This window comes from Pseudomonas sp. MYb118 (assembly GCF_040947875.1).
In the GTDB taxonomy this organism is placed as follows: Bacteria; Pseudomonadota; Gammaproteobacteria; order Pseudomonadales; family Pseudomonadaceae; genus Aquipseudomonas.
This window is the reverse complement of sequence record NZ_JBFRXN010000002.1, coordinates 2505756-2621098: the sequence shown is the minus strand read 5'-3', so window position 1 is coordinate 2621098 and position 115343 is coordinate 2505756. Positions and strand designations below refer to the sequence as shown.

Sequence of the window (115343 nt, the reverse complement as noted above, 5' to 3'; positions counted from 1 at the left end):
GACCTCATCCTGCAACTGCTGCAACGCTCGTTGACTCCAAAAGGACTCTTGAAATGATCGAACTTCAAAACCTCAGCAAGACCTTCCAAAGCAACGGCAAAGACGTAAAAGCCGTGGACTCCGTCAGCCTCACCGTCAACGAAGGCGAGATCTGCGTGTTCCTCGGCCCGTCGGGTTGCGGCAAGAGCACCACGCTGAAGATGATCAACCGCCTGATCAAGCCGACCTCCGGCAAGATCCTGATCAACGGCGAAGACACCACCGACCTCGACGAAGTGACCCTGCGCCGCAACATCGGCTACGTGATCCAGCAGATCGGCCTGTTCCCCAACATGACCATCGAGGAAAACATCGTGGTCGTACCCAAGCTGCTCGGCTGGGACAAGCAGAAATGCCACGACCGCGCCCGCGAGTTGATGAGCATGATCAAACTGGAACCCAAGCAGTACCTGCACCGTTACCCGCGCGAGCTGTCCGGTGGCCAGCAGCAACGGATCGGCGTGATTCGCGCACTGGCGGCCGAGGCGCCGCTGTTGCTGATGGACGAACCGTTCGGTGCGGTCGACCCGATCAACCGCGAGATGATCCAGAACGAGTTCTTCGAGATGCAGCGGGCGCTGAACAAGACGGTGATCATGGTCAGCCATGACATCGACGAGGCAATCAAGCTCGGCGACAAGATCGCCATCTTCCGTGCCGGCAAGCTGTTGCAGATCGACCACCCGGACACCCTGCTGGCGCATCCGGCGGACGAGTTCGTCAGCAACTTCGTCGGCCAGGACAGCACCCTCAAGCGCCTGTTGCTGGTGAAAGCCGAAGACGCGGCAGACAACGCCCCGTCGGTCAGCCCGGAAACGCCGGTGGCCGAAGCGCTGGAATTGATGGACGAGCATGACCGTCGTTACGTCGTCGTCACCGACGCCGAGAACAAGGCGCTGGGTTACGTACGCCGCCGCGACCTGCACCGCCAGACCGGCACCTGCGGCCAGTACCTGCGCGAGTTCAACGCCACGGCGGCCTACGACGAACACCTGCGCATCCTGCTGTCGCGCATGTACGAGTTCAACCGCGCATGGCTGCCGGTAATGGATGCCGAGCGGGTGTTCCTCGGCGAAGTCACCCAGGAGTCGATTGCCGAGTACTTGAGCTCGGGTAAATCCCGTGGCGGCAAGACCAGTATCGTGTCGCCGGCCGAGGTGGCAGCGGTCTGACGGTGTAACTCTGTGGGAGCGAGCCTGCTCGCGAGCTTTTCCATACTCAACAACTCGGTTGATCATGAAATGGCTATCGCGAGCAGGCTCGCTCCCACAATGTTTTGTGCAAAATTTTGAGACCTCACACACCGGAAAGAAATATCAACACCAGCAATCCTGAACACTCCCTCGAATCACTTCCCCAACACCCCAAATCCCCTCCGAAAGAACCCTCTCGCCGCCAACGTCGCCGAAGTTGACGCCAACGCACTTACCTACGATCAAGCGCACAAAAGCTGCGAACGTGCAGGTATTTTTAACACTTCAAAAATCGCGGGGAACATCTGCCCGTCATCTCTGTCCGCTACAAAGAGTGATGTCGGTCACGCACGTCAGAAGAGTGCAAAAACGCGACATTTTTTGTTGATCTCAGGCCCCTCACGCCCTAAAGTTCGCGCCGAACGTCCATGCTGGAAACGATCCATCCGGCTCAAGTACTGACGACGAGACAGCAAGGCCAAGGGATAGCAACACGTCCCATGGCCTTTTTGCTTTCGGCGACATGCCTTGGGAAGTAGGCGAACCAAAGTGGGGATACGGAGGGCGTTCATGCACCCATTGATTTCACGAGTTTGCCCATAGGAGCTCACCAGCATGTCGATCCAGGTCGAAGACTATTTCGCGCGCGAAACCTTTCAGAAAATGAAGGCGTTCGCCGACAAGCAAGAAACCCCTTTCGTATTGATCGACACCGCGATGATCAGCCAGGCCTATGACGACCTGCGCGCCGGTTTCGAATTCGCCAAGGTCTATTACGCGGTCAAGGCCAACCCTGCCGTGGAAATCATCGACCTGCTCAAGGAAAAAGGTTCGAGCTTCGACATCGCCTCGATCTACGAGCTGGACAAGGTGCTGAGCCGTGGCGTCGGTCCTGACCGCATCAGCTACGGCAACACCATCAAGAAGTCCAAGGACATCCGCTACTTCTACGACAAGGGCGTGCGCCTGTACGCCACCGACTCCGAAGCCGACCTGCGCAACATCGCCAAGGCAGCCCCGGGTTCGAAAGTCTACGTGCGCATCCTCACCGAAGGCTCGACCACTGCTGACTGGCCACTGTCGCGCAAATTCGGCTGCCAGACCGACATGGCCATGGACCTGCTGATCCTCGCCCGCGACCTGGGCCTGGTGCCTTACGGCATCTCGTTCCACGTGGGTTCGCAACAGCGCGACATCAGCGTCTGGGATGCGGCCATCGCCAAGGTCAAAGTGATCTTCGAGCGCCTGAAAGAAGAAGACGGCATCCACCTCAAGCTGATCAACATGGGTGGCGGCTTCCCGGCCAACTACATCACCCGTACCAACAGCCTGGAAACCTATGCCGAGGAAATCATCCGCTTCCTCAAGGAAGACTTCGGTGACGACCTGCCGGAAATCATCCTGGAACCTGGCCGTTCGCTGATCGCCAACGCCGGCATCCTGGTCAGCGAAGTGGTGCTGGTTGCCCGTAAATCGCGCACCGCCGTCGAGCGCTGGGTGTACACCGACGTGGGCAAGTTCTCCGGCCTGATCGAAACCATGGACGAAGCCATCAAGTTCCCGATCTGGACCGAGAAGAAAGGCGAAGTGGAAGAAGTGGTGATCGCCGGCCCAACCTGCGACAGCGCCGACATCATGTACGAGAACTACAAGTACGGCCTGCCGCTGAACCTGGCCATCGGCGACCGCCTGTACTGGCTGTCGACCGGTGCCTACACCACCAGCTACAGCGCTGTTGAATTCAACGGCTTCCCGCCGCTGAAATCGTTCTACGTATAACACCGTACTTCTTACCTGTAGGAGCGAGCTTGCTCGCGATGGTAGTTCAGCCACCGCGGACATTCAGACTGCCCGCGATGGCCAAGCCATCATCGCGAGCAAGCTCGCTCCTACAGGGTTTGAAGTTCGAGTTCGGCTCGGCGGCGGGCGTAGTCGTCGGCCATCGAGCGAATGCGTGAATCCGTTGCACTGGCCAGCGCCGGTGCCGCGACACGCAGGAAATTCAGGTTGCCACCGGCCAATGCCTGACGCAGCCAGTCCACGGCGCCGTCGATGTCGCCTTCATCGGCCAGCAACGCGGCAAAACTGAACTGCCCACGAAAGTCCCCGCCTTGCGCCGCGCGCCGATACCAGTCACGGGCCGCCGGCAGATCCCTGGGGCAAAACCGCCCTTCTTCCAGATAGCGCCCCAGCAGATTCATCGACTTCGCATGGCCCAGCTCGGCCGCCTGCCGATAGAACCGCAAGGCCTGCGCCTGATCCTCGAGCACACCGCGCCCGGTCGCCAGCAGATTGGCGTAGTTGTACATCGCCCAATCCAGCCCTGCGTCTGCCGCCAGCCGGTAATGCCCGGCCGCGATCGCTGCATTCGCCGTGCAACCCCAGCCATGTTCATGACAACGACCGAGCATGTTGCGCGCCATCAGGTGCCCCTGGCGGGCCGCGATGTCGAACCAGCGCAGCGCCAGTGGCTGATCCTGAGCGATGCCGTTGCCATCCAGCAGAATCTGCGCGAGCAGCGCCTGGGCTTCGAGCACGCCTTCGCGGGCGGCCATCAGAATCGCCTGGGCGGCACGGGCCGGGCTTTCGTCGAGCATCGCCCTGAGGCGTTCACCGTCGAGCACTTCTTCGCGGCGCAGTTGAAAACTCATACCTCGACCCAGCGGCGCAGCAGGTTGTGATAAGTGCCGGTCAGGCGAATCAGCGAAGGATGGTCGGGCATGTCCTGGGTCAGTTGCTGGATCGCCCCATCCATCTCGAACAGCAAGGCGCGCTGGCTGTCTTCCCGGACGAGGCTTTGCGTCCAGAAGAACGAGGCAAAGCGGGCGCCACGGGTGACGGCATTGACCTTGTGCAGGCTGGTGCCGGGGTACAAGACCATGTCGCCCGCTGGCAGCTTCACCCGCTGCACGCCATAGGTGTCCTGGATTTCCAGCTCACCACCGTCGTAGTCCTCGGGCTCGCTGAAGAACAGCGTGGACGACAGGTCGGTACGCACGCGCTCGACGCTGCCCTTGGGCTGGCGCACGGCGTTGTCGATGTGGAAGTCGAAACTGCCGCCCGCCGTGTAACAGTTCACTAACGGAGGGAAGACCTTGTGCGGTAACGCCGCCGACATGAACTGCGGATTTTTCCACAGGCGGTCGATCATCGCCGCGCCGATTTCCTTGGCCAGCGGATGGCCTTCGGGCAGTTGCAGATTGTGCTTGGCCTTGGCCGACTGATAGCCGGCGGTGATTTTGCCGTCGGCCCAATCGGCCTGTTCCAGAGCCTCGCGAATGCGCTGCACCTCGTCTTTGGTGAACAAACCCTTGATGTGCAGCAGCATGGAAATGGTCCTGGAGGCAAAAGGATGGCGATGGTATTGATTCTTATTGCCAGTGTAAAACCTGCCAGACGAATGAATCACCAAAAACCGTAAGGGCAAATTGTAAAGAATGTAAATTCAGTGCGAATAGTAACGTTTCGCAATTGATACAAAGACGCGTCTACCCTATATTCCGCGGCCTCAAATCCTTGGGGAAGGGAAATTCAGATGTCGCGCCAACAAGCACAATTACCTGTCAGTTCACCGCGTTTGCTCGCCTCTGCAATCGGCGTGGCACTCACTGCCGGCTCCGCAGGCCAGATGGTTTTCGCCGCCGAGAAGACTGACACCAAAGCATCGAACGGCGCGATTGCCCTGGATGCCACCTCCATCACCGGTGAAGCCCAGGATGCAACCAGCTACAACGTCGAGAAAGCCTCTTCGCCCAAGTACACCGCGCCGCTGGTCGACACGCCGCGCTCGGTGACGGTCATCCCGCAACAAGTGCTCAAGGACACCGGCGCGCTGAACATGCAGGACGCGCTGCGCACCGTTCCCGGCATCACCTTTGGTGCCGGCGAAGGCGGCAACCCGCAGGGCGACCGTCCGTTCATCCGTGGTTTTGACGCCCAGGGCGACACCTACCTGGACGGCGTGCGCGACACCGGTTCGCAGAGCCGCGAGATCTTCGCCGTCGAATCCATCGAAGTCAGCAAAGGCCCGAACTCTGCCATCGGCGGCCGTGGCGCGGCTGGCGGCACGATCAACCTGGTGAGCAAAAAGGCCCACCTGGGCAACTCCCTGGATGGCGGCTTCACCTGGGGCTCCGACCAGACCCAGCGCTACACCTTCGATGGCAACTACCAGTTCACCGACAGCGCCGCTGGCCGTCTGAACCTGATGAGCCACGAGAGCAACGTCGCCGGTCGTGACAAGGTCGATTATGACCGTTGGGGCGTCGCCCCTTCCCTGGTGTTCGGCCTGGGCACTGACACCCGCGTCAACCTCGATTACTACCACCTGGAAAGCAACGACACGCCGGATTCGGGTATCCCGTACTCCTTCTCGTCGCCGCGCACCAAAGCCAACCCGGACAAACCGGAAGACGGCGGCGACAGCAGCAACTTTTATGGTCTGGATCGCGACTTCCGCAAGGGCCGCACCGACACCGCAACCTTCGCCATCGAGCACGACCTGACCGACGCGCTGACGATCAAGAACACCCTGCGCCACGGCACCAGCATGCAGGATTACATCCTGACCCAGCCGGACGACAGCAAGGGCAACGTCAACTTCGACAGCGTCTGGCGCCGCGCCAACACCCGCGTGAGCAACACCGAGACCACCACCAACCAGACCGATCTGTTTGGTGACGTGTACATCGCCGGGTTCAAGAACAGCTTCTCTACCGGTATCGAGTTCAGCCGTGAGGAAAGCCAGAAGTCCTCGTACGACGTGAACACCGACACCACGCCGCTGACCACCAACGTACCGTCGAGCAGCAACTGCCGTCCGCCGATGATCGGCGCGCCGAGTGGCTACAACTGTACGTCGCTGTCCAACCCGAACCCGAACGACCCGTGGAACGGCACGATCTCGCGCAACTACGCCGGTACCGACACCAAGGCCAACACTTACGCGCTGTACGTGTTCGACACCCTGGAGCTGACCGAGCAATGGCTGGTCAACATGGGCCTGCGTTACGACCACTTCGACACCGAGTACAAGAGCTACAACGGTGCCGGCACAACCACCTACAAGGGTGACGACGTCAGCGAGTTCGTCACCGGTCAATTCGGCGTGGTTTACAAACCGGCACCGAACGGCAGCATCTATGCCTCCTACGCCACCTCGGCCACGCCACCGGGCGCGACCCTGGGCGAAGGCCAGGACGGCAACCCGTTGGGTGGCACGCCGGATCGCAGCGGCAACCTGCTCAAGAGCGACATGGAACCGGAAACCACCAAGAACTACGAGATCGGTACCAAGTGGGACTTCCTCGACGATCGCCTGTCGCTGACCGCCGACGTGTTCCGCACCGAGAAGGAAAACGCTCGCGTACAGGTCAATACCACGACCTATGAAAACGCCGGCAAGACCCGCGTACAGGGCTTCGAACTGTCGGCCAGCGGCAAGCTCACCGACAAATGGCAAGTGTTCGCCGGTTACGCGTTCATGGACAGCGAGCAAGTCGACGGCGGTGATGTCGCGGCCAACAAGGCCAACAACGGCAATGAACTGCCGAACACGCCGAAGAACAGCGCCAGCCTGTGGACGACTTACCAGGTCACGCCGAAGCTGACCATCGGTGGCGGTGCGTTCTACGTTGACGACGTGTATGGCAACACCGCCAACACCACCATGGTCGACTCCTACGTTCGCTACGACGCGATGGCTGCCTACAAGCTGAGCAAGAACGTCGACCTGCAACTGAACGTGCAGAACCTGACTGACGAAACCTACTACGACAAAGCCTTCTCGACCCACTTCGCCAACCAGGCGGCCGGTCGTACGGCGCTGCTGAGTACTAATTTCCACTTCTAAACCAAACCCTCCCACTGTTCCTGTAGGAGCGAGCTTGCTCGCGATTGGACTTGAATACGCCGCTGGGTGTCAGGCACCCAGCGTCATCGTTGACGACCATCGCGAGCAAGCTCGCTCCTACAGGGGACACGGGAAAAGCAGACAGCCCTGTTCATCCAGATGAACAGGGCTTTTGTGTGTAAAAAAGAATGTTTCTCGACAACCCACGGCTTCATAATGCGCGCCGTGATGACCACTTTCGAACGAACAAGGCGAGCGACGTGTTGAAGAAAACCCTGTTCCAGTTGCACTGGTTTTTTGGCATCAGTGCCGGGCTGGTCCTGGCCCTGATGGGCATTACCGGGGCACTGGTGTCGTTTCAGGACGAAATCCTTTACGCGGTGAACCCTTCTGTCCTGCAAGTGCAGAAGCAGGCCGCCGGTGTGCTGCCGCCCGCCGAACTGGTGCAGAAAGTCGAAGCGGCCACCGGCCTGAAAGTCTCGATGCTGTCGGTGGATATCGACAGCGACATCGCCGCCCGTGCCTTCTTTACCGCGCCGCCGGGGGAACGTCGCGGCCCCATGCGGTTCTTCGACCCCTACACCGGCGAACTGCTGGGCGAGGCCAGTGGTCAGCAGTTTTTTGGCCTGATGCTGCAACTGCACCGTTTCCTCGCCATGGGTGACAGCGGCCGACAAATTACCGGTGCCTGCACGCTGATCCTGGTGTTCTTCTGCCTGTCGGGCCTGTACCTGCGCTGGCCGCGGCTGTGGAAAAGCTGGCGTGCCTGGCTGACCCTGGACTGGAAGAAAAAAGGTCGCAGCTTCAACTGGGACCTGCACTCCGTCGCGGGCACTTGGTGCCTGGTGTTTTACCTGTTCTCGGCGCTGACCGGGTTGTTCTGGTCCTACGAGTGGTACAGCAAGGGCCTGACACAATTGCTCTCCGATTCGCCGCAGAACGAACGCGTACGCAACCGTGGCCCGGCGCCAAGCGGTCCGGCGCCGGTCGCCGACTACTCGGCCATGTGGAGCAGCATCTATAGCGCCGCCGGCCCTGGCTTGAGCTTCTACAACACACGCATGCCACCAGTGGCCGGGCAACCGGCAACCGTGTTTTACCTGTTGAAGGATTCGCCCCACGATCGCGCCCTGAACCAGATCACCCTGGACCCGGCCACCGGCGACATCAAACGCCATGACCGCTACAGCGACAAAAGTTTCGGGGCGCAGTTGCTGACCAGCATCTACGCGCTGCACACCGGCAGCTACTTCGGCATCGGCGGGCGCATCATCCTCACGCTCACCGCCCTGACCATGCCGCTGTTCTTCGTCACTGGCTGGTTGCTGTACCTGGACCGTCGCCGCAAGAAACGCCAGATCAAGGACGCACGCAAAGGCCTGGTGCAACCGGCCGGCAACGCCCCGGCCTGGCTGATCGGTTTTGCCAGCCAGAGCGGGTTCGCCGAACAACTGGCGTGGCAGACCGCCGGCCAATTGCAGGCCGCCGGGTTGCCGGTGAAGGTGCAGCCGTTGGCAAGCGTCAGCGAACAGGACCTGCAAGCGTCGGACAACGCGCTGTTTGTGGTCAGCACCTTCGGCGAGGGCGATGCGCCCGACAGCGCCCGTGGTTTCGAACGCAAAGTGCTGGGCCAGTCGCCGAGCCTGGAACGCTTGAATTACGCGGTGCTGGGCCTTGGCGATCGCCAGTACCAGCACTTCTGCGGTTTCGCCCGACGCCTGCACAGCTGGCTCGGTGAGCACGGCGGCAAGAGCCTGTTCACCCCGGTCGAGGTCGACAGCGGTGACCCGTACGCCCTGCGCCACTGGCAGCAGCAACTCGGCCAGCTGACCGGCCAGGCGCCCGTGGACACCTGGCAGGCGCCGAGCTACGACAACTGGACGCTGGCGCGCCGCGAACTGATGAACCCGGAGAGCAGCGGCGCGCCGGTGTACATGCTCGGCCTGACTGCGCCGAGCACCAGCAGCTGGCTGGCCGGTGACCTGGTGGAAGTGCTGCCGCGCAACTGCCCGTGGGCCATCGAACATTTCCTCGATGGCCTGGGGATTGATGGCCGCGCCACGGTGCATCTCGATGACCTGTCGCAACCGCTGGAGCAGGCACTCGCCAGCCGCCAACTGCCGGAGAACCGTGCCCATCTGGTCGGCCTGCATGCCCAGGCGCTGGTCGATGCACTCGTACCCTTGGCCATGCGTGAATACTCCATCGCCTCGATAGCCGCCGACGGCGTGCTGGAACTGATCGTGCGCCAGCAACTGCACGCGGACGGCAGCCTCGGCATCGGTTCCGGCTGGTTGACCGAACACGCACCGGTGGGCAGCAGCATCAGCCTGCGCGTGCGGCGCAACAGCGGCTTCCACCTGCCGGCCGAGCCCGTGCCGATGATCCTGCTGGGCAACGGCACCGGCCTGGCCGGCCTGCGCAGCCTGCTCAAGGCGCGCATCGCCGACGGGCAGCAGCGGCACTGGCTGCTGTTCGGCGAACGCAACCGCGAACACGACTTCCTCTGCCGCAACGAGCTGCAGGAATGGCTGACCTCAGGCGACCTCGAACGCCTGGACCTGGCGTTCTCGCGGGATCAGGCCGAGAAAGTCTACGTGCAGGACGTTTTGCGCCAGCGTGCCGAAGAACTGAAAAAATGGCTAGCCGACGGCGCGTCGATCTACATCTGCGGCAGCCTGGAAGGCATGGCCAGCGGGGTCGACCAAGTGCTCAACGAGGTGCTCGGCGCTGCCGAGGTCGAGCGGTTGATCGAGCAGGGGCGCTACCGCCGGGACGTCTACTGACCGCGCCCCTCCCCCTGTAGGGCACCAGACACCCTGCGTCATCGTTAACGACCATCGCGGGCAAGCCCGCTCCTACAGAGTTCATGGGTGTTCACAAAAATGTGTTCACCCCGCATACCCACTGTAGGAGCGAGCTTGCTCGCGATGAGGCCATCAAACCCAACATCTCCAGCGCCTGACACACCGCCATCGCGAGCAGGCTCGCTCCCACAGGATTGAGCATGGAACACAAACTTTGTGCTCAACCCCGCTTACTGTGGGAGCGGGCTTGCCCGCGAAGAGGCCAGCAGCCTCTACAAAAAACCTGACAGAAAAATCACATCCCCCGGTCAGGTCCCAAGCAACACGCCGAATTGACCACCGCTCGACACACAACTTTTCAAGACCTTTCCTACGACGTATCTTGTTGCCGCGTTTCGGTATCGGCTCCATAGTTTGGACTCGCGGAAAAACACCGCGAACGACCTTGGCCGGTCGATGCAGGAACGCTACAGCGCGCCAATGGCGGCTGTGCGTGGGACACCTTCGGGTGTGCCGGTTCCTGTATCCGGTCGGCCAACCCGCGTGCAGCTGCCACCTATATCGTTTGGCCGCGAGGGGTGGCAGCTCCAAATACAGGAGCTACACAATGTTCGAAGCCATGCCGCGTTACCTGCCAATCGACACCCACGACGCCGACTCCCCGGTGCTCTTCGTCAACACCCACAAAGAACTCAGCCAACTCACCGCCTGCGCCGCACACCGCTTCAGCGTGGTGCGCGACCTGATGGATACCCTCTCCAGCCTGAACCTGAAAAACACCGATGACTGCGATCTGGTGCGCGTCATCCGGGCGGTTCATTTGCTCACTCGCGAAGGATGTGCAGTGCTGGATGTGGTGCAGGCGCGGGCTTTGCAGCGCGAGCATGAGTACAAAACCACGGTTTAGCGGTGGTGCTAACGATGCCATCGCGAGCAGGCTCGCTCCCACAGGTTTTATGGGTGTTCACACAAATGTGTTTACCCTGCTAATCCACTGTAGGAGCGAGCTTGCTCGCGATGGCGCCATCAAAATCAAACATCATCGGCGCCTGACACGCCGCCTTCGCGGGCAAGCCCGCTCCCACAGGATCGGCGGCGTTCACATGAATTGTGTTCGACGCATAATCATTGTGGAGGTGACAGCCATGAGCCCTTAACTCAGGCGCTCACCGGCTCCACCGCCAACTCCACCACTTCCGGGCGCTTGAGCAGGGCGTAGGCCACCGCCGTCAGCAGGCTTCCCGCGACAATCGCCAGCAGGTACAGCAGCGCATGGTTGATCGCATTGGGGATGGCCAGCACGAACAGGCCACCGTGCGGCGCCATCAGTTTGCAGCCGAAGTACATCGACAGCGCCCCGGTCAGTGCCCCGCCGGCGATGCTGGCGGGGATCACGCGCAGCGGGTCCTTGGCGGCGAAGGGGATGGCGCCTTCGGAGATGAAGCACAGCCCCAGCACCAGCGCCGCCTTGCCGGCCTCGCGTTCGGTCTGGGCGAACTTGCGGCGGGCGAGGAAGGTGGCGATGCCCAGGCCAATCGGCGGCACCATGCCAGCGGCCATGGTCGCGGCCATCGGGGCGTAGCTCTGCGAAGCCAGCAAGCCCACCGAGAAGGCGTATGCCGCTTTGTTGATCGGCCCACCCAGGTCGACGCACATCATGCCGCCCAGCACCACGCCCAGCAGGATCGCGTTGGTGGTGCCCATGCTGTCGAGGAAATGCGTCAGCCACGCGAGCATCTCAGCCACGGGTTTGCCGACCACGTAAATCATCACCAGGCCGGTGTACAAGCTCGCCAGCAACGGGATGATCAGGATCGGTTTCAACGCTTCGAGGCTTTGCGGCAGACGCACATAGCGATTGATCACGCGCACGGTGTAACCGGCGATGAAACCGGCAATGATCCCGCCGATAAAACCGGCGCCCAGGGTGCTGGCCAGCAGGCCGCCGATCATCCCCGGCGCGAGGCCCGGACGGTCGGCGATCGAGTAGGCGATGTAGCCCGCCAGCAGCGGCACCATCAGCTTGAACGCGGTCTCGCCGCCGATCTGCATCAGCGCGGCGGCGAGGGTGCCCTCCTCCTTGAACGCGGTGATGCCGAACACGAACGACAGGGCGATCATCAGGCCGCCCGCCACCACCATCGGCAGCATGAACGACACCCCGGTCAGCAGGTGTTTATAGACCCCGGTCTTCTCCTTGGCCGGTGCCTTGGCGCCACTCGCCGCGCTTTCCTGCTTGCCTTCGGCCAGCGCCTTGTTCAGGATCGACTCAGCGTGCTTGAGCGCAACGCCCGTGCCGCAGCGGTAGATTTTCTTGCCGGCAAAGCGCTCGGTGGCCACTTCGATGTCACAGGCCAACAGCACCACATCGGCCTGGGCAATCGCCTCGGCACTGAGGGGGTTGCGCGCACCGACCGAGCCCTGGGTCTCGACCTGCAGGTCGTAACCCAGACGTTTCGCCGCCGCCTGCAAAGCCTCAGCGGCCATGAAAGTGTGGGCGACACCAGTCGGGCAGGCGGTGATCGCCACCAGCCGCGGCACATGGCTTGTCGCGGGTGCCGGTTCGACTCCGGCTTCGGGAACCTTACAAACCTGCGCCTCCTGCGCCCCCCGTCGCAACACCGCCTCGACATCCTGCAACGCCTGCGCCGGCGTGCTCTGGAACACGCGCTTGCCGACGAACCGCGACAGGTCCACCGGCGCGCTGGTCACCAGCAACACCCACTCCGCCGCCTCGATGGTCGCGGCCGACAACTGCCGCTCGGGGTGCGCGGCGTCCGTCACCTCGACGCTGGTGCTCCAGCCCTGGCGCTGTGCTGCGGCATCGAGCAGGCGGGCGCACAGCACACTGGTGACCATGCCGTTCGGGCAGGCCGTAACAATGGCTAACTTCATGACAAACCCTCTTATTGTTCTGTCAGGGGACGCACGCGTACACCCTGTTCGAGCTGCGCCAATTGCGTCGCATCGCCTATGCCGTAACCGATCTGGGTCACCGCCATCGCGGCAATCGCCGTGGCGGTGCGCAGGGTCTGCTCCGGCGTGTCGGCACTGAGCAGGCCATGGAGCATGCCGGCCAACAGCGAGTCCCCGGCGCCCACCGTGCTGGCCACGCTGACCTTGGGCGGCGTGGCGTGCAGCGCCGCCCCCACACTGAACCAGTTGACGCCGTCGGCGCCGTGGGAAATCACCACGTGCTCAATGCCCTGACTGTGCAACCGCGCTGCGGCATCGGCCTGAGCGGCGACCGAAATCACCTCGCAGTCGAGCACTTGCGCCAACTCTTCGGTATTGGGCTTGATCAACCAAGGCCCGGCCTTGAGCGCCGCTCGCAATGCGTCGCCACTGGTATCGAGCGCAACCTTCAGGCCGAGTGTTTTCAATCCCAGAACCACGCCCTGAAACCACTCGAGGCTGATGCCCTGAGGCAGGCTGCCGGCCACCACCACCGCGTCATGCCCGAGGGCAATCTGCTCCAGCCGATCGAGCAACGCCTGTTGCGCCGCTTCGCTGACCTTCGGCCCCGGACCGTTGATGTCGGTGATTCGCCCGTCGCGCTCGGCGATCTTGATGTTGCTGCGGGTTTCACCGGGCACGCGGATGAACGCGTCGACGAATCCCCGTTTGGCGAACAGGCCTTCGAATGCTTGCAGATTATCCTCACCGAGGAATCCGCTCACCGTCACCTGATGCCCAAGGTCCGCCAGTACCTGCGCCACGTTCACGCCCTTGCCGGCGGCGTGGGTGTGCATGTCATCGCTGCGATTGACCTGACCGGGCTCCAGCCGCGGCAACTGCACCGTCAGGTCCAGCGCCGGGTTGAGGGTCAGGGTAAGAATCCGGGCCATTACAGCGCCTCCACCAATTCACGTACTTCATTTGCGCTGCCCACGGCCAGGGCCTGGCGGGCAATGTGTTGGGCCTGGGTCAGGCTGAGCTCGCGAATGCGTGCCTTGACCTCGGCAATGCTGCGCCCGGAGACGCTCAGTTCATCCACACCCAGGCCGACCAGCACCGGCACCGCCAGCGGGTCCGCCGCCAGCTCGCCGCACACGCCGACCCATTTGCCATGGGCATGGGCGGCGCGCACGGTGATGTCGATCAGTTGCAGCACTGCCGGGTGCAGGCCGTCCGCCTGGGCCGACAGGGTCGGGTGGCCGCGGTCGATGGCCAGTGTGTACTGGGTCAGGTCGTTGGTGCCGACGCTGAAGAAATCCACTTCCCTGGCCAGCACCGGGGCGAGCAACGCCGCCGACGGCACTTCGATCATGATCCCCAGTTGCAGGTCCGCCACCGGGATCTCCAGCCGCAGCCGTTCGGTCATGTCCCGCGCCTGGCGCCATTCATCGACGCTGCCGACCATCGGGAACATGATGCGCAGCGGCCGGTTGTCCGCCGCACGCAACAACGCGCGCAGTTGCGCTTCCATGATCTGCGGGCGCTGCAAGGTCAGGCGCACGCCGCGCACACCGAGGAACGGGTTTTCTTCCTTGGCGATCGGCCAATAGGGCAACGGCTTGTCGCCGCCGACATCGAGGGTGCGTACCACCAGCGGACGACCGGTCAGGCCATCGAGGACACGGCGGTATTCGGCCTCCTGGGTAGCCTCGTCCGGCGCCTGGGGGTGGGCCATGAAAATCAGTTCGGTGCGCAACAGGCCAATGCCTTCGGCGCCCTGCTCCACCGCGCTGCTGACACCGGCGCTTTCGCCGATGTTGGCGAACACTTCCACCGCGTGACCATCGCTGGTCAACGCCGGTTGGTGACGTTGTTCGGCGGCGGCCTTCAAGCGTTGTTCGCGGGTGTCGCGCTCCAGTGTGGCGCGCTGCAAGGTCGCCGCGTCGGCCTCCACGTGCAAGCGGCCGCGCTGACCATCGAGCAGTAACGGCGTGCCGGGCGCCAGCAGCAACACCGCCGCGCCCGCACCGACCAACGCCGGAATGCCGAGGGCGCGGGCGACGATGGCGCTGTGCGCGGTGGCACCGCCCCGGGCGGTGAGAATACCGGCGACCCGGACGGGGTCCAGGCGTGCCACGTCGGAGGGGCCGACTTCGTCCATCACCAGGATGTACGGCTGTTCGGGTTCGCTGGGGGTTTCGATGCCACACAGTTGCGCCAGTACCCGCCGGCCGATGTCGCGCAAGTCCGCCGCCCGCTCGGCGAGCAAGGCGTCCTGCAAGGCTTCCTGCTGTTGCGCCGCGCCTTCAATCACGGTCATCCACGCCGCTTCCGCGCTCTCACCCTGCTTGAGACGGGCCTCGACTTCGTCGGTCAGTTCCGGGTCGTCGAGCATTTCCTGATGGGTAACGAAGATGCCGCGAATCGCCTTGGACTGGCTGCGCTCGATCAATCCGGCGATGTCGCCACGCACCTGGGCCAGTGCCTGTTGCAGACGCTGGCGCTCAACGGCGGCCGACTCGCCGCGCAGCGGATAGTCGATGGCTTGCAGCACCTGGATGTGCGCCGGGCCAATGGCAATGCCCGGTGCGGCCGGGATGGCCTGGACCACGCTGCCGGCCACTGGCGCAAGCAGTACTTCGGCGACCTCGGCGATGACTTCGCGCGCCTGGCTCACGGGCGGCAGCGGTTCGACCTCTTCACCCAGGCCTTCTTCGATGGCCGCCAGCAACGCCGGCAACGCATCGGCTGCGATACCTGGTTCGGCGATCAGCTCCAGCACCTGACCACGACGGGCGCCGAGGCTGAGCAGTTTGCTCAAACTCTTGGCCGACACGGCGCTGTCGTGCCCGTCGGCCAGGCGCAGGCGAATTTCGCCGTCAAAACTTTTCGCCAGTTGCGCGAGGATCTGCGCCGGGCGGGCATGCAAGCCATGGGCGTTGGCCAGGGCGATACGCGCGCTTGGCCAGTCCTCTGGCAGCTCGCCGCCGAGCACTTCAAGGACCTTGCGCCGGCTGGTGGCGCGACCCAGTTCATGGCCACGACCTTCGATCAGCAGCGCGCACAGGCGCTCGAGCAGGGCCTGGTGTGCTTCGCCGAGGCTGGCCAGGCAGAACAGGCCAGTGAGGGGCTGCCCCAAATAACGCAGTGGTTTGTCCGGCGTGACGAACGCCAGGCCCGGACGCTTGACCGTCTGCTCGCTGTGCAGCCACCACAGGCCATCGCCCAGGGGCAGCGCCTCGACCTGCTGCAACACCGCGGAGAAACCACCGCTGACGCAGTCGGCCTGGCGCAGCAAACGAGCACCGCGCCACACCAGTTCCTCGAAGTCCTCGGCGGCGACGCCCAGGCCGATCATCTGCGCATCCAGCGCCAGCTCCTGCGGCGCGCCTTGCAGCAGTTTCAGCAGGGCCTCGGCGGAACTGGCACGACGCAGGGCCTGGCCGAGATCGGTCTCGCCCAGCGCACGGGTCAGCAATTGCAGCAGGCGCAGGTGTTCGTCGGATTTGGCAGCGATGCCGATGGCCAGGTACACCATCTGCCCGTCGCCCCAGTCCACGCCCTCGGGGAATTGCATCAGGCGCACGCCGGTGGAATGCACCTGGTCGCGGGTTTGCGGGGTACCGTGGGGAATGGCGATGCCCTGGCCAAGAAAGGTCGAGCCCTGGGCTTCACGCGCTTGCAGACCTTCGAGGTAGCCGTCGGCCACCAGGCCATCGTTGACCAGATGCTGCGCCAGCTGCGCAAGCGCTGCGGACTTGTCCACAGCCGTCTGGCCCATGGAAATCTGCTCTATCGTAAGCTCGAGCATGGGTTCTCCTATTTGGCACGTCAGGGCGCCAGGTATTGTTTTGAATGAGTCAGCTTAGGCGCTCGGTCGCAGCTTTTGGCGGTTTCGCGGCAGAACCGGCCAAATGCACCTAATGCGCAGAAAATACGCTTGCTGAAACGTTTAATCTAGTATGTTTGGCACGTTACTCGATAATGCTGCCCGGTTGAAGCACAACCTGTCGGATACGTTGCGACAATAGGCGTATCCCGGAATCGGGTAGGATTGGCGACAATGTCGGGGCACGCTCGGTAATAAAAAGGAAATCCCGGTTTGAAACTCAGTGATATCGCACAGTTGGCCGGTGTGTCCGTGACCACCGCCAGTTATGTCATCAATGGCAAGGCTGAGCAGCAACGCATCAGCAGCGCCACCGTCGAACGCGTCCGCGCGGTCGTCGAACTCCATGGCTTCACCCCCAATCCTCAGGCCGCCGGGCTGCGCAGCCGGCACACGCGTACCCTGGGTTTCATCCTGCCTGATCTGGAAAACCCCAGCTATGCGCGCATTGCCAAGCTGCTCGAACAAGGCGCACGGGCCCGCGGTTATCAACTGCTGATCGCCAGTTCCGACGACGCCCCGGACAGCGAGCGGCAACTGCTGCAACTGTTCCGCGCCCGGCGTTGCGATGCGCTGATCGTCGCCAGTTGCCTGCCCGCCGATGACGACAGCTACCGGCAGTTGCAGGCCAAGGGCATGCCGATCATCGCCATCGACCGGGTCATGGCGCCCGGAGAGTTCTGCTCGGTGATCAGCGACGACCGCGAGGCCAGCCTGCACTTGACCCGCAGCCTGCTCGACCCGTTGCCCAAACAGATCGCCCTGATCGGTGCGCGCCCGGAACTGAGCATCAGCCAGGACCGGGCCGCCGGGTTCAAGGAAGCCTTGACCGGGTTCGAAGGCGAGATCCTGATCGAGCACGCAGAATCGTTCAGCCGCGAATGCGGCAAGCAATTGATGGAAGAGCTGCTGCAACGCCTGGGGCATTTGCCGGAAGCGCTGGTCACCACCTCCTACGTGCTGCTGCAAGGCGTATTCGATGCCTTGCACGACTTCCCGCTGAAAACCCGGCCATTGCGCCTCGGCACTTTTGGCGACACGCAGTTGCTGGACTTCCTGCCATTGCCGGTCAACGCCATGGCCCAGCAGCATCAGCTGATCGCCGACAAGGCGCTGCAACTGGCCCTCGCCGCCATCGAGCAGGCCGATTACCAGCCCGGCGTGCACGCCATCGGCCGTACGTTCAAACAGCGTATTCACCAGGACTGAGCCGTGGAACTGATCGACACCCACACCCACCTGGACTTTCCGGACTTCGACGCCGACCGCTCGGCGTTGATGGCCGAAAGTCGCGCCCTGGGCGTACGCCAGATGGTGGTGCTGGGGGTTTATCAGGGCAACTGGCAGCGGGTCTGGGAACTGGTGCAAGCCGACCCGGACCTGCATGCCGCGTTCGGCCTGCACCCGGTGTATCTGGAGCAACACCGCCCCGATGATCTGCGCGAACTGGGCCATTGGCTGAGTCGCCTCGCCGGTCATCGCCAGCTCTGCGCCGTTGGCGAAATCGGCCTGGATTACTTTATCGAAACCCTGGACCGCGAGCGCCAGCAGGCGCTGTTCGATGCCCAGTTGCAACTGGCGGTCGACTTCAACCTGCCGGCGCTGATCCACGTGCGACGCAGCCATGCGGCGGTGATTGCCACACTCAAGCGCTTCAAACTCAAGCGTGCCGGCATCATCCACGCCTTCGCCGGCAGCCGCGAGGAAGCCCGGGAATACATCAAGCTGGGGTTCAAATTGGGTTTGGGCGGCGCAGCCACCTGGCCACAGGCACTGCGCATGCACCGCGTGCTGGCCGACTTGCCGCTGGACGCGGTGGTGCTGGAAACCGACTCACCGGACATGGCGCCGGCCATGTTCCCCGGCCAGCGCAACAGCCCGGCGCACCTGCCGGCGATCTGCGCGGCGCTGGCTGAAATCATGGCGATCAGCGCCGAGCAACTGGCGGCCGCAAGCACGGCCAATGCCCGTGAGTTGTTCGACTGGTAGTCAGTCAGTGTGGGCTTTGGCGGCTTCCAGGATCAGGGTGATGTGCTGTTTGTGCCTGGCGTATTGCACAACGATGAAGTAAACCAGAATCGCCAGCAGCGAGTAGTTCACCTGCTCAATCACACTGAGCAACCCCACCCACTCCATCACCAGCGCCACCAGCACGGCGGTGCACACCATCACCAGGGTACTGGCGCGCAACACGGCCAGGGAATCGAGGCCCTTGATCTGCTTGATCTGTTTCGGATCGCTCAGTTGCAGCGACTTGTGGCATTGCGAACAGGGAAATGCCTCATGAATGGCAATCGCATTGAGTTGCCAGGGTTCGAGCTGATGGGTGCATCCACAATGGGCGCAGTGCCCTTGTATTCCAGTTGCGACGGCCGACATAACCGAGCCTCCTCAAGGTAGGTCAGGGTTGTGGATCATCCTTTATTGAAGACCAAAAACCAGAGCCTGGAGCGAAACCGGATAGTACCTACTTGGTTGGGTAATAAAGATGACAGATCGTGTCTCTTATATTGATCGTTCCCACGCTCCGCGTGGGAATGCAGCCCGGGACGCTCTGCGGCCCGAAGCCGAACGCGGAGCGTCCGTGGAGGCGTTCCCACGCAGAGCGTGGGAACGATCAAGCAGGGGTCAAACCCTGAACGCACTGATCAGTTGCTTGAGTTCCATGACCTGCGCCGACAATGCCCGGCTCGCATCCTCGGTCTGGTGGGCGCCCTCGGCGGTGCGCTCGCCGGCGCGGTTGATCTCGACGATGTTCTGGTCGATGTCGTGGGCCACGGCGGTCTGTTGCTCCACGGCAGCGGCGATCTGCTGGTTCTGATCGACGATCATCCCCACGGCACCCAGGATGTTTTCCAGCGCCTGCTGGACCTTTTCCGACTGCCCAACGGTGCCGTTGGCCATTTGATGGCTGGTGCCCATGGCTTTCACCGCAGCGCCAACACCGCTGTGCAGCCTGGCGATCATCTGTTCGATTTCTTCGGTCGATTGCTGGGTGCGCTTGGCCAGGGTTCGCACCTCGTCCGCCACCACCGCGAAACCACGCCCCTGTTCCCCCGCCCTCGCCGCCTCGATGGCCGCGTTGAGCGCCAGCAGGTTGGTCTGCTCGGCGATGCTCTTGATCACCTCCAGCACGCTGCTGATGGACTGGCTGTCGCTGGCCAACTGGTTGATCACCAGCACCGATTGATCAATTTCGCTGGCCAGGGCGGCGATGCTGCCCTGCTGCGACTCCACCAGGCCGCGACCGTTGATGGTTTCGTCGTTGACGCTATGGGCGCTGCTGACCGCTGCGGCCGCGCTGCGCGCCACCTCCTGGGAGGTGGCCGACATCTGGTTCATGGCCGTCGCCACCTGTTCGATCTGCGTACGCTGCCCCGCCACGGCCTGATTGCTCTGGGCCGAAACATTCTCGACCTGCCCGGCCTGGCGCTCGACCTCGGCGACGGTCTGGCCGACCCGCTCGATCAGGTCATGGATCTTCTTCACGGTACCGTTGAACACCTCACCCAGCTCACCCAGTTCATCACGGCTGTTGGCGTTGAAGGTGATGGTCATATCGCCGGCCGCCACCTTGTCCATCATCGCGCCAAGACGCTTGAGGGTGGTGCGGGTCGAGGCGTAGAAACCGCCGTAGAGGTAGAAAATCAGCACAAACACCACAGACAGGGCGATGGCCTGCAACAGCATGTGGGTACGGTTCTGGCTCAGGCGCTGCTGCAATTGGGTATCGAGGAACTTCAGGGTCGCTTCGTTGAGCTGGTAGGTCTGGTCCATCAGGCCGGTGACCTGATCGTAAAAGGCCTGCCACGGCGCATCGAGGGTGTCGGCCATCACCACCTGTTCTTCGAACAATTCGCTGGCCTTTTTCAGCGTCGCCTTGCTGGCCTCGGCCCGGCTCGCCAGGGCTTCACGCGCCGCCTTGCTCGAACCCAGTGCGTCCTGCAGTTTCAGGCCGTATTCGCCTTGCAGCTTTTCGATCTGCGCCAGCAACTCATCAAAGCGAGTGCTCGACGACGAGTTGAGGAAACCTTGCCCAAGGGAGAAAGAACCCATGGCGCGACCGTCACCGAGCATCTGGGTGACCGGCGGTGTGATGTTGGTAATCAGCTCCGTGAGCTGGCGCATGTCGCTCTGGCTGTCACGGCTCAGGCCCGCCTGGCTGGCGACGATCTGGCTGAAGATCTGCGCATTGCCCAGCAACTTGCCGATCAGCGCGCTTTTGCTCTGTAACGAGTTTTCCGTCTGCTGGGCCTTGAACGCGCTGATCATTTCATCGCGCTTGCCATCGAACACGGCGACTTGCTCCGGATCGGTGGTCATTGCGGTCAGCCCTTGCAAGCGGGCGAGCACACTTTGTTCGAGTGCGGTGATTGTTGCTTCGACGTTACCGGCCTTGCCGGCCTGGCCGAGGACGACGTTGATCTGTACCAGGTTATTGAGGGTTTCCAGGTCGCGGCGCAGGTTCAAGCTGCTGCCCAGCAAATCGAGGCTTTGCAGCTCCACTTGCGTGCCCTGGAACTCACGATAGGAATCGCGCACCAGATAAAAGTTGGTCACCAGCATCGGCACCAGGAACAGGATGCTGATCAGGCTGAACTTCATGCCGAAGCTCAGGCGATTCATTAGCGCGACAGCGGGATTGAGCAAGCTCTTCACTGGAAGTCCCCCGTTGATTTTTTATTGTTATTGGCTGGCGCACGTCGACAGCAGATAGCCACCATTGAGCGCTATCGTTGTATAACTCAAATCGTCAGGGGGTTTTGTAACTTAAAGTTAACAGCCGCAGGGGATGCCCGCGGCTACGTCAATCGACTCAGGGAAGCACGGTCCACAAGGCGAAGCCGGCGTACCAGAGCACCGCTGCCCGCAGCAGCAACTCCCAGAGCCGGTCGAGGCTGTTGATGCCATCCGGCCCGGCCACCGGCGCGGGGATTTCACCCGCCACCAGGCCGATTTTTTCGATCAGTTGCGCAGCGCTGATGTTCCAGTTCAACAGCTCATGCAGCATCACTCGGCTCACGGCGACAAAATTACCGACCAAGGCGAAACTGGCCGCCAGCAAGCGCACCGGCACCCAATCGAACGCATGGCGCAGCTGAGTCGCGCACTCGACGACGGCGGGGTTTTGCCCGTGCTCTTCGGCCAGGGCGAGCAGTCGATAACTCAACGCCGCCACCGGCCCCAACAGGAAATACCAGAAAATCACCGCGAAAAAGCTCTGGTAGGCCTGCCACAGCAAATGGCCTTCGACCCGCTCCAGCAACTGTTCGCCGCTGTCGGCACAAATATCGAGGTCGCGCTTGGCCACATGGGCGGCGGCTTGCAGGTCTTCGCGGCGCCAGGCATCGCGAAACGGCCCAAGGCCACCCAGCAGATCACCCCGGCCCAGGCTGTAAATCACCACCAGCAAATGCACCGGCAGCGCCAGCAATCCATAGGCGACCGGATCGAGCACCACCAACAGCAACGCCAGCAGCGCCACCGGCAGCAACACCAGAATAATCAGAACCCACCAGGGGTGATTGGCCAGGCGCGGGCTGGCCTCAAGCTTGTGCAGTTCGCGCACCCACCCACCGTCACGCTGAACCTGATGGCGAAGGGCCGAGAATTTCTCGATCCACACCGCCAGCAGCAACACCAGAAAACTCATTGTTGTTCCTCTTTTGCCAGGGCGGCACGATAACGCGTCCAGTCGAACGCCGGTCCCGGATCGGTCTTGCGCCCGGGCGCGATATCGCTGTGCCCGCAGATGCGCTGCGTAGTAATGGCCGTGAACGTCCCCTGCAACTGCAGCGTCAACGCGGTCAGCACGGTGTATTGAGCGTCCGTGAATGGCAGATCATCGGTGCCTTCCAGCTCGATGCCCACGGAAAAATCGTTACAGGTTTCCCGCCCCTCGAAACACGACACGCCCGCATGCCAGGCGCGCTCCAGGCAGGAGACAAACTGCGTGACAGTGCCGTCGCGTTCGATCAGAAAATGCGCAGACACCCGCAGGTCGGCGATCCCCTCAAAGTAGGGATGCTCTGTGACATCCAGTTGATTCTGGAAAAATTCCTGCACCTTGCCGGTGGCGAACTGAGCCGGCGGCAGACTGATGTTGTGGATCACCAGCAGGGAAATCTCGCCCGTGGGGCGCGCATTGAAGTTGGGTGAGGGGCAGATGTTCACGCCCTGGCACCAACCGCTCGCGGGGTCCAACTGCATACCGGTTCCTTCAACGTCGACTGTGTGAGTGCCCAGTATGCCGCGATAGTCCCCCGGCGCGCGATCACTTGCCGCGATTGAGGCGTTGCAAGTTGTCGATCACCGACTCCAGGGCGCGGTCGAAGAGCAAGGTGTCGTCGAGCATGCGCACCGTGCCCCGACGAACATCCAGCGCCAGGCTGGTGCGGCTGCGCTCACGCACCTTCATGCCGGTGCGGTCGACAAAAATGTATTTGCCCGTGGCGTCGATGATCGCCGCCAGTTTGCAGCGCAGGGTGGTTTCCTCGTCTTCCTGAAACTCGACCCAGGCGCCGACCTGCAACCGGTCGATCTGCAACAGGCTCTCATCGTCCACTGCCGAAGGCCGGTCGACCGGCCCTTCGTCGGCGGTGTGCAAAAGGATTTCCTCGTGCACTTGCACCATCACCGGCGTGTCGATATCGCTGACCGTTTGCTCGAACAGTTGCAGGTGCAGGCTTTCCAGCTCACTGAAAAACTCGGCGGTGGCAAATGGATCGAACGCCGACCGACTCAACCCCTCGCGCAATGCCTTGAGCAACCCCGGTACCACCGCGAACAGGCGCTGTTGCGCGTCCGCTTCGTCATGGCGCTGGACGCTCCAGACCAGTTGATCCAGGGTCTGCACGTCGGCCTGCCATTCATCGGACTGCTCGCCATGCTTGAGGCACGTCAGCAGCAATACCTGGCTCCAGGCATCCTGGACAAACGCCAGCACCCGTTGCGGCAGCACTTTGCCCAGCACCACGCTGTTCAATGCCTGCTCGACCTGCTGCCTGGCCAGTTCGGTTTTGGCCCGCCCCTCTTCGGCATCGCGGGTGCGTTGCTCCAGCAACTCACTGCGGCGGCGTTCGTCGCTGGTGAACGCGAGAAACTCGGCAAGCAAATCGGAAAAAATCGCCGGGTCGTCGACAAAGTCGTTCAACAGGCGTTGCACCACCTGTTCGATGCGCAGGTACAGGCTGTCGCGTTGATGATCGTCGCAATCCCCCCAGCCCATGGCCGCGGCGGCAATTTCGTTGAGCAGGCGGCGAGCCGGGTGACAGCCACGACTGAAGAAGCTCTTGTCCAGCACCGCCACCTTGAGCATCGGAATCTGCAGGCGGCCAATCAGCGCCTTGAGCGAATCCGGCAGGTTGCGGTCGTCGAGGATGACCTCGAACAGCATGGCGATCAGGTTGATCACGTCTTCGTCGGCAACGCCGACCACCCGCGACTTGCCGCTTTTGACGCTGATGCGGGTCAACAGCTGTTCGAGTTGGTTGCGCAGATCGAAGTCATCCTGCGCCGCCGGGGTCGGCACGTATTGCTGCAAATGCGAGAGCATCCGAAGCAGGTCACGGGTGGAAATCGGTTGTGCCGGCGCGCTGACTTCCAGGGTCGGCGCCACGCTGCCGCGCACGTGAAACAGCAACTCTTGCAGGGCGGCGAACACTTCCTGGACGCCTTCGTCGAGCGGCGCATGGGCTTCGGCCGCTTCGGCCTGGACGCTCGCTTCGGCACGATCGAGGGCGCGGCGTGCCGGGGCAGACTTGAGGTCGGGCAAAATACCGGTGGCGATCAGCAGTTGATTGGCGTCGGTGTAGAGCTGGTCGGCCTCGCTGAGCACATAACGCTCGAACAGCTTGAGGATAATCAGCTTGACCTTGATCTCCACCCCGAGATTACGCGCCGCCTGCATGAAAAACTCACAGAGCATCTCCGGGCCCAGCGGATTGTTGGGCGTCGTCAGTTTCTTGCCAATCAGGGTGCTGAGCCGGGCCGTCAGTTGATCGAGCGCGAAACCATCGCGATTCAAGGCTTTGTTGACCATCGCCTCCACTGCCAGGCTGCGCTCCAGCTCATCGCCCGACAGCTGCGTCACCGTCTCGATAGCCACGGCCGGTGGCGCTGCCATCGGTGCCGTGCTGTAGCGGGTCAGCTCGACGAAAGCCTCGAAAACCTGTTCGAGAAACACCCGCTCGATACTTTTGCGCTTGAGGCGCAAATCGCGCATGGCCTGGAAAAAGATGTTCTGGTCGACGTCATTGCGCGCTCGGTCGGCCATTTCAAACAGCATATCGTCGGCGTTATCGAACAGCTCCTGCAAACCATGCCTGAGCTCGAGCACGGCCTTGTCACGGACCTGAAGCAGAATCACGGGCACGCGGGCGAGCGGCGACAGGGTCGCCGGATCAATAGCCGCCTTGTGCAAAGGCACTACATTGCCATCGTTGTGCATCGTGCCTCCGTATCCGTCAAAGCCATGACGTCAATTGCAAGGCGCATTATCTTGCAAAAGATGTCCCTTGTGCCAGCAGACTTCGCTGCACACAGGCAACAGACGCGTGAAATTGCCCGCCGTTCAACGCAAATTGCTCGAAGAATCGACCAAATGCCGCTTCGACAGCCATCTGAGCGCTTCTCGCGCCTTGGGTTGCCTCGCACCATGGCCCTATAATCGGGCCACTTTGTTTGTGGAGTCCGTTATGCCGAATCTACGTCTCGCCAATCTGACCGCCGAAATCGAAGCCAATGTGCGCCGCGCGTTGCTCGAAGATGTCGGCAGCGGCGACATCACCGCGCAACTGATCCCGGCCGAGCGCCTGGCCAAAGCCACCATCATTACCCGCGACGCCGCTGTCATCGCAGGTACCGCCTGGGTGGACGCGGTGTTCCGGCAGCTGGACCCTCGGGTAGCCGTGCACTGGCAGGTGCGTGACGGCGAACGGGTAAAACCCGATCAAGCCCTGTTCCACCTCGAAGGCCCCGCCCGCTCGCTGTTGACCGGCGAACGCAGCGCGCTGAACTTCCTGCAATTGCTGTCTGGCGTGGCCACGCGCGCGCAGTACCTGGCAGACTTCGTTGCGCAAACCCAGGTGAAGTTGCTCGATACCCGCAAAACCCTGCCAGGGCTGCGCCTGGCGCAGAAGTACGCCGTGACCTGCGGTGGCTGCCACAATCACCGCATCGGCCTGTACGATGCCTTCCTGATCAAGGAAAACCACATCGCGGCGTGCGGTGGCATCGCGCAAGCGATCAACGCCGCGCACAAGATCGCCCCGGGCAAACCGGTGGAAATCGAAGTGGAAAGCCTGGAGGAACTCAAGGAAGCACTGGAGGCCGGCGCCGACATCATCATGCTCGACGAGTTGAGCCTGGATGACATGCGTGAAGCCGTACGCCTGAATCGCGGCCGGGCAAAACTGGAAGCCAGTGGCGGCATCAATGAATCGACGCTGCTGCCAATTGCCCAGACCGGGGTCGACTATATCTCGATCGGGGCGATGACCAAGGACGTGAAGGCGGTGGACCTGTCGATGCGCCTGAGCATCTGACGTTTGTCGCCGCAATGAAAAACGCCAGCCTCATCGAGGCTGGCGTTTTTGTCAGACCACCAGATTGTTCATCTCGCAGTACTCTTCCCACTCGACGCCCAACACCTCGGCGGCTTCCTTGTGCAGCGCCAGGCGCGTCGCCTCGAATTCTTCAGGGCTGGAGGTGTACTTGAGCGTCAGCTCCCACGGCTGCAAGCCCTGGGCTTCGGCCTCGTCCTCGAAGGCCCACTGGATCTGGTCCTTCTGATCGTCGGCAGACAGATCCTTGATCTCGTCGGCCAACTGCGGGGACTCAAGCAGGTATTTTTTCAGCGCTTCTTCGTGCCGGGCTTCCTGGCTCAATACTGTTTCGGTCATGTCGTTCTCGCTGATCGAGGGAATGGAAGATGGATCTGGATCATCTAGGATCTCTCTGACGCAAATAACCGCAAACACTGCGGTTTACCTGGCCTTCAGAACCATTCGGGGATCATCTGAAAACGCCTGGGTGAAACCCGGGCAAGCTCCGAATATAGGATGTTTGTCGGTCGAATGACACGGGTCTTTACATCAATCGCACAAAAACCTTGCGATCAGGAACATAAGTCAAAAAGCCGAGTCATAGCGATGTGCCACCTCGGCACCTCATAGGGAAATTTGACGATGTCTGCTGACCGCAAGCGTTCCGCTGCCCTGTCCACCGCTGCATTCGCAACCGTGTTGAGCATTCTGGCATTACCCATTACGGCACAGGCCGCCGACATTGAGCCGCGCGGGAACATTTCACAATGGGCGAAAATAGCGAGCGTGCAAAACGAGGCCGGCCATATAACGCTGACCCCCACCGATTTCGAGCCCAGCGACATCAAGAAAATGCAGGACGCCCTCAGCGACCAGGCGCGCCAGATCGAAGAGCTGAAACGCAGCAATGGCACAAGCTCAAGCTCCAGCAGCAAGGAAATCGACGAGCTCAAGCGCACCGTCAAGGAACAGGAGCGCGACCTGGATAATCAGCGCAAGCAGATCGAAGAGCTCAAGCGCAGCAGCGGTTCCAGTTCGAGTTCCAGCAACAGCGAGATATCCAACCTCAAGCGCGATATCAGCGAACAGGATCGCACCATCGACCAGCTCAAGCGAACCGTCGAGGAGTTGAGCAGGAAGGTGAAGTAAGAAGAGGGATGGTGCCCGAAACAGGAATCGAACCTGCGACCTTCGCGTTACGAGTGCGCTGCTCTACCGACTGAGCTACACGGGCAGTGGGCTAAACCTAGCACTGACTTTCAGGCCAGGCAACTTCGTGAGTGGTTTGGGTTTCATACAGGCGAAAAAAAGCCCCGCAGCGTTCACTGCGGGGCTTTTTTCATGACGCTGAAGCCGTCAGGCGATTAAACGCCCGAAGCCTTGGCTGCTGCCACGTCTTTGATGGACAGCTTGATACGGCCGCGGTTGTCCACGTCCAGTACCAATACTTCCACTTCCTGGCCTTCTTTCAGGATGTCGGTCACTTTCTCTACGCGAGCGTCGCTCAGCATGGAGATGTGCACCAGGCCGTCCTTGCCAGGCAGGATGTTGACGAATGCGCCGAAGTCGACGATGCGCTCAACCTTGCCGACGTAGATCTTGCCGATTTCAGCTTCTGCAGTGATGCCCAGAACGCGCTGACGAGCCGCTTCTGCCGCTTCCTTGGTTTCGCCGAAGATCTTGATCGAACCGTCGTCTTCGATGTCGATCGAAGCCTTGGTTTCTTCGCAGATCGCACGAATGGTCGCGCCGCCTTTACCGATGACATCACGGATTTTGTCGGTGTCGATTTTCATCGCGATCATGGTCGGAGCGTTGGCCGACAGTTCGGTACGCGACTGGCCGATGATCTGGTTCATCTGACCGAGGATGTTCAGGCGCGCTTCCAGGGCTTGGCCCAGGGCGATTTCCATGATCTCTTCGGTGATGCCCTTGATCTTGATGTCCATCTGCAGCGCGGTGACGCCTTTGGCGGTACCGGCTACCTTGAAGTCCATGTCGCCCAGGTGGTCTTCGTCACCCAGGATGTCGGTCAGGACGGCGAATTTCTCGCCTTCTTTAACCAGACCCATGGCGATACCGGCCACCGGTGCCTTCATTGGAACGCCAGCGTCCATCAGGGCCAGGGAAGCGCCGCAGACCGAAGCCATCGAGCTCGAACCGTTGGATTCGGTGATTTCCGATACCACGCGGATGGTGTACGGGAACACGTCGGCAGCAGGCAGCATGGCCTGAACCGAACGACGAGCCAGACGGCCGTGACCGATTTCACGACGACCAGCGCCACCCATGCGACCACACTCGCCCACCGAGAACGGAGGGAAGTTGTAGTGCAGCATGAACGGGTCTTTTTTCTCGCCTTCCAGGGTGTCCAGCAGTTGCGCGTCACGGGCGGTGCCCAGGGTTGCAACGACCAGCGCCTGGGTTTCACCACGGGTGAACAGCGCCGAACCGTGAGTCTTCGGCAGCACGCCGACTTCGATGTTCAGCGGACGTACGGTGCGAGTGTCGCGACCGTCGATACGTGGCTTGCCGTTGACGATGTTTTCGCGAACGGTGCGGTATTCGATTTCACCGAAAGCGGCTTTGACTTCGCTGGACGAAGGCTGGCCTTCTTCACCGGACAGCTTGGCCACGACCTGGTCTTTCAGCTCGCCCAGGCGAGCGTAGCGGTCGGCCTTGACGGTGATGGTGTAGGCCTGGGAGATCGCTTCGCCGAACTCGGCACGGATAGCGCCCAGCAGTTCGGTGGCTTCGGCTTGTGGAGCCCAGGTCCAGGTTGGCTTGGCGGCTTCGGCAGCCAGCTCTTTGACAGCCTTGATGACCGACTGGAACTCGTCGTGGGCGAACAGCACGGCGCCCAGCATCTGGTCTTCGGTCAGCTCTTTGGCTTCCGATTCAACCATCAGTACGGCTTCTTCGGTACCGGCAACGACCATGTCCAGGCTGGAAGCAGCCAGTTGCTCGTAGGTCGGGTTCAGCAGGTAGCCGGTGCTTTCGTGGAACGCAACGCGGGCAGCGCCGATCGGACCGTCGAAAGGAATGCCGGAGATGGCCAGCGCAGCCGAGGTACCGATCATCGCAGCGATGTCCGGATCGGTTTTCTTGCTGGTGGAAACGACGGTGCAGACAACCTGCACTTCGTTCATGAAGCCTTCAGGGAACAGCGGACGGATCGGACGGTCGATCAGTCGGGAAGTCAGGGTTTCTTTTTCCGAAGGACGGCCTTCGCGCTTGAAGAAACCGCCAGGGATCTTACCGGCAGCGTAAGTCTTTTCCTGGTAGTGAACGGACAGAGGGAAGAAGCCCTTGCCTGGATCGGCTTGTTTTGCACCGACTACGGTCACCAATACGCTGACGTCGTCGTCAACGGTGACCAACACTGCGCCGGAGGCCTGACGGGCGATACGGCCAGTCTCGAGGGTAACGGTCGACTGACCGAACTGGAATTTCTTGATTACCGGGTTCACGGTGTCCTACCTTCTTTTGTGGCTCTTGGGGGAACTTGTCTTCTTGCGAAATTCTTGGGCAATGTCGGGAATCGGCCCAACGCCTGTCCAGGGTAAAACGTCCATCCAGATAAAACTTGAGGCTGGGAGCCTGCCATACGCCAGCGGGAAACCCACTGACGTACGACAGACAACCAACCTCTAGCGCAATCGCTGATTAGCGACGCAGACCCAGGCGAGCGATCAGAGCGCTGTAACGGCTCAGGTCCTTGCCTTTCAGGTAGTCCAGCAGCTTGCGACGCTGGTTAACCATGCGGATCAGACCACGACGGGAGTGGTGATCTTTACCGTTGGCCTTGAAGTGACCTTGCAGTTTGTTGATGTTGTGGGTCAGCAGTGCAACTTGCACTTCTGGCGAACCAGTGTCACCAACAGATTGCTGGTAGTCAGCAACGATTTGAGCTTTTTCTTGAACGTCGAGAGCCATGAGGCAATCCTTTTTATCAGGAAACTGTTTCAGGAAAACAGTTTCAACAGGCCAGGGACAAATCCCTGTATCAATAAAAGAGCAGTGACCGTGCCTGTTGACAGCCACCCTCGCCAGCCTGCTGTTACACAGACCGGTTTTCGGTCATTCCGACCGAATCAGTCGACGCGGCGCGATGCGCCCGTCTTCGCTCACTTCACCGATCCCGATGAAGCGACCGTTGTGATCCTGTACCCGCACCATGCCGAACTTCGGAGCATCCGGGGCACGTACCGGCTGGCCGTTGAGCCAGTAGAACGCGCTCGCTTCGGAGAACTGCAGCAGCGGCCAATCCTGCAGGCCGCTGTCCGATGGCATCAGGAAGCGGTCGACCGCTTCGTTGCCGCCTTCGGCATGTACCGCTTCCAGCTCTTCGAGCGTGACGGTCTGCGCCAGCGTGAAAGGCCCGGCCTGGGTCCGTCGCAGTTCTGCAACGTAAGCGCCACAACCGAGTTGCTCACCGATATCCTCCACCAGGGTACGGATATAGGTGCCTTTGCTGCAATCCACGGCAAGCCGCGCAGTATCGCCTTCGAAGGCCAGCAATTCCAAGCGCGCAATAGTAACAGAACGCGGTTCGCGCTCCACTACTTCCCCTGCACGGGCGAGCTTGTACAGCGGCTGGCCATCACGCTTGAGCGCCGAGTACATCGGCGGTATCTGACTGATTTGCCCGCGAAATTTCGGTAGAACCGCTTCGATATCGGATCGACCAACGGTCACCGGGCGCTCCTGCAAAATTTCACCCTCGGCATCGGCCGTGCTGGTGGTCTTGCCCAATTGCGCCAGGGTTTCATAGCCCTTGTCGGAATCGAGCAGGTATTGCGAGAACTTGGTGGCTTCGCCAAAGCACAACGGCAATACGCCGGTGGCCAGCGGATCGAGGCTGCCGGTGTGCCCGGCCTTCTCGGCATTGAGCAGCCAGCGGACCTTCTGCAACGCCGCGTTCGACGTGAAGCCCAGGGGCTTGTCGAGCAGGATGATGCCGCTGACGTTACGACGGATACGTTTGACCTGAGCCACCGGTTACTCCTTGGTGTCTTCAGCTTCTGCCGCAACCGAGTGCTGGCTGTCTTCAGCGACAGCACGCTCGATCAGGGCCGACAGGTGCGCACCACGCACGACGCTTTCGTCGTAGTGGAAGTGCAGCTGCGGAACGCTGCGCAACTTCATCTCGCGGGCCAGCTGCATACGCAGGAAACCGGCGGCGGAGTTGAGCACCTTGATGCTTTGCGCGATGTCTTCGGCGTTGTCCTGGCCCATCACGGTGATGAAGATCTTGGCGTGACCGACGTCACGGCTGACTTCAACGGCGGTGATGGTCACCAGGCCCACGCGTGGGTCCTTGACTTCACGACGGATCAGTTGTGCCAGCTCACGCTGCATCTGATCGCCGATACGTTGGGTACGGCTGTATTCTTTTGCCATGTCTTGTTACCTGTTACTGCCCCACGGTGAAACCCGCAGGGTCTGAAAGCGGCAAACGCCCGGCCTGACAAAAGCCAGACCGGGCGTTGCGTTTAGAGTCCCGACACCAGGCCGCGCATCTGCATGCGGCGGCCTGACGTGGCTCCTGAAGTGCGCGAGTTAGAGGCTGCGAGCAACCTGAATCTTCTCGAAGACTTCGATCTTGTCACCGACTTTGACGTCGTTGTAGCTCTTCACGCCGATACCGCATTCCATGCCGGCACGTACTTCGGAAGCGTCATCCTTGAAGCGGCGCAGGGATTCCAGCTCGCCTTCGAAGATAACGATGTCTTCACGCAGTACACGGATCGGACGGTTACGGTGAACGGTCCCTTCGATCACCATGCAACCGGCGATCGCGCCAAACTTCGGCGAACGGAACACGTCACGCACTTCGGCCACGCCCAGGATGTTCTCGCGAACGTCGCTGCCGAGCATACCGGTCAGGGCTTTCTTGACGTCTTCGATGATGTCGTAGATCACGTTGTAGTAACGCATATCCAGACCTTCCTGCTCGACGATCTTGCGCGCGCCGGCATCGGCACGCACGTTGAAGCCGAACAGTACAGCGTTGGAGGCCAGTGCCAGGTTGGCGTCGGACTCGGTGATACCACCGACACCGCCACCGACTACGCGCACTTGCACTTCGTCGTTGCCCAGGCCGTTCAGAGCGCCTTGCAGAGCTTCCAACGAACCACGGACGTCGGATTTGAGGACGATGTTGAGCGTCTTCTTCTCTTCCTGGCCCATGCTTTCGAAGATGTTTTCCAGCTTGCCGGCGTGAGCGCGAGCCAGTTTGACTTCGCGGAACTTGCCTTGACGGAACAGAGCCACTTCACGGGCTTTCTTCTCGTCGGCCACCACGCTCATCTCGTCGCCGGCGTCCGGCGTACCGTCCAGGCCGAGGATCTCGACAGGGATGGCTGGACCGGCTTCCTTGATTGGCTTGCCGTTCTCGTCGAGCATGGCACGCACGCGGCCATAGTTCGAACCGACCAGGACCATGTCGCCCTGACGCAGGGTACCGTCCTGAACCAGAACGGTCGCCACCGGGCCACGGCCCTTGTCCAGGCGCGATTCAACCACGACACCACGACCAGGGGCCGATGGGGTTGCGGTCAGTTCGAGAACTTCGGCCTGCAGCAATACGGCTTCGAGCAGTTCGTCGACACCGGTACCCATTTTCGCGGAAACCGGTACGAAAGGCGTGTCACCACCCCAGTCTTCCGACGTCACGCCGTGTACCGACAGTTCGCTGCGGATGCGATCGAGATCAGCACCCGGCTTGTCGATCTTGTTCACCGCCACGACCAGCGGAACACCGGCGGCCTGGGCGTGTTGAACGGCTTCAACGGTCTGTGGCATCACGCCGTCGTCCGCTGCAACCACCAGGATCACGATGTCGGTGGCCTTGGCACCACGGGCACGCATGGCGGTAAACGCGGCGTGACCAGGGGTGTCGAGGAACGTCACCATGCCACGGTCGGTTTCAACGTGGTAAGCACCGATGTGCTGGGTGATACCACCGGCTTCGCCAGCAGCTACCTTGGCACGACGGATGTAGTCGAGCAGGGATGTCTTACCGTGGTCAACGTGGCCCATTACGGTCACGACCGGCGCACGGGCAACCGCCTCGCCTTCGAACTTCAGGGACTCGGCCAGGGAATCTTCCAGGGCGGTGTCGCTGATCAGGGTCACTTTGTGGCCCAGTTCTTCGGCAACCAGCTGGGCAGTTTCCTGGTCCAGTACCTGGTTGATGGTCGCTGGAGTACCCAGCTTGAACATGAACTTGATGATTTCAGCAGCCTTGACCGACATCTGCTGGGCCAGATCGCCCACAGTGATGGTCTCGCCGATCTTCACTTCGCGCACGACAGGGCCGGTCGGGCTCTGGAAACCGTGGGCGTTGCGCTTCTTCAGCTTGGCCTTGCCGCGACCACCACGACGGAAGCCATCGCTTTCTTCGTCGGTAGTACGTGGGGCAGAACGTGGAGCAGGCGCTTTTTCCTTGACCGAAGCACGATGCGGAGCGTTTTTGCGCTCGCCATCGCCACCACCGCCGCGACGATTGTTATCGTCGGCACGTGGTTTGTCCGGACGACGCTGTTCGTCACGCTTGCGCGCATCGGCCGCAGGTGCCGGCGCCGCCGCTGCAACCGGCGCGCTTTCACGCACAGGCTCGACGACCGGGGCAGGTGCTGCCACAGGCTCAGGCGCAGCAACAGGTGCTTCAACCGGAGCAGGCTGGCGACGCGCTTCTTCTTCGGCGCGGCGCTTGGCTTCTTCTTCAGCCTTCTGACGGGCAGCATTTTCTACTGCACGGCGCTCGTCCAGCTCACGCTTGCGCTCGGCTTCGATTTCTTCCGGGCTGCGCTGTACGAATACTTTCTTCTTGCGAACTTCGACACTGATGCTTTTGCTGCCAGCAACACGCAGGGTGCTGGTGGTTTTACGCTGCAGTGTGATCTTGCGTGGTTCTTCCACTTTCGCCTTGTGGCTGCTTTTCAAGTGAGTCAGCAGGGACTGCTTCTCACTGTCAGTCACATGTTCTTCGGCGGCGGTGTGCGGCAGACCTGCCTCACGCATCTGCTGCAACAGGCGCTCTACCGGTGTTTTGACCTCATCGGCCAGTTGTTTCACCGTGACTTGCGTCATGCACTTCTCTCCTCAGGCCGCGCCTAATTACTCGAACCAGTGGGCTCGGGCGGCCATGATCAACTTGCCGGCACGATCATCGTCGATGCCGTCGATGTCGAGCAGGTCGTCAATAGACTGCTCGGCCAGGTCTTCGCGGGTAATGACGCCGCGCACCGCCAGTTCCATCGCCAAATCCTTGTCCATACCCTCAAGCGAGAGCAGGTCTTCGGCCGGATGGGCGTCTGCCAGCTTTTCCTCAGTAGCGATGGCTTTGGTCAACAAACGATCCTTGGCACGAGCGCGAAGCTCGTTGACGATCTCTTCGTCAAAGCCGTCGATGTTGAGCATTTCTTCCAACGGTACGTAGGCAATTTCTTCCAGGCTGGTGAAGCCTTCGTCTACCAGCACCTGTGCCAGCTCTTCGTCGACTTCCAGCTCGTCGATGAAGTTGCGCAGGATGTCGCCGGTTTCCGCTTGTTGCTTGGCCTGGATGTCCGATTCGGTCATCACGTTCAGGGTCCAGCCAGTCAACTGGCTCGCCAGACGCACGTTCTGACCGCCACGACCGATGGCCTGAGCCAGGTTGTCGGCGCCAACGGCGATGTCCATGGCGTGGGCATCTTCGTCAACGATGATTGCCGCGACCTCAGCCGGGGACATGGCGTTGATCACGAACTGAGCCGGGTTATCGTCCCACAGGACGATGTCCACACGCTCACCGCCCAACTCACCCGATACCGCCTGGACGCGCGAACCGCGCATACCGATGCAGGCACCTTGTGGGTCGATGCGCTTGTCCTTGGAGCGAACGGCGATCTTGGCGCGCGAACCCGGATCACGGGACGCAGCCATCACTTCGATCAGCCCTTCAGCGATTTCCGGCACTTCGATACGGAACAGCTCGATCAGCATTTCCGGTGCGGTACGCGACAGGATCAGCTGCGGGCCGCGGTTCTCGGTACGGATTTCCTTGAGCAGTGCACGCAAACGCACGCCAACCCGGAAGGTTTCGCGAGAGATGATGTCTTCACGGGCCAGCAACGCTTCAGCGTTGTTGCCCAGGTCGACGATCACGTTGTCGCGGGTCACTTTCTTCACGGTGCCGGAGATGATTTCCCCCAGGCGCTCGCGATAGGCATCAACGACTTGAGCACGCTCGGCTTCGCGAACCTTCTGCACGATGACCTGCTTGGCGGTCTGTGCGGCGATGCGGCCGAACTCGATGGATTCGATCTTTTCTTCGACGACATCACCGACCTTGGCACCCGGATGCGTTTGCGCAACCTTGCTTGGCCAGGTTTCGATCGCCGGATCGTCCAGATCGTCTTCCTCGACGACTGTCCAGCGACGGAATGTCTCGTAAGCACCGGTGTGGCGATTGATTTCCACACGCAGATCAACTTCGTCTTCGAAACGCTTTTTGGTAGCGGTGGCCAAAGCCAGCTCCAGCGCTTCAAAAATCACATTTGGCGGTACGCCTTTTTCATTGGATACCGACTCAACAACCAGCAGTACTTCTTTGCTCATCGTACGCCTCGCCTTTCGCAAGCCATTGGATCCGCGGGATCCGCGTCTCAGTCAAAACTGGGAATAATGTTGGCCTTGTCGATCATATCGATCGGCAACAGGAACTCGTGGTCTTCTACCTGCACCACTACGTCCTGCTCTTCTACACCGCGCAGAAGGCCCTGAAAGTTGCGTCGACCTTCGAAAGGCGAGCGCAGCTTGATCTTCACTTGTTCACCGGCATGCGAGGCAAACTGTTCCAAGGTGAACAGCGGGCGATCCATGCCAGGCGAGGACACCTCAAGGGTGTATTCAGAACTGATCGGGTCTTCGACATCGAGTACCGCACTGGCCTGGTGACTGACTGCGGTGCAGTCGTCAATCAGGATGCCGCCCTCTTTGTCGATATAGATTCGCAGGACCGAATGTTTGCCTTGAGAGATGAATTCGATCCCCCAGCATTGATAGCCAAGAGCCTCGACTACCGGGGCCAACAAGGCCTGCAGCTGTTCTAGCTTGCTCGACACCTGAACCCCCTCGTGCATGCTTTGGAAATAAAAAATGGGCAAAAAGCCCACATGAGATCGCCATTGAACATCGGCGTCATAAAGTATTCAGCTAACAAAAAGCCCCTGAATAGGGGCTCCTGAAACTGGTTGCGGGGGCCGGATTTGAACCGACGACCTTCGGGTTATGAGCCCGACGAGCTACCAGACTGCTCCACCCCGCGACAAAGCTGGGGCGGAAGTATACGACCGATCCCCTACAGGGTCAATGTAACCTTCCACCTGCAAGAAAGCCCGCAACAGCGGGCTCTCCTGACTAATTGGTACCGAGAAGGGGACTCGAACCCCTACACCCTATGGGCACAACCACCTCAAGGTTGCGTGTCTACCAATTCCACCACCTCGGCAAAACTACGTTTGAAACTCTTCTTACTTCTGCTCTTGAGCTGGAGGTACGTCAGTCGCTGGAGTAGCCGACTTTTGCTCTTGAAGCACCGGGACATCATCAGAAGCCGGTTGTTGCTTTGGAACTTCCAACACTGCCGGGTTTGGCAAACCTACTTGAGTCAGCTGGTGAGCTTTCTCTTTAGCAAAGTAACCTAACCCCAAGCTGGTTATGAAGAAACCGGCGGCAAGTATAGCAGTAAACTTACTAAGAAAGGTAGAGGAACCTTGGCTTCCGAACACAGTATTTGAAGCACCTGCTCCGAAAGACGCGCCAGCGTCCGCACCTTTACCCTGCTGCAGCAATACCAGAGCGACTACGCCCAATGCACCCAGCAGATGAAAAACGACTACGACTGTTTCCAGCATTTTTTCAGTTTCCCGCGGCGCGACAAATCGCACCGAACTCATCTGCATTCAGGGAAGCTCCACCAATGAGCCCCCCATTGATATCCGGCATGCCGAACAGTTCGACCGCATTGGCCGCCTTCACGCTGCCGCCGTATAGAAGCCGCACACCTTGCGCGACTTCAGAATCTTTTGCCGCCAACTGCGCGCGAATGGCTGCATGCACATCCTGCGCTTGTTGCGGCGAAGCCGTCAGCCCGGTACCAATGGCCCAGACCGGCTCATAAGCAATCACTGCCCTTGCAAAGGCACCGACACCCAACTCGTCGATGATGCTGCTCAGCTGCTGCGAGACAACTTCAAGAGTTTTCCCCGCTTCGCGCTGCTCAAGGGTTTCCCCTACACACAACACCGGAATCAAGCCACTTGCCTGTGCCGCTGCAAACTTGCGGACCAGTACTGCGTCCTGCTCGCCGATGATCTGGCGACGCTCAGAGTGCCCGACAAGCACCAAGGAGCAACCTGCATCCACCAACTGACTCGGCGAAACCTCACCCGTCAATGCACCTTGCCCGGCTTCCATCGCAGCATCCTGCGCGCCGACCGAAATCGAGCGACCTTCCAAGCCATCAATCACTTGAGTGATATGCAGGCAAGGCGGGAATACCGCGACATCAACACCGCTCGGCAAGGCCAGATGACTCAGGCCTTTGATCAGCTCAGCGACGCTGGCGCGGGTACCGTGCATCTTCCAGTTACCAGCTACCATAGGGCGACGCATGCTGTACCTCGTCGGTCAAAGTGGGCGCAGATGTTACCCAACACAATCATGGCTGGCAAGCCGAATTCAGGCAGAAACTTCAGCAACCAGTTTTGCCAGCTCTTCGGCGTAGCCACGAACCTGGGTTTCGTCCTCGCCTTCGACCATCACACGCACCAACGGCTCGGTACCGGACTTGCGCAACAGCACACGCCCACGACCAGCCATGGCCTGGGTAACACGCTCGCTGGCCTCCTTGACCGACGGATGCTCAAGCGGACTGGTACCCCCGCCGAAACGCACGTTGATCAACACCTGAGGGCATTTGCGCAGCGCCTGCCGAGCCTGCCCCAGGGTTTCGGAACGGGTCTTCAGCGCCATCAGCACCTGCAACGCCGCGATGATCGCATCACCCGTGGTAGTGTGATTGAAGCAAACGATGTGGCCCGAGTTCTCGCCACCGACCAACCAGTTACGCTCCAGCAGGTCCGCGATCACGTAGCGGTCGCCGACATTGGCGCGCACAAACGGAATCGACAGGTCCTTGAGGGCCAGCTCCAGCCCCAGGTTGCTCATCAGGGTCCCGACCACGCCGCCTTTCAACATCTTACGCTCGTGCAGGTCACGGGCGATGATGAACAGCAATTCGTCACCATCGACGACAGCACCAGTGTGATCGACCATCAGCACCCGATCACCGTCACCATCGAACGCGATGCCCAGGTCGGCATGTTCGGCCAGCACGGCAGCCTGCAACTGCCCCATGTGGGTCGAACCGCAGTTGTCATTGATGTTCAGGCCGTTGGGCTGCGCGCTGAGCACGACGACATCGGCACCCAGTTCACGGAACACACTCGGCGCCACCTTGTAGGTCGCACCATGGGCGCAGTCGATCACGACCTTCAGGCCGGCGAAGCTGGTGCCGGTCGGTACGCTGCTTTTGCAGAATTCGATGTAACGCCCCGAGGCGTCATTGATTCGCGACACCTTGCCGATCTTGCTCGACTCCACCACCGTCATCGGGGTATCGAGCAGCTCTTCGATCATGTGTTCGACTTCATCCGGGAGCTTGGTGCCCTTGCCGGAGAAAAACTTGATGCCGTTGTCATCGTGAGGGTTGTGCGAGGCACTGATGACGATGCCGGCTTCGGCGTGGAACGTGCGCGTCAGGTAGGCAATGGCCGGTGTCGGCATCGGGCCCAGGAGCATCACGTCGGCACCGGCCGATGTCAGCCCGGCTTCGAGCGCCGATTCGAACATGTAGCCGGAAATGCGCGTGTCCTTGCCCACCAATACCTTGCAGGCGCCCATCTTGCGGAAGGCCATGCCTGCGGCCCAGCCAAGCTTGAGCATGAATTCAGGAGTAATCGGATATTCGCCGACCCGACCACGAATGCCGTCGGTGCCAAAGTATTTCTTAGTCATAAGTGCTCCATCATTCTTATTCGGCTGATTCCACTGCAGCGATCATTCGCACCACATCGACGGTTTCGGCCACATCATGGACGCGCAATATACGCGCACCTTTGACGGATGCCAGCGCCGCGAGGGCCAGGCCACCCGACAGTCGCTCATCAACCGGACGATTCAGGGCCTGACCAATCATGCTCTTGCGCGAAACCCCGACCAACAGGGGGCGTCCGAGCGCATGCAGGGCTTCCATGTGTTTAAACAAGCTTAGATTGTGCGCCAGGTTCTTGGCGAAACCAAAACCCGGATCGAGGATAATTCGCTCCGCCGGAATTCCGGCGGCCTCGCATTGTGCCATGCGCTCGGTGAGGAACCCGGCCACCTCTCGGGTGACGTCCTGATAATGCGGATTATCCTGCATATCGCCCGGCTCGCCGAGCATGTGCATCAGGCAGACCGGCAGACCGGTATCGGCGGCCGCATCCAGGGCGCCCTCACGGCGCAGCGAGCGAACATCATTGATCAGCCCCGCCCCGAGCCGCGCCGTTTCGCGCATGACCGCCGGCGTGGAGGTATCCACCGAGATGATCACGTCCAGCTCGCGACTGATGCGCTCGACGATGGGCGCCACGCGCTCCAATTCTTCGATCGGTGAAACCGACCTGGCGCCAGGCCGGGTCGATTCGCCGCCGACGTCGATCAGCGTGGCCCCCGCCAGCACCATCGCTTCGGCGTGGCGCAAGGCCGCGTCAAGCTGGCTGAAACGGCCGCCATCGGAGAAGGAATCAGGAGTGACATTGAGAATGCCCATGACATGCGTATGGGCCAAATCAAGAACCCGGTTGCCGCAAGGCAACCGGGTCGAGGACTGAACAGAAGTCATTTCAAACCTTAGACGTCAGCCGCCGGACCGCCGATCGGGGTTTCCGGACGCGGATCCTGCACCGCCGGAGGTGTTCCGGAAGTACCGGTACCGCCCGACCAGTCGCGAGGCTCACGAGGAGTACGCCCCGCCATGATGTCGTCGATCTGCTCGGCATCAATCGTTTCGTACTTCATCAAGGCATCGGCCATGGCGTCGAGCTTGTCACGGTTGTCCGTGAGGATCTGCTTGGCCGTGCCGTAGCACTGGTCAATGATGCTGCGCACTTCGGAGTCGATCAGCTTGGCCGTCTCACCGGAGAAGCTGGCGTTCTGACCGCCACCACCGCGACCGAGGAACACTTCGCCCTCTTCTTCGGCGTACATCAGCGGACCGAGTTTTTCCGACAGACCCCACTTGGTCACCATGTTCCGTGCAATCTGGCTGGCACGCATGATGTCGTTGGAGGCACCAGTGGTGACGCCATCGAAGCCCAGGGTCATCTCTTCAGCGATACGACCGCCGTACAGCGAGCAGATCTGGCTGATCAACGCACGCTTGGACAGGCTGTAGCGATCTTCTTCCGGCAGGAACATGGTCACACCCAGCGCACGACCGCGCGGAATGATCGACACCTTGTAGACCGGATCATGCTCAGGCACCACGCGACCGACGATGGCATGACCTGCCTCGTGGTAAGCGGTGTTCTGTTTCTCTTTTTCCGACATGACCATGGATTTGCGCTCGGCGCCCATCATGATCTTGTCCTTGGCCAGCTCGAATTCCTTCATTTCGACGATGCGCTTGCCAACACGGGCGGCAAACAGCGACGCTTCGTTCACCAGGTTGGCCAGGTCCGCACCGGAGAACCCAGGGGTACCACGGGCGATTACCGCTGGAGCGACGTCGTCACCCATTGGCACCTTGCGCATGTGCACCTTGAGGATCTGCTCGCGACCACGGATGTCCGGCAGACCGACCACGACCTGACGGTCGAAACGACCCGGACGCAGCAGCGCAGGGTCCAGTACGTCCGGACGGTTGGTTGCGGCGATGACGATGATGCCGTCATTCATTTCGAAGCCGTCCATCTCGACCAGCAACTGGTTGAGGGTCTGCTCGCGTTCGTCGTGACCACCGCCCATGCCGGCGCCACGGTGGCGACCGACGGCGTCGATTTCGTCGATGAAGATGATGCACGGCGCGTGTTTCTTGGCCTGCTCGAACATGTCACGAACACGGCTGGCACCGACACCCACGAACATTTCAACGAAGTCGGAACCGGAAATGGTGAAGAACGGCACCTTGGCTTCGCCGGCAATCGCCTTGGCCAGCAAGGTTTTACCGGTACCCGGTGGGCCGACCATCAGCACGCCGCGAGGAATACGACCGCCCAGGCGCTGGAACTTGCCCGGGTCACGCAGGAATTCCACCAGCTCGCCGACTTCTTCCTTGGCTTCATCGCAACCGGCGACGTCAGCCAAGGTGGTTTTCACCTGGTCTTCGGACAGCAGGCGCGCCTTGCTCTTGCCGAAGCTCATCGGGCCGCCCTTGCCACCGGCACCGCCCTGCATCTGGCGCATGAAGAACATGAACACGGCGATGATCACCAGGATCGGGAAGCTCGCGACCAGCAACTGAGTCCAGATGCTCTGCTGTTCAGGCTGCTTGCCTTCGACCACGACGTGGTTGTCCACGAGGTCGCCGATCAGGCCGTTGTCCTGAATGGCCGGACGAATGGTCTTGAAGCTGTCGCCATCGTTGCGTTTGCCGGTGATCACGTAGCCATCAACCGCGACGCGCTCGACCTTGCCATCCTTGACCTGCTGGATGAAGTCGGAATAGTTGAGGGTCTGCGGCTCGTTAGGACTGGAGAAGTTGTTCATCACCGTCACCAGGACAGCCGCGATGATCAACCACAGGATCAGATTCTTCGCCATATCGTTCAATTAACTACCCTCTGAAGCAAGCTCCGCTACTGGCGCGCGCTTCGCATGATATTCACCGGCCTAACTTACTACATTACGTACGGCTTGGCAGGCGCCGTCTGTAACCCTTTGTGAAACACTTTCTACACAATATTCGCTAATGCCTGCGGGGCGAAATACGAAAAACCTATCGACCCGACCAAAAACCTTACTTTACTCGTTTCCGCCACGATAGCCCCAGGCCAGCATGTACTGCTCGCGGGAACTGCCGCGGGAAGAGTCCGGCTTGATCATCTGGATCTTGTCGAACTTCTTGCGAGCGTCCTTGAGGTAAACATCGAACCCTTCGCCCTGGAAAATCTTGATCACGAAATTGCCACCGGGCTTGAGGATCCGGTCTGCCAGATCAAGCGCCAGCTCGCAAAGGAACATGGCTTTGGGCATGTCTACTTCAGGCGTACCACTCATATTGGGGGCCATATCGGAAATCACAAGGTCTACCTGCGAATTACCTACCGCTTCAAGGATGCGGGCGAGCACCGAGTCCTCGGTGAAGTCCCCCTGGATGAAGGTGACGTCGGGAATACCGTCCATTTCCAGGATGTCCGAGGCGATCAGGCGCCCCTGACCACCGATCAGCCGGCTGGTGACCTGCGACCAGCCACCCGGTGCGGCGCCGAGGTCGACCACGCTCATTCCTGGACGGATCAGTTTGTACTTCTCCTGGATTTCCAGAAGCTTGTAACTCGCACGCGAGCGGTAGCCATCCTTCTGCGCCTGCTTCACGTAGGGATCGTTGACATGTCGTTTCAGCCAACCAAGGCTTGTCTTGGAACGCGCCACTGGGCACCTCGATGATTAGGGTCGTGATTAATTGGGCGGATCAACGAGCCCTCGGGTAAAATGGCCGCCATTTTACAGAATCCAGACGTAAGGGTCAGATTATGCCGCTCACTCCAGAGCTGAAGAAACAGTACAAATCCATTGGCCACCATCTGAAACCAGTTCTGATTGTGGCAGACAACGGTCTGACTGAAGGTGTGTTAGCCGAACTTGAACGCGCCCTGGCGGATCACGAGCTGATCAAGATCAAGCTCAACATCCTCGACCGCGAATCGCGCCTGGAGGCCATTGCAGAGCTGTGCAAGGTCGGCAAGGCGGATCTGGTCCAGGTCATCGGCAAGATGGCACTGATTTACCGCAAGAACTTCAGCGTCAACAAGCAGCTGTCGAACGTCCATCGCTTCAAGTGATGGCAAGGGTCAAGGGTGTGCTTCGCGCACCCTGCCACTCCATCCCGGCACCGGCTGCAACACCAGCAGCAGCCCGGAGAAGCCCAGGATCAGATAACTGAATACCTGCCAACGCACGGCATCCGGCCAGCCGAGCAGCACCGCAAAAAACATTGCACTGGCGTAAAGCGCCATCAGCAGCAACTGCCCACGCAAATCACGCCACAGACTGGCAAGGCCTTCAGCCTGGACCAGCACCATCGCCTGAAAAATCGCACACGCTGCGGCGAAAGCCACCATCAGCGCATTGAGCATGCCTGCAATTTCGTCGATCAGCAGCGGTGCCAGGCCGATTCGACCCAGCACCAGCGGCAGACCAAGATGAGACAGCCACAGGCCACCGACCCACAACATCTGGGTCAGCTGCCAAAGCATGGCGCCCGCGCGAAACGGGCGCCCGCCTTCAGATGTGGCGAACTTCGACAATCTCGTACTCGATGACGCCGCTTGGCGTCTTGACCGCCACCACATCACCCTCTTCCTTGGCAATCAAGGCGCGGGCAATGGGCGAGCCGACGGAAATCTTGCCGAGCTTGATGTCCGCTTCGTCCTCACCCACGATCTGGTAAGTCACGCTTTCATCGGTCTCGACGTTGGCGATTTCGACGGTCGTGCCGAAAATCACCTTTCCGGTGTGAGGAATGGTCGTGACGTCGATGACCACAGAGTTCTGCATGCGGCCTTCGATGTCACGGATCCGCGCCTCGACCATGCCCTGCTCTTCGCGCGCGGCATGGTATTCGGCGTTTTCCTTGAGGTCACCCAGCTCGCGAGCCTCACCAATGGCCTGGCTCAAGCGCGGACGCTCGACCTTGCTCAGGTGGTTCAGCTCTTCTTCCAGGGCGCGAGCGCCCTGAACGGTCATCGGGTATTTCGTTATGCTCATGCCTTCAACCCTGCGTGTAGATCCTGCAAGCGGCGTACGGTCTTCTCGGGACCGAACTTCAGCGCTTCACAGATGGCCTCGCCCGCAGCAATGGTGGTGGTGCAGTAGATCTTGTGCTGCAAGGCATTACGACGAATGGAGTACGAGTCGGCGATCGACTGGCGACCTTCGGTGGTGTTGATGATCAGCGTGACTTCGTCATTCTTGATCATGTCGACCACGTGCGGACGACCCTCGGTCACCTTGTTCACGCGACGCACTTTCAGGCCTGCCGCTTCGATCAGCTTGGCAGTACCGGCAGTGGCGACCACTTCGAAGCCCAACTTGATCAGATCACGGGCAACACCCGCAACCAGTGGCTTGTCGTCGTCACGCACGCTGATGAAAGCGGTACCGCCGGTCGGCAGCACTTCGCTGGCACCCATCTGGGCCTTGGCGAAGGCTTCGCCGAAGGTGTCACCGACACCCATGACTTCACCGGTGGACTTCATCTCTGGGCCGAGGATCGGGTCTACGCCAGGGAATTTGGCGAATGGGAACACCGCCTCTTTCACGCTGTAGAAGTTCGGGATGATTTCCTTGGTGAAGCCCAGTTCTTTCAGGGTTTTACCGGCCATCACACGTGCCGCGATCATCGCCAGGGAAACACCAATGCACTTGGACACGAACGGTACGGTACGCGAAGCGCGCGGGTTGACTTCGATGACGTAGATGTCTTCGCCTTGCAGCGCCAACTGCACGTTCATCAGGCCGACCACGCCCAGCTCCAGGGCCATTTTCTTGACCTGTTCGCGCATCTCGTCCTGGATGTGCGCCGGCAGCGAGTAAGGCGGCAGCGAGCACGCGGAGTCACCGGAGTGCACGCCCGCCTGTTCGATGTGCTGCATGATCGCGCCGATCACCACGTCCTTGCCGTCGCTGACCGCATCCACGTCCATCTCGATGGCGCAGTTGAGGAAGTGGTCCAGCAGCACCGGGCTGTCGTTGGACACTTGCACGGCTTCGCGCAGGTAACGCTTGAGTTCTTCTTCCTTGTAGACGATTTCCATCGCCCGGCCGCCCAGTACGTAGGACGGACGCACCACCAACGGGTAACCGATCTTCGCGGCGGCACGCACGGCCTCGTCTTCGCTGCGCACGGTGGCGTTTGGCGGCTGACGCAGGTTCAGGCGCTCGACCATCTGCTGGAAGCGCTCACGGTCTTCGGCACGGTCGATGGCGTCAGGGCTGGTGCCGATGATCGGCACGCCGGCCGCTTCCAGGGCACGGGCCAGTTTCAGCGGGGTCTGGCCGCCGTACTGGACGATCACGCCTTTTGGCTTCTCGACGCGGACGATTTCCAGCACGTCTTCCAGGGTCACTGGCTCGAAGTACAGGCGATCGGAGGTGTCGTAGTCGGTGGACACGGTTTCCGGGTTGCAGTTGACCATGATGGTCTCGTAGCCGTCATCGCGCAGCGCCAGTGCCGCGTGTACGCAGCAGTAGTCGAACTCGATACCCTGGCCGATACGGTTCGGACCGCCGCCGAGGATGATGATCTTGTCGCGATTGGACGGCGCCGCTTCGCACTCTTCCTCGTAGGTGGAGTACAGGTAGGCGGTGTCGGTGGCGAACTCGGCCGCGCAGGTGTCGACGCGCTTGTAGACCGGGAACACTTCCAGTTTCTGGCGGTGAGTGCGCAGATTCTTCTCGGTGACACCCAGCAGCTTGGCCAGGCGCTGGTCGGAGAAACCCTTGCGCTTGAGGCGGAACATCAGATCGCGGTCGATAGCGGACAGACCGAGGGTCTTGACCTTCTCTTCTTCCTTGATCAGGTCTTCGATCTGCACCAGGAACCATGGGTCGATCATGTTCATGCCGAAGATGTCTTCGACGCTCAGGCCGGCACGGAAGGCGTCAGCCACGTACCAGATACGCTCGGCGCCCGGCACGGTCAGCTCGCGCTTGAGGATGCTCATGCTGTCCGGGTTGCTCAGGTCGAGCTTCTCGTCCAGACCGCAAACGCCCACTTCCAGGCCACGCAGGGCTTTCTGCAGGGATTCCTGGAAGGTCCGGCCGATGGCCATGACTTCACCCACCGACTTCATCTGGGTGGTCAGGCGTGCGTCAGCCTTGGCGAACTTCTCGAAGGCGAAGCGTGGCAGCTTGGTGACGACGTAGTCGATGGACGGCTCGAAGGACGCCGGGGTCTTGCCGCCGGTGATGTCGTTCGACAGCTCGTCGAGGGTGTAGCCCACGGCCAGCTTGGCCGCAACCTTGGCGATCGGGAAACCGGTGGCTTTCGAAGCCAGGGCCGAGGAACGCGATACCCGCGGGTTCATCTCGATCACGACCATGCGGCCGGTGTTCGGGCAGATGCCGAACTGAACGTTGGAACCGCCGGTTTCGACGCCGATCTCGCGCAGTACCGCCAGGGAGGCGTTACGCAGGATCTGGTATTCCTTGTCGGTCAGGGTCTGTGCCGGCGCCACGGTGATCGAGTCACCGGTGTGCACGCCCATCGGGTCGAAGTTTTCAATGGAGCAGACGATGATGCAGTTGTCCTTCTTGTCGCGGACAACTTCCATTTCATACTCTTTCCAGCCGATCAGCGATTCGTCGATCAGCAGTTCCTTGGTCGGCGACAGGTCCAGGCCACGGGCGCAGATTTCTTCGAATTCTTCACGGTTGTAAGCGATACCGCCACCGGTGCCGCCCATGGTGAAGGACGGACGGATGATGCACGGGAAGCCGAGCTTCTCGAGGACCGCATTGGCCTCTTCCATGCTGTGGGCGATACCGGAACGCGGGCACGCCAGGCCGATGTCTTTCATCGCCTTGTCGAAGCGCGAACGGTCTTCGGCCTTGTCGATGGTGTCGGCGTTGGCACCGATCATCTCGACGCCGAATTTCTCCAGGACGCCTTCGCGCTCCAGGTCCAGGGCGCAGTTCAGTGCGGTCTGGCCACCCATGGTCGGCAGCAGTGCGTCCGGGCGCTCCTTCTCGATGATCTTGGCAACGGTCTGCCACTTGATCGGCTCGATGTAGGTGGCGTCGGCCATGGCCGGGTCGGTCATGATGGTGGCCGGGTTGGAGTTCACCAGGATGACGCGGTAACCCTCTTCGCGCAGGGCCTTGCAGGCCTGGGCGCCGGAGTAGTCGAATTCGCAGGCCTGGCCGATCACGATCGGGCCAGCGCCGAGAATCAGGATGCTTTTAATGTCTGTACGTTTTGGCATGGGTTGTCACTCAAATCCGCAGGTCAGTCGGCAAGCCGTCTTGTTCAATCTGTGAAGCCTGGGGGGCCACCGCTGTCGGGACCGCCCTCAGGCTTTGCTGCATCGAGGCCAGCGATCAGCGTCGCTTGGCCATCTCGGTGATGAAGCGATCGAACAGTGGCGCTACGTCGTTCGGGCCAGGGCTGGCTTCCGGGTGACCCTGGAAGCTGAAGGCGCTCTTGTCGGTACGCTCGATCCCTTGCAGGGTGCCATCGAACAGCGATTTGTGGATCGCGCGGACGTTGGCGGGCAGGGTTTCTTCGTCTACGGCAAAACCGTGGTTCTGGCTGGTGATCATCACGACGCCAGTGTCCAGGTCCTGCACCGGGTGGTTGGCACCGTGGTGGCCATGGCCCATTTTCAGGGTCTTGGCGCCGGAGGCCAGGGCCAGCAGTTGGTGACCCAGGCAGATGCCGAATACCGGGATTTCGGTTTCCAGCACGTCCTTGATCGCCTGGATCGCGTAGTCGCAAGGCTCCGGGTCACCAGGGCCGTTGGACAGGAACACGCCGTCCGGGTTGAGTGCCAGCACGTCGGCAGCCGGGGTCTGTGCAGGCACCACGGTCACGCGGCAACCGCGCTCGACCAGCATGCGCAGGATGTTGACCTTGACGCCGTAGTCGTAGGCGACGACGTGGTACGGCAGCTCGGACGCTTCGAGGGTCGCGTGGCTGTCGGTTTTCAGGTCCCAGACCGTCGAGCGCCACTCGTAGCTTTCCTTGGTGCTGACGACCTTGGCCAGGTCCATGCCTTTCAGGCCAGGGAAACCCTGGGCAGCGGCGATGGCGGCTTCTTCGGAAATGTTGTCACCGGCCATGATGCAGCCGTTCTGTGCGCCTTTTTCACGCAGGATGCGGGTCAGGCGGCGGGTGTCGATACCGGCGATGGCGACAACGTTGTTGGCCTTCAGGTAATCGGACAGGGACATCGTGTTACGCCAGTTGCTCGCAACCAGCGGCAGGTCACGGATGACCAGGCCAGCGGACCATACGCGGTTCGACTCGGCGTCTTCCGGCGTGGTGCCGGTGTTGCCGATGTGCGGGTAAGTCAGGGTAACGATCTGTTGGGCGTAGGAAGGATCGGTAAGGATTTCCTGATAGCCGGTCATTGCGGTGTTGAACACCACCTCTCCAACGGTTTGACCGTCGGCTCCAATGGCTTCGCCGCGAAAAATGCTGCCATCAGCAAGGGCGAGTATGGCTGGCTTAGTCAAGAAGACCTCCCGTAAATAAAGCCTGAAAGGGCGATCGCAGGTTGTAAAAAAGCGGAGTGACGTATGGACACGTCACCCCGCTTCTTCACTGAATAATTTTCTGCGCGCTTTTAGTGGACACACTAAAGCTGTAGCTTACAGAAAAAGGCGTTTTGGGTCTACCGCCAATGAGCCCTAAAGGCTGGAGAATGCGACAGGACGTCGCTTGGCGTAACAAAACCGGGACCCAACGCTGAGCCAGGGCCCGGTTTCGGCGTGCATCTTAACGCAGCTCGAGCACGTCCTGCATGTCGTAGAGGCCCGGCTCGCGAGCATCCAGCCACAACGCGGCACGTACAGCGCCCTTGGCGAACGTCATACGGCTCGATGCCTTGTGGGTGATTTCCAGGCGCTCGCCTTCACAGGCGAACAGCACGGTGTGATCGCCCACCACGTCACCACCGCGCACGGTGGCAAAGCCGATGGTCTCGCGCTCGCGTGCGCCGGTGTGACCTTCACGCCCGTACACCGCCACCTGCTGCAGGTCGCGATCCAGCGCACTGGCGATCACCTCGCCCATGCGCAGCGCGGTGCCCGAAGGCGCGTCGATCTTGTGCCGGTGATGCGCTTCGATAATCTCGATGTCGGCATCGTCACCCAGCACCCGCGCCGCCATATCGAGCAGCTTGAGCGACAGGTTCACACCGACACTGAAGTTGGCCGCGAAGACGATCGGAATGTCCTTGCCCGCCTCGACCAGCAACTGCTTCTGCGCAGCGTCCAGCCCGGTGGTGCCGATGACCATGGCCTTGCCCGCCTTGCGGCAGAACGCCAGGTTTTTCAGCATGACTTCCGGCAGCGTGAAGTCGATCAACACATCGAATTCATCGGCCACCGATTCCAGGTTGCCGGACAACGGCACACCGATACGCCCCAACGAAGCCAGCTCGCCAGCATCCACGCCGATCAGCGTACTGCCGGGGCGCACGATGGCGGCCGTCAGCCCGGTCAGCGGTGCGCGTTGCTGTACCGCTTCGACAAGAATCTTGCCCATGCGGCCAGCGGCGCCCATGACAGCTATACGTCGCATGCTCACTCCTTACAGGTCGCCGAAGAAGCGCTTCACGCCTTCGAACCAGCCGGTGGTCTTGGGCGAATGGCTGTTGTCGTCCGCCAGGGAGCTGCGGAACTCTTCGAGCAATTCACGCTGGCGACGCCCCAGGTTGACCGGAGTTTCGACCGCCACGCGGCACATCAGGTCGCCCGCACCGCCGCCACGCACCGGCGCAACGCCTTTGCCGCGGACACGGAACTGCTTGCCGGTCTGGGTGCCTTCCGGGATCTTCAGCTTGACCCGACCATCAAGGGTCGGAATCTCCAGCTCGCCACCCAGCGCCGCGTCGACGAAGCTGATCGGCACTTCACAGAACAGGTGCTTGCCGTCGCGCTGGAAGATCGCGTGCTCGCGCACGTTGATCACCACGTACAGGTCGCCGGTCGGACCACCCTGCGCGCCCGCCTCACCTTCACCGGACAGACGAATGCGGTCACCGGTGTCGACACCGGCCGGCACTTTCACGGAAAGGGTCTTGTACTCTTCGACGCGGCCGTCACCGTTGCAGGAGGTGCACGGGTCGGAAATGATCTTGCCCTGGCCATGGCAGCGCGGGCAGGTCTGCTGCACCGAGAAGAACCCTTGCTGCATGCGCACCTGGCCGATACCGCCACAGGTCGGGCAAGTGACTGGCGAGGAGCCTTTCTTGGCACCCGAGCCGTCGCACGGCTTGCAGTTGACCAGTGTCGGAACGCGGATATTGACCGTCGTGCCGCGCACGGCTTCTTCCAGGTTCAGCTCCAGGGTGTAGCGCAGGTCGCTGCCACGCTGGGCGCCGCCACGGGAACCGCCGCGACCACCACCGAAGAAGTCGCTGAAGACATCACCGAAGATGTCGGAGAAGTTCTGGCCGCCAAACCCGGCACCGCCGCCACCCATGCTCGGGTCGACACCGGCATGACCGTATTGGTCATACGCCGCGCGCTTGCTGGAATCGGACAGCACTTCGTAGGCCTCGTTGGCCTCCTTGAACAGCTCTTCCGACGCTTTGTCATCGGGATTACGGTCCGGGTGGTGCTTCATCGCCAGGCGACGGTAGGCCTTTTTCAGGTCCGCTTCGCTCGAGCCGCGCTCGACACCCAATACTTCGTAATAGTCACGCTTTGCCATAAGTCTTCTGCACTCTTGAGGACGTTCGGCAAACCTCTCCTGAGCTTCGCCAAACTCGTTGAGCCCCAATACAGGCCCGGACCCAACTCACGTCAATTCAACGATCCTGGTCTTTGATTCATTGCAGTATCTGCGGCGCGAAAAGCAGGAGCATTCCCGGCCATACCGCCAGCACCCGAACCGGCACGAAGCCTTGTCGCATGCTGTAAAAATTCGTGTACTCCAGACACGCCAACGCGGGAGGCAGGCTCCCGCGCGGCGACATCCTACCAGTCACTGCCCGAAGGCAGTCAACCGGACGACCAACAACTTACTTGTTGTCTTTGACTTCTTCGAACTCGGCGTCGACCACGTCGTCAGCCTTCTCAGCCGATTCGCCCTGCGGTGCAGCGCCTTCAGCAGGTTGAGCCTGCTCGGCATACATCTTCTGCGCCACTGGAGCGGAGACTTTCGACAGCTCTTCGACCTTGGCTTCGATGGCGGCCTTGTCGTCGCCTTTGACGGCGGCTTCCAGGGCAACCACTGCCGCTTCGATGGCAGTCTTCTCTTCAGCGCTCACCTTGTCGCCAGCATCAGCGACCATTTTGCGCGTCGAGTGAACCAGTGCATCACCCTGGTTACGGGCAGCGGCCAGCTCTTCGAACTTGCGGTCTTCCTCGGCATTCGCCTCGGCGTCACGCACCATACGCTCGATCTCTTCGTCGGACAGGCCGGAGTTGGCCTTGATCACGATCGACTGAGTCTTGCCAGTGGCCTTGTCCTTGGCACCTACGTGCAGGATGCCGTTGGCGTCGATGTCGAAGGTCACTTCGATTTGTGGCACGCCACGTGGTGCTGGTGGAATCTCGGCCAGGTCGAACTTGCCCAGGGACTTGTTCTGGGCCGCTTGCTTACGCTCACCTTGCAGCACGTGAATGGTCACGGCGCCCTGGTTGTCGTCGGCAGTCGAGAACACTTGCGATTTCTTGGTAGGAATCGTGGTGTTTTTCTCGATCAGCGCGGTCATCACGCCACCCATGGTTTCGATACCCAGGGTCAGCGGGCTGACGTCGAGCAGCAGAACGTCTTTAACGTCACCGGCCAGAACGGCACCCTGGATGGCAGCACCCATGGCAACGGCTTCGTCCGGGTTCACGTCTTTACGAGCTTCTTTACCGAAGAACTCGGTCACCAGTTTTTGAACCAGTGGCATACGGGTCTGGCCGCCGACCAGGATCACGTCGTTGATCGAACCAACGTCGATGCCCGAGTCTTTCAGCGCGATACGGCAAGGCTCGATGGTGCGTTGAACCAGGTCTTCGACCAGCGATTCCAGCTTGGCACGCGAGATCTTCACGTTCAGGTGCTTAGGACCGGTGGCGTCTGCAGTGATGTACGGCAGGTTGACGTCGGTCGACTGAGCGGAAGACAGCTCGATCTTGGCTTTTTCAGCGGCTTCTTTCAGGCGCTGCATGGCCAGCGGATCACCCTTGAGGTTCATGCCGCTTTCTTTCTTGAACTCGTCGACGAGGTAGTCGATCAGACGAATGTCGAAGTCTTCACCACCCAGGAAGGTGTCACCGTTGGTGGCCAACACTTCGAACTGGTGCTCGCCGTCAACTTCAGCGATCTCGATCACGGAAACGTCGAAGGTACCGCCACCCAGGTCGTAAACGATCACGGTGTGATCACCCTTGGCCTTGTCCATACCGTAGGCCAGAGCGGCTGCGGTTGGTTCGTTGATGATACGTTTGACGTCCAGACCGGCGATGCGACCGGCATCTTTGGTCGCCTGACGCTGGCTGTCGTTGAAGTAGGCCGGAACGGTGATCACCGCTTCGGTCACAGGCTCGCCGAGGTAGTCTTCGGCGGTCTTCTTCATTTTCTTGAGGATTTCAGCCGAGATTTGTGGCGGAGCCATTTTCTGGCTGTTCACTTCAACCCAGGCGTCGTTGTTGTCAGCCTTGACGATCTTGTAAGGGACCATCTGGATGTCTTTCTGGACCACTTCTTCTTCGAAGCGACGGCCGATCAGACGCTTCACCGCGTACAGGGTGTTGTGCGGGTTGGTCACTGCCTGACGCTTGGCCGACTGGCCAACCAGGATTTCGCCATCGTTGGCGTAAGCGATGATCGAAGGCGTGGTACGCGCGCCTTCGGCGTTCTCGATGACTTTGGCCTTGCCGTTTTCCAGCACGGAGACGCAGGAGTTGGTAGTCCCCAGGTCGATACCGATAATTTTGCCCATGTTCACTCTCCCGAAACTTTGGATTTGGTTGCCGCAGCAGTGGTGGCTAACTGCGGTAGCACTTAAACGCTTGACTTATAGATGGGGGCCTTGCGGCGAATTTCAAGCCTGCTCGTTAATAGAAGGTTGAGCAGGTGAAACAGGCTTGCTGACCACGACCATGGCCGGGCGCAGCAGGCGACCACTGAGCTGATAACCCTTCTGGAACACCTTCAGAACGCTGTTCGGCTCGACGTCGGCGCTCTCTTGCATGGCCATTGCCTGGTGAAGAGCGGCATTGAACGGTTCGCCATGCGGGTCGATCGCTTCCAGGTTGTAACGCTTGAGGGTGTCCTGGAACATTTTCAGGGTCAGCTCGATGCCTTCGCGCATCGGACGGATGCTTTCGTCGTCCGGGCTGGACAGCTCCAGGCCGCGCTCCAGGCTGTCGATGATCGGCAGCAGGTCGCCGGCGAATTTTTCCAGGGCGAATTTGTGCGCCTTCTCGATGTCCTGCTCGGCACGACGGCGGACGTTCTGCAGATCGGCGGCTACGCGCAAAGCACCATCCTGCGCGGCAGCCAGTTGCTCTTCGAGCACTTGTACACGAGTCGCCAGGTCTTCACCCGAAGCCTCGGGCGCCTGGTTGACGTCTGGGTTTTGCGTATCCACTGTCTGTTCGTCAGCCATAGAATTCTCCTTTCAATATCGTCCGCGAGCTGTACTCGCGCTTCTGACCCGGTATATGGGGCCGTAAAAACAGGCTTCAAGGGCCTTTGCGCATTAACCCTACAAAAAACCCCTGCATTGTCATTCCCTGGCGCGCTAACGCTTTCGTCGGACCAACCAAATCGAGCTAAGGCGGGGCATTGTCAGCCTCGAACAAAACACTGTATAAATAACCAGACCTAAAGCCTGGGAGCGGCCGTCATGCTGGTGCACCTGTCCGTACATAACTACGCCATCGTTGAACATCTCGATCTCGAACTCGATTGCGGGATGAGCGTGATCACAGGGGAAACCGGCGCCGGCAAGTCGATCATGCTCGACGCCCTCGGCCTGACCCTGGGCGACCGCGCCGACAGCGGCGTGGTGCGCCCCGGTGCCGACAAGGCCGACATCCTCGCCACCTTCGACCTGGCCGATATCCCGGAAGCCAGCGCCTGGCTGGCCGAACGCGACCTGGAAAACGACGGGCCGTGCATCCTGCGCCGGGTGATCACCGCCGAGGGCCGCTCGCGCGGCTATATCAACGGCACCCCCTGTCCGTTGGGCGACCTCAAGGCCCTGGGCGAATTGCTGATCGACATCCACAGCCAGCATGAGCACCAGTCGCTGCTCAAGACCGACACCCACCGCCGCCTGCTCGACGAATACGCCGGCGCCACCGACCTCGCCCGCCAGGTGCACCTCGCCGCCCAGCGCTGGCGCCAGACCAGCCAGGAGCTGGAGCGCCTGTCCAACTCCGGCGACGAGCAACGCGCCCGCCACCAGTTGCTCAGCTATCAGCTCGAAGAGCTGGAAAACCTGGGCCTGGGCGAAAACGAACTGGAAGAGCTGGAGCAGGAACACAAGAACCTGACCAACGCGGAAACCCTGCTGGGCATCTGCCGCCAGGTGGTCGAGCAATGCAGCGAGAGTGATAACGGCAACGTCCTCAACGCCCTGACCGCCAGCCTCAATCGCCTGTCGAGCGTCAACAGCTCGGTCAGCGCGCTGGGCGAAGCCAGCAGCCTGCTGACCAGCGCACAGATTCAGGTGGAAGAAGCCGTCGGCGAACTGAACCGCTTCCTCGACAACTTCGACGCTGATCCGGCGCGCCTGCAATACCTGGAAGAACGCCTGGATGCGATCTACACCATGGCGCGCAAACACCGCATCCAGCCCACCGAAGTCGCCGAACTGCAGCAGCGGCTGCTGGATGAACTGGAAACCCTCAACGCCAACGACGAGTCCATCGAACGCCTGGGCGAAGAGCTGGCGTCTTACGCGCGCCACTATCAGGAGAAGGCTCGGGAATTGAGCGACCTGCGCCATCAGGCCTCTGGCAGCCTGGCCAGTGCCGTCGAGCAGGAAATCCAGCGCTTGGGCATGCCCGGTGGGCGCTTCACCATCGAACTGCGCCCCAACAGCGGCGACGAGCTGCTGCCCAACGGGCTGGAACAGGTCGAACTGCTGGTCAGCGCCAACCCCGGCCAGCCGTTGAAGGCCTTGGCCAAAGTCGCCTCGGGTGGTGAGCTGTCGCGGATCAGCCTGGCGATCCAGGTGATCACCGCCCAGACCTCACGGGTACCGACCCTGGTGTTCGACGAAGTGGACGTGGGTATTGGCGGGCCGACCGCCGAGATCGTCGGCCAATTGCTGCGCCGCCTGGGCGAACGTGGCCAGGTGCTGACGGTGACGCACTTGCCGCAGGTGGCGGCGCAGGGGCATCAGCATCTGTTCGTGCACAAGGTGCGCGGTGAGGAAGCGACCCACACGGCCGTTTCCAAGCTGAACAAGAATGATCGCGTCGAAGAAGTCGCCCGCATGCTGGGCGGCATCGACCTGACCAAGGAATCCCTGGCCCACGCCAAGAAGATGGTGGTGGCTGCCAAGGCATAAATCGGCCGCGCAGAAAGCACGAAGGCGACCCTGGGGTCGCCTTCGTTCGTTTCGTGAACCCGCAGGTTCACGCGACATGCTTACTTCTTCTTGCGTACGTACAGCACAAGATTGTGCTCTACCAACTCGTAACCGTGCTCTTCGGCGATCTGCTTCTGGAGCTTTTCGATGTCCGCGTTCATGAATTCGATGACCTCACCGGAGTCCACGTTGACCATATGGTCGTGGTGGCCACCGTCAGCCAATTCGAAGACCGCATGGCCTCCGTCGAAGTTGTGCCGCACCACAAGGCCAGCTGCCTCGAACTGGGTCAGAACACGGTAAACCGTGGCCAGACCGACGTCCTCGCCAGCCTCCATCAGCGCCTTGTAGACATCCTCGGCACTCATGTGGCGCTGCTCGGCGGAATCGAGCATTTGCAGAATTTTGACCCGTGGCAAGGTCACTTTAAGGCCGGCTTTGCGTAGTTCGCTATTTTCAACCATGGTCAGCTTTCTCGCGATGCTGCTTCGCAGCTTCTCTTAATGCGGGTATGATCGGCGTTTACGTTGTCCCAGCCAAGATAGTGGAAGTCGCCCACCGATGCAAAACACCAAGCTCTTGCTAACCAGTTTCACCTTTGTGGGACTGCTCGCACTCGCCGGTTGTTCATTCCCCGGGGTTTACAAAATCGACATCCAGCAGGGCAATGTCGTCACGCAGGATATGATAGACCAGTTACGCCCCGGAATGACCCGGCGGCAAGTACGGTTTATCATGGGTAATCCCCTGCTGGCCGACACGTTCCATGCCGATCGCTGGGATTATCTGTACAGCCTGCAACCCGGTGGCGGTGAACGCCAACAGGAACGCATCAGCCTTATCTTCAACCCAAATGACCAACTTGTCAGCCTCTCCGGTGACTTCATGCCCGGCGTGAGCCGAGACGAAGCCATTCTAGGCAAGGACAGTGGCACTACCGTGACCGCCCCTGCCGAAAATGCCGAGAAGCCGAAACCGGAAAAACCAGTCAAGCCAGGTTCGTTGCTGGATCAGATCCAGAAGGACGTCGACGGTGTAGAAACCGTTCCAGTCCCGACGCCGGAGCCGCTGGACACCTCGCCGCAATAATTTGCGACGCAATAAAAAACCCGGAATTTCCGGGTTTTTTATTGCCTATGGGTCGGTGATCACTGATTACGAGCTTTGGCCTCGGCGGCCTTGGCGGCGCGAAGACGTCGAACCTCTTTCGGGTCAGCCATCAGCGGCCGATAGATTTCCAGACGATCCCCCGCCTGAACCTGGCGCACCTGCGGGTCGGCGACCACCTTGCCAAAAATACCCACAGGGCAATCGGCCAGGCTCAACTCGGGAAACTCGGCCCCCAGCCCAGAGGCCAACAGCGCGGCGCGCACACTACTGCCCTGGGCAACCGTCACGCTGCGCAGCACCTGGCGATCGACGGCGGCATACACCACTTCAATCTCGATCACAGGGTTAACCATGCATCTGCTTGGCACGCTGGCAGAACGCATCGACCAGCGTGTTGGCAGCCTGGTTGAACAGCGGCCCCAGCGTGGCGCGAACGATCGGCCCGGCGTAATCGAACGACAGGTCCAGGCTGATCTTGCAGGCTTTGTCGGTCAGCGGCTTGAACACCCAGATGCCGTGCAACTGGGTGAACGGGCCTTCTTCGAGGTTCATCTCGATCGACTGCCCCGGCACCAGGGTGTTGCGCGTGACGAAATGCTGGCTGAGCCCACCTTTGGCCACCCCGACGCTCGCCCGCATGAATTCAGGCGAGCTTTCCAGGACTTCGGCCGACGAACACCACGGCAGAAATTCCGGGTAGCGCGCTACATCGTTGACCAGGTCATACAGCGCTTGTGCCGGATACGGCAGCAGAGCCGAACGTTGAATGTGAGTCGTCATGTCAGCGTTACTTCCACAGCTGGGCGGCAAACACTACGAGAATGCCGATGGGCGCCACATAGCGCATCAAAAACAGGGTCAAGGTGAACAACCTGGGGCTGCGGATCGACAATTCGTCGCGCACCGCTTCACGTCCCATCACCCAACCCGCAAACAACACGAAACACAAACCACCAAGTGGCAACATGATCCGTGAAGTGAAGAAGTCGATCACGCCAAAGAAATCCAGACCGCCGACGGCACCCCATTGGTAGAGGTGAAACGTCCCGCCTTCGTTCACGAAAAACCTGGCCTGTTTCCAGATATTGAACGAAAACACCGTGCCCAGGCCGACGAACCAGCAAGTGAATGCCAGCCAGAAGGTCACCCAGGCGCGACGGATGCGAGTCCGCTCAACCAGATAAGCCACCATGGGTTCGAGCAACGAAATCGCCGAACTCCAGGCAGCAATCGCCACCAGAACGAAGAACACTACGCCCATAAGCTGGCCAAAGGCTACGTTTCCGAAGGCAAATGGCAGACTGACAAACATCAAGCCGGGACCTTCGCTCGGGTTCAGGCCCGCCGCGAACACGATGGGGAACAACGCCAGGCCCGCCACCAGCGAGACGAAGGTGTCGAGCAGCGCGACGCCGACCACGGTGCCGGAAATCGACGAATGCTTGGGCATGTAGGCGCCATAGATCATGATCGAACCTACCCCCACGCTCAGCGAAAAGAATGCATGCCCCATGGCCGGCAGCAAACCGTCGAGGACCTTTTCCGGGTGGAAATCGAACATGAAGTGCAGGCCGTCCATGAAATGGCCGGTGGTCATGCTGTAGCCCAGCAATACCAGAACCATGACGAACAGCAATGGCATCATGATGCGCAAACTGCGCTCCAGCCCGGCCACCACGCCTTTGGCGATCACAATGGCCGACAGCAGCATGAAAATCGTGTGCCAAAGTGTCAGGCGCCACGGGTCGGCGATCACCTTGCCGAAATACGCGCCGACCTGCTCAGGCGTGACGCCCTGGAAATCGCCACGCCCCATGTCGATGATGTAATCCAGCGACCAGCCGCCCACGACGCTGTAGAAAGACAGGATCAGCAAGGCCGTGATCATGCCGGCGAAGGCGCCCCAGGACCACTTCGCCGAGTGCCCGGCTTCTTGCGCCAGGACTTTCAGGGCATTGGCCGGGCTTTGCCGGGCGCGACGGCCGATTAGGGTTTCGGCCAGCATGACCGGCACACCGATCAGCGCGATACAGGCCAGGAACATCAACACGAACGCCCCGCCGCCGTAGACACCGACCATGTACGGGAACTTCCAGATGCTCCCCAGGCCCACGGCCGACCCGGTCGCGGCCAGAATGAACACCCAGCGACTGGCCCAGCTGCCGTGGACAGAAACCTTGTCTGTCGACATCGTTACCACGTCCAAGCATCGAAAAAAGTGCGCGCATTGTCCGGGATTCAATCAACCTGCTCAAGCACACTGCATCACCGTAGCCGACTGGCTTGCAACTCCCTATAATGCCGCCCCTATGGCTAAACAGAAGAAACACCCAACAGGGACCATCGCGCAAAATAAAAAGGCGCGACACGATTACTTCATCGAGCACAAGTTCGAGGCTGGTCTGGTCCTGGCCGGCTGGGAAGTAAAAAGTCTGCGGGCAAGCAAGCTGCAGCTGGTGGACAGTTACGTCCTGCTCAAGGACGGCGAAGCCTGGCTGCTGGGCAGCCACATCACGCCGCTGACCACTGCCAGCACCCACGTGATCGCCGACCCGACCCGTACCCGCAAACTGCTGCTCAACCGCCGCGAGATCGACAAGCTCTCCGCCGCCGTGGCGCAGAAGGGTTACGCCTGCGTGTGCCTGTCCTGGTACTGGAGCAAGCACATGGTCAAGTGCGAGATCGCACTGGGCAAGGGCAAGAAGGAATACGACAAGCGCGATACCGAACGCGAACGCGACGCCGGTCGCGAGTTGCAGCGTGCGGTGCGCAACAAGGGCAAGGAAGAGTAATTCGCTCGTCCTGATGGCCTCATCGCGAGCAAGCTCGCTCCTACAGGGATATCACAACCCCTGTAGGAGCGAGCTTGCTCGCGATAGCGGTATAGCATTCACCACAAAACCCCCGCCTACATCCCCTTGCGCCGCTCCGCCCGCGCCACCCGCTGCACTTCCTGACGCACCTCTTCGAGCACCTCCTGCACATACAGAATGTGCCGGCTCGACACCTCTCGCGCCTGCTCCGCCCGGCCCTCGATGATCGCCATGTACAACTCCCGATGCTGAGTAATCAGCATGTCGCGGGTTTCCGTGCGTTGTTTGTACATGCCACCGATGTTGGTGACCACGTTGCGCTTGAGCAGGTCGAACAGCCCGCGAATGGTGTGCAGCAACACCGCGTTGTGACTGGCCTCGGCAATCGCCAGGTGAAATTTCGCGTCCGCCGCGCCCTCCTCGGCCCGGCTCACTTCATCGTGGCGCGAGTAGCAATCCTGCAATTCATTGAACGCCAGGGTCAGCCGCTCACGGTCGACATCCGTGGCGCGCAGCGCGGCGTAGTAGGCACAGGAGGCTTCCAGGGTGTGGCGAAACTCCAGCAGATCGCGCTGGGCTTCGGGGTTGCTCTCCAGCAGATGCAACAAAGGATCGCTGAACGTGGTGCCCAAGGACTCCACCACATAGTTGCCGCCCCCCTGGCGGCTGACCAGCAGGCCCTTGGCCGCCAGTTTCTGGATCGCCTCGCGCAACGAAGGGCGTGACACGCCGAACTGCTCGGCCAGGGCACGCTCGGCCGGCAAGCGCTCGCCGGCCTTCAAAGTGCCTTCGAGGATCATCCCCTCGAGCCGCTCGACAATATCGTCAGACAAACGGCGCTGACGAATCTGATCAAACCCCATAACTCAATTCTCCACGATCCCGGCCCTTCGCCGGGCTCTCTATTCTGGCCTATCGGTGCCGGGCCAGCACGCACCAGACGAGATTTGTTGCAGCGGATCACTCAGGCAGCGAAGCACGTATTCGACAAAAGTTTGAGTGCTGCAAATTGACACACCACGGGCAAGGCTTTTACCCTAGCGAACAGCGATTGTAAATTGGTATTACCAATTAACCAAGCACGCTGACCAGTGCCTACCAACAACAACTAGGGGCCACCCCATATGCAAACCTGGCAACAGCTCTATAGCCCGCTCGGCAGCCTCGGCCTGTCCGCTCTCGCGGCCGTCATTCCCATCGTGTTCTTCTTCCTGGCATTGGCCGTGTTCCGCCTCAAGGGCCACGTGGCAGGCTCAATCACCCTGGCCTTGTCCATCCTGGTGGCGATCTTCGCCTTCCAGATGCCGGTCGACATGGCGCTCGCCGCCGCCGGTTATGGCTTCGCCTATGGCCTGTGGCCGATCGCGTGGATCATCGTCGCCGCGGTGTTCCTCTACAAGCTGACAGTCAAGAGTGGTCAGTTCGAGGTGATCCGCAGCTCCGTCCTGTCGATCACCGACGACCAGCGCCTGCAGGTGTTGCTGATCGGTTTCTGCTTCGGTGCGTTCCTTGAAGGTGCCGCCGGTTTCGGCGCGCCGGTGGCAATCACCGCAGCCCTGCTGGTGGGCCTGGGCTTCAACCCGCTGTACGCCGCCGGCCTGTGCCTGATCGCCAACACCGCGCCCGTGGCGTTCGGCGCCCTGGGTATCCCGATCATCGTGGCCGGACAAGTGACCGGCATCGACGCATTCAAGATCGGCGCCATGACCGGTCGCCAACTGCCTCTGCTGTCGCTGTTCGTGCCGTTCTGGCTGGTGTTTATGATGGACGGCCTGCGCGGCGTGCGTGAAACCTGGCCGGCAGCCCTGGTGGCAGGCTTGAGCTTTGCCATCACCCAATACTTCACCTCGAACTTCATTGGCCCGGAACTGCCGGACATCACCTCGGCCCTGGCCAGCCTGATTTCCCTGACCCTGTTCCTGAAAGTCTGGCAGCCAAAACGCGCCGCCGGGCAACATGTCGCCGGTGCCGTGTCCGCCTCCGTGGTCGCCGCCAGCGCCGGTGGTTTCGGTCAGCCACGCACCACCACCGCATCGCCTTACAGCCTGGGTGAAATCGTCAAGGCCTGGTCGCCGTTCCTGATCCTCACCGTGCTGGTCACCATCTGGACCCTGAAACCGTTCAAGGCGATGTTCGCCGCCGGCGGTTCGATGTACAGCTGGGTGTTCAACTTCGCCATCCCGCACCTCGACCAACTGGTGATCAAGACTGCACCGATCGTCGCTGCGCCAACCGCCATTCCAGCGGTGTTCAAGCTCGACCCGATCTCGGCGACCGGCACGGCGATTTTCTTCTCGGCACTGATTTCGATGCTGGTGTTGAAGATCAACGTCAAAACTGGTCTGACCACTTTGAAAGAGACCTTCTTCGAACTGCGCTGGCCGATCCTGTCCATCGGCATGGTGTTGGCCTTCGCCTTCGTCACCAACTACTCGGGCATGTCTTCGACCATGGCCCTGGTACTGGCCGGCACGGGCGCTGCGTTCCCGTTCTTCTCGCCGTTCCTCGGCTGGCTGGGCGTGTTCCTGACCGGTTCCGACACCTCGTCGAACGCCCTGTTCAGTTCGCTGCAAGCCACCACCGCACACCAGATCGGCGTCAACGACACCCTGCTGGTCGCGGCCAACACCAGCGGCGGTGTGACCGGCAAGATGATCTCGCCACAGTCGATCGCCGTGGCCTGCGCCGCAACAGGCCTGGTGGGCAAGGAGTCGGATCTGTTCCGCTTCACCCTCAAGCACAGCCTGTTCTTCGCCACCATCGTCGGCCTGATCACCCTGGCTCAAGCCTACTGGTTCACCGGCATGCTGGTGCACTGATTTCCTACGCAAGAACCGACGCCGCACTACCCCGCGGCGTCCGCTATTCACAACCCGGTCCGTAAGGCTGCTGAAAGCAACACGCTCTATATTCAGCAGCCTCAGCGGACGGATAACCGGGACCACCCGGAGACAACGCCTGATGAGCGAGCTTTTTTACAACGCCGTGCCGAATGCGACCCGTGTCGCCCCGCCCCTGCCCGAGCCTCGACAGTACCCTGCCGAAAAACCCTCGCGGGTCTATCTGTTCGGAACCTGCGTGGTGGACTTGTTCTACCCCGAAGCCGGAATGGACGCGATCCACTTGCTGGAACGCGAAGGCATCCGTGTCGAGTACCCGCAAGGGCAAAGCTGCTGCGGACAACCGGCCTACACCTCGGGTTACACCGAGCAGGCGCGGACCGTGGCGCGCGCGCAACTGGCCCTGTTTGCCGGGGATTACCCGGTGGTGGTGCCGTCGGGTTCCTGCGCGGGCATGATCCGCGAGCACTACGCCGACTTGTTCAAGGACGAGCCGCAGACGTTGCAACAGGTCCAGGCCCTGGCAGCCCGGACCTATGAATTGGCCGAGTTCCTGCTGTTCGTCTGCAAGGTGCAGCTCAAGGACAGCGGTGCACCGGTCAAAGTGGCCCTGCACACCTCGTGCTCGGCCCGTCGTGAAATGAACACCCACCTGCACGGTCGCGAGCTGCTGGCGCAACTGGGCAACGTGGAACGGGTGGAGCACAGCCGCGAGAGTGAATGCTGTGGCTTCGGTGGGACTTTCAGCGTCCGTATGCCGGATATTTCCGGAGCGATGGTGGCTGACAAGACCCGCTCGTTGAAGGAATCCGGTGCGCACCAGGTACTCAGTGCCGATTGCGGTTGCCTGATGAACATCAACGGCTCACTGGAAAAACAGCGGGAAGCGTTGCGCGGCCAACACCTGGCCAGCTTCCTGTGGCAACGCACCGGAGGCGGTCAATGAACGCTTCCGCGATTATTCCTACGGTTGCCGTAGAAGAAGATTTCCACGCCCGGGCACATAAGGCCCTGGGCGATGCACAGTTGCGAAACAACTTTCGCAAGGCGATGGATTCACTGATGACCAAGCGGGCAACGGCTTTTGGCGATGCCCACGAAAGAGAACATTTGCGTGCGCTGGGCAATGCGGTCCGCGCCCGTGCGTTATCCAAGCTGCCCGACCTGCTCGAGCAGCTTGAACAGAACCTGACCCGCAACGGTGTGACAGTGCACTGGGCGGAAACGGTGGACGAAGCCAATGACATCGTCCTGTCGATCATCCGCGCTCACGAGGGGCGGCAAGTGATCAAGGGTAAGTCGATGGTCAGCGAAGAGATGGAAATGAACCATGTCCTCGAGGCTCAAGGCATTGAATGCCTGGAGTCGGACATGGGGGAATACATCGTCCAGCTCGACCACGAGAAGCCTTCACACATCATTATGCCGGCGATCCACAAGAATGCCGGTCAGGTCGCGTCCTTGTTCCACGACAAACTTGGCGTGGAGTACACCAAGGACGTCGACCAGCTCATTCAGATCGGTCGCAAGGTGTTGCGGCAGAAATTCTTCGAAGCGGACATCGGCGTCTCCGGCGTCAACTTCGCCGTGGCCGAAACCGGCACCCTGCTGCTGGTGGAAAACGAAGGCAACGGGCGCATGACCACCACCGTGCCACCGGTGCACATCGCCGTCACCGGCATCGAGAAGGTCGTGGAGAACCTGCGCGACGTGGTGCCGCTGCTGTCGCTGCTGACCCGTTCGGCCCTGGGTATCCCGATCACCACCTACGTCAACATGATCTCCGGCCCGCGCAAGGAGCATGAACTCGACGGCCCGCAGGAAGTGCACCTGGTATTGCTGGACAACGGTCGCAGCCAGGCCTTCGCCGACAGCGAACTGCGCCAGTCGCTCAACTGCATCCGCTGCGGCGCCTGCATGAACCATTGCCCGGTCTACACCCGCATCGGCGGCCACGCCTATGGCGAGGTGTACCCAGGCCCGATCGGCAAGATCATCACCCCGCACATGGTCGGCCTGGCGAAGGTACCGAACCACCCGAGCGCCTCGTCGCTGTGCGGCGCCTGCGGTGAAGTATGCCCGGTGAAGATCCCGATCCCGTCGCTGCTGCGTCGCCTGCGCGAAGAAAACGTCAAGGCACCGGACAGTCCCGACCAGGTCATGCGCGGCCAGGGCAGCAAGTTCTCACGCAAGGAGCGTTTCATCTGGAACGCCTGGGCGCGGCTCAACAGCTCGCCGACCCTGTATCGTCTGTTTGGCTTCTTCGCCACGCGCCTGCGTGCGCTTACCCCGAGCAACGTCGGCCCCTGGACGCAAAACCACAGCGCGCCCAAACCCGCCGCCCGCTCACTGCACGACATGGCCCGCGAACACCTGGCCAAACAGGGAGACCGCTGATGAGCGCCAAGCAAAACATCCTCGGCAAATTGCGTAAAAGCCTGACAGGTACGACACCTGTGCCTGACAACTTCGATGTCGAACTGGTGACGGCGCCCTACACCTACAGCGCCGAACAACGCATCCCGCAACTGCGCAAGCTGATGGAAGCGGTGCACACCGAAATCCACCTGACCTCAAGTGCAGAGTGGCCGGCGTTGCTCGCGCAGTTGCTGGCGGAACGCCAATTGCCGAGCCTGCTGATCGCGCCGAGCACCGGCCACGGCCAACAGATCACGCAACACTGGGCGAACAATCCTGGGCTGCCAACGCTCAAAGCCTACGACCGCCCGGTTGAAGAATGGAAAGCCGAACTGTTCGACGACACCCCGGCCAGCCTCACCGGCACCCTGGGCGCCATCGCCGCCACCGGCAGCCTGATTCTCTGGCCGACGCGGGAAGAACCGCGCCTGATGAGCCTGGCGCCGACGGTGCATTTCGCCTTGCTCAAGGCCAGTGAAATCCGCGACAACTTCTATCAGGTGCAGCAGGAGTTCAACTGGGCGCACGGCATGCCGACCAACGCGCTGTTGGTGTCCGGCCCGTCGAAGACCGCCGACATCGAGCAAGTCCTGGCCTATGGTGCCCATGGTCCCAAGGACCTGGTGGTTTTGATTCTGGAGGACCAATGAGTCTACCAGCCGCTTTCCTGCGAGATGCGCAGCAACTGATCCCCCAAGAGCGACGTTTCGACGACCCGCTGTCGACCTTGGCCTTCGGCACCGACGCCAGTTTCTATCGGCTGATCCCCAAACTGGTGATCCGCGTCGAGTCCGAGGACGAAGTGGTCGCCCTGCTCAAGCTGGCGCAGCGCGATCAGGTCCCGGTGACCTTCCGCGCCGCCGGCACCAGCCTGTCCGGCCAGGCCATCAGCGGCTCGGTGCTGATCGTGCTGGGGGATAACTGGAACGGTCGCGAGATCCGCGGCCAGGGCACGCAGATCCGCCTGCAACCGGGGGTGATCGGCGCCCAGGCCAACGCGTGGCTGGCGCCGTTCGGGCGCAAGATCGGCCCGGACCCGGCCTCGATCAACGCCTGCAAGATCGGCGGCATCGTCGCCAACAACGCCAGCGGCATGTGCTGCGGCACCGCACAGAACACCTACCACACCCTGGCCGGCCTGCGCCTGGTGCTGGCCGACGGCAGCCGTCTCGATACCGAAGACGCCGCCAGCGTCGCCGCCTTCCGCCAGAGCCACGGCGCGCTGCTCGATCGCCTGGCGACGCTGGGCCGCGAGACCCGCGCCAACACCGAACTGGCCGCGAAAATTCGCCACAAATACCGTCTGAAAAATACCACCGGCCTGTCGCTCAATGCCCTGGTGGATTTCGACGAACCTGTGGATATCTTGAGCCACCTGCTGGTGGGTTCCGAAGGCACCCTGGGGTTCATCAGCGCGGTGACCTACGACACCGTGGTCGATCACCCCAACAAGGCCTCGGCGCTGATCGTGTTCCCCGATGTCGAGACCTGCTGCAACGCCGTCAGCGTGCTGAAAAGCCAACCGGTGTCGGCGGTGGAACTTCTCGACCGCCGCAGCCTGCGCTCGGTACAGAACAAACCCGGCATGCCGGATTTCGTACAGCACCTGTCGGACAACGCCTGCGCCCTGCTGATCGAATCCCGCGCCGCGTCTTCCACGTTGCTGCACGAACAACTGGCGCAGATCATGGCCTCGCTGGCCGCCTTCCCGGTGGAGAAGCAGGTCGACTTCACCGAAAACCCGGTGGAAAACGCCCGCCTCTGGGCAATCCGCAAGGACACCTTCCCCGCCGTCGGCGCCGTACGTAAAACCGGCACCACGGTGATCATCGAAGACGTAACCTTCCCGGTGGAACAACTGGCGATCGGCGTGAACCGCCTGATCGAGCTGTTCGACAAACATCACTACGACGAAGCCATCCTGTTCGGACACGCCTTGGAAGGCAATCTGCACTTCGTCTTCACCCAGGGCTTCAACAACCCGGAAGAAGTCGCACGCTACCAGGCGTTCATGGATGACGTCGCGCAGCTCGTCGCGGTGGAATTTGGCGGCTCCCTGAAAGCCGAGCACGGCACCGGCCGCAACATGGCACCCTTCGTCGAGCTGGAATGGGGCAGCGATGCCTACCAGTTGATGTGGCAGCTCAAGCGCCTGCTCGACCCCAACGGCATCCTCAACCCGGACGTGGTGCTCAGCGAAGACCCGCAGATCCACCTCAAGCACCTCAAACCGCTGCCGGCCGCCGACGAGATCGTCGACAAGTGCATCGAGTGCGGCTTCTGCGAACCGGTCTGCCCCTCCAAAGGCCTGACCCTGAGCCCACGCCAGCGCATCGTCATCTGGCGCGACATCCAGGCGAAAAAACGCGCCGGTGTCGACACCCGCGAACTGGAAGCCGCCTACGAATACCACGGCCTGGAAACCTGCGCCGCCACCGGCCTGTGCGCCCAGCGCTGCCCGGTGGGCATCAACACCGGCGACCTGGTGAAAAAACTGCGCGGCCGCAGCGCTACCCATACGAAAACCGCCAACTGGCTTGAAGGCAATTTCGCCACCGCCCTGCAAGGCGCCCGCTTCACCCTGCACGTGGCCAACGGCGCACGCATGCTGCTCGGCGCGCCGCGCCTGGCCAAACTGTCGGCGACCCTGACCAAGGTGTCCAAGGGCCAAGTGCCGCTGTGGACCAACGCCATGCCGCAGCCGGAAAGAGCCATCCGCTTCAGCCCGAGCGTGACAGACGCCCGCCCACGCGTGGTGTACCTCGCCGCCTGCGTCTCACGAGTCATGGGCCCGTCGGCGGGTGACAAGGAGCAATCCTCGCTGTACGAAAAGACCCGCGGCCTGCTGGAAAAAGCCGGTTACCAGGTCGTCCTCCCGGACAACCTCGACAGCCTCTGCTGCGGCCAGCCCTTCGCCTCCAAAGGCTACGCCGAACAGGCCGAACACAAACGCCAGGAAATGCTCGGCGCGCTGCTGCACGCCAGCCGTGGCGGCCTCGACCCGATCTACTGCGACACCAGCCCCTGCACCCTGCGCCTGGTGCAGGACCTGGGCGATGTACGCCTGGACCTGTACGACCCGGTGCGCTTCATCCGTACGCATTTGATGGACCGCCTGGAATTCATGCCCCAGGAAGCGCCGATTGCGGTGCACGTCACCTGCAGCACCCAGCACTTGGGCGAAAGCCAGGCGCTGATCGACCTGGCGCGCAAGTGCAGCAAAAACGTAGTGATCCCCGAAGGCATCCACTGCTGTGGTTTCGCCGGCGACAAGGGCTTCACCGCGCCGGAACTGAACGCCCACTCACTGCGCAGCCTCAAGGACGCGGTGCAGACCTGCAGCGAAGGCATCTCCACCAGCCGCACCTGCGAAATCGGCCTGAGCCAACACGGCGGCATCGACTACCACGGGCTGGTCTACCTCGTGGACCGCGTCACCCGCGCGAGGGCCCTCTGAAGAAAAATAGAACCCTGACGACGCGCCGTAGTCCACTGGTTAAGCCCGGCCATTGCCGGGCCATACCCAAACCCGGCACCCGTCCTGAAGGCCGGCCAAAGCCTGGGCCCTCAGTTCAAGGAGATACACATGAAACGTTCTGTACTGTTAGGTCTGTTCGTTACAGCTTCCATGATGGCGTCCACCTCGTTTGCGGCCAACAACACCGACGACCTCTGCGAGGTCAACCTGCAAACCATCGCCAACGCCAAGGCCCAGATCCAGACCCCGGAACAACAGGCCCGCGTCGATGCCAGCGTCCAGCAAGCCAAGGCCCACCAGGCCATGGGCAGCAAGGAAGGCACCGAAAAATGCATCGCCGAAACCACCCAGACCATCCAGGAACTGAGGAACGCGAACAAGGACGGCAAAAACTGACCACCGCCCAGGGCCAACCTTCGGGTTGGCCTTCTGGCCCGCGTTGGCGTACACTGCACAGGCCTGTTGCTCACACGATACACGCAGCAACGGGTTCGGGGCCGTTTAGGATTCGACGCCGGTTGCGAAACTTTAGGTGCATGCCGAGTTGGTAACAGAACTCGTAAATCCACTGTTGCAACTTCTTATAGTTGCCAATGACGAAACCTACGGGGAATACGCTCTCGCTGCGTAAGCAGCCTTAGCTCTTCCCTTCTGGTACCTTCGGGTCCAGCAATCATCAGGGGATGTCTGTAAACCCAAAGTGATTGTCATATAGAACAGAATCGCCGTGCAGTACGTTGTGGACGAAGCGGCTAAAACTTACACAACTCGCCCAAAGCACCCTGCCCGTCGGGTCGCTGAGGGTTAACTTAATAGACACGGCTAAGCATGTAGTACCGACAGCGGAGTACTGGCGGACGGGGGTTCAAATCCCCCCGGCTCCACCAAATTAGCTATACAAATCAGGCACTTAGCGTTTTCGCAAGTGCCTTTTTTGTGCCTAGATGGGTGGTTTTGGCTCGGTTATGCCAGCTTAATGACAGCATCAGCATATCTGATCAAGGTATGCCCAGCAGGGAGGGAAGGAAGGGTGGCAAAGAACAACCCAACGGGTCAGCTTTTAGATTTGATGACCGCTGCACGCGAGCAGGGACACAATCAGCATACGATTGAAGCGCTAAGCACAGTCTTCGCCTGCAAGGCTGATGACAGCATTAGCGTGGCGCGTGGAATCCTCTATGCAATCAATTTATGTGCACAAGCAAGAGCGGCTACCGAGAAATTTATTCCTGGTAACAAAGCCATTTTTTTAGCACCTTTCGATAAAATTGAGGGGCTGTTCAGTCGGATGAATTTGCTCGCAGCATGGTCCACGTATCAGCCCTACATAAGCGATAGCGTGATTGCCGCGCTGACGTTCGGCGATCATTCTCTAAGCCTGACTTACGCAGGAGAGTCTCCAGAAACGCCTCAAGACATCAGAGATTTTATTTCTAGGTTGGACGTTCTTCTTGACGAGTGCTTGGCTTCCGAATTAGCTCCAGAACTCAAGGCACTATTTCTCCGACATCTCGAATCGTTAAGATCGGCATTGTTGGAGTACAGGTTGAACGGATCGGTTTCGCTTGAGAAAGCTTTGGATGAGATAGCCGGATCAATGGCTCGTCATCAGTCCACAGTTGGACGTGAATACGAATCTGGCAATATTTTTATTAAAGGTTTTTTCGAAACCTTGGGCAAAATTAACGATCTGGTGTCCACTGGACAAAATATATATCTGTTGGGCGCACCAGCAGCACCATTGCTTTTAAGTGTGCTGAACAACGTTTAACAAATAGCGGGACGCTTGGTTTATCGCCGTTTAAACCGCAGCCTCGTCGCAAATTCGGGATCACGGCGCCGTCACTGCTACGCTTTCCTACATAAACAGAGGCATGTCTATGCCAAATTCAGACCTACTCCCTTCCCTGCTCTTCAAGATCAACGAAAACCAATTGGCCCTTGAGGCCGCCATCCTTGAGTTGTCCAACTGGGTCGAGCAGCAAGGCGGCGCCGAAGTCGCGGACAACGTGCGCGGCGCCCTGGAAGCCATCGACAGGAACGAGGGGTTCATCAAGCTGACGCTCGCTGCCCTGATGACTCCAGAGTGAAGGTTCCTTTCACATATGGGCCAGAATGCGTACCGTCGACCTTATTCAATTCCCACTTCCGATCCAGCAAGAAATTAATGCAGTGGTTATTGCAGGCTCTAAAATATGACCCTTAGCTGCCATACAAGCGATAATTTCAAATGGCTTAAAGCCGTGCTTCCCCTGACAGTCCCCAAGCTCGTGAGCTAGTGTTCCACCCCCGCTGGCTAGTAGACAGGCTACAAAATTGAAGGAACCGAGGTCTAATTTTGTTAGTGATATATTCGACTCTGTCTTGGTTAACTTCACGGACCCACAAAGTCTCTCCTCATTTTCGATTGTTAACTCGACGACAACAGAATCATCAGTAGCGGTCCCCGTAACTGTTAGCTTAAATTCCCTGCCTTCATAGCCCGTTCCGTCCGTAAAATTCGTTGTCCAGATCTCCATGTCCACCTCCACATTTATTCGATGGAATTGAGTTGCCCTGGAACGATAGTAGAGATCCTTTACCAGAGACGACCCCTTCGTCGCCTCACTTCAATCGAGTCCGATGTAAGGCCACCTTTGCTAGAACCCTCACTTACCTGGCGTTAATTTCTTTTATGTACGCTTGGCACGCAGCCAATGCGATCAGTCCTTGGTCGCCGGCGTCGGTGATGGCGATAATTCGTTGAGCATGCGCTGGGTCAAGTTCGGCTCGTACGGTGCGAGGAGCCGCGCGATGACCCAGGCCGGAAAGGGAAAGGCGGAGACTACGAAGACTGCGGCCGGCCGCAGAAGCGTGAAACTGCTACGACCCGCACTAGAGGCACTGAAAGCGCAGAAGACCCACACATTTCTGGCGGACGCTGAAGTCTTTCAGAACCCCCGAACCCTGGAGCGATGGGCTGGCGACGGGCCGATCCGGAAAACGATGTGGGTGCCGGCGATGAAGAAGGCCGGTGTTCGATATCGACGGCCGTACCAGACCCGTCACACCTATGCATCGATGATGCTGTCTGCTGGCGAACATCCGATGTGGGTAGCCAGACAGATGGGACATACTGACTGGACGATGATTGCAAGGGTTTATGGGCGCTGGATGCCAACAGCAGATGAGCACGCAGGAAGTAAAGCTGAAAGCCTTTTCAGCGCTCTTCCCACGATAGGAGCGGAAGGTCAGTATGGCGCTTAGCCATCCTCAGTGGTAGCTTCAATGCTCACCTTCCTCTAAAAGGACTTTCGGAATGCTTCAAAGCGGATATATTAATTTCTTTAACGCAAACAAGTGCGGCCTCTATCGCCACTTCAGCGAAACGCCTAAAGGCTTGGACCTGGCTGAAACATTTTCAAAGCTGCAGAGTTGGAAGGGCGGCCGTAATTTTGAAGCGACAAATCCGTGGGACGCCGGCAGGAATAAAAACAAAACCGCGTGTTATTGCCATGCAGTGCATCATGACAAAGACAACGGAGACTATTTGCTAGTATTGTGGAAAGGAGATTCTGATCGACACGGCCCACTCTACGGAATAACAGTAAACGCTGATGGATCTATTGAGCAAGCGGTCGAGCAAACAAAAACGAAAACTAACAAACAAATGATTTGGGGGCGTCCATGCTATTACTGGGTGATCCCCGAACTTAATATAGTTGCATCAATAAAATTCGACAACTCACGCACAGACTCATCCATGTTTCAAGACTGGGTCAGAGGCTGCATAGATTTCAGAGTAGACTTGCCAGAATATAAAACCAGCTCAACCGACCATGGTTTCAAACGATACGAGATGATCGGCGAGGACGAGGATAAGTTCAAGTATTACTTCCAATTTGACTTATCTATGAAATCCCTGTCCACCTCATCAGCGGAGATGCAAAACCTTGCAAGACGAGTAACCCAGATAGTCAGACGCGAAACAGTGTCCATTAAAGAAGTTGACAAGCGAAAAGGGTTCGCAAGTTATTTCAAGAAATTTACGGTTCCTTTCGCTTCAGCTGAAGATAATTCATCTCGAAAAATTGAACTACGCATTGAGGCTCAACCCACAACCAAAGAAATAGAAAGCATTATCGAAACACACGCCACAAATCATGACGCGAATGTTTGGGAGGATGTAGGGTTTATTCTGGATAATAAGCCTACGAAGATTGTTTGGGCGAGCAAATATAGACTTACGGAGCACATTTCGATAGAAGATAATGGCAAACCCGTTTTTTCGGCTCCCGATATTTATGCTACCATCAAGTCTAGTCGAGATCGCTACTTAGCCCCTCTCAAAAAAGACATGTTATCAAAACAGGCCGAAGCAAATGGTTAAATTATCAATCATGGCTCTAGTCGCTGTTTCATTCGGCGCGTTAATATTTTGGCAAAACTCCACTTTCACGTACTCGGACTTCAAAGATTACTGCAGTACCCTGCTAGCCATTTCCGGCATGGTTTTCACGATCATGGGCATTTGGATAGCTTTTGTTTACCCCAACGCTATTACTCGACTACAAGACCCTAACAAAATTAAAATTGCGGACTTTACGGCTACAATGCAAGACACTCGCAGGCTAGAAAGCATTGTTGGAAGTATTATGGAGTCCGGGTCCGTGGCGATTTGTATAACGGCAATCTATCTACTGAAACTTTTAATATCAGGGATGCCAATTTACCTCGAATATCGTGAGGCAATTAAAGCTATCGGCGCTGGGATCGTGATTTTTCTTACTCTCGTACAGTGCTCTGCAGTCGTGAGCGTGATTTACGCTAATTATCTTTTCATAGACGACCTGCACACGCGCAGAGAAGCGCATGAAAGAGATGCAGACGCTTGAAAATGACAGCATTATGCCAGCCTCCAGTATGAAGCCCCTGTAATTAAGGAGTTAGACGCGGGTTCAAATCCCCCCGGCAAGTCCAACCCGCGTTTAGAAGTGTATCGTTGCACCACTCTAAAGCCGCGAATCACTCAAAAAAAGCACAAATACTATTCCTCAAACCCCGCTGCAACGTAGACGAGAGGATAGGCTGGCAGTTTGCCACCCAGCCTGACATGCTAAGCCCCCTGTGGATCGCGCCCTAGCACGGAGCTCTCGCCCTTGAACCCCCAGCACTTCAGTTTCACCACCCAATCCTTCAACAGCAATACCACCACCGCCAACGTGTTTATCCACGGTTATTCCGCGGGCCACAACTTCACCGATCGGGCACTGCTGGTCAGCCAGATTCCGCAGGCCCTGAATGCCGATATCAATCTGCTGATGTTCTGGGAATCCAGTCACTTCGGTTCAATCGGCAAGCTTTCGCGCAATGTTATTTTCGGCGCCTCGCGTCTGCATCCGGCAGCACCGCTGGTGGCGTTTGCCGGGGACAGGGCCGTGCATTTCGCGATGTCCCGCAAACGCGCGAATCTGGTTGGCGAAGCTCTGCTCGATGAGCTGATGGAATACCTGCTGGAGCACTACCCTTACGTCACCCACGTAAACCTTGTCGGCCACTCTTTGGGCGGACGTGTGGTGATCAGCGCGCTGCGCAAACTGGCCCAAAACCGCGATGCGTGCGACCTGGTCATCAATGACGTGCTGTTGATGGCTGCGGCTGTGGAGGTGTCGGAGGACGAAGCGCAGGCGTTGAAGGACACCGCGAAACGTGTAATTAACGCCTACTCCAAGTCGGACGTTGTGTTGCTGTTCAATGCCGATGAAAAATGCCTGGGGCGGCATGAAGTCGAGCCCTTCGATAACGTTGAAATGACCAGGTTCGGCCACCTGGATTATTGGCCGAAACTGCATGACGTGCTCATGCGCACGCAGTTTGCCGGCTTTAACGGCCAACAACTCGGCCAGCCCCAGTTGCAAGACCCGGTGCTCAATGACGTCCTGCTGTATGGCCTGCTCAAGGGCGTTCCGCAGGAGGTACTGGCCCAAGGTATCAAACACCTCAAAACCAGCAGTTGGACCAGCATCGACGAGCAACAGCCGCTGCACTCCTTCATCCGTGAAATGCAGCACCTGGGTGGTCACTGCATGGTGAATTTCGTGCGGGGCCGGGGCATTGGCTACGCCGCGCTGCTGGACATGCTGGTGGAGCACTTCGACCTGGGCAATGACCGGCAACGTTGCGGTGCCGTCGTGGAGCTGGAGGCGCTGTTGATTCGGCAAGTGTTCGACAACGCGTTCCCGGATGGCCATGCCTTCAGCAGTTCGCCAATTGCCGCAGTGAAGGCCATGCCTGCGGACACCTATTTCAGCCATGTCGACGCACTGGCTGAGCGCTTGACGTTGGCCTCCTACGTCAAGACTCCAGCCTCTGCTCCGGAGGTGCAAACCTCCCAAACGCTGACAGTCACCGGCGGGGCGCTCAACATCACGCAGCTGGCGAGCTGGAACATGCTGTCGGCGTTGCCCGAGTTACTGGGCAAACATTTAGCCGGCCGCTGGATGACTAATTTCAAGACCGCGCTGAAACCCGGTTACTCGGCTTTGGTGCCCGCCGTGGCTGTGGTGTTTTTTGCGCGGGTTCACTGGGGGAGCGAGCGTGGGTTCAGACACCGCTGAGACATCCACCGCAGCAAGCGCAACCAACGTCAGATAGGAAGACACCATGACTGCAGCCGAAGACCTCCCCGAAGGTCTCTACCTCAAACTCACCGACCATGTCGGCGCGCTGCTCAGCGCCCTGGGCCGCAGCGCTGACGACGCCAGCCTCGCCTCTGCCCAGGCGGATGCCCAAAACAAGCTCAAGGAGATCGAGCAGGCGCTGACCAGCGCTATTCTCGAGCTGAAGGAAAACGCCGAGCACAAGACCTTCACGGTGGCTTTCTACGGCGAAACCAACGCGGGCAAGTCGACTCTGATCGAAACCTTGCGCATCCTGCTCAAGGAAAGCACCAAGCAGGCCCAGCGCCAGCAGTTCCTCGATCTGCAACAGCAGTCGGGCCTGAGTGAAGCAGCGCTACAGGCGCTGGAAGGGGAAATCGCCTCGTTGATCTCGCGCCTGGCCCAGGCCGAAGCAGAGGTGCTCGCCGCCGACGCCCGCCACGACCAACGCCAGGTCGAGCAACAGTTGCAGGAAGAGGCCCTGCGCACACGTATCGAAGAACAGAAGCGCAACGCAAACCTGTTCCAGCGCATCCTCAACCTGCTGCGCAAGCTTCCCGAGGAAATCGCGCTGGTGCAGTTGAAGGCCGGCGCGTCGGTATTGCCCGTGCAGCGTGACGCCGAATTGACCACGCTGCGCCAGCAAAGCGAGCAACTTCAAGGACAACTCGGCGAGCAGAACCAGCGCCACGCCAGCGCTCTCGACAACCTGCAGCAGCTGGCCGCCTTCGAAGACGGTCGCATCATCGGCGATGGCCGCGCCGACTTCACCCGTGAAACCCAGGCCTACACCTTCGAAAGCGCTGGGCAGCAGTTCCAACTGCTCGATGTGCCCGGTATCGAGGGCGATGAAAGCAAAGTCAGCGAGCAAATCGACAAGGCGGTGAAGCGTGCCCACGCGGTGTTCTACGTCACCTCCAAAGCAGCGCCGCCGCAGTCAGGCGACGCCGGGCGGCCTGGCACGCTGGAGAAGATCAAGGCGCAACTGGATGCGCAGACGGAAGTGTGGACGCTATACAACAAGCGCATCACCAACCCCATCGCCCTCGACAAACCAAACCTGGTCAGTGCCGACGAACAAACCAGCCTGGACAACCTCGACCAGGTCATGGCCGGACAGCTCAAGGGCCACTACCGCCGCAGCATGACCCTGTGTGCACTGCCAGCGTTCTACGCCGCTGCCGAATGCCTGGTACCGCGCTCCACAGCGGCGGCCAGCCGCAAGAAGTTCCTTGATGCCATGCCTGCGGACGACCTGCTGACGAAGTCTGGCATCAAGCAGTTCTACCGGCACCTCACCCATGATCTGGTGACGGACGTGAAGGCCAAGATCCGCCGTTCGAACATGAACAAGGTGCAATTGGCCGTCACCCACGTGTGCGAGGAAATCGCGGTCATCCAGCACAAACAGTTCGTGCCACTGGCCAGGAAGCTCAAAGAAGAGGCCGAGAGCGCTTGCGAGCAATTGCAGATCGCCTTCACATCGCTCAACAGCCGACTCGCCAACGAGGGCGAGAAGTCTATTGGTCAATTCGAAGAGAACGTGCGTAACCGCGTTTACGAGCGCATTGAAAGCAACATCAGCAACGACGAATTCAAATCCACGCTCGAACGGGTATTCGAGAGTGAGCAAGCCGCCCTGCAAGAAAAACTGCCTGCGGTGCTCGACAAACAAGTCGAGCGGTTCCAGAACCAGGTCAGCGATATCGTGCAGCGCTTCGAAGCTCATGCCAAAGACCTGCTCGACGGCTACTCGCAAATCGGCAAGACCCGCTTGGCCAGCGACTTCAACCTGAATGTGAACATCGATAACGGCATCAACGTAGTGAGCCTGCTCGCCACCCTGGCCGGCGGCGTGGCGTTGTTCTGGAGCCCGGTAGGCTGGGTGATGATGAGCATCGGCGTGGCCACGCTGCTTATCGGCCTCGTCAAGTCGGTGTGGGGCTTCTTTGACGACGATTACAAGAAAGGCCAACAACGCAAGGCCACCGACAAGAACCTCGATCAAGCCTGCGAGGCCATCCGCGAAGGTTTCCAGAAAACCCTCAAGCAAGCACTGCCGCCGCTGAAAGACAAGATCCGGCACATTGACAGCGTCCTGCATCAACCCGCCCGCCAGGCCAGGCATATCCAGCGCAAGCTTGAAGCCGCGCACCTGGGCCTGCAAAAACTTGCCAGCGACCTCAACGCATAAGGAACTGCAACATGCATTCGACCCTTGAAAGCTTTCAACACCAGAACAACCAGGCGCTGGCACTGCTGGGCAAGCTGCAGGCGTTTCTCGAACAAGGTGCCGCGCTGGGCGTCAACATCGACCCCAGCCTGTTGAGCAAGCTCGAACACGCCAGCCAGAACCTGGCCACCGAAAAGCTCAAGATTGCCCTGATCGGCGGCTTCTCCGAAGGCAAGACTTCCATCGCCGCCGCGTGGATGGAGCGCCTGGACAAGGCCAGCATGAATATCAGCCAGCAGGAGTCGTCCAACGAAGTGAAGGTCTACGACGTAGACAACAACTTCGTGCTGATCGACACCCCCGGGCTGTTCGGTTTCAAAGAGCAGTACAACGCCGACATCGATGCCATGGAGAAGTACAAGGACATCACCCGCAAGTACGTCAGCGAAGCGCACTTGGTGCTGTATGTGATGAACTCCACCAACCCGATCAAGGACAGCCACAAGGACGACCTGAACTGGCTGTTCCGCACCCTTGACCTGCTGCCGCGCACGGTGTTCGTGCTCAGCCGCTTCGACGAAGTGGCCGATGTTGAAGATGAAGACAGCTATGCCCAGCACTTGCAGGTAAAACGCAGCAACGTCGAAGCCCGTCTGCGCGAGAGCATCGCTGCCACCGACGCGGAAGTAGCAGCCTTGAGCATTGTTGCGGTCGCCGCCAACCCGTTCGACATGGGTACCGACTACTGGCTCGAACGCCTGACCAAGTTCAAGGCACTGTCGCATATCGGCAACCTGCAACAGGCCACTACCGGGAAGATCCAGGCCAGTGGCGGGCCGGCGAAAATCGTCGAGCAGGCGCGCAAGAGCGTCATCCTCGACGTGCTGCACAAGGAGTTGCCCGTAGCGGTGGAGAACGACCAGCGCCTGGGTGATGAAGTGGAGCGCCTGAGTGGCGTCAACCGTGCCCTCACTCGCCAGCTCAATGGCGCCGAGGGCCAGATAAGCGAAGTGCGCACAGGCCTGCGCGAGTTCGTGGCGCGTTACTTTGCCGGGCTGATCCTGCGCACCAAGGGCCTGACCCAGGAAACCTTCCAGGAATTCTTCGAGCATGAAATAGGTCGCGACGGCGTCATGGTCAACACTCGTCTGAAGAACGAGTTTGAGCGCCAGCTCAATGGTGTCAGCCAGGAGCTTTCCCGCATGCGCCTCAGCTTCGACTCGGAGATAGACCACTTCAATAGCACCGTGATCGACCTGGGCAAGCAGGGCTTGAACTACGTGGTCAAGGGCAAGTTCATCAACAACGGCAGCATCCTGGCAGCCCGTGATGGCATCGTCGGCGCGGCCAAGACGTTCGGTGTGGATCTGGGCAAGACCCTCAAGTTCCAGCCATGGGGTGCGGTGAACCTGGCCAAGAACCTCAATGGCATCCTTTCGGTGGCTGGCTTGGCACTGGAGGCCTGGGACAGCTACGAGCGCAAGAAGCGCGAAGATCAGTTCCGCCTGGCGCTCGTCGAGATGGAGAACAACTTCAACGATCAGCGTGAAGAAGTGCTGGCCCTTATCGACGACCCAAGCTTCGAGGCCCAATTCTTCCCGGACTATGCCTCATTGCAAAGCAATGCCGAAGACGTGCGCAATGCTATCCAGAGCCAGAACACGCTGCGTGAACAGTTCCAGCAATGGCGCCAAAGCGGGGAGTTGATCGAGGCCGAGTTCACCCGAATCGAAGGGTAAAAGGCGCGCGGCCCAGCCCACTCCTACAGGTAGCGCGCCGTTTTATGGGGCAACGCAAATTTCTGTAGGAGCGGGCTTGCCCGCGAACACCGGCGCAGTCGGTGCCATACATCCTGGCACCTTCTTCGCGGGCAAGCCCGCTCCTACAGGCGTTGCGTTTATTGCTGGAGAGCGCTTATGGCTTGGCCTGCTCCGGCGTGATCCAGCGCACTTCGATACGCCGCTGCTGAGCATCCTCCGGTGCAATACCGGGGATAGGCTGTGAGTCTCCATAACCCGCCACCACGACTCGCCTTGCCGTGGCAGCATCGAGGTTGCCGATAATCAACTTGCGCGCCTCACGCGCGCGGGCGGCCGAGAGCGTGAAGTTGTCGTCGTAAACCGTGCAATTGGCCTCGAAGTTGGTAACCGGGCGCAACACCGGCAGGTTGTCGGTATGACCCTCGATGTACACCTGGGCGCCCTGGAACTGCCCCAGGAACTTCGTCACCGCCACCTCGATGCTATTGAAGGCTTCCCGGGACTGCTCAGTAATGCAGGCACTACCACGGCCAAACACCCCATCACGCAGCGTCAGTTTCTGCGCGCCCAGGTCCAGCGCCACCAGGCTGGCGCCGTCAGTGCTGTTGAGCGAGTCGCGCAACGCACCCAGCAACTGCTCCACCTTCTGCCGCTGGCTGGCACTGCTCTGGGCCTGCTCCTGCTGGTGCTTGATGTCCGAATAGCTCTTCTGCAACACCGCCATCACCAACAGCAGCATCACCACCGCCATTACCCCAGCCATCAGGTCGGCAATGGACACCCATTCATTCGGTTTGTCTTTCATCGCCCGTTACCTTCACTCGACCGTTTCTTGCTGCAACACCACCGGCTGCGGGCGGTCGAGCACATGAAGCTGCTCGATGATCTGACGCAACGACTGGGTGATCTCGGGGTCGGTACTGCGCTGCTGGCCGCGCTCGGCAAGGGTGCCCAGTGCTTCCAGATGCTGCTGAATACCCTGAAGGTTACGACCGATCATGTCCACCCCCGCCGCCAGTGCATCCACCGCAGGTTGCAGCGGGCTGCTCTGCTGCATGACATTGAGCTGCTCGACCAGCGCCTTGATTTCATTGGCTGCCAACTCGGCCTGTTTCGTCACCTCGTCGTAACGGCCATCGAGAGCGACCATGCGCCGGCCGCTTTCGGAAACCGCCTTGAGCCCCGAGGTGATCCGCTCTTGCAGCACCTCCACCAGGTGCGTCATGCCTTGCACTTTTTCCTGCAAGGTGTAGCTGGAACTCTCGAACGTGCTAAGCGCCGTGGCCTGCATCTTCAGCGAGCGCTCGTTGGAGGACTTCATGTCATCCATGATCTCGCCGACGCTCTGCGACAGGTTGTTCACCGCGATGGAGATACCTTGCGTGGCGTCAGACAAGCTGGCCGACATTTGCTCCATGTTGCCAGTGAAGCTGCTACCCATCAGCCCGATTGTCTCGCCCAAGTCCTGTTTCAAATGGCCCAGCACACCGGCGACACCTTCCTTGAAGTCGGCAATGGCTTGCTGCAGGTCACCGGCAGATTCACCGATGGTGCTCGCCGCGCTGGCCATCTGTTCGGCAGCGCCAGAAATTGCCGCCAGGTTGCGTGCGTTGCTGTCGATCAACTGCTCCATGGCCTGGCGCGTAGCACGAGCGTCTTCGAGCTGCGCCTGGTTCTGCTCGCCATGCTGTTGCAACTGGGCATCGATGCCGCCCAGCGACGTCAGCACTTGCTCGCTGGTGTCGTTTAAGGCTTGCAGCATTGGCAACGCGGTAGCCAAGGTCTTGCCGCTGGCTTGCTGGGCTTGCAGCAGGTCTTGTCGAACCTTGCTGCCGGCTTGGGCTTCCTGCAGCAGGGCTTGCCCTGCCTGGTTTGCGGTCGCTTGCAGCTCTTGCAGCTTTTGCAAATGCTGGCTGCCGGTCTGCTGGCCCTTGAGCAGCGACTGGGTGCCGGCCTGCTGCGCCTGCAACAGAGCCTGCAAGGTCTGGTTACCGGTTTGTTGCTCTTGCAACAACGTTTGCAGGGTCTGGTTGCCCGCTTGTTGATCCTGCAGCGACACCTTCAACGGCTCCAGCAACGCGTCGATGCTGGAACGGTTGTTGGTCAGCGCCTGCTGGGTCGTGGCGGTATGGTGCTTGAACTGGCGGCTCTGCAAGTCCAGCAACTGGCGCTGGCTCTCGTTCTGGGCAGCCATGTTCTGGTCGAGACGGGCCAAGGTGTCGAGCAGCGCCATCTGCGCCTGCTGGCGTTCCTCCTGGCGCTGCTGGCGGCTGCTGTCGAAGGCGTGCTTCATCTGCTTGACACACCAACGCAGGCGGCGCTCCTCGTAGCCGTTGCGTGCGGCATAAAGCTTGAGCAACAGGAACGCCAGAATGCCCCAGGTCGAGGTTTTGAACTTGGTGCCCAGGCCTTCCATCATGCCCATGAGGTTCTTCATGGCATCGTCCATGCCGCCACCGGCATTGGCGTCCACCAGAATGGTCGATGCCTTGTTCAGGGCGATACCAAGGCCCAGGAAGGTGCCCAGCAAACCCAGGATCAACAGGATCCCAGGCATGTACTCGGCCATCCGTTCGCCAGGGCTGGCCACCGCAGCGCTGATTTCATGCAGGGAGCCGTGTTCGACGTCCAGGTCGTCCTGGCCGCCTCCCTTCCACCGGCTGGCCCAGGTCTGCTCGCGTGCGCCGCGCTTCAACGCCACCACGGTCAGCAGCGAAAGCAGGCCGATCAACCCGGCGAACAACATCTGCAGCGGATCGGCAGAAGGCAGCAGGAACGTCAGGATCTCTTGAAAACTCACGCAGACACCTCAACCAGGCGGGCAGCACGTTCACGGCTGGCTTCTTCGAAGATGTTGGCAAAGTCGATGATCAGGCTCTGCTCGTCTTCGGTGAGCTCCTCCCACAACTTGCCGTGTTGCGCACAATCGATGATGACCATGCCCACCTGCTGGCTGTCCGCAAGCAGGTACGCGTCGTCGGCGAAGTCTTCCGGCTCCTTTTCCAACACCTGCAGGAAGCCCTCGGCGGCGAACACGTAGTTGCGCATTTCCTGGTTGCGTTTGCGCAGCTCGTCCATCTGCGCCTTCAGGCCTGGCAAGCGAGCCTGAATGTCGGCCAGGGCGGCCTTGTCTTCGGCAGAAGGCTCGCCGAGGTTCATACTGATTTTCAGCTGACGTTCCTGCACCTGAAGCTTGGCCACCGCTTCGCTGAGGGTTTTCCAGTCCTTCTCCTGCTGTTCGAGGTTGCAACCCCAGGCCATGATCAGCTCTTCGAACACGAACGGAATCAGCTTCTTGCCGAAGCGAACCTCAATCACCTCATCCAGGCGCACCGCCTGGTCGTCACTGATTTGCGGCTTGGCCTTGAGCAGCTCGGAGGCCACTTCAACCAGGAACAGGTCATCACGGTTCAGGGCTTCCAGGTCCTGGGCGCGAATCAGCCGCTGTTCGGTTTCCTTGAGCAGCTTCTGCGAGGCGCGCAGGCGCAGGTAGTGGTCGAAATCGGCAATGCGGTTGTTCTCCAGCACTTGCTGGATGCGCGTGCTCAACTGCGCGTACTGGGTAATCAGAGTGGCCAGGTCGAGGGCGCGGCGGGCGTCGCCGCGTACGTCTTCGCGGGCTTCGCGCAGCACTTCCTCGTGAGTGGCCGCCTGCTCCATCTCCGCATCGTTCAGCACGATGTCGCGCAGCGTCTTGGCCTTGGCGATGGCCCACTCGACAGCAGCCTTGACCTTCTTCGCCAGCTCGCTCTTTTCCCAGTTCAGCAGGGCTTCCAGCGCCTTGTCGAACGCGCGAATGGCCGTGGCCACCCAGGGGAAGGTCGGCAGCGCAACGGTGGCCCAATCCGCGGCCACCTTGAGCGCGGGCCGGACCACATTGGCGATGAATGGCTTGACCTTGTTCCACACCTCGGTGACCTTGCCCACGAACGATTCGGCCTTGGTCGCCATCCAGTCCAAGGCATCCCTGGCCTTTTCGCGCACGGCTTCGTACGTGGAGCGCACGGCCCCCACAACGGTTGAACCCACGCTTTTGATAGCGCTCCAGCAATTCGATAGAAAGCCCATGAATCAGTCCTCTTGATGGCGTCAGTCGATACCCAGCATGGCCTTGGCCCGCTTGGCATCCTTGATGGCGTGGTTGGCGTGGGTGGCGACCTGCCGCTGGGCGGTCTGCACTTCGTCGATGGCCAGCTGAATGTGGCTCAGTTGCAAGGTGGCCGGGCTGCCTTGTTGTTCCGCGGCAAGCAGCGCCTTGGGCAACGCCAGGCGCATGCAGGTACGTATTTCGCGCCCCGACATGCCTTCCGATTGCAAGGCCGCTTCGGTCAGCAGCAGGTCACGGGGCGAATCCAGTGGGATCTGCTCCACCATAAAACGCGACCACAGTTGCTCGCGCGCGGCCAGGTCCGGAAGGCTGAACTCGATGTGGTAGCCGATCCGGCTGCGGAACGCTTCGTCGTAGTTACCCGCGAAGTTGGTGGCGAACACCACGATGCCCTCGTACCGCTCAAGCTCGATGAGCAAGGTCGAGCGCATGGCGTTGACTTCGTTGTCGACCCCTTGCGTAACCGACGACAAGCGCTTGCCGAGCAGCGTATCGGCCTCATCGAAGAACAGCAGCGCACCGGTCTCCCTCGCCTGGGCGAAGGCGGCCTGGATATTGCGCGCCGTTTCGCCCATGAACTTGCTTTCCAGCTCGGCAATGCCCAGCGCCATGAACGGCAGGCCCAACTGGCCGGCCAGCGCCTCGGCGCACAGTGTCTTGCCTGTGCCTGGTGGGCCGTAGAAGTTGAGGATGGCGGTCATGCCCATGGGGTCGACCGCAGCGAACCCCCAGTCCTGATAGATGGTGCGATGAAAACGCAGACGCGCCAGGCACTCGTCCAGTTGCAGGCGTGTCTTGGCCGACAGCACCAGGTCATCGTTCAGGGTGAAGCGCGTAGGCCTTATGGTGAAACTTGGGTCGTTGCGAGCGGGGTCCAACACGCGAGGTGGCGCCGCGTTAGCGCCGGAAGCGTTATCGTGCATGGGGAAAACCTGCGGGAAATGGGCGCGGGAGCATCATAGGGTGGCATCCATGCTTCGAAGAGGTAGGGCAGAAGAGGCAGAGCAACGCCCCCGTCCGAGTCTTCTTCCAGAAGGCTCAAAAGTGGCATTTTGATTTCAAAGTGCTATCGAGCCTACTATGATCAAAAGACAATTTCTACCTCGACCAAAGTCACGAGCAGGCCTGCCCTTCTACCCTTTCTAAAATCTCAAGCCCTCATTCCCCCTGCTCCCCCGCCTTGCGCCAAAACGCATTTTCCCGCTCCATCTCCTTGTACCGGCAATACGCGCAGTAGCCCGCCTTCACCAGCACCGCCAGGCCAACGGCCGCCAACGCATTCTTCAACATGGTTGCTTCTCTCTTCTGCCTTGAGGGGTGCTAGAAGCATGCGCAGCGGGCACGTCATCTTGTGTCGTACCCAGCCCGAAACAACCGCTCACTCGCTACGACACATTCTGACCATGGTTTCCGGTATTGGACGAACTAAAGCTTGCAGGTTTGTCGCCGATAGGCAGACTGACTGCAGTAATGGCCAGGAGCCACGCCGCCAACCCTACAAGGAAGTTACTCTTGCCTTCAGCCAAGACCCACAACGCACTGAGCCGCCAATGGGAGCTGCTGCGCCATCTGCCCAAGCGCTCCCCCGGCATCACCGTTAGCGAACTGCTGGCGCGCCTGACCGGTGCTGGCTACGTCATGAGCCGGCGCACGGTCGAGCGCGACCTGAACGACTTGTCCCTGGTATTCCCATTGCAATGCAACGATGGCGGCACGCCCTTCGGTTGGTATTGGAAGCCTGGGGTGAGCGTTGAACTTCAGGGCATCACCCTGACCGAGGCGGTAAGCCTGGCGCTGGTCGAAGATGCCGTGCGACCACTGCTTCCCGGCAGCATGCTGAGCGTGCTGGAGCCACGTTTCGAACATGCCCGGCAGAAGCTCAAGGGCCTGGGCGAGGGCAACCCGGCCGCGCGCTGGCCCGACAAAGTCGCCAGCGTGCGGCCCGACTTCAACCTGCAAGCCCCGCAGATCCAGGCCGAGATACTCGAGGCCCTGCAGCACGCGCTCATCAGCGAGCAGCAGGTGCAGTGCCGGTACTACTCGGCGCACAACGACAAGCGCAGCGACCTTACCCTCAACCCGCTGGCCATCGTGCAGCGCGGGCTTGTCACTTACCTCATTGCCACCGCAGCGCCGTACACGGACATCCGCCAATTCGCGGTACACCGCTTCCAGGCAGTGAAGGCATTGGGCTCGCCCTGCCAGGGGCTGGAATCGTTCGACCTGCAGCACTACCTGGCCACCGACGCCTTACAGTTCGGCACGCCCGAGAAGATCCAGCTCAAGGCCTGGGTGAGCGAGTTCCAGGCGCGCCTGATTCGCGAAACGCCACTGAGCGAAGACATGCGGCTTGTACCGCAAGGCCAAGGCTTCCAGCTTAGCGCGACGGTGACCGATACCTGGCAGTTGCGCTGGTGGGTGTTGTCGCTGGGCGATGCCTTAGTGGTGCAGGAGCCTGCGTCTCTGCGCCAGCAGGTCGGCGATGCGTTGCGCCGTGCGGCGGCCGCTTATGAACTTGACGCGCCGGTGGTGTGAACGCGACATGCCGAATGAATCGACCCTGAAGCCTATCGCGACCCGGTTGTACGACCTGGCCGGGGGTGTGCGGCGCAGTGTCATTGAAGGCCCCGTGGTGTATGGCCTACCTGGGAAAGCGCAAGCGCCACTCGCCCAACAGGGCATCGAATACCCCGGCAGCGCGCATCTCCAGTGGCTGATGGCCGCACCGCGGACACTGCTCAAACCAATCCCCAGGCCCCAGCGCATCGCTGAGCGGCGCAACGGTCTTCTTCCAGCCACAACGGCCACAGACAAAAGTGAAAGGTCTAGGTCTTATCGGCATTTGCAAGCTCCATCTACAAGGTTTGCTCCACCTTGAGGGCCACCCACGACAAACCATGTCGCACACCCTCCATCCACCCATCTCAATGCTACTCAAACATCAATGTTCCGGACTGCTGACTCAAGGATGTTCAAATGACTCAGAAAAACCACCTCGACTTTAAGTCCGCCATTTCTTTTTCAGGGCTGGATATCTACACCCCTATCGAGGTTGGCGATGCAGATCACTGGATTCCGACTGCGCAACTCGAGACGTTGTTGAATGAAAGCCTTCGAGGTCTCTCCCTGGATGGGCTTGCGCTTCGGACTCGTTCCAAAGTCGTGAAGACGGAGGTCTGCAAGGCCCTCGGTTACGCTGCTCCTGCCTCTTTCAAAAAGACTCAACCACGATTCTTCGGGCAGCAGCTTGATATCTACACGCAGAAATCACTGAATCTTCAGATCTGGAATGAGGAGCTTTCGCCTACCCGTCGCTACGCGATCATCCACATCGACGAGCATGATTCGATCAGCAGCGTAAAAGTAATCAACGGGCAAGAGTTAGCTTTGCTTGATACCACGGGTACGATTACAACCAAGTACCAGGCGCGGCTGGAGGTGGGGATTTCGTCTCTCGAGCTGGTTTCGGAACAGGACACATTGCCTATCCGACAGCACGTCCGAGCGGGTTTGACGTTTGATCGTTCGGTGAGCCCGATTCAGGAACCGGAAAGCGGCAAGTTGCTGCCGATTGATGAGATTTTCTCTCGCCTCTCCCCGCTGATCGGCTTGTCTTTTCCCGACCCAGGGAGGACTCAGGAACGCAATCGCGGCGCGGGGCTTCATCGCCTGATCTGCCAACAACTCGGTTATAGCAACTACGAAGATAACGGGCAGTTCCCCGATATTCGCCATCAAATCCTTGAGGTCAAATTACAGACTTCGCCCACCATTGATCTGGGGCTGGTTCAACCCAGCAGCCTTGGGAAGCTGGACATTCAACAAATTGGCGAATTTCATCCCCGGCATTGCGATACGCGATATGCCATATTTTATGCGGCCACCGATGGGGTTACGGTGACGTTGACCCACTTGCTCGTTGTCACTGGCGAGGATTTCTTCAGCCGTTTCCGCCGCTTTGAAGGCAAGGTTAAAAACGGAAAAATTCAGATTCCTCTACCCCGCGACTTCTTCGGGATCTAATCCGAACACCTTCCAAACGAGCGCGTTCAGTTCAGAGATTTTCTGATCTGCCGTGCTCGACGGGAGTTCTTCATGAATGGCCTTGGCCAGATTAATGATCGCCTGAGTTTCCTTTCTGGCCGGGTCCGGCAACGGGAACAGTTCTACATACTGCGTAATGAAACGCCGTCTACCCGCGTAGAGCTTGTTATTGAAACGATGATCGTAGAACGCCTCGATGAATGTCGAATTAGCCACGGCCAATGCCAGCCAGAGCAGATCATTTTCATCTTCGCGCTCACACTGAATCCAGTAGCACTCGCCATTAACAATTCCCCCCTCTGTATCCATCCAGAAGGTTGGCCGCTCGGAGATGTCGGGAAAAACAATCTTGGGTGACGACCAGGCGGCCGGGTCTTGAGGGACCCAGAGTTCGTACCAGGCTCGACCTGCCTTGATCACATAACTCCGAGCCTCGAGCACATGCCGGTGCGATTCAAGATAACGGGCTGCTTTCGGGTACAGGCGCAAATCTACGGCCTTTCGACCCGTTGAAGTAGATTCATGGGGATACATGATCTCTTTTATGTTTTTCGCCTTGCTCGGAACGCAGGCTTTGAACTGACGAGCACAGTAGCGCGTGATCAACGGGCGAAGGAGCTCCGGACGCCCCCCTGGCAAATCAGACCAATCGCTGCGAACGAATACTTTATCAGCCGTTGATTTGACGCCTACGCGAATCTTCCCGACCCGGCGAAAAGTGTTCCAGGTATTTTGATTTACAACTGCAAGCCATTGATCGCTTGATTCAGTTGAAATACGCCATACGCCTTCAGCATGATCACCATTATCAAGCAGGCCATGGCGCACCAGGAAGTTTCGCCCATCCGCAATCGACACAATCGAATTATCGTTCATTGCAATTGCTTCGAAAGCGTCCGAGACAGTGGTCGAGGCGCTTTCCTTGGATTCATATATTGTTGAAAAAGCTACGCCCTCAACACAAGGTTCCCGTTCTTTCCTGATCCCCTGCGCCAACAAGACAGCAGGCAATACAGCGGCATCAAAAAGCTTGGTATCGCCGAAATCCCAGACATGTTTAATCTCGAATCTTGAGAGCAGCGCTCTCCTGACAGCCTGCCCTGATTTCGTGGTCATGAAACGATTGGAGGTAATAATGCCTGTTACCCCGTCCGGCGATAAAACCTGGGAGATTCCCAGCAGGAACGGGTAATACAGATCCACCCTCCCCGTCAGCCCAAAACTCTGAGCCAACTGCTGTGCCTGCCCGGTGCCCATGATTTGGGTACGAACATAAGGCGGGTTCGCGATCACCAAATCAAACGTCATCGGAGCTGACTGAGGATCGGAAAATAGATCTGCATCGCCGTTGAGGCTCAACACATGGTCCAGGAAATCTTTTTCTTCGATCAGAATTCGCACGTCCGGGAACGCCTGTCGAAGCCGAGCGGATGCACGCTCCACAGCGCCGGGATCGGTGTCATAGCCAACAACGCTCACGCGGCCCAGAACATCTGCAGGCAGACGATTCAGGAGTGCCGCAAGGAGGGAACCGGTTCCGGCCGCAGGATCCAGCACACGGATTTCGCCCTGTTCGGGTAGTTGCGCCGCTGAAACCATCTGATCGGCCACAAAAGCGGCGAAATCCGGGGGGGTGTAGGTGGCTCCCGCTGATTTCTGCTGATCAACCTCACTGTATCGGCGATTGCTGATGGCAAGCGTGGTGAGTTCAGCAGAACCATTCATATAGAGCATTCCCGATACAGGCTTGGAGGGATGAACACGCGGGCAAACCGGCCAACCTCAAAAAGCAACAAGGGTACAGGTTTTCGGCGCTTCTCCGAGCAATCATTTTCGTTTTTGACCTTCCTGGCTGAAAACGCGACGAGAGGTATATTGCTCTGAGCGACGACTTGCGCCTGGCTCCGCGCTTGAATGTTTAAACGCTCCCCGCAGGTGGCTCTCGAAAGCCACACCCTCTTGCGTCATTCCCTACAATCCCGCCAGAATCCGCCGGCTTGTGCGCCTGCGGCCCCGGCCCTATCGTTTCCCTGTCACTGAAATCAGTGATCGGGTTTGGTAGCCCGGTTTCGTATCACGGCGCATTACGGCACCTCTAATGGTGGCCATGCGCGGGGCCCTTTCGAGGGCGTCGGGAACTGATACGACCGGCCTACCAACCCGCGCATGGCCGCCACCCATCGTTTGGTAGCGAGAGTGATGGCTCGATCCTCAAGTAAACTCGTATCAGGAGTTTTATCGATGCCTACGCCAATACCCGATTCACCTGAAACCGATCCATCCTCAGCCATCGAGGACGCCGATCAACCGCTGACCACCATCGGCCTAACCCCCTTCCACTACTGCAACAACGAACCGCTATTCCGGGTTAACCGCGGCGTTCCCGTGGCCGATGCTCTGGAGCAAGTGTCAGATCTGCTCTTCCTCGCCAAGCTGTTGGCCGTCGATGCCGCTTACGCCAAAGACAGCGACCGTCACGCGTGGGCGGCGCATCACTTGACGTCGATGAGCAAGGCAGTGATTGACGATGTGCAGAAGGTGCTAAGCCGTTGGCCGCCGATCAAGACTGGTCCTAAGCAGTCGAATTGATCGTTAATGAAAAAGGGTAGCTGCAAGGCTACCCCTTTGAACTTGGAGATTGAGATACTCAACCCGAGCCCTGGGGGTGATGTAGCCACGCTTCACACCGTCGTTGCACCGTTGTTGAAGCACCTACGTTGGCTATGACTCTGCAAGGCTGGCCGCCAGGTTTGGCTACCTTAACGCTTTGCCCATCGTTAGTAGCTTATCCGCCGTGCTAGGTATGCAGTCATCTGAAAAGGAGTTTCATTGATGCCGGAAGACAAAAGGTTGGTGATGACAGACGAAGAGAAAGCTATCTGCGATGAGGCGATACGATTTGCCCGAACTAACAAAAAAGCTATCGGCAAGCGTCTCACGGACCAAAGCAAATACCCTCCTGAGAAAGAACCTGTTTCGGTCTTCATGGCAGGGTCGCCAGGGGCCGGCAAAACTGAGGCGTCGTTAGCCCTGCTGAACCTATTTTGCGATACCCCTATCTTACGCATTGACCCTGACGAGCTCAGAAGCGAATTCGAGGCGTATAAAGGCGGCAACGCTTGGCTTTTCCAAGGCGCCGTTTCAATTCTGGTTGATAAGCTGATGGACCTTGCCTTGGAAAGGAAGCAATCCTTTCTGCTGGACGGAACCCTTTCGAATATCGAGATCGCAAGGAAAAATGTGCAGCGGTGTCTGGACAGGGGAAGGTTTGTCCAAATTCTTTACGTGTATCAAGACCCTAGGCTGGCTTGGTCTTTTGTGAAGGCCCGAGAGGAAGCCGAAGGGCGAAGAATTTTGGCCGAGCATTTCGTCGAGCAGTATTTCGCAGCACGTGACGTGGTAAACACGCTTAAGCTAGAGTTCGGCAAAGACGTCCACGTCGATCTGCTTTTGAAGCACATTGACAACTCTGGTCGGCTGTACAAGGCTGGCGTTGACAAGATCGACTACCATATACCCGAGAAGCATACGAGACAGGAATTGATGGCCATGCTTGGGATCAATGACGGAGCAGCCCAATGTTTACCATGAAATCCGGTTCCACGAAGGAATCCACAAGCCCATTCGCAGACTTCATTCGCAATGCGAAATCGGAAGAAAAGAAGCGGGTTTACAGTGAAGTCCTGATCGAGGCGACCAAAAAACAGAATGAAATCATGTTGGCGGCTCGTGCAAAACAGGCCTGACGACGTAAGTAATTCCAGAATGCCCGGCCCAGCGCCGGGCTTTTTGTTTTGCCACACATTGCCAATGTACGTTATCCCTCAGAGTTCAATGCACCACCGACCTTAGCCCCCACTCCAAACAACCGATCCGCAATCTCCCGCCCTCGCTCCACCCCTTCCCGAGTCAGCCAGACCGATTTGTTCTTGTTCACCGGATCTTCGATGAGGCCGCGCTCATGCAATCGGCTCATGGTTTCGAAATCGAATCCCTTCCAGGCACGGCCTCCGTCGAAGCTGAAGGTTGCCATCAAGGCAAGCACGGCTTCTTCAATCAGTTTGTCGTCGTATTCCATGGTCATTGCTCCGCTCATAAAAACCGGGACCGTAAAGCAGCTCCGCTGCGCCTCCTCGGTAAACTCTTCAGGTGGCTGGAGGGCTCCGCAACCGCGGTTGGAAGCCCTGATTCCACTATCAGCTACGAGTCAGAAGAAGGGTTCATTTGCGGTCAGCCTCAAGACACCTTCAACTCCACCGAAACATGCCCCCGCGTCATCCGCGAATACGGGCAGATCTCATGCGCCGCATCCACCAGTTCCTTCTTCACCTTGTCCTCCAACCCGGAGATCTTCACGTCCAGCCGAACCGCCAACTGGAACTCGCCGTTTTTGGTTTTCCCCAAATCCACTTCGGCATTCACTTCCGTGTCCTGTGGCAGTTTGACCTTTTGTTGCCCGGCGGCGACCTGTAATGCGCCGAGGAAGCAGGCGGAGTAACCCACGGCAAACAGTTGCTCGGGGTTGGTGCCCGGCTTGCCTGCGCCTGGTGAGCTGAGGGTGACGTCGAGCTCGCCGTCGCTCGATTTGCCGGTGCCGGTGCGTCCGCCGACGACCTGGGTTTTGGCGGTGTACAGAACGGTTTCCAATCCAGTGCTCATGACGGTGACTCCTGTTGTTTGCTGTGGGTTATTCACCGAGTGTGCCGGTGTAGTGTGCCAAGCGTATTTCCACGTCGGCTTTTTCCTGCAGGCCGAGTTTCATCAGTTGGCCGATGCGTTGCTGCGCGGCCGGGCGTTGGACCGAGCCGATGAAGCCGTCCCATTCGGCGGCGATGGCTTCATGGGGTGGCAGGCTGGAGGCGTCGACCAGGCGTTTGATTTCGCTGATGGATTGTTTGTCGAAGCGGGCGATGCGGCGGGCCATGGTGTCGACGAAGGGGTCGAGTTCGGCGTCGGGCAGTGCGCGGTTGACGTAGCCGTAGCGTTCGGCGAGTTCGCCGTCGATGTCGTTGCCGGTCAGCAGCACTTCGAGGGCTCGGCCTCGGCCCATCAGGCGCGGCAGGCGGGCCATGGGGCCGCCGCCGGGGACAAGGGCGGCGCCGATTTCCCATTGCGAGAGGATGGCTTTTTCGCGGCTGGCGAAGCGCATGTCGCTGGCCAGTGCCAGTTCGCTGCCGACGCCGGTGGCGCGGCCGCGAATGGAGGCGATGGAGACGACTTTGGCTTTGCTCAGGCGCACCAGCATGTCGGGCAGCGGTGGCAGGCCGGTCGGGCCGTTGGGCATGCTGGTGGTGTCGGTCAGCGGTGGGACGAAGTCGTAGTGGGTGAGGAAAAAGCCTGGTACGTCGCTGTCGAAGACCACGACTTTGACCTGTGGATCGGATTCGAGGGCCGTGACCACCTCGTTCAGTTGCGGCATGGTTTCCGGGCCGTAGATGTTGTACGGCGGGTTGTGGAAGGTGACTCGCCAGTATTCGGGTGTGATGCGGGTGAGTTTGATCTGCTGTGGTTTCATGCGAAATCTCCAGAGCGTCATCACAAGACAGGGTGTCGGAGACTTCGCCAGGAGTCGATGAAAGTCAGGGGGCGAGGGTCGGCTTGAGGGTTCGAGTCGTGCTCGAATCAAGGGTTGGCCCGGAACACATCGCCTTGCGCCGGCAGCTCCGCGACATCAAGGCTAGCAGTGCCTATTGGGCTTTCAAGTGGGGCCGACCGCCGGCCTGTTTGGTGCGTCTGTAGGAGCGAGCTTGCTCGCGATGGATGCCGGAGCACCGCGGGGTGTCAGGTTTCCAGCGTTATCGTTCACGACCATCGCGGGCAAGCCCGCTCCCACAGGGTTGCGGGGTGTCTGGGGGATGGCGTTGTCGGTGGCGATGATCGCGAGCAGGCTCGCTCCCACAGGGTTGGGGGATTCTGTAGGAGCGAGCTTGCTCGCGATGGATATCGGAACACTGCGGGGGGTCAGGTTTCCAGCGTTATCGTTGACGACCATCGCGGGCAAGCCCGCTCCCACAGGGTTGCGGGGTGTCTGGGGGATGGCGTTGTCGGTGGCGATGATCGCGAGCAGGCTCGCTCCCACAGGGTTTGGGGATTCTGTAGGAGCGAGCTTGCTCGCGATGGATGCCGGAACACCGCGGGGTATCAGGTTTCCAGCATTATCGTTGGCGCCCATCGCGAGCAGGCTCGCTCCCACAGGTTTTTGGGTTGTGGGAGCGGGATGGTTAGCGGTTGGAGAGCATGAAGGTGTCGTATTCCAGGTCTTCCAGGGCGGCGGAGAGGCGGTGTAGGCCGAGGAGGACGCAGATGAGCAGGGACAGGGTGAAGCCGTAGCCGAAGAAGCTCGGGCCGAGGATCATGCTGAATACCGTCAGCGCGCCGTTGAGGGCGGCGAAGAGGACGCAGAGTTCGAGGACGACGGCGCGTTTGTCCAGGTAGAAGAACACGTTGAGCAGCGCCATGAACACCACCTGGATGCTCACGCCGATCAGGTCGATGTAGAACAGCGGCAGGTAGTAACTGGAGATGCCCAGCCAATCGAGCAAGCGCGGGGCGAAGAGGAACAGCAGGACCACGGTCAGGCCCTGGACCTTGCAGATTTCCAGCAGGCCCTGGCGGATGGACAGGGTCATTTCGGTTTTCAGCGAGCCGATGTGTTGCAGGGTTTCGCCTTCGCGGATGGCGCGGAACAGGCGGTCGTACCATTCGGCGAAGTCGGTTTCGATGCGCACCAGAAACACCGCCATGCCGGGGATGATCGCCAGGTACGCGATGAAGATCGGCAGGTCGTACAGGATCGAGGCGCGCAACGGGCCGATGACTTGGTTGGAGGTGCCGGGGTTGAACCAGAACAGGAACTTGTCGATCCAGATGCCGAAGTTATAGAAGAACCCGGTGGCCAGCAGGCTGAGGAATACCTGGCGACGGTCGAGGAAGTCGAAGGCGATCAGTTTCTCGGCGCGGTACTCACGGAGGATGTCGTAGAGGTACAGGAACAGCAGCGTGCTATGGCCGATCAGCAGCGCCAGCAGCAGGCCCGGGATCTTCAGGAACGCCAGCAGCCAGGCGCTCACCACCATCAGCGTGTAGCCCACCAGCATCACCAGCAGGATGCGGTTGTAGGCCTTCATCCCTGACAAAAAGATGATCACCAGCCAAAGGTTGCACAGTACAACGAAGTTGGCCACCACCAGCAGCCGGTACAGCAGCGGCTGGTCGAACAACAGGCCGAGCACGATCACCCCGAGCACGCCCGACGCCAGGGTCACCAGCAGCAGGATGCCCAGCAGGTTGGGCAGGATCTGCTCGTATTTCTGTTCGAACAGGCGGTCGGAGACGAAGCGGGTGAAGTACAGCTGCAAGCCACCGGTGAGGATCAGCGAGGTGGCCATCAGGTACGTCACCGTCACCAGGAACTGCGCCACCAATGAGTTGGGGATCACCAGGCCCAGGCTGATGATGCCCACCAGCATCACGCTGATGATCGACAGCACCCACGGGCCGGAGCTGATCAGGCCGGCGTAGACGTAGGCGTGCAGGGTTGCGGTGTAGGAGTCGCGCGAGAGGATCTTGCGCAGCTCGAAGCCAATACCGGCCATTCAACGGTTCTCCATGGAGGCCCGATACAGGTCGCGGTAGCGCTGCAGCATCAAGGCTTCGGTGTAATAACGGTTAACCCGCAGCAGGCCGCTGGCCTGGGCGTCGTGCCAGCGTTGCGGGTTGCGCAGCAGTTCGAGGATGGCGTTGCAGGTGGCCTGTGGGTCGGCGATCGCCACCACTTTGCCGGCCAGGCCCAGGTCGCGGTCTTCGGCGCTGCCGCCTTCGATCAGTTCGCGGCACGAGCCGACGTCGCTGCTGACCACCGGCGTGCCGGCGGCCCAGGCTTCGAGGATCACCAGCGGTTGTGCCTCGCTGATCGAGGTCAGCACCATCAGGCCGAGCTGCGGCAGGATCTCCTGGATGCGCTGGAAGCCGAGGAAATGCACCTTGCCCTCCAGGCCCAGGCTGGCCATCAGGCTGCGGCATTCGCTGACGTATTCCGGGTCTTCCTCTTCCGGGCCGACGATCCAGCCTTCGGCTTCGGGCATGGCGCTGATCACGCCGCGCATGGCCCGCAGGAAGGTCTTCACGTCCTTGATCGGCACCACGCGGCCGATCAAGCCCACCACCGGGGCGATGCCCGGTGCGCGGGATTCCAGCGCGGTGGTCCACTGCGGCAGGTCAATGCCGTTGGGGATCACCTGGGTGCGCCTGGCATCGGCGCCGTCCTTGATCTGGCGCTGACGGTTGCCGTCGTACAGGGCGATGATGTTGTCGGCGCTGTTGTAGGTCAGTTGCCCGATGCGTTCGAAGAAGCGGACCCACAGGGTGCGGATGTAACCCGAGCCGGCATCCAGGCTGCGGTTGAGCGCCTGGCCGGAGCTTTCGGCGATCCAACTGGCCTGGGCCAGGTCGATCTTGCGCTCCTTGGTGTAGATGCCGTGCTCGCTGAGCAGGTAGCTGCACTTCCAGCGCTGCTTGAGGATGCAGCCGAGCAAGCCGGCGTAACCGGTGGACACCGAGTGCAGCATGCGCGCCCGCGGCATCTTGCGCGACGCTTCGGCGAGCATCAGCAGCGGCGACTGCATGGAGCGCAGGGTCCAGAAATAGTTGACGAACGACGGGTCGGCGCAGTGCAGCAGGTAGCCTTCGCTCAGCGCTTCCCAACTGGCGCGGCTGCGCAGTACGTCGTCGAGGGTCATCTGGCCCTGGGCGATGCAATCGAGCAGGCGCTCGCCCAGTTCGGGCTCTGGCGCATCCGGGTGATGCAGGAAGCGATAGAGGTCGAGCAACTGCTGCTGGTCGGCCTCACGGGGTTTGCCGTGGACGTTGACCGGGCGGGTCGCGTCTTCCAGGAACACTTCTTCGATGTGCAGCACGTTCGCCGGCACTTCGTAGCGCCGCGTCGGGTAGGCCGAGCGCTGGCCGCCGATGAACATCACCGAGAAGGTCAGCTCGGGCAGGCCGAGGATCATCTGGTGGATCCAGCTCGACACCCCGCCGCGCACGTACGGCCAGGTCCCTTCGAGCAGCAGGCAGATGTCGGCCAGCGGCGCCTCTTGCTGTTGACTCATGTCCAGCTCCTCACCAGCTCAGCGAACGGCGGCCGCTGGCGGGTTTTCTCGGGCAGTTGCGCGAGCAGCCCGGGGATTTCGTCATAGTGCCCGGCCTCGAAGGCCAGTTCGGCGTGGAACGGCAAAATCTGGGCCGGGTCCATGCCGCTGTCCTGGGCCTGATGCAGCAGCACCTCGGCACGCTCGATGTTGCCACGCACCAGGGCGATACGGCCGGCGAGCAGGAACAGTTCACCGCCCTCCCCCGCGTCAAGGCCTTGCTCGGCATGCTCGCTGGCCTGGCTGAGTACGTGTTCGAGCACGCTGCCCTGTGCCAGGCCGAGATAGGCCAGTTCCCAGTACCAGCGCGCCAGCGTGCCGTGCAGCGCGCCGGCGGCGGAGGCACTGGCGCCGACCAGCTGCCCGAGGGCAATCTGGATGCGCAGGTTGATGTCGCTTTCCTGTTTGTCGAGCATCGAGTACGCCAGCAGGCGCACGTCATCGCTGGGGTCGCCCAGTGCCAGTTTGAGGATCGGCACCGCGTCCTTGCCCTGCATGCGTCGCGTGGCCAGCAAGGCGGCCAGGCGCTGATCCGGGTCGGGGGCATGGCGCAGCACATCCTGCAGACCGCCATCGGCGAAGATCGGCGAATGCAGTTGCTGTTGCGCGCGGAACGGCAGGCTCGGAATGCCCACCGCCTGCCATTCCTGCTTGTCGCGTTTGCGCGGCAGGTACAGCGCCGGGAAGATCGCCAGCACCACGCCGAGCATGCCGATCACCGGCACGAAGAACGCCAGGCTGAAAATGAACAGCGGGCTCCACGGCAACGGTGCACGGTAGCGCGCCGGCAGCAACAGCCATACCGCGCCGCACATCATCGCGCACGCCAGCGCATGGCTGAAGGTGAACGCCAGCAATTGTTGCCACTCGGGCGCCGCCAGCCACAACGTGGCCCAGCTGCCGCCCTCTAACAACAAGGCTCCGCTAAACAGCCACTTGCTGATCATTCAGGCCACACTCGTTGAACAGGAAATTACGCAGCTCCTGACGGTCAACGCCAGGCTCCAGGTTGAACGGCATCACTTTGACGCCCAGGCTGTCGAAATCACTTTCGATGCCGAAGTGCTCATGCAGCAGCAGGCTGATGCGTGTCAGATAACCTTCGGTGCCTTGCGGGCTGGTCAACGGCAACAACACCAGCAGCAGCTTGTGCTCGCGGTTGTTGAGTACCGGCAGATGCAGGTCCAGACCACGCTGGCTGCGCTCCATCAGGCGCGTCAGCTCCTCGTTGGGGCGGGTCATCTCAAAGGCGAACAGCCCGGCCGGCAGTTGATGCTGATCGGCATCCGCCAGCGAACGCTTGAGCTGCAGGGTGAATTGCTGGGCGCGCGCGTCGGGCAGTTGCAGCACTTGCGGGTCGCGGCGCAGCAGGTCGGCGATGTGCCCGGCGAGCAAGGCCAGCAGGCTCAGGGTGCGGTCCTTGAAGGCGAAGAACGGCATCTGCCGCACCGCCAGGATCGCCAGCAGACGGCCCTCGGCATCAATCAACGGAATGCACGCCTGCAAGGAGGAAAACTGCGAAGAGGTGCCGGCATCAATCAGCTCTTGGCGCACGCTCACCAGTTCGCCACGTTCCAGGCACAGCTTGACCAGGCCGTCGTCGGTGCTCAGCGGGCCCATCACGCCGATGGTCGCCAGGGCTTGCGGCAGGACGTTTTTACCCTGCTCGTCGACGCGGTACAGGCCAGCCACGCGCAACGCTCCGTACTGCGCCAGCATCGACACGACCGGCTCCGCCAAAGCGCTTAGCGCATCGCCGGCGTCGGGCATCACCCGCAGTTTTTCCCGCAAGCCCAAAAGGGAGCTGCGCAGGCTCTGGTCACTGCCGGCCACGCGCTGTTCGAGCAGGTCGTGGGACACGCGCAGGATCTGGTGCGCGCGGGTGAAATCATCGAGGCGATACTGGCGGTATTCGTTGGCCATTTGCAGGCGTTCCAGACGCCGCATCCACAGGTCGCGAACTTCCCCCACCAGCATCCCGCACACCAGCACGCCGACGATGAAGGACGAGTCGATCTGCTCGTAACCCGCCAGCCCGAAGTGACGCAGGGCAAACATCGCCAGCACCAGCAGGCCGGCGCTGAACAGGCCACGGACAAATCCGTAGCGCACGCCCAGCAGCATCGGCGCGAGAATCGGCCAGGGGAAACCGCCGTGTATCTGCAACGGGTCAGCCGGGGTCAGCCACAGGCCCAGGCCGATGGCCAGGCCCGTCACCAGCAGCGTTTCCAGCCAAGACACCGGGCCGCTCGCTTGCGGCGCCAGGCTGTAATCCATGTGGGGAGAATTCATTGCGATTACTCGAACCGAAGGGCGCCAACAAGTTTGTCGAGAACAGTCTGCGCGGTGCCCGCCAGGCTTTCACGGGACCAGCCGGCGCGGGCGCCGCTCTTGCTCCACAGCACACGGCCGCTTTCGGCTTCGAGTACGCGCAGGCTGATGCCGACCGCCGGCTCGCCGTCCAGGCCGTTCTTGTATTGCCACTCTTCGACGGAGCCGGAAATGACATAGTCGAGCTTCTGCTCGCGCGCCCACTCCAGCGCACCGGCCAGGCGCTCGTTGTCGTCCATCAGCGCTTGCTCGCCCTGGGCACTCGCCGGGTAAACCCGCGGTTGCAGGCCACGGCTGCTGAGCACGCTGAGCAGGATCTGTTCGCTGCGCTCGCCGGCCTGCGGCGTCTGCGAGTAGTTGACCATCGGCACGATGCCCCACTGCGCGTTGCGCGGCAGGTTCGGGCTGGTTTCGTCGGTGAAGCTGGCGCAACCGGCGACGACCAGGGCGGCGAGGGCCAGGCCCAGATTACGAATTGCTTGCATAGTTTTTCTCCGTAGATTCCATGATCAGCGCCCGAACCGCACGCCGTAGCTCACACCCAGTGTTCCGCCCGATTTGCCGTCCCCGCCTTGCGGCGCGGACTGGTAACCGACGGTCAGGGCCAGTTCGTCGTCACCCAATACTTCAAATCCGATGCCGGTGTTGAGGCCGTAGTTGAAGGTTTGATCCAGCCACTGCCAACCCGCCGTCACGTCCACCAGCCAGGTGTATTGCGGCTTGGTGCGCACCAGCGCGCCCGGAATGCCACGACGCCAGGTGCTGCCGACATACAGTTGGCCGTAGCGGCTTTGCAGCAGGTCGCTGGCCAGGACTGTATCGTCAGGATCGAGGTTACCGTCCTCGTCGATCCCTCTGATGATCGGCCCGTCTTTAAGGCTGGAAAGATAATCCAGGCGCTTGTCGTTCACGTTGTTGTGCTGATAGTCGACACCGCTGCGCACAGTCCAGTTGGGGCCTGCGAACTCCAACGTGTGGTTGAATTCGGCCCTCAACGCCTCACCATTGCCCAGGCTGTCACCGGCACGGGTAGAGAACGAGCGCTTGGCGATTTCCCAGCTGAACTGATCCCTAGCGCTGAGGCTATGACGACCGCCCAGCCACAGGCGATCCTGCTCGCCAAAGGCGCGCATCAGGCCGCTGTCGTCACTCTTGCGATGCCAGTCCACACCGGTTTCCAGTTCGTCACTGACACTCAACTGCCAACTGCGGGAAAGGCCCAGGCCATTGCGGTCGTCGTCCTTGCGCTGACTGGTGTCGGCGAACAATTTGTAGCTGCCGTTTTCCACCGGACGCGTCAGGGTCAGGGCGGCGTTGCGCTCGGTACCGATGCGCGAGCCGATCACGTCGTCACCGTCGTAGGTGCCCTGCTCCAGCTCCAGGTCGGCGTACCAGTTGTCACCGATGTTGTGGGCGATTTGCAGGCGCGGCGCATCAAAGGCGATGCCGCCGTAATCCTGATCCTGCCAAGACAGCAAGGCGCCTTGCGGCGTGCTGTCGTGGATCTCCACGGCCTGACGGCGCAACTGGTCCTGCACGGTTTCTGGCTGGTCGTCACCGAGCGCTTCGAGGTTAGTCGCCAGCGCTTCATTGACGCGCCCCAGGCGACTCAGGGCCTGGGCCCGTTGTGCCGGGTTGAGGTCGCTGCTGGCCAACAGGGTTTCGACTTGCGCCTTGTTACGACTGCGCAACGCCTGCTGGATCTGCTCGTAGCGGTCGACCTTCAGGCCCTGGCTTTTCGCCCAGTCCAGCCAGGCATCTTTCTGCGATTCCTGATTGGTGGCATCCAGGCGCGCGAGCAAGCGGTCGAACCACAATTGCAGCATGGCCGGCGAGCCGTCCTGACGCTTGGCCACTTCCTGCTGGGCCTTGGCCGGCGAATAACTGCTGCTCATCAAACGCAGCCAGGTCCGGTAGCGTTCCTGCGACGGCTGGGCGGTTTCAGCCTCGGGGCTGCGCAGCAGTTTCAGGCGCAGGCGCTGGGCCGCATCCTGATAACCGGCGTCATACAGCGCATCGGCGTAAGCCGCCTGCACCAGCCAGTCGTTGGGCATGTTCTTCAGGTACAGGCGATACCAGGCCAGCGATTCGCTGTTGCGACCCAGCAGCTGGTTGGCACTGGCGAACGCCAGCCACAACACTTGATCGCCACGGGCGCGGGATTTCCACTGGGTCACCAACGGCTTGAGCTCGGCGATATTGCCCTGGTCAACGTAGAGCCACATCAGGCGCTCACGGAACAGGTTTTCATCCGGGTATTTGGACAAGCCCAACAGGTACAGACGCTTGGCTTCCTCGGGCTGGCCCTCGTGCATCGCCAACGCGCCACGCACACCGAGCACCTGATCCTCTTCGAAGATCGCCGGATCCTGCTCGGCCTCCTTCAACAGTTCGGTCACTTTCGGCCAGTCTTCCAGCTCCTGTGCCAGCAGCAAGGCATCGACCAGGCGAATCGGGTTGCGGGTACGCTGCCAACTGTCGACCAGCAATTCCAGCGCACGCCGTGGATTGCTCAGGCGATAGCCGGCAATCAGGTGCGATTCATCGTTGGAGTTGAGCGAGCCCTTGATCGCAAGCAGCTTCTCCAGCGACGCGCGCAGTTCATCATCGAGTTCCAGATCCCAGGCCAGCGCGGCGCGGGTGGTCCAGTAGTCCTTGTCGGTGATCTTGTCGCTGTTCTTGACCTGCAACACGTTCCACGCGGCCTGATTGTCAAACAGCTTGAGGTGGGTGCCGGCCCAGTCGATCCGCTCGGGAATGGTCAGGGCAAAACGCTTGGAATAATCCTTGTAGACGCGGGCCTTGACCGCGTACTGCCCGGTGTTTTCCAGGTTTTGCAGCAACCGGGTCCAGGCCAGGCGATGCTTGGGGTACTTGCGCACGTAGGTGTGCAGCCAGGCTTCGGCCAACTCCGGGGTGCCGCGTGATTCGTGGGCGTAGGTCACCGCGTCCAGCTCGGCGTCGGTCAGCGCGCGGTGCTTGGCAATGCCTTCGAGCAACGGGATCGCGTGGTCGAAATCGAACTGCGCGATTGCCAGGCGCCACGCGTGCTCACGGACTTGCGGCGATTCATGCAGCGCCAGCAGGCGCATCCAGAAATCCAGCGCCGACTCAATATCGCCGCGCCATTCGGCCAGGTGCGCCATCTGTTCCAGCAACGCCTGTTCTTCAGGGAACTCGAGCAACAGTTGCTGGCCACTTTCCCAGGCACCGGCCAGGTCATTCATGGCCAGTTGCGTGGTGAAGTCCTTGCGCAAAATACGCGGGTTGTCCGGCTGCAACACCCGCCACTGAGCGATGAAGCGCTGCACCAGATCAAAACGCTTGTTGCCCATCGCAACATCGACGCCCTGCTCGATCCACGGCGCATCGGTCTCCGGGTTTTGCAGCTGGTCCAGCTCATCGGCCAGCACTTGCGCCGCCTCGGCGCCGCGATCGGCCGCCAGCAGGCTGGTGAACGCCAGATGGGCGTACTCGCGGTGCTCGGCAGGTTCCGTGCTGTCCTTGCTCAGTTGCAGATAAATGTCTGCTGCCTTGCCCGGCTGCTCGCCAGCCAGATGCCATTGCGCAGCGGACTTCAGCGCCTCGGTACGTTGCTTGGGGTCACGCTCGGCAATCTCTTCGAACACCGTGGCGGCGAAGGCCGGGGCCTGGAGCGTCAGGGCCAGTTTGGCCAGGCTCTGCAATTGCGACAGGGACAAACGCCGATGATCGAAATTCTGCAGGCGCGCCACCAGCGCCTCACGCACACCGGCGTCGTCGCTGTTCGCCGCTTCCAGTGCATCCAGCTCCAGCCGGTAATAGGCCTGCACGGGTGCCACGGGCGCGGGCCACGCTTCCAGGTGCTGGCGGGCCTTGGTGTAGTCACCAAGGCCGATCAGCAGGTCGATCAACTGCAAGCGCAGGTGATCGTTATCGGGGTGCGCCGTCAGCAGCAGTTCGGCGTAGTTAGCCGACACCGCATCCGGTTCACCGCCATCGGGCTGGAACACTTCCTCGCGCTGGAACGTCGCCCACAGCAGGCCGCCCACGGTCACCGCCACCACCGCCAATGCCCATGGGTTGAGCAGGCGGCTGTTTTTAGTTGCAGACGAGTTGGCCATTACTCACCTGCTTCATTGGTAATTGAAAAGTCCACAGGCCGGCGGCTGCCTTGCCGGCGAAACGCTGCCCATCCACTTCGACCCGGCAAACCGTTGCCGAGCGCACCGAGAAGGTCAGATCGACCTGCCCGGCAAAGGAAAAGCTCACGCGTTTGTCATCCAGATAGCGCCAGTCCTGCAACGGCAGGTTGGCTTCCTCCAGCGCCGGGCGTGGGTCGCGGTCAGCACGCAAAGCGAGCAACGCCTGGTCACTGCTCAGGGCCACGTAGCGCCCTTGCGGCAGATCACGTACACCGGCCACGCCTTGCGAGCGACGCAGGTCCGGCCAGCCCAGTTGCGGGTCGATGCGCAGGGTGCGCAGCGCATCCATGCCACGAATCTGCCAGTCGCCATCGGCGGTACGCGCCAGGCTGGCCTGATACAAGCCGTGCAGGCGGTCGAGGTAATCGCTCATCCACAACGACAGCGGCTGCTGCCCGCGCATGTAGGCGTAGATCTCGTCCATCGCCTTGATCGAGGCCTGTTTGGTGCTGGAGTAGAAGTGGTAGTACAGGTGCAGGCCGCGCAGGCGACGCGGGCTGTCGGTCAGCTCGAAGGTTTCCACCAGGTCGCGAAAGCCGTAGTACGGGCCCTTCCACAGGTTGGTGTAGACGTTCTCGTTGATGATCGGCGCGTAGTACTGCAAGCCGCCTTCGGTGGGACGCAACAGCGGGTTCAAACCGGTCAGCGACGGGCGCGCCTTGGTCAGCATGGTCGAGGCGCCGTTGACGTTCTTCAGGCCGGCGTCGTAGGCCAGCTTGATAGTGGCTGCCGACGGCAAGGCATCACCCGGCCAGAACACCATCTTCACCGGTTTTTCCGGGGTGGTGAGCCGCTGGTTGATGTAGTCGCGCGAGCCGAAAATTTCACGACGGAAGTCGATTTTGTCGTAGCCCGGGATGGCCATTTTCAAGCCGTACTCGGCGCTGAAATCCTCGTCTTCCTGAGCCTTGTCCGGCTGCATGTAGAACGGGTGGCTGAAGGTGTGGGTGGCGACTTCGACCTTGGGGTCCGCGAACAACTCGCGGGCGAGCGGCTCCAGCTCGCGCGCCAGGTGCGGGTACATGCCACGCGGCGAGATCTCGCCTTCGATGATCGACACCGAGGTCAGGAACGGGTTGGGCCGGATGAAATCGGTGAGCACCTGTTTGCCGGCATAGGGCGAGCCGCGCACTTCGGCACGCGAAGGGAAACCGTCGCCATCAATGTGCACGGTGGCGATGCGTCGACCGTTTTCGGTGGTGGTGTCCGGACGCGGTTGCGCCGGCAGACGCAGGCTGGCCTGAACGAACGCGAACGGATCGAGGATCCAGCGGCTGCGCTCGTTGTTGCTTTCCAGCACATAGGGCGCCAGCGCCAGGCCACCCCACTCGCCGATGGCCACGGGCGCGAAGGTCTGGCCGTTCTTGCCGGTCAGCAGCAACGCCGCTTTCGGCCCCTGAGGCAGCAAGGAAATGGCGCTCAGCTCACGAGAGCGAGGCTGCACCGGTGCTTCGAAGGCGCCGATCAGCGCCTTGTCCTGATAGGTAATGCTCAGCGTCTGCAACCCGGCCGGCGGCGCGAGGTTGAGCCCCAGGCGCTTGAGCAGCGCCTTGTCCTCGACCGGCAGGCCGGCCATGAACGCCAGTGGCACTTTCTCGTCCAGACGCTTGCCCAGCCAGCGATTGAAACCGGTGCTGTCCTGGGGCGGGCCGCTGCTCATCCAGGTGACGATGCCGGCGTACAGACCACTGAAGCGGTGTTCGGGCAACGCGTCGACGGCCAGGTAATCGACCCGGTAGCCGAGGTACTCCAGCAGACCGCCCAGCAGCGAGTGGCCGACGTTGACAGTCAGGTCGCCTTCGCGCGGGTCGTAGACCATGGCGATGCGACGCGGCTGGACTTCGATATTGCTGACGCCGATCGAGTCCAGCTCCGGGGTGCTGATGAAGGGAATGAAGCCCTCGTCACGCAAACGTTTGGCCAGTTTCCGGGCCTCTTCGCGGCGTTCAGGTGGCAGATAGTCGATGGCCACCAACGGAATGCCCTTGGCGCGCAGCGGCTGCAACTCGCCGAGCAGCCACTGGCGATCATTCTCCGGTACCGGGCGATAGCGCTTGGCGGCCGCATCCCAGCCGGCGTACATGGATTCGAACGCTACCGCTGACGCGACACCGTCCAGCTCGGGCAACACTTCGAAGCCACGGTTGAAGAACAGCTTCAGGCCAGGCTGGCGTTTGTGCAGTTCGCGCAACAGGCTGGCGAGGGCCACGCGCTGAGCTTCACGCGAGGCTTCGGGCAGCAGTTGAAAACTGTCCAGGGTATCGAGAAACAGCCCGTCGTAACCTTCGGCCTGCAACGCCTTGGCGCGACCCAGCAAGTGATCACGCCAGGCCGGCGCGGTGAGGTCCATGACCTGGCTGTTCCACGACTCGTTGCGCACCGGGCTGATCGCCTTGCGCAACCCGGCCTTGTCGATTTCAGCCTTGCTGCCGTCGAATTCGCCAATGGACACGTAGGCAAACGGATGGCTGCCCAGTTTGCGCAGGGTTTTGACATCGCTCGCCGTCATATGACCCGGCTCGACCACCGACCAGTCGAACTGCGCCAGCTCGGACAGTGGCGGCTGATCGGCGTACCAGAAGACCACACTGGCCGGTTGTGGCAAGGCCGCAGCCTGGACCGTCGGCCCGGTCGCGAAGATTGCCAATGCAGCGAACAGCCGCTTGGCAAGGGCACGGACACGTGTCCTGCGAAAAACGATTTGCATAATTCACTCTTGAATTGACTGAACCGATACCGCTCGAACGTCCGACATCCGGACCGACAGGTTACAAACTGCGCAGCAACTGCGCTAAACCACTGCCGATGGAAGTCGGCGCCGGGAGCGAGAAACGCTCGAGCAGACGCGTGTTGTCAGCGCGCGAGTGGCGTATGTCGCCTTGACGCGCAGCCTGATAGTTCACCGTCAACGCGTTGCCGGTGGCGCTGCCCAGTTCGGCGATCAGATCGTTGAGGCTGGTGGCGCGACTGAGCCCGACATTCACCGCACCAGGGCTCGCCTCGTTCGCCTCCACGGCCTGGACGAGAATACTTACGAGGTCCTGAACGTAAACGAAGTCACGGGTTTGTTCGCCATCACCGAAAATCGACACCGATTGGCCGGCCCTCGCCCGTTCGGTAAAGATGCTGATCACCCCGGAATACGGCGACGAGGGATCCTGACGTGGGCCGAAAATATTGAAGAACCGGAAGATCACCGGTTCCAGCTTGTGCTCACGACGGTAGAAGTCCAGGTAGTACTCGCTGGACAACTTGTCGCTGGCGTACGGCGTCAAAGGCGACTTGGGCGTGTCCTCGGTGATGGCCGTGCCTTCGCCATTGTTGCCGTAGATGGCCGCACTGGAGGCGAACACGACCCGCTTGATGCCGGCCTTGACCATGTGCTCGCACACGTTGAGGGTGCCGACGAAATTGCTTTGATGGGTGGCGACCGGATCATCCACCGACGCCTGCACCGAAGCCACGGCGGCCAGATGCACGACAGCCGTGCAGTCGCGCATCGCCTGCTCGACCACGACAGGGTCCGCGACATCGCCGACAACGAGATTCAGGTTGGCATTGCCGATCGGCAGATTACCGACCTTGCCGGTCGACAGATTATCCAGAACACGAACTTTGTAGCCCTTGCCCAACAACGCATCGACCAGGTGCGAACCAATGAATCCTGCACCGCCGGTAATCAGTATTCGTCCATCAAACATGCAGTTTCTTCCTGAAGATTCAAACGGACACCGCGACTGTTACGTCCGCAAGCGGTGGTTCCAGGGAACACGACCAGGCTGATAGCAATTCGCCCAGCTTATTAGACAGTGCGACATCGCTGCGGTCTTGAAGGTTCAAAATTTAGCAACCGAACGACGACTTTATGGCGGTATGCCATTTATGCGGCGCGGATAATGTGTGATCGACATCACACTGTCAATAGTTTGTCTTTATTGTGGTGAGATTATGGATCCAATTAATGATCGTCATTAAATTGACATAAAAGCTCGTGTTTTTTTATCCCTTCATTTACGGACGAATACTCAGGAAATTTCCCGCAAATTGCAGCGAACCCGAGCTGATTGTGTTGTGGGCCAATGAAATCTATTTTGGTCAGACGAAAATTATTGGCGATGAACAGGTTTGACCTGAACTACCCACACAAGGACCAGATGTTGAAAGGAGCTCGCCTTGCAACTTTCCAGATCAACCAGCCCCCTGATCGGTACGGGCTTGTACACTCCGTCTGAGGCTTCGCGATACACGGGAATTCCGGCGGCGGACATTCGCCGCTGGCTGTTCGGATACAGCGTCAAGGGCGTCCAATACCCCAGGCTTTGGATGTCCGCGATGGCTGAACTGAATGAGCACACGCTTGGGTTTCAGGACCTGCTGGAAATCCGCTTTGTCCACGCCTTTCGCCAACACGGCGTGAGCCTGCAGGCGATTCGCAATGCTTCGCGGCAGGCCTCACGGATATTCAATCAAGCCTACCCCTTCACCTGCAAACGGTTCCAAACCGATGGCCGCGATATTTTCGCCACCTTGTTGAGTGATACCGGAGATGAGTCGCTCCTCGACCTGGTGAAAAAACAATACGCCTTCGAACAGGTCATCAAGCCATCGCTCTATGACGGTATTGATTACAACATCGCCGGCGCGGCGCAGTGCTGGTACCCCGTCAGACACAGCCAAACCATTGTCCTCGATCCTTGCCATAACTTCGGCAAACCGATTCTTTCCGCTTTTGGCATTGATACATCAGTGATTTTCAGCGCCTATCAGGCAGAAGGGGCAGACGCCAGGCGCGTGGCACAACTTTATGAGATTCCGGTCACCGCGGTTGAGGCGGCGATTGATTACGAGCACAGGAAAGCGGCTTGAATTTTTTGATCGACAACAATCTCCCCCCTGCCCTCGCTCGCGCCCTCAATGAATTGAGCAAAGCCGAAGGTCACGCCGTATTGCCCCTGCGAGACAAATTCGCGCAGAGCACTGCTGATCTTGACTGGATATCCGTGCTGATGGATGAAGGTAATTGGGCCGTTGTTTCACAGGACAACTTCACCAAAGGTGCCGTTGAAAAGAACGTATTTCGCGAATGTGGACTGCCTGTGTTCTGTTTGGCCAGGCATTGGAGAAACGAACCCTACTGGAGCAAGGCGCACAACTTGGTGCGGTGGTGGCCAGCCATCATGATTAAGGCAGCTCAAACGCGAGGGGGAGCGGCTTTACGCATTCCCTGGAAGTTTCCGGCTCATGCAAAACTCGATCAGGTAAAACTCTAAAACACCTCAGCCCTCCCCCCAACTCACCCAGTGTGCAGCCTCGTGATGCTCGCCATGCAATCAATGCAATCATTGATTGAGGCGAGCAAATGACCCCACCCGCTCCACGGTTAAATTTTTCTTCACCCCACCCACTCCCACCAACCGTTACATTGCCCTCGCTCATTCAAGAAACTACGGTTTGCCCGCCCTCCCGCGGGCTTTTTTTGTCTGGTGGAAAGTCATCGAGAACCGCTTGGGTCGATGATTCATTCACAATTTGTTAAGCATTCACCCCATATGCTCAGGGGACCTCCCTTGGGCAGTCACCCACCATGTCGCGTCCCGTCTCCTCGTTGTTCCTGCTGGCGGCAGTGCTGTTTTTCTTTGCGCTGGGCAATCACCAGTTGCAAGGCTCTACCGAGACACGGGTCGCCGGGATTGCCATGCAGATGCACCTGGACAATGACTGGGTGACGCCACGGCTGTTTGGCCAACCGTTCCTGGAGAAACCGCCCCTGAGTCTGTGGCTCGATGCCGGGGCGATTCGCGCGTTGGGTGGTACGCCGTGGGCGGTGCGGTTGGCGTCGGCATTTGCGGGGTTGTTCAGCGTGATGTTGCTGTACGCCATGCTGCGCCGAATGGGCAGGCCCCAGGCGATTGCCTGGACCGCCGGCATCCTGCTGGCGACCATGGCCAGTTACTGGAGCAACTCGCGGGGCGTTGGCGAAGACGCGTTGTTGGCCCTGGGTGTGAGCATGGCGTTGCTGGCGTTTTTCCAGGGCCATCGCCAACCAGGCTTGGTCAACGCCGTACTGTTCGTCAAAGGCATTGCCATCGCGACACTGAGCAAAGGCGTGTTGGGCCTGGCGATGCCGGGGGTGGTGATCTTCGCCTACCTGTTGGCCAATAGCCTGATCGACCAGCGGCTGGTACTGCGCGATTGGTTAAGGCCTGCGTTACTGACGCTACTGGGGTTGGTACCGCTGATGATCTGGCTGGCGGTGCTGTATCAGCGCGGCGGCTCGCAAGCCCTCGCCGAAGTGCTGCTGACCAACAGTGTGGGGCGCTTCAGTGGTTCGTTCGTCGAGGCCGGGCACTACGAGCCGTTCTACTACTACCTGGCCAAACTGCCCCAGGCTTTCTTGCCGTGGAACATCCTGGTGTACCTGGGCCTGTGGCACTTTCGAAAAAGCCTGATGGCCAACCGGTACCTGCTGTTTTTCACCCTGTGGATACTGGCGCAGTTCCTCATGCTGACCCTGGCGTCGAGCAAGCGCACCGTTTACCTGATGTCCATGACGCCGGCCGCCGCGGTGATTGCCGCGGAGTATGCCGCCGTACTGTTCGAACGCCTGCAGCAATACCAGGGTGCCCCGAACCTGTCGGGCCGCATTGCCCGCCACCGCCGGGGTTTGGCCATGGGCGTACTGGCCGTGGTCATCAGCGCCTACCTGGCCGCCGCACAATGGGCGTTGCCTCGCGCCGACCGCCAGTTGTCGTTCCTGCCGCTGACGCAACAGATCCAGGCGATGCAGACCAACGGCCAGCACGTCGCCCTGTTCCAGGCCAACGAACGGACAGGAGGCGCCAGCGTGTTCTACACCCAAAGCCTGCTCACGGGGTTGGATACGCAAGCGCAGTTGCATGAATTTCTGAGTGCATCGCCGGCCAACGTGGCGGTGATTGCGGCAGACTCACCACCGGCGCCAACGATGAAAGTGCTGAAGACCATGCGGGTGGGGCGTCAGGATTACTTCTTCGTCGGGCAATGACAGCCCGCGTTATCGTTAACGACCATCGCGAGCAGGCTCGCTCCCACAAGAGGGCATACATACCCCTGTAGGAGCGAGCTTGCTCGCGATGGTAGACCTGGCACCGCGGGGCATCAGACAGCCCGAGTCACCGTTAACGACCATCGCGGGCAAGCCCGCTCCTACAGGGGTAACGCTTGCCTCGCGCAACAGACTCCACCGGCACCTCCAGACGCGCCCGGCCATAGAAGGCCAGCGCCGTCAGCAAACACGCCAGCCACACAAATATTCCCGCCCAAAAGGTGTGGGACATGTAATGCCACCCCTGCAACACCCGCGTAGTACCGTAAACAAACCCCAGCACCAACGAGCCATACATCAGCGCCTTGGAAAACCGCCACCGATACCGCCGCGCCACGAAGTACAACGCGAGCATGGTGAACCCGCCCGAAGCATGCCCTCCCGGCCAGCAACGCCCATCCCCCGCTTCACTGAACAAGCGGAAATTGTCGAACCACTCAATGTGATCCATCTTCCCGCCGTAGAGCGTCGTCTCGATCGGGCAGTACACCCCGGTATGGGATTTGAGGAAATGGATGACACCGGTGCAAACGGAAAAGGCGACGACCACAAACCAGAAATCCCGTCGATGCCCGGCGGCGAACTTCAATACGGACGCCAGCCTGCTCCGTTCGAGAAAGCCCGCCAGACGCGGACGCTTGCCGGGATTGACCAGCGGCCAGAGACACGACAGCAGCGCGCCGATCAAGGCGATTTCCGCGGTCCAGTTCGGGATGATCCGCGCCCACTGTGTGCGTCACCCGCTCGAAAAAATGAACCTGGTCGAGCGGAAACGTATGGGTGATCGGGTCATAAAAAAGATTGCTGAACGCCCTGTCGATCTGTGTCATGTCGAACAGCAGGAACACCAAGGCAGCGCAGGCCAGCGGCACACCGAAGTTCCAGGCATAAAAACGCAGAGGCGTACTCATTGGAAAGCCACCGAACGCCAGTCAGACGCCTCGATGAAACCGAGCATGCGTGGCGCCTGCGAGGCACCGGCGGAGACGAACAGCGAAGCGCCGTAACCCAGGTTGGAGGACGGTAACTTGAGGTCTTTCTCGATCTGCGACATGCATTCGCTGTGGGTCACCAGCACCAGGTTGCGTCCGGGCACCTTGTGCGCCAGTGCATCGCGCAACATCGTGCCGCGGCAACTGACCAACCAGTCGTCGTTCGCACTCACCTTGTTGAACATGTAGCGGGCGGTCTGTGCCGTGCGGGTCATCGGGCTGTTGTAGATGTCGGCGCTGTCGAGCCCCAACTGTTCGAACTGCGCACCAATGCCCACTGCAACGCTGCGCGAGCGATCGGTGATGCCGTCGTTACCCGTCAGGCAAGCGGCTTTGGAGTGATCGCAGCGCTCGACATGGCGCACCAGCACAATCACATCGCCCTTCGCCCACTCGGACACCAAGGCCCGTGCGGCAGCGACATTGCCATGGGCCAGGTCGGGCACGGGAGCGGGCCGTAACAGCCACACCGTCAAGGGGATGACCAGCAACGCCGATGCCACGATCACCGCCGTGTTTCGATAGCGGGCCCAGCGGCTCAGATCAATCGAGCGCTTTACCCCGAACAGACTCAGTCTCAATTCCACATCAGGCCGCCTCACCGGCATGCATCACTTGATTTCGATGCGCCGAAGTTAAAGAGGCGGGCGTTGGCACCCGGTGAAACCCATGTGAAAAAAAACTGAAGACCCGCAAAAGCCTTGTTACAGATTTGTCCTACAGAAACCATTCAGCTCTGGGCCCGGCTGCCGATACAAGCCTTTCACAAACCTTTTGGCTACGAAAAACAACAATCTTCCAGCCACTCGACGACCGCAGCGCAACGTTCCTGGAGGAATTTGATGAATAGCTGGTTCGGCAACATCAGCATGAACATGAAACTGGGCCTGGGTTTCGGCCTGGTCCTGGCACTGACCGGCGTCCTCGCCCTGACCGGCTGGACCAGCCTGGGCAGCCTGATCGACCGCAGCAACTGGATGAGTGACATCACCCAGCTCAACTCCGGCCTGACCAAGCTGCGCGTGGCCCGCCTGCAATACATGCTGGCCAACGGCGACGAAACCACCGCACAGAACGTGCTGGTCAACCTCGATGCCTTCGACGCCCAGCAAAAGTCAGTGCTCGAGAAATTCAAGAGCCCGGAAAACCTCAAGCTGCTCAACGAGCAAGCCTCGCTGATCGCCGCTTACCGGATCTCGCTGGAAAAAATGCGTGTCGCCTACCGCGCCGGCAACAGCGCCCGCGACGTGATGACGGCCAACGCGCAAACCGCGAACTCGCTGATCAACGCCATCAGCGACGAAGTGCAGCGCATGCCCCTGAGCGATCAGCGCTTCGAGCAATTCCAGGCCATCACCGCGGCCAAGGAAGCGTTCATGCTGGCCCGCTATGAGGTGCGCGGCTACACCGCAGCGGTCAACGCCGATACCGAGCTGAAAGCAGCCAACCAGCTTGACGCCGCCGTCGCCAGCCTGGAGCAGCTCAACACCCATTTCGCCGCCACCCAGCAGGACGCCCTGCGTCAGTTGGAAAAGGCGTTGACCGACTACCGCACCGCGGTGCGCGCCTACAAAGCCACCAACAACGATGTGGTGCAGGCCCGCAAGGAAATGACCGATCAGGGCAACACGATCGTCACCCTCAGCGAGCAGCTGTACCAGATCCAGCTGGATCGTCGTGACGCCGAAAGCGCCCAGGCACGCACCCTGCAATTGATCAGCACCTTGCTGGCCCTGCTGGTGGGCATCATTGCCGCCGTCATCATCACCCGCCAGATCACCGGTCCGCTGCGCGAGACGCTGGCCGTGGTCGAGCGCATCGCCGGCGGCGACCTGTCCCACGACGTCCACGTGACCCGTCGCGACGAACTCGGCGTGCTGCAACAAGGCATCGCCCGCATGGGTGTGACCCTGCGCAACCTGATCAGCGGCATTCGTGATGGCGTCACCCAGATCGCCAGTGCCGCCGAAGAACTGTCGGCCGTGACCAGCCAGACCAGCGCCGGTGTGAACAGCCAGAAGGTCGAGACCGACCAGGTGGCCACCGCCATGCACGAAATGACCGCCACTGTGCAGGAAGTCGCGCGCAACGCCGAAGAAGCCTCGCAAGCCGCTGCCGCCGCCGATGGCGAAGCCCGGGAAGGCGACAAAGTGGTCAACGAAGCCATTGCCCAGATCGAACGCCTGGCCACCGAAGTGGTGCGTTCCACCGAAGCGATGGGCGTGCTGCAACAGGAAAGCGACAAGATCGGCAGCGTCATGGACGTGATCAAGGCCGTGGCCGAGCAGACCAACCTGCTGGCGCTCAACGCTGCCATCGAAGCGGCGCGCGCCGGTGAAGCCGGTCGTGGTTTTGCCGTGGTCGCCGACGAAGTCCGTGGCCTGGCCCAGCGTACGCAGAAATCCACCGAGGAAATCGAAGGCCTGGTGGCCGCCCTGCAGAACGGCACGCAACAGGTGTCGACGGTGATGAACAACAGCCGCACTCTCACCGACAGCAGCGTGGCCCTGACCCGCAAGGCCGGTGAGTCGCTGGACAACATCACCCGCACGGTGTCCAACATCCAGTCGATGAACCAGCAGATCGCTGCTGCGGCCGAACAGCAAAGCGCCGTGGCCGAAGAGATCAGCCGCAGCATCATCAACGTGCGCGACGTGTCGGAACAAACCGCCGCCGCCAGCGATGAAACCGCCAAGTCCAGCGTCGAACTGGCGCGTCTGGGTGGTCAGTTGCAGGCGATGGTGAGCCACTTCCGGGTGTAACGGTTACCGCTGACCTGTGGAACCACGACCCACTGTGGGAGCGAGCCGGCTCCGGGCGGCGCTCCGACGATTGCGGTGGGTCAGTCACCATCCCTCTAGGATGTGACACCCTCATCGCGAGCAGGCTCGCTCCCACAGGTTCCAGCTCCAGAGTTTTTGCTGTCTACACCGCAATCGCATTGGTAAACACCAACCGATTACCAAACGGATCAGCGATGGTCATGTCCTGGCTACCCCAGGGCATGGCCTGGATCTGTGGGTGCGAGAACTTGTACTCCTTGGCCAGCAGCTGCTGCTGGAACGCCTCCAGCTCATCGGTCTCGATGCGCAATGCCGAACCCGGCGTGCTGTCGCCGTGATGCTCGGACAGATGCAGCACGCATTCACCCCGGGAGACTTGCAGGTACAGCGGGAAATTCGGCTCGAAGCGATGCTGCCAGTCGATCTTGAAACCCAGAAAATCGACGTAAAACTCCACGGCCTTGTTTTCATCGAAAATCCGCAGGATCGGTGTGGTTTTGCCGAAGCTCATTTCGTTGCTCCCAGACTGGTAAGGCCTTGATTGTAGTAGGGCCAGTCTCAGCACTTCGGCTTCATGCCAGCATTCTTTAATTGCAATGTGCCATCATTGTGACCCAGGTCTCGGAATCGTTACCGGAAGCCGTCTCGCAAATCCCCTTCACGCGCCAGAAACCGCCCTTCCCGCTTGCCGTTCGCCTGGCCGTCGCAATAACTCAACACGCCGTTGACCCACACCCCGTCGATGCCCTCGGCCGCGCGCTGCGGATCGTTGAAGTCGGCGACATCGCGAATGCGCGCCGGGTCGAACAACACCAGGTCGGCCCAGTGCCCCTCGCGGATTTCGCCACGCCCTTGCAAGCCGAATCGCGCCGCCGACAGGCCAGTCATCTTGTGCACGGCGGTGTGTAACGGAAACAGCCCTACATCGCGACTGAAATGTCCGAGCACTCGTGGGAAAGCGCCCCACAGGCGCGGGTGCGGGAACGGGTCTTCGGGCAGGCCGTCGGAGCCGACCATCGACAACGGATGCGCGAGGATCCGGCGCACGTCCGCCTCGTCCATGCCGTAGTACACCGCCCCGGCCGGTTGCAGGCGGCGGGCGGCGTCCAGCAACGAAACGTCCCATTCGGCGGCGATGTCCATCAGGTCCCGGCCGCCCTGCTCAGGGTGCGGCGTCGACCAAGTGATGGTGATGCGGTGCGCATCGGTCACCTGCTTGAGGTCCAGGGTCGAGGAGCTGGCCGCGTAGGGATAACAGTCGCAGCCCACCGCGTGGCTTTGCGCGGCTTCCTCGAGGCGCGCCAGCAGTTGCGGACTGCGCCCCCAGTTACCGGCACCGGCACATTTGAGGTGGGAAATGATCACCGGCGCCTGGGCATGACGGCCGATCTGGAACGCTTCGTCCATGGCCTCCAGTACCGGTTCGAATTCGCTGCGCAAATGGGTGGTGTACACCGCTCCGAACGCCGTCAGTTCCTCGGTCAGTTGCATGACTTCTTCGGTGGACGCCGAAAACGCGCTGGCGTACGCCAGGCCGGTGGACAAGCCCAGCGCACCGGCTTGCAGGCTGTCGCGCAACTGCGCGCGCATGGCGCTGATTTCATCGGCTGTGGCGGTGCGATACAGGTCGTCCAGGTGGTTGCTGCGCAGCGCCGTGTGGCCGACCAGAGCGGCAACGTTCAAGGTGGTGT

Annotated in this window: 95 protein-coding genes, 3 tRNA genes, 1 other RNA gene and 3 pseudogenes (2 of these 102 cut by a window edge); 38 read left to right on the top strand and 64 right to left on the bottom strand. The window is 60.4% G+C overall.

What is annotated here, in order from left to right:
* From ABVN20_RS17750 to ABVN20_RS17740, 3 genes are all read left to right on the top strand, one after another.
* Window positions 1–57 carry the end of an ABC transporter permease gene (locus ABVN20_RS17750; protein WP_368557005.1) on the top strand. It extends 597 nt beyond the left edge of the window, so the window shows 57 of its 654 coding nt (coding positions 598–654); its start codon lies off the left edge, out of view; the stop codon is at window positions 55–57.
* Window positions 54–1211 (top strand): betaine/proline/choline family ABC transporter ATP-binding protein, encoded by a 1158-nt coding sequence (locus tag ABVN20_RS17745; protein WP_368557004.1) that lies wholly within the window; start codon window positions 54–56, stop codon window positions 1209–1211. The genes ABVN20_RS17750 and ABVN20_RS17745 overlap by 4 nt, the downstream gene beginning before the upstream one ends.
* Window positions 1212–1847: 636 nt before the next feature.
* The gene (locus ABVN20_RS17740; RefSeq protein ID WP_368557003.1) at window positions 1848–3011 is read left to right on the top strand and encodes a type III PLP-dependent enzyme; all 1164 of its coding nucleotides are present in this window, start codon (window positions 1848–1850) and stop codon (window positions 3009–3011) included.
* A gap of 110 nt (window positions 3012–3121) precedes the next feature.
* Here the strand turns inward: ABVN20_RS17740 and ABVN20_RS17735 are convergent, their stop codons facing one another.
* Both ABVN20_RS17735 and ABVN20_RS17730 read right to left on the bottom strand, forming a co-directional pair.
* A complete protein-coding gene (locus ABVN20_RS17735; protein WP_368557002.1) occupies window positions 3122–3883 on the bottom strand; it encodes a tetratricopeptide repeat protein in 762 nt (253 codons plus the stop codon).
* A complete protein-coding gene (locus ABVN20_RS17730) occupies window positions 3880–4560 on the bottom strand; it encodes a Fe2+-dependent dioxygenase (protein WP_368557001.1) in 681 nt (226 codons plus the stop codon). Before ABVN20_RS17730 ends, ABVN20_RS17735 begins: the two co-directional genes overlap by 4 nt.
* Window positions 4561–4767: 207 nt before the next feature.
* Here ABVN20_RS17730 and ABVN20_RS17725 point away from each other — a divergent pair, with 207 nt between their 5' ends.
* The 3 genes from ABVN20_RS17725 to ABVN20_RS17715 all read left to right on the top strand — a co-directional run bounded on the left by ABVN20_RS17725 (window position 4768) and on the right by ABVN20_RS17715 (window position 10797).
* Window positions 4768–7083, top strand: a complete 2316-nt coding sequence (locus ABVN20_RS17725; RefSeq protein ID WP_368557000.1) for a TonB-dependent receptor — start codon at window positions 4768–4770, stop codon at window positions 7081–7083.
* 260 nt (window positions 7084–7343) lie between these two features.
* The gene (locus ABVN20_RS17720) at window positions 7344–9869 is read left to right on the top strand and encodes a PepSY domain-containing protein (protein ID WP_368556999.1); all 2526 of its coding nucleotides are present in this window, start codon (window positions 7344–7346) and stop codon (window positions 9867–9869) included.
* Between the two features lie 628 nt (window positions 9870–10497).
* Window positions 10498–10797 (top strand): hypothetical protein, encoded by a 300-nt coding sequence (locus ABVN20_RS17715; RefSeq protein ID WP_368556998.1) that lies wholly within the window; start codon window positions 10498–10500, stop codon window positions 10795–10797.
* A 251-nt stretch (window positions 10798–11048) separates the two neighbouring features.
* Here ABVN20_RS17715 and ABVN20_RS17710 read toward each other — a convergent pair whose 3' ends face one another.
* Genes ABVN20_RS17710 through ptsP form a run of 3 tightly spaced genes read right to left on the bottom strand, consistent with a single transcriptional unit; the run spans window position 11049 to window position 16599 of the window.
* Window positions 11049–12785, bottom strand: coding sequence for a PTS fructose-like transporter subunit IIB (locus ABVN20_RS17710; RefSeq protein WP_368556997.1), 1737 nt, complete (start codon window positions 12783–12785; stop codon window positions 11049–11051).
* 11 nt (window positions 12786–12796) lie between these two features.
* Window positions 12797–13738: a 1-phosphofructokinase gene (pfkB, locus tag ABVN20_RS17705; RefSeq protein ID WP_368556996.1), complete on the bottom strand. Its 942-nt coding sequence runs from the start codon at window positions 13736–13738 to the stop codon at window positions 12797–12799.
* The gene (ptsP, locus tag ABVN20_RS17700) at window positions 13738–16599 is read right to left on the bottom strand and encodes a phosphoenolpyruvate--protein phosphotransferase (RefSeq protein WP_368556995.1); all 2862 of its coding nucleotides are present in this window, start codon (window positions 16597–16599) and stop codon (window positions 13738–13740) included. Before ptsP ends, pfkB begins: the two co-directional genes overlap by 1 nt.
* Before the next feature lie 291 nt (window positions 16600–16890).
* Here ptsP and cra point away from each other — a divergent pair, with 291 nt between their 5' ends.
* Together cra and ABVN20_RS17690 are read left to right on the top strand one after the other, a co-directional pair.
* Window positions 16891–17886 (top strand): catabolite repressor/activator, encoded by a 996-nt coding sequence (gene cra / locus ABVN20_RS17695; RefSeq protein ID WP_368556994.1) that lies wholly within the window; start codon window positions 16891–16893, stop codon window positions 17884–17886.
* Window positions 17887–17889: 3 nt separating this feature from the next.
* Entirely contained in the window at window positions 17890–18666 is a 777-nt protein-coding gene (locus ABVN20_RS17690) for a TatD family hydrolase (protein WP_368556993.1), read from the top strand.
* On the opposite strand, the gene ABVN20_RS17685 is transcribed toward ABVN20_RS17690, so the two are convergent.
* The 5 genes from ABVN20_RS17685 to ABVN20_RS17665 form a co-directional block, all read right to left on the bottom strand.
* Entirely contained in the window at window positions 18667–19056 is a 390-nt protein-coding gene (locus ABVN20_RS17685) for a hypothetical protein (RefSeq protein ID WP_368556992.1), read from the bottom strand.
* A 249-nt stretch (window positions 19057–19305) separates the two neighbouring features.
* A complete protein-coding gene (locus ABVN20_RS17680) occupies window positions 19306–21336 on the bottom strand; it encodes a methyl-accepting chemotaxis protein (protein ID WP_368556991.1) in 2031 nt (676 codons plus the stop codon).
* A gap of 157 nt (window positions 21337–21493) precedes the next feature.
* Complete coding sequence (gene ampE / locus ABVN20_RS17675; protein ID WP_368556990.1) at window positions 21494–22330, bottom strand: regulatory signaling modulator protein AmpE; 837 nt, start codon at window positions 22328–22330, stop codon at window positions 21494–21496.
* Window positions 22327–22887, bottom strand: coding sequence for a 1,6-anhydro-N-acetylmuramyl-L-alanine amidase AmpD (ampD, locus tag ABVN20_RS17670; RefSeq protein ID WP_368556989.1), 561 nt, complete (start codon window positions 22885–22887; stop codon window positions 22327–22329). Before ampD ends, ampE begins: the two co-directional genes overlap by 4 nt.
* 64 nt (window positions 22888–22951) lie before the next feature.
* Window positions 22952–25126 (bottom strand): DUF1631 domain-containing protein, encoded by a 2175-nt coding sequence (locus ABVN20_RS17665; RefSeq protein WP_368556988.1) that lies wholly within the window; start codon window positions 25124–25126, stop codon window positions 22952–22954.
* A 247-nt stretch (window positions 25127–25373) separates the two neighbouring features.
* On the opposite strand from ABVN20_RS17665, the gene nadC reads away from it, so the two are divergent.
* Window positions 25374–26222 carry a carboxylating nicotinate-nucleotide diphosphorylase gene (gene nadC / locus ABVN20_RS17660; RefSeq protein WP_368556987.1) on the top strand — a complete coding sequence of 283 codons (849 nt, stop codon included), beginning with the start codon at window positions 25374–25376 and terminating at the stop codon, window positions 26220–26222.
* Window positions 26223–26273: 51 nt separating this feature from the next.
* Here nadC and ABVN20_RS17655 read toward each other — a convergent pair whose 3' ends face one another.
* Window positions 26274–26579, bottom strand: a complete 306-nt coding sequence (locus tag ABVN20_RS17655; protein WP_368556986.1) for a DUF6388 family protein — start codon at window positions 26577–26579, stop codon at window positions 26274–26276.
* Window positions 26580–26864: 285 nt separating this feature from the next.
* Here ABVN20_RS17655 and ABVN20_RS17650 point away from each other — a divergent pair, with 285 nt between their 5' ends.
* Window positions 26865–27371, top strand: a complete 507-nt coding sequence (locus tag ABVN20_RS17650) for a hypothetical protein (protein WP_368556985.1) — start codon at window positions 26865–26867, stop codon at window positions 27369–27371.
* A gap of 9 nt (window positions 27372–27380) precedes the next feature.
* Here ABVN20_RS17650 and ABVN20_RS17645 read toward each other — a convergent pair.
* The 16 genes from ABVN20_RS17645 to rlmE form a co-directional block, all read right to left on the bottom strand.
* Window positions 27381–27456 (bottom strand) — tRNA-Thr (locus ABVN20_RS17645).
* A gap of 130 nt (window positions 27457–27586) precedes the next feature.
* Window positions 27587–29692, bottom strand: a complete 2106-nt coding sequence (gene pnp, locus ABVN20_RS17640) for a polyribonucleotide nucleotidyltransferase (protein WP_368556984.1) — start codon at window positions 29690–29692, stop codon at window positions 27587–27589.
* Between the two features lie 196 nt (window positions 29693–29888).
* Window positions 29889–30158 (bottom strand): 30S ribosomal protein S15, encoded by a 270-nt coding sequence (gene rpsO, locus ABVN20_RS17635; protein WP_368556983.1) that lies wholly within the window; start codon window positions 30156–30158, stop codon window positions 29889–29891.
* Window positions 30159–30302: 144 nt separating this feature from the next.
* Window positions 30303–31220 carry a tRNA pseudouridine(55) synthase TruB gene (gene truB, locus ABVN20_RS17630; protein ID WP_368556982.1) on the bottom strand — a complete coding sequence of 306 codons (918 nt, stop codon included), beginning with the start codon at window positions 31218–31220 and terminating at the stop codon, window positions 30303–30305.
* 3 nt (window positions 31221–31223) lie between these two features.
* On the bottom strand, window positions 31224–31625 hold the full coding sequence (rbfA, locus tag ABVN20_RS17625) for a 30S ribosome-binding factor RbfA (RefSeq protein ID WP_368556981.1): 402 nt from the start codon (window positions 31623–31625) through the stop codon (window positions 31224–31226).
* 159 nt (window positions 31626–31784) lie between these two features.
* The gene (gene infB, locus ABVN20_RS17620) at window positions 31785–34319 is read right to left on the bottom strand and encodes a translation initiation factor IF-2 (protein ID WP_368556980.1); all 2535 of its coding nucleotides are present in this window, start codon (window positions 34317–34319) and stop codon (window positions 31785–31787) included.
* A gap of 27 nt (window positions 34320–34346) precedes the next feature.
* Complete coding sequence (gene nusA / locus ABVN20_RS17615) at window positions 34347–35828, bottom strand: transcription termination factor NusA (RefSeq protein ID WP_192309536.1); 1482 nt, start codon at window positions 35826–35828, stop codon at window positions 34347–34349.
* A gap of 47 nt (window positions 35829–35875) precedes the next feature.
* Complete coding sequence (gene rimP, locus ABVN20_RS17610; RefSeq protein ID WP_368557722.1) at window positions 35876–36334, bottom strand: ribosome maturation factor RimP; 459 nt, start codon at window positions 36332–36334, stop codon at window positions 35876–35878.
* A 126-nt stretch (window positions 36335–36460) separates the two neighbouring features.
* Window positions 36461–36537, bottom strand: a tRNA-Met gene (locus ABVN20_RS17605).
* A gap of 97 nt (window positions 36538–36634) precedes the next feature.
* Window positions 36635–36720, bottom strand: a tRNA-Leu gene (locus ABVN20_RS17600).
* Window positions 36721–36742: 22 nt separating this feature from the next.
* Window positions 36743–37126, bottom strand: a complete 384-nt coding sequence (gene secG, locus ABVN20_RS17595; RefSeq protein ID WP_017336473.1) for a preprotein translocase subunit SecG — start codon at window positions 37124–37126, stop codon at window positions 36743–36745.
* 4 nt (window positions 37127–37130) lie between these two features.
* Window positions 37131–37886 carry a triose-phosphate isomerase gene (gene tpiA, locus ABVN20_RS17590; protein ID WP_368556979.1) on the bottom strand — a complete coding sequence of 252 codons (756 nt, stop codon included), beginning with the start codon at window positions 37884–37886 and terminating at the stop codon, window positions 37131–37133.
* Window positions 37887–37952: 66 nt separating this feature from the next.
* A complete protein-coding gene (gene glmM / locus ABVN20_RS17585; protein WP_368556978.1) occupies window positions 37953–39290 on the bottom strand; it encodes a phosphoglucosamine mutase in 1338 nt (445 codons plus the stop codon).
* 16 nt (window positions 39291–39306) lie between these two features.
* Entirely contained in the window at window positions 39307–40158 is an 852-nt protein-coding gene (gene folP / locus ABVN20_RS17580; protein WP_368556977.1) for a dihydropteroate synthase, read from the bottom strand.
* An 8-nt stretch (window positions 40159–40166) separates the two neighbouring features.
* On the bottom strand, window positions 40167–42077 hold the full coding sequence (gene ftsH, locus ABVN20_RS17575) for an ATP-dependent zinc metalloprotease FtsH (protein WP_368556976.1): 1911 nt from the start codon (window positions 42075–42077) through the stop codon (window positions 40167–40169).
* Window positions 42078–42278: 201 nt separating this feature from the next.
* Window positions 42279–42908 (bottom strand): 23S rRNA (uridine(2552)-2'-O)-methyltransferase RlmE, encoded by a 630-nt coding sequence (rlmE, locus tag ABVN20_RS17570; RefSeq protein ID WP_368556975.1) that lies wholly within the window; start codon window positions 42906–42908, stop codon window positions 42279–42281.
* 101 nt (window positions 42909–43009) lie between these two features.
* Between rlmE and ABVN20_RS17565 the strand changes: the two genes are divergently transcribed.
* Window positions 43010–43318: a YhbY family RNA-binding protein gene (locus ABVN20_RS17565; protein WP_368556974.1), complete on the top strand. Its 309-nt coding sequence runs from the start codon at window positions 43010–43012 to the stop codon at window positions 43316–43318.
* A gap of 9 nt (window positions 43319–43327) precedes the next feature.
* Here the strand turns inward: ABVN20_RS17565 and ABVN20_RS17560 are convergent, their stop codons facing one another.
* The 8 genes from ABVN20_RS17560 to grpE form a co-directional block, all read right to left on the bottom strand.
* On the bottom strand, window positions 43328–43732 hold the full coding sequence (locus tag ABVN20_RS17560; protein WP_368556973.1) for an MFS transporter: 405 nt from the start codon (window positions 43730–43732) through the stop codon (window positions 43328–43330).
* A 28-nt stretch (window positions 43733–43760) separates the two neighbouring features.
* On the bottom strand, window positions 43761–44237 hold the full coding sequence (gene greA, locus ABVN20_RS17555; RefSeq protein ID WP_368557721.1) for a transcription elongation factor GreA: 477 nt from the start codon (window positions 44235–44237) through the stop codon (window positions 43761–43763).
* Between the two features lie 2 nt (window positions 44238–44239).
* Window positions 44240–47461, bottom strand: coding sequence for a carbamoyl-phosphate synthase large subunit (gene carB / locus ABVN20_RS17550; protein ID WP_368556972.1), 3222 nt, complete (start codon window positions 47459–47461; stop codon window positions 44240–44242).
* Window positions 47462–47576: 115 nt separating this feature from the next.
* Entirely contained in the window at window positions 47577–48713 is a 1137-nt protein-coding gene (gene carA / locus ABVN20_RS17545; protein ID WP_368556971.1) for a glutamine-hydrolyzing carbamoyl-phosphate synthase small subunit, read from the bottom strand.
* A 262-nt stretch (window positions 48714–48975) separates the two neighbouring features.
* On the bottom strand, window positions 48976–49782 hold the full coding sequence (gene dapB, locus ABVN20_RS17540) for a 4-hydroxy-tetrahydrodipicolinate reductase (RefSeq protein WP_368556970.1): 807 nt from the start codon (window positions 49780–49782) through the stop codon (window positions 48976–48978).
* 9 nt (window positions 49783–49791) lie between these two features.
* On the bottom strand, window positions 49792–50916 hold the full coding sequence (gene dnaJ, locus ABVN20_RS17535) for a molecular chaperone DnaJ (protein ID WP_368556969.1): 1125 nt from the start codon (window positions 50914–50916) through the stop codon (window positions 49792–49794).
* A gap of 310 nt (window positions 50917–51226) precedes the next feature.
* Complete coding sequence (gene dnaK, locus ABVN20_RS17530) at window positions 51227–53143, bottom strand: molecular chaperone DnaK (protein ID WP_368556968.1); 1917 nt, start codon at window positions 53141–53143, stop codon at window positions 51227–51229.
* Between the two features lie 102 nt (window positions 53144–53245).
* Window positions 53246–53812 (bottom strand): nucleotide exchange factor GrpE, encoded by a 567-nt coding sequence (gene grpE, locus ABVN20_RS17525; RefSeq protein ID WP_368556967.1) that lies wholly within the window; start codon window positions 53810–53812, stop codon window positions 53246–53248.
* 240 nt (window positions 53813–54052) lie between these two features.
* Here grpE and recN point away from each other — a divergent pair, with 240 nt between their 5' ends.
* Complete coding sequence (gene recN, locus ABVN20_RS17520; RefSeq protein ID WP_368556966.1) at window positions 54053–55726, top strand: DNA repair protein RecN; 1674 nt, start codon at window positions 54053–54055, stop codon at window positions 55724–55726.
* Between the two features lie 80 nt (window positions 55727–55806).
* Here recN and fur read toward each other — a convergent pair whose 3' ends face one another.
* Window positions 55807–56211, bottom strand: coding sequence for a ferric iron uptake transcriptional regulator (fur, locus tag ABVN20_RS17515; protein ID WP_368556965.1), 405 nt, complete (start codon window positions 56209–56211; stop codon window positions 55807–55809).
* A gap of 97 nt (window positions 56212–56308) precedes the next feature.
* On the opposite strand from fur, the gene ABVN20_RS17510 reads away from it, so the two are divergent.
* Window positions 56309–56836 carry an outer membrane protein assembly factor BamE gene (locus ABVN20_RS17510; RefSeq protein ID WP_368556964.1) on the top strand — a complete coding sequence of 176 codons (528 nt, stop codon included), beginning with the start codon at window positions 56309–56311 and terminating at the stop codon, window positions 56834–56836.
* A 59-nt stretch (window positions 56837–56895) separates the two neighbouring features.
* Here ABVN20_RS17510 and ABVN20_RS17505 read toward each other — a convergent pair whose 3' ends face one another.
* Genes ABVN20_RS17505 through ABVN20_RS17495 form a run of 3 tightly spaced genes read right to left on the bottom strand, consistent with a single transcriptional unit; the run spans window position 56896 to window position 59048 of the window.
* A complete protein-coding gene (locus ABVN20_RS17505; protein WP_368556963.1) occupies window positions 56896–57210 on the bottom strand; it encodes an RnfH family protein in 315 nt (104 codons plus the stop codon).
* Complete coding sequence (locus ABVN20_RS17500) at window positions 57203–57637, bottom strand: type II toxin-antitoxin system RatA family toxin (protein WP_368556962.1); 435 nt, start codon at window positions 57635–57637, stop codon at window positions 57203–57205. Before ABVN20_RS17500 ends, ABVN20_RS17505 begins: the two co-directional genes overlap by 8 nt.
* A 7-nt stretch (window positions 57638–57644) precedes the next feature.
* Complete coding sequence (locus ABVN20_RS17495; protein WP_368556961.1) at window positions 57645–59048, bottom strand: sodium-dependent transporter; 1404 nt, start codon at window positions 59046–59048, stop codon at window positions 57645–57647.
* Window positions 59049–59166: 118 nt separating this feature from the next.
* Between ABVN20_RS17495 and smpB the strand changes: the two genes are divergently transcribed.
* Window positions 59167–59649, top strand: coding sequence for an SsrA-binding protein SmpB (gene smpB, locus ABVN20_RS17490; protein ID WP_368556960.1), 483 nt, complete (start codon window positions 59167–59169; stop codon window positions 59647–59649).
* A 116-nt stretch (window positions 59650–59765) separates the two neighbouring features.
* Here smpB and ABVN20_RS17485 read toward each other — a convergent pair whose 3' ends face one another.
* The gene (locus ABVN20_RS17485; protein WP_368556959.1) at window positions 59766–60533 is read right to left on the bottom strand and encodes a GntR family transcriptional regulator; all 768 of its coding nucleotides are present in this window, start codon (window positions 60531–60533) and stop codon (window positions 59766–59768) included.
* A 261-nt stretch (window positions 60534–60794) separates the two neighbouring features.
* Between ABVN20_RS17485 and ABVN20_RS17480 the strand changes: the two genes are divergently transcribed.
* The 9 genes from ABVN20_RS17480 (at window position 60795) to ABVN20_RS17440 (ending at window position 70496) form a co-directional block, all read left to right on the top strand.
* Window positions 60795–62489: a lactate permease LctP family transporter gene (locus ABVN20_RS17480; protein ID WP_368556958.1), complete on the top strand. Its 1695-nt coding sequence runs from the start codon at window positions 60795–60797 to the stop codon at window positions 62487–62489.
* A 142-nt stretch (window positions 62490–62631) separates the two neighbouring features.
* Window positions 62632–63456 carry a (Fe-S)-binding protein gene (locus tag ABVN20_RS17475; RefSeq protein ID WP_368556957.1) on the top strand — a complete coding sequence of 275 codons (825 nt, stop codon included), beginning with the start codon at window positions 62632–62634 and terminating at the stop codon, window positions 63454–63456.
* On the top strand, window positions 63453–64907 hold the full coding sequence (locus tag ABVN20_RS17470) for a LutB/LldF family L-lactate oxidation iron-sulfur protein (protein WP_368556956.1): 1455 nt from the start codon (window positions 63453–63455) through the stop codon (window positions 64905–64907). The genes ABVN20_RS17475 and ABVN20_RS17470 overlap by 4 nt, the downstream gene beginning before the upstream one ends.
* Complete coding sequence (locus ABVN20_RS17465) at window positions 64907–65578, top strand: lactate utilization protein C (RefSeq protein WP_368556955.1); 672 nt, start codon at window positions 64907–64909, stop codon at window positions 65576–65578. Before ABVN20_RS17470 ends, ABVN20_RS17465 begins: the two co-directional genes overlap by 1 nt.
* A complete protein-coding gene (locus ABVN20_RS17460; protein WP_368556954.1) occupies window positions 65575–68385 on the top strand; it encodes an FAD-binding and (Fe-S)-binding domain-containing protein in 2811 nt (936 codons plus the stop codon). Before ABVN20_RS17465 ends, ABVN20_RS17460 begins: the two co-directional genes overlap by 4 nt.
* 129 nt (window positions 68386–68514) lie before the next feature.
* Entirely contained in the window at window positions 68515–68802 is a 288-nt protein-coding gene (locus ABVN20_RS17455) for a hypothetical protein (protein ID WP_368556952.1), read from the top strand.
* A gap of 97 nt (window positions 68803–68899) precedes the next feature.
* Window positions 68900–69293, top strand: a transfer-messenger RNA (tmRNA) gene (gene ssrA / locus ABVN20_RS17450).
* Between the two features lie 143 nt (window positions 69294–69436).
* On the top strand, window positions 69437–70177 hold the full coding sequence (locus ABVN20_RS17445) for a hypothetical protein (RefSeq protein WP_368556951.1): 741 nt from the start codon (window positions 69437–69439) through the stop codon (window positions 70175–70177).
* Between the two features lie 109 nt (window positions 70178–70286).
* Window positions 70287–70496: a hypothetical protein gene (locus ABVN20_RS17440; protein ID WP_368556950.1), complete on the top strand. Its 210-nt coding sequence runs from the start codon at window positions 70287–70289 to the stop codon at window positions 70494–70496.
* 45 nt (window positions 70497–70541) lie between these two features.
* Here the strand turns inward: ABVN20_RS17440 and ABVN20_RS17435 are convergent, their stop codons facing one another.
* Window positions 70542–70925, bottom strand: a complete 384-nt coding sequence (locus ABVN20_RS17435) for a hypothetical protein (protein ID WP_368556949.1) — start codon at window positions 70923–70925, stop codon at window positions 70542–70544.
* Between the two features lie 133 nt (window positions 70926–71058).
* Window positions 71059–71178 (bottom strand): annotated as a pseudogene (locus tag ABVN20_RS17430) (lysis protein); the annotation flags it as partial.
* Between the two features lie 12 nt (window positions 71179–71190).
* On the opposite strand from ABVN20_RS17430, the pseudogene ABVN20_RS17425 reads away from it, so the two are divergent.
* The 6 genes and pseudogenes from ABVN20_RS17425 to ABVN20_RS17400 form a co-directional block, all read left to right on the top strand.
* Window positions 71191–71652, top strand: a pseudogene (locus ABVN20_RS17425) (site-specific integrase); the annotation flags it as partial.
* Between the two features lie 52 nt (window positions 71653–71704).
* A complete protein-coding gene (locus tag ABVN20_RS17420) occupies window positions 71705–72775 on the top strand; it encodes a hypothetical protein (RefSeq protein WP_368556948.1) in 1071 nt (356 codons plus the stop codon).
* On the top strand, window positions 72768–73280 hold the full coding sequence (locus ABVN20_RS17415) for a hypothetical protein (protein ID WP_368556947.1): 513 nt from the start codon (window positions 72768–72770) through the stop codon (window positions 73278–73280). Before ABVN20_RS17420 ends, ABVN20_RS17415 begins: the two co-directional genes overlap by 8 nt.
* Before the next feature lie 264 nt (window positions 73281–73544).
* Window positions 73545–75002 (top strand): DUF726 domain-containing protein, encoded by a 1458-nt coding sequence (locus tag ABVN20_RS17410; protein ID WP_368556946.1) that lies wholly within the window; start codon window positions 73545–73547, stop codon window positions 75000–75002.
* A 46-nt stretch (window positions 75003–75048) separates the two neighbouring features.
* Window positions 75049–77238 (top strand): hypothetical protein, encoded by a 2190-nt coding sequence (locus ABVN20_RS17405; RefSeq protein WP_368556945.1) that lies wholly within the window; start codon window positions 75049–75051, stop codon window positions 77236–77238.
* Window positions 77239–77249: 11 nt separating this feature from the next.
* The gene (locus tag ABVN20_RS17400; protein ID WP_368556944.1) at window positions 77250–78956 is read left to right on the top strand and encodes a LeoA/HP0731 family dynamin-like GTPase; all 1707 of its coding nucleotides are present in this window, start codon (window positions 77250–77252) and stop codon (window positions 78954–78956) included.
* 175 nt (window positions 78957–79131) lie between these two features.
* Here the strand turns inward: ABVN20_RS17400 and ABVN20_RS17395 are convergent, their stop codons facing one another.
* From ABVN20_RS17395 to ABVN20_RS17375, 5 genes are all read right to left on the bottom strand, one after another.
* A complete protein-coding gene (locus ABVN20_RS17395) occupies window positions 79132–79782 on the bottom strand; it encodes an OmpA family protein (RefSeq protein WP_145128967.1) in 651 nt (216 codons plus the stop codon).
* A gap of 12 nt (window positions 79783–79794) precedes the next feature.
* A complete protein-coding gene (locus ABVN20_RS17390; protein ID WP_368556943.1) occupies window positions 79795–81777 on the bottom strand; it encodes a hypothetical protein in 1983 nt (660 codons plus the stop codon).
* Complete coding sequence (locus tag ABVN20_RS17385; RefSeq protein ID WP_368556942.1) at window positions 81774–82982, bottom strand: hypothetical protein; 1209 nt, start codon at window positions 82980–82982, stop codon at window positions 81774–81776. The genes ABVN20_RS17390 and ABVN20_RS17385 overlap by 4 nt, the downstream gene beginning before the upstream one ends.
* Window positions 82983–83066: 84 nt before the next feature.
* Window positions 83067–84008 carry an ATP-binding protein gene (locus tag ABVN20_RS17380; RefSeq protein ID WP_368556941.1) on the bottom strand — a complete coding sequence of 314 codons (942 nt, stop codon included), beginning with the start codon at window positions 84006–84008 and terminating at the stop codon, window positions 83067–83069.
* A gap of 235 nt (window positions 84009–84243) precedes the next feature.
* Window positions 84244–84375 (bottom strand): hypothetical protein, encoded by a 132-nt coding sequence (locus ABVN20_RS17375; RefSeq protein ID WP_368556940.1) that lies wholly within the window; start codon window positions 84373–84375, stop codon window positions 84244–84246.
* Window positions 84376–84597: 222 nt separating this feature from the next.
* On the opposite strand from ABVN20_RS17375, the gene ABVN20_RS17370 reads away from it, so the two are divergent.
* Both ABVN20_RS17370 and ABVN20_RS17365 read left to right on the top strand, forming a co-directional pair.
* On the top strand, window positions 84598–85620 hold the full coding sequence (locus tag ABVN20_RS17370) for a helix-turn-helix transcriptional regulator (protein WP_368556939.1): 1023 nt from the start codon (window positions 84598–84600) through the stop codon (window positions 85618–85620).
* 441 nt (window positions 85621–86061) lie between these two features.
* Window positions 86062–87108, top strand: coding sequence for a hypothetical protein (locus tag ABVN20_RS17365; protein WP_368556938.1), 1047 nt, complete (start codon window positions 86062–86064; stop codon window positions 87106–87108).
* Here the strand turns inward: ABVN20_RS17365 and ABVN20_RS17360 are convergent.
* A complete protein-coding gene (locus ABVN20_RS17360) occupies window positions 87082–88854 on the bottom strand; it encodes an N-6 DNA methylase (RefSeq protein WP_368556937.1) in 1773 nt (590 codons plus the stop codon). The two genes, ABVN20_RS17365 and ABVN20_RS17360, sit on opposite strands and share 27 nt — an antisense overlap.
* A 516-nt stretch (window positions 88855–89370) precedes the next feature.
* Here ABVN20_RS17360 and ABVN20_RS17355 point away from each other — a divergent pair.
* The 3 genes from ABVN20_RS17355 (at window position 89371) to ABVN20_RS17345 (ending at window position 90875) form a co-directional block, all read left to right on the top strand.
* Entirely contained in the window at window positions 89371–89718 is a 348-nt protein-coding gene (locus ABVN20_RS17355; protein ID WP_368556936.1) for a DUF3077 domain-containing protein, read from the top strand.
* Between the two features lie 243 nt (window positions 89719–89961).
* The gene (locus ABVN20_RS17350) at window positions 89962–90720 is read left to right on the top strand and encodes a zeta toxin family protein (protein WP_368556935.1); all 759 of its coding nucleotides are present in this window, start codon (window positions 89962–89964) and stop codon (window positions 90718–90720) included.
* Window positions 90708–90875, top strand: a complete 168-nt coding sequence (locus ABVN20_RS17345; RefSeq protein ID WP_368556934.1) for a hypothetical protein — start codon at window positions 90708–90710, stop codon at window positions 90873–90875. Before ABVN20_RS17350 ends, ABVN20_RS17345 begins: the two co-directional genes overlap by 13 nt.
* A gap of 71 nt (window positions 90876–90946) precedes the next feature.
* Here ABVN20_RS17345 and ABVN20_RS17340 read toward each other — a convergent pair whose 3' ends face one another.
* The 12 genes from ABVN20_RS17340 to ABVN20_RS17285 form a co-directional block, all read right to left on the bottom strand.
* Window positions 90947–91207, bottom strand: coding sequence for a DUF6429 family protein (locus tag ABVN20_RS17340; RefSeq protein ID WP_368556933.1), 261 nt, complete (start codon window positions 91205–91207; stop codon window positions 90947–90949).
* A gap of 158 nt (window positions 91208–91365) precedes the next feature.
* The gene (locus tag ABVN20_RS17335; RefSeq protein WP_368556932.1) at window positions 91366–91788 is read right to left on the bottom strand and encodes an organic hydroperoxide resistance protein; all 423 of its coding nucleotides are present in this window, start codon (window positions 91786–91788) and stop codon (window positions 91366–91368) included.
* Between the two features lie 28 nt (window positions 91789–91816).
* Window positions 91817–92644 (bottom strand): enoyl-CoA hydratase/isomerase family protein, encoded by an 828-nt coding sequence (locus ABVN20_RS17330; protein ID WP_368556931.1) that lies wholly within the window; start codon window positions 92642–92644, stop codon window positions 91817–91819.
* Between the two features lie 183 nt (window positions 92645–92827).
* On the bottom strand, window positions 92828–93301 hold the full coding sequence (locus tag ABVN20_RS17325) for a hypothetical protein (protein ID WP_368556930.1): 474 nt from the start codon (window positions 93299–93301) through the stop codon (window positions 92828–92830).
* A 49-nt stretch (window positions 93302–93350) separates the two neighbouring features.
* Entirely contained in the window at window positions 93351–94724 is a 1374-nt protein-coding gene (gene pelG, locus ABVN20_RS17320) for an exopolysaccharide Pel transporter PelG (protein WP_368556929.1), read from the bottom strand.
* Complete coding sequence (pelF, locus tag ABVN20_RS17315; RefSeq protein WP_368556928.1) at window positions 94725–96239, bottom strand: GT4 family glycosyltransferase PelF; 1515 nt, start codon at window positions 96237–96239, stop codon at window positions 94725–94727. It abuts the gene before it with no gap.
* Window positions 96236–97225: a HEAT repeat domain-containing protein gene (locus tag ABVN20_RS17310; protein ID WP_368556927.1), complete on the bottom strand. Its 990-nt coding sequence runs from the start codon at window positions 97223–97225 to the stop codon at window positions 96236–96238. Before ABVN20_RS17310 ends, pelF begins: the two co-directional genes overlap by 4 nt.
* The gene (locus ABVN20_RS17305; RefSeq protein WP_368556926.1) at window positions 97203–98570 is read right to left on the bottom strand and encodes a PelD GGDEF domain-containing protein; all 1368 of its coding nucleotides are present in this window, start codon (window positions 98568–98570) and stop codon (window positions 97203–97205) included. Before ABVN20_RS17305 ends, ABVN20_RS17310 begins: the two co-directional genes overlap by 23 nt.
* 5 nt (window positions 98571–98575) lie before the next feature.
* On the bottom strand, window positions 98576–99094 hold the full coding sequence (locus ABVN20_RS17300) for a penicillin-binding protein activator LpoB (protein WP_368556925.1): 519 nt from the start codon (window positions 99092–99094) through the stop codon (window positions 98576–98578).
* Between the two features lie 24 nt (window positions 99095–99118).
* Entirely contained in the window at window positions 99119–102712 is a 3594-nt protein-coding gene (locus tag ABVN20_RS17295; protein WP_368556924.1) for a tetratricopeptide repeat protein, read from the bottom strand.
* A complete protein-coding gene (locus tag ABVN20_RS17290; RefSeq protein WP_368556923.1) occupies window positions 102690–105500 on the bottom strand; it encodes a bifunctional glycoside hydrolase 114/ polysaccharide deacetylase family protein in 2811 nt (936 codons plus the stop codon). The genes ABVN20_RS17295 and ABVN20_RS17290 overlap by 23 nt, the downstream gene beginning before the upstream one ends.
* 61 nt (window positions 105501–105561) lie before the next feature.
* Window positions 105562–106494: an NAD-dependent epimerase/dehydratase family protein gene (locus tag ABVN20_RS17285; protein WP_368556922.1), complete on the bottom strand. Its 933-nt coding sequence runs from the start codon at window positions 106492–106494 to the stop codon at window positions 105562–105564.
* A 472-nt stretch (window positions 106495–106966) separates the two neighbouring features.
* Here ABVN20_RS17285 and ABVN20_RS17280 point away from each other — a divergent pair, with 472 nt between their 5' ends.
* From ABVN20_RS17280 to ABVN20_RS17270, 3 genes are all read left to right on the top strand, one after another.
* A complete protein-coding gene (locus ABVN20_RS17280) occupies window positions 106967–107659 on the top strand; it encodes a DUF433 domain-containing protein (protein WP_368556921.1) in 693 nt (230 codons plus the stop codon).
* Window positions 107656–108063, top strand: coding sequence for a hypothetical protein (locus ABVN20_RS17275; protein WP_368556920.1), 408 nt, complete (start codon window positions 107656–107658; stop codon window positions 108061–108063). The genes ABVN20_RS17280 and ABVN20_RS17275 overlap by 4 nt, the downstream gene beginning before the upstream one ends.
* 314 nt (window positions 108064–108377) lie before the next feature.
* On the top strand, window positions 108378–109817 hold the full coding sequence (locus ABVN20_RS17270) for an ArnT family glycosyltransferase (protein WP_368556919.1): 1440 nt from the start codon (window positions 108378–108380) through the stop codon (window positions 109815–109817).
* 133 nt (window positions 109818–109950) lie between these two features.
* Here the strand turns inward: ABVN20_RS17270 and ABVN20_RS17265 are convergent.
* Window positions 109951–110788, bottom strand: a pseudogene (locus ABVN20_RS17265) (phosphatase PAP2 family protein).
* Window positions 110785–111456 carry a histidine phosphatase family protein gene (locus ABVN20_RS17260; protein WP_368556918.1) on the bottom strand — a complete coding sequence of 224 codons (672 nt, stop codon included), beginning with the start codon at window positions 111454–111456 and terminating at the stop codon, window positions 110785–110787. The pseudogene ABVN20_RS17265 and the gene ABVN20_RS17260 overlap by 4 nt, the downstream one beginning before the upstream one ends.
* 255 nt (window positions 111457–111711) lie before the next feature.
* On the opposite strand from ABVN20_RS17260, the gene ABVN20_RS17255 reads away from it, so the two are divergent.
* A complete protein-coding gene (locus ABVN20_RS17255; RefSeq protein ID WP_368556917.1) occupies window positions 111712–113631 on the top strand; it encodes a methyl-accepting chemotaxis protein in 1920 nt (639 codons plus the stop codon).
* 163 nt (window positions 113632–113794) lie between these two features.
* On the opposite strand, the gene ABVN20_RS17250 is transcribed toward ABVN20_RS17255, so the two are convergent.
* Both ABVN20_RS17250 and ABVN20_RS17245 read right to left on the bottom strand, forming a co-directional pair.
* Window positions 113795–114163 (bottom strand): glyoxalase superfamily protein, encoded by a 369-nt coding sequence (locus ABVN20_RS17250; protein WP_368556916.1) that lies wholly within the window; start codon window positions 114161–114163, stop codon window positions 113795–113797.
* 119 nt (window positions 114164–114282) lie between these two features.
* A protein-coding gene (locus ABVN20_RS17245) for an amidohydrolase family protein (protein WP_368556915.1) crosses the window boundary here: on the bottom strand, window positions 114283–115343 show its 3' portion. 397 nt of this gene lie beyond the right edge of the window; the window shows 1061 of its 1458 coding nt (coding positions 398–1458); the start codon falls outside the window, past its right edge; it ends in the stop codon at window positions 114283–114285.

Coding starts and splice junctions, on each gene's coding strand:
- ABVN20_RS17745 (WP_368557004.1), top strand. CDS start 54: ATGATCGAACTTCAAAACCTCAGCAAGACCTTCCAAAGCAACGGCAAA.
- ABVN20_RS17740 (WP_368557003.1), top strand. CDS start 1,848: ATGTCGATCCAGGTCGAAGACTATTTCGCGCGCGAAACCTTTCAGAAA.
- ABVN20_RS17735 (WP_368557002.1), bottom strand. CDS start 3,883: ATGAGTTTTCAACTGCGCCGCGAAGAAGTGCTCGACGGTGAACGCCTC.
- ABVN20_RS17730 (WP_368557001.1), bottom strand. CDS start 4,560: ATGCTGCTGCACATCAAGGGTTTGTTCACCAAAGACGAGGTGCAGCGC.
- ABVN20_RS17725 (WP_368557000.1), top strand. CDS start 4,768: ATGTCGCGCCAACAAGCACAATTACCTGTCAGTTCACCGCGTTTGCTC.
- ABVN20_RS17715 (WP_368556998.1), top strand. CDS start 10,498: ATGTTCGAAGCCATGCCGCGTTACCTGCCAATCGACACCCACGACGCC.
- ABVN20_RS17710 (WP_368556997.1), bottom strand. CDS start 12,785: ATGAAGTTAGCCATTGTTACGGCCTGCCCGAACGGCATGGTCACCAGT.
- pfkB (WP_368556996.1), bottom strand. CDS start 13,738: ATGGCCCGGATTCTTACCCTGACCCTCAACCCGGCGCTGGACCTGACG.
- ptsP (WP_368556995.1), bottom strand. CDS start 16,599: ATGCTCGAGCTTACGATAGAGCAGATTTCCATGGGCCAGACGGCTGTG.
- ABVN20_RS17685 (WP_368556992.1), bottom strand. CDS start 19,056: ATGTCGGCCGTCGCAACTGGAATACAAGGGCACTGCGCCCATTGTGGA.
- ampE (WP_368556990.1), bottom strand. CDS start 22,330: ATGAGTTTTCTGGTGTTGCTGCTGGCGGTGTGGATCGAGAAATTCTCG.
- ampD (WP_368556989.1), bottom strand. CDS start 22,887: ATGCAGTTGGACCCCGCGAGCGGTTGGTGCCAGGGCGTGAACATCTGC.
- ABVN20_RS17665 (WP_368556988.1), bottom strand. CDS start 25,126: ATGCACAACGATGGCAATGTAGTGCCTTTGCACAAGGCGGCTATTGAT.
- nadC (WP_368556987.1), top strand. CDS start 25,374: ATGCCGAATCTACGTCTCGCCAATCTGACCGCCGAAATCGAAGCCAAT.
- ABVN20_RS17655 (WP_368556986.1), bottom strand. CDS start 26,579: ATGACCGAAACAGTATTGAGCCAGGAAGCCCGGCACGAAGAAGCGCTG.
- ABVN20_RS17650 (WP_368556985.1), top strand. CDS start 26,865: ATGTCTGCTGACCGCAAGCGTTCCGCTGCCCTGTCCACCGCTGCATTC.
- rpsO (WP_368556983.1), bottom strand. CDS start 30,158: ATGGCTCTCGACGTTCAAGAAAAAGCTCAAATCGTTGCTGACTACCAG.
- rbfA (WP_368556981.1), bottom strand. CDS start 31,625: ATGGCAAAAGAATACAGCCGTACCCAACGTATCGGCGATCAGATGCAG.
- infB (WP_368556980.1), bottom strand. CDS start 34,319: ATGACGCAAGTCACGGTGAAACAACTGGCCGATGAGGTCAAAACACCG.
- nusA (WP_192309536.1), bottom strand. CDS start 35,828: ATGAGCAAAGAAGTACTGCTGGTTGTTGAGTCGGTATCCAATGAAAAA.
- secG (WP_017336473.1), bottom strand. CDS start 37,126: ATGCTGGAAACAGTCGTAGTCGTTTTTCATCTGCTGGGTGCATTGGGC.
- tpiA (WP_368556979.1), bottom strand. CDS start 37,886: ATGCGTCGCCCTATGGTAGCTGGTAACTGGAAGATGCACGGTACCCGC.
- glmM (WP_368556978.1), bottom strand. CDS start 39,290: ATGACTAAGAAATACTTTGGCACCGACGGCATTCGTGGTCGGGTCGGC.
- folP (WP_368556977.1), bottom strand. CDS start 40,158: ATGACTTCTGTTCAGTCCTCGACCCGGTTGCCTTGCGGCAACCGGGTT.
- ftsH (WP_368556976.1), bottom strand. CDS start 42,077: ATGGCGAAGAATCTGATCCTGTGGTTGATCATCGCGGCTGTCCTGGTG.
- ABVN20_RS17565 (WP_368556974.1), top strand. CDS start 43,010: ATGCCGCTCACTCCAGAGCTGAAGAAACAGTACAAATCCATTGGCCAC.
- ABVN20_RS17560 (WP_368556973.1), bottom strand. CDS start 43,732: ATGCTTTGGCAGCTGACCCAGATGTTGTGGGTCGGTGGCCTGTGGCTG.
- carB (WP_368556972.1), bottom strand. CDS start 47,461: ATGCCAAAACGTACAGACATTAAAAGCATCCTGATTCTCGGCGCTGGC.
- dapB (WP_368556970.1), bottom strand. CDS start 49,782: ATGCGACGTATAGCTGTCATGGGCGCCGCTGGCCGCATGGGCAAGATT.
- dnaJ (WP_368556969.1), bottom strand. CDS start 50,916: ATGGCAAAGCGTGACTATTACGAAGTATTGGGTGTCGAGCGCGGCTCG.
- dnaK (WP_368556968.1), bottom strand. CDS start 53,143: ATGGGCAAAATTATCGGTATCGACCTGGGGACTACCAACTCCTGCGTC.
- grpE (WP_368556967.1), bottom strand. CDS start 53,812: ATGGCTGACGAACAGACAGTGGATACGCAAAACCCAGACGTCAACCAG.
- recN (WP_368556966.1), top strand. CDS start 54,053: ATGCTGGTGCACCTGTCCGTACATAACTACGCCATCGTTGAACATCTC.
- fur (WP_368556965.1), bottom strand. CDS start 56,211: ATGGTTGAAAATAGCGAACTACGCAAAGCCGGCCTTAAAGTGACCTTG.
- ABVN20_RS17510 (WP_368556964.1), top strand. CDS start 56,309: ATGCAAAACACCAAGCTCTTGCTAACCAGTTTCACCTTTGTGGGACTG.
- ABVN20_RS17505 (WP_368556963.1), bottom strand. CDS start 57,210: ATGGTTAACCCTGTGATCGAGATTGAAGTGGTGTATGCCGCCGTCGAT.
- ABVN20_RS17500 (WP_368556962.1), bottom strand. CDS start 57,637: ATGACGACTCACATTCAACGTTCGGCTCTGCTGCCGTATCCGGCACAA.
- ABVN20_RS17495 (WP_368556961.1), bottom strand. CDS start 59,048: ATGTCGACAGACAAGGTTTCTGTCCACGGCAGCTGGGCCAGTCGCTGG.
- smpB (WP_368556960.1), top strand. CDS start 59,167: ATGGCTAAACAGAAGAAACACCCAACAGGGACCATCGCGCAAAATAAA.
- ABVN20_RS17485 (WP_368556959.1), bottom strand. CDS start 60,533: ATGGGGTTTGATCAGATTCGTCAGCGCCGTTTGTCTGACGATATTGTC.
- ABVN20_RS17480 (WP_368556958.1), top strand. CDS start 60,795: ATGCAAACCTGGCAACAGCTCTATAGCCCGCTCGGCAGCCTCGGCCTG.
- ABVN20_RS17475 (WP_368556957.1), top strand. CDS start 62,632: ATGAGCGAGCTTTTTTACAACGCCGTGCCGAATGCGACCCGTGTCGCC.
- ABVN20_RS17470 (WP_368556956.1), top strand. CDS start 63,453: ATGAACGCTTCCGCGATTATTCCTACGGTTGCCGTAGAAGAAGATTTC.
- ABVN20_RS17465 (WP_368556955.1), top strand. CDS start 64,907: ATGAGCGCCAAGCAAAACATCCTCGGCAAATTGCGTAAAAGCCTGACA.
- ABVN20_RS17460 (WP_368556954.1), top strand. CDS start 65,575: ATGAGTCTACCAGCCGCTTTCCTGCGAGATGCGCAGCAACTGATCCCC.
- ABVN20_RS17455 (WP_368556952.1), top strand. CDS start 68,515: ATGAAACGTTCTGTACTGTTAGGTCTGTTCGTTACAGCTTCCATGATG.
- ABVN20_RS17440 (WP_368556950.1), top strand. CDS start 70,287: ATGCCAAATTCAGACCTACTCCCTTCCCTGCTCTTCAAGATCAACGAA.
- ABVN20_RS17435 (WP_368556949.1), bottom strand. CDS start 70,925: ATGGAGATCTGGACAACGAATTTTACGGACGGAACGGGCTATGAAGGC.
- ABVN20_RS17420 (WP_368556948.1), top strand. CDS start 71,705: ATGCTTCAAAGCGGATATATTAATTTCTTTAACGCAAACAAGTGCGGC.
- ABVN20_RS17415 (WP_368556947.1), top strand. CDS start 72,768: ATGGTTAAATTATCAATCATGGCTCTAGTCGCTGTTTCATTCGGCGCG.
- ABVN20_RS17405 (WP_368556945.1), top strand. CDS start 75,049: ATGACTGCAGCCGAAGACCTCCCCGAAGGTCTCTACCTCAAACTCACC.
- ABVN20_RS17400 (WP_368556944.1), top strand. CDS start 77,250: ATGCATTCGACCCTTGAAAGCTTTCAACACCAGAACAACCAGGCGCTG.
- ABVN20_RS17395 (WP_145128967.1), bottom strand. CDS start 79,782: ATGAAAGACAAACCGAATGAATGGGTGTCCATTGCCGACCTGATGGCT.
- ABVN20_RS17380 (WP_368556941.1), bottom strand. CDS start 84,008: ATGCACGATAACGCTTCCGGCGCTAACGCGGCGCCACCTCGCGTGTTG.
- ABVN20_RS17375 (WP_368556940.1), bottom strand. CDS start 84,375: ATGTTGAAGAATGCGTTGGCGGCCGTTGGCCTGGCGGTGCTGGTGAAG.
- ABVN20_RS17365 (WP_368556938.1), top strand. CDS start 86,062: ATGACTCAGAAAAACCACCTCGACTTTAAGTCCGCCATTTCTTTTTCA.
- ABVN20_RS17360 (WP_368556937.1), bottom strand. CDS start 88,854: ATGAATGGTTCTGCTGAACTCACCACGCTTGCCATCAGCAATCGCCGA.
- ABVN20_RS17355 (WP_368556936.1), top strand. CDS start 89,371: ATGCCTACGCCAATACCCGATTCACCTGAAACCGATCCATCCTCAGCC.
- ABVN20_RS17350 (WP_368556935.1), top strand. CDS start 89,962: ATGCCGGAAGACAAAAGGTTGGTGATGACAGACGAAGAGAAAGCTATC.
- ABVN20_RS17345 (WP_368556934.1), top strand. CDS start 90,708: ATGTTTACCATGAAATCCGGTTCCACGAAGGAATCCACAAGCCCATTC.
- ABVN20_RS17340 (WP_368556933.1), bottom strand. CDS start 91,207: ATGGAATACGACGACAAACTGATTGAAGAAGCCGTGCTTGCCTTGATG.
- ABVN20_RS17335 (WP_368556932.1), bottom strand. CDS start 91,788: ATGAGCACTGGATTGGAAACCGTTCTGTACACCGCCAAAACCCAGGTC.
- ABVN20_RS17330 (WP_368556931.1), bottom strand. CDS start 92,644: ATGAAACCACAGCAGATCAAACTCACCCGCATCACACCCGAATACTGG.
- ABVN20_RS17325 (WP_368556930.1), bottom strand. CDS start 93,301: ATGGGCGCCAACGATAATGCTGGAAACCTGATACCCCGCGGTGTTCCG.
- pelG (WP_368556929.1), bottom strand. CDS start 94,724: ATGGCCGGTATTGGCTTCGAGCTGCGCAAGATCCTCTCGCGCGACTCC.
- pelF (WP_368556928.1), bottom strand. CDS start 96,239: ATGAGTCAACAGCAAGAGGCGCCGCTGGCCGACATCTGCCTGCTGCTC.
- ABVN20_RS17310 (WP_368556927.1), bottom strand. CDS start 97,225: ATGATCAGCAAGTGGCTGTTTAGCGGAGCCTTGTTGTTAGAGGGCGGC.
- ABVN20_RS17305 (WP_368556926.1), bottom strand. CDS start 98,570: ATGAATTCTCCCCACATGGATTACAGCCTGGCGCCGCAAGCGAGCGGC.
- ABVN20_RS17300 (WP_368556925.1), bottom strand. CDS start 99,094: ATGCAAGCAATTCGTAATCTGGGCCTGGCCCTCGCCGCCCTGGTCGTC.
- ABVN20_RS17295 (WP_368556924.1), bottom strand. CDS start 102,712: ATGGCCAACTCGTCTGCAACTAAAAACAGCCGCCTGCTCAACCCATGG.
- ABVN20_RS17290 (WP_368556923.1), bottom strand. CDS start 105,500: ATGCAAATCGTTTTTCGCAGGACACGTGTCCGTGCCCTTGCCAAGCGG.
- ABVN20_RS17285 (WP_368556922.1), bottom strand. CDS start 106,494: ATGTTTGATGGACGAATACTGATTACCGGCGGTGCAGGATTCATTGGT.
- ABVN20_RS17270 (WP_368556919.1), top strand. CDS start 108,378: ATGTCGCGTCCCGTCTCCTCGTTGTTCCTGCTGGCGGCAGTGCTGTTT.
- ABVN20_RS17255 (WP_368556917.1), top strand. CDS start 111,712: ATGAATAGCTGGTTCGGCAACATCAGCATGAACATGAAACTGGGCCTG.
- ABVN20_RS17250 (WP_368556916.1), bottom strand. CDS start 114,163: ATGAGCTTCGGCAAAACCACACCGATCCTGCGGATTTTCGATGAAAAC.